The organism is Streptomyces sp. NPDC048560 (genome assembly GCF_040650955.1).
Classification (GTDB): Bacteria; Actinomycetota; Actinomycetes; order Streptomycetales; family Streptomycetaceae; genus Streptomyces.
Genome location: NZ_JBEZIJ010000007.1, coordinates 168473 through 282492, shown reverse-complemented (window position 1 = coordinate 282492; position 114020 = coordinate 168473). Strand labels below are relative to the sequence as shown.

The following is a 114020-nucleotide window of genomic DNA, read 5'->3' as shown; positions in this document are numbered from 1 at the left end:
ACCTCGCCCGTGAGGCGCAGGCTCCACTTCTCCTTGCCGTCGGCGAGCGAATAGGCGGACACCGTGCGGTACATGGCCTTCACGACGGTGTCGCCGACGATCCACGGACCGTGGGCGTCGAAGCCGTTGCGGGGCAGGTCGACGCCGTTCCGCTGGATCCAGCGGACCTTCGCCTCGCCCGGCTTGCGACCGGAGTTGAGCTTCGCGGCGAGCGCGAGGTCGGTCGTACCGGCCTCCGGCTTCTCCCCGCCCTTCTCCCCGCCCTTGCCGCCGCCCACTGGCGACGGCGAGGAGGAGGAGCTCTTCCCGGCGGCCGGCTTCTTCGCGCCGTCACCACCGCCACCCGTGGCGAACCAGACGCCGCCGCCCGCGAGGAGCGCCACGACGAGCACCCCGGCCACGACGAGGAGCGGCTTCCTCCCGGAGCGGGACGGGGGCCGCGGCGGGACCGGGGGCCCGGGCTGCGCGGAGCCGTAGGCGGGCTGCCCGAAACCCGGTTGCCCGTACGCCGGTTGCCCGTACGCCGGTTGCGCGTGCGGCTGCCCGTATCCGGGCCGCCCCTGTTCCCCGTACGTCCCGGGTGGCCCGCCGAACCGCCCGGGCTCAGGCTCGTAGGGGGCTCCGAAGACTCCCTGCGGCGGCTGCTGGCCGGGCGGCTGGCTCATCGGTGCGTTCCCCCTGGGTGCGTTCCGGGCAAGGTTTCTTTCTATCACCCGTCCCGGACGCACCACTGGTCACACCGACTGTCAGGCGTCCTCGGCCAGTTCGAGCCAGCGCATCTCCAGGACGTCGCGCTCCGCGACCAGTTCACGCAGCTCGGCGTCGAGCTTCGCGACCTTCCCGAAGTCGGTCGAGTTGTCGGCGATCTGCGCGTGCAGGGTCGTTTCCCTCGTCGACATCTTCTCCAGCTGGCGCTCGACCTTCTGGAGCTCCTTCTTCGCGGCACGCGCGGCCTGCGGCGACATGGTCTCGGCCGGGGCGGCCTTCGCGCCGGACGGCATGGAATGGGAGGCCGGGGTGGCGGTCTCCTCCATCCGCTGCCTGCGCTCCAGGTACTCGTCGATCCCGCGCGGCAGCATCCGCAGCGCACGGTCGCCGAGCAGGGCCATCACCTTGTCGGTGGTCCGCTCGATGAAGAACCGGTCGTGGGAGATCACGATCATCGACCCGGGCCAGCTGTCGAGGAGGTCCTCCAGCTGCGTCAGGGTCTCGATGTCGAGGTCGTTGGTGGGCTCGTCGAGGAAGAGGACGTTCGGCTCGTCCATCAGGAGACGCAGGATCTGGAGCCTGCGCCGCTCGCCACCGGACAGGTCACCGACGGGCGTCCACTGCTTCTCCTTGGTGAAGCCGAACTGCTCGCAGAGCTGCCCCGCAGTCATCTCCCGGCCCTTGCCGAGGTCGACGCGGTCCCGGACCTGCTGGACGGCCTCCAGCACCCGCAGGTTCGGGTTGAGCTCGGCGACCTCCTGCGAGAGGTAGGCGAGCTTGACCGTCTTGCCGACGACGACCTTGCCCGCGGCGGGCTGCTCGTCGCCCTGCGTACGGCTGGCCTCGGCGAGCGCCCGCAGCAGTGAGGTCTTGCCAGCGCCGTTGATCCCGACCAGGCCGATCCGGTCGCCGGGGCCGAGCTGCCAGGTGAGGTTGGTGAGCAGCGTCTTGGGTCCGGCCTGGACCGTCACGTCCTCCAGCTCGAAGACGGTCTTGCCGAGCCGGGCGTTGGCGAACTTCATCAGCGCGCTGGTGTCGCGCGGCGGCGGCACGTCGGCGATCAGTTCGTTGGCCGCCTCGATGCGGTAGCGCGGCTTGGACGTACGGGCGGGGGCACCGCGCCGCAGCCAGGCGAGCTCCTTGCGCATCAGGTTCTGCCGCTTGCCCTCCTCGGTGGCGGCGATCCGCTCCCGCTCGGCCCGCGCGAAGACGTAGTCGCTGTAGCCGCCCTCGTACTCGTGGACCGCACCGCGCTGGACGTCCCACATGCTGGTGCAGACCTGGTCGAGGAACCACCGGTCGTGAGTGACGCAGACCAACGCCGAGCGGCGGTTCCGCAGATGGCCGGCCAGCCAGGAGATGCCCTCGACGTCGAGGTGGTTGGTGGGCTCGTCCAGGACGATCAGGTCCGGCTCGCCGATGAGCAGCTTGGCGAGCGCGATACGGCGCCGCTCGCCACCGGAGAGAGGGGCGATGACGGTGTCGAGGCCGTGCTCGAAGCCGGGGAGGGCGAGGCCGCCGAAGAGTCCGGTGAGCACGTCACGGATCTTGGCGCTGCCCGCCCACTCGTGGTCGGCGAGATCGCCGATGACCTCGTGGCGGATGGTCGCCTTCGGGTCGAGGGAGTCGTGCTGGGTGAGGACACCGAGGCGCAGACCGCCGTTGTGCGTGACGCGTCCGGTGTCCGCGTCCTCCAGCTTGGCGAGCATCCGGATGAGAGTCGTCTTGCCGTCGCCGTTACGGCCGACCACACCGATCCGGTCGCCCTCGGACACCCCGAGGGATACACCGTCGAGCAGGGCACGGGTGCCGTACACCTTGCTGACCTGCTCGACATTGACCAGATTGACGGCCATTTCACTCCTGCCTGGGGGGTCCCTGCGTCGGGGACCGCTCGAAGTCCCAGGGTAGTCGCCGTGGGAGGTGCGATAGCGTGCGGCGATCGATCTTGGGGAGTAACCCCAGGTCGGAGCGGTGGGGAACATCTCAGGGGTGGGGACTTCATGAAGAAGCGGTACGCGGTCCGGGCTCTGGTCCCGGCGGTCCTGGCAACGCTGGCGCTGAGCGGCTGCGGGTCTTCGGACAGCGGTACGGACGGCGGTGAGGCGACCGCGAAGCAGCCCTCGCAGCAGGGGACGACCGGGGCGGCCGACTCCGCCGCCGGGAAGCCGGTCACCGCAGGAGGCACACTCGGCGCGGCCGGTTCGGCCTGCCCGATGCCGGTCACCTTCGACTTCGCGGCGTCCTGGACGCCCGAGGCCGTCGAGGTGGACCCCGGCTCGGAACTGGCCGCGCTGGGTCAGCAGGGCCCGGTCACGATGATCTGCGAGATCGACGCGAAGCCCGCCGGGAACATCGGCTACCTCCGCGTATGGGCCGGCGAGCCGTCCGGCAGCGAGCCGCGCGCGGTCCTCGAAGCCTTCCTCGCGGCCGACGAGAGCGCGGGGAAGGCCGCGTACACGGAGGTCCGGGCCGGTTCCCTGGCCGCCTCCGAGGTGACGTACACCGTGAGCAGCGAGCTGCTGGACGAGCCGAAGACCGAACGGGCCTTCGCGGTCGTCACGCCGGACGGCCCGGTCGTGGTGCACCTGGGCGGCCTCGACACCGGCGAGCACGAGCAGATGCTGCCCGCGTACGAGCTGGCGAAGAAGACCCTGAAGGCCGGCTGACGCCTTCCGGAGCCCGGGGCCCGCCGGACCGGTCAGGGCCGGTCGGGCCCGGGCGGGCCCTTACGGTTCAGGACCCTGGCACCCGGCGCCGGGGAAACCGCCGCCCGCGCGGTCCTGCACGTCCCGGAGGTGACCAGCGCCTGGGCCACCTTCTGCGCCGACTCCTCGTCCGCCACCAGGAACGCGGTGGTGGGGCCGGAGCCCGAGACCAGGGTGGCCAGCGCGCCCGCGGCGGTGCCCGCGGCGAGGGTGTCGGCCAGCGAGGGGCGCAGGGAGAGGGCGGCTGCCTGGAGGTCGTTGCTCAGGGCGTCCGCGAGTGCGCCGGTGTCCCCGGCCCGCAGCGCGGCCAGGAGCGGGGCGGACGCGGTGGGCTCCGGGACGTCCGTACCCGCGCTGAGCCGGTCGAACTCGCCGTAGACCGCCGGGGTGGACAGCCCGCCGTCCGCGACCGCGAAGACCCAGTGGAAGGTGCCCCCGACCTCGATCGGCGTCAGCTGCTCACCGCGTCCCACGCCGAGTGCGGCCCCGCCGACCAGGCTGAACGGGACGTCGCTGCCCAGCTCCGCGCAGAGCGCGAGGAGTTCCTCGCGGGTGGCGCCGGTGGACCAGAGGGCGTCGCAGGCCAGCAGGGCGGCGGCGCCGTCGGCACTGCCGCCCGCCATGCCGCCCGCCACGGGAATGTCCTTGGCGATGTGGATGTGCACATCGGGCGCGAGGCCGTACCGCTCGGCCAGCGCGATCGCGGCACGGGCTGCGAGGTTCGTGGCGTCCAGCGGGACCTGCGCGGCGTCCGGACCCGAGCAGGTGACCGTCAGCCGCTCGGCGGGGGTGACGGTGACCTCGTCGTACAGACCGACGGCGAGGAAGACGTTGGCCAGGTCGTGGAAGCCGTCGGGGCGGGGAGCGCCGACCGCGAGCTGCGCGTTGACCTTGGCGGGGACGCGGACGGTGACACTTCGGGTCATGCGGACGGCTCCGGCGTGCTCTGCGGCTTATTCTCGGCGATCGCGGCGAACTCCTCGACCGTCAGCGCCTCGCCGCGTGCCTGCGGCGAGATCCCGGCCGCGACGAGCGCGGCCTCGGCGGCGGGCGCGGAGCCCGCCCAGCCGGACAGGGCGGCGCGCAGCGTCTTGCGGCGCTGGGCGAACGCGGCGTCGACGACCGCGAAGACCTCGGTACGGCTCGCGCTGGTCCTGATCGGTTCCGTGCGCCGCACCAGCGACACCAGCCCCGAGTCGACGTTCGGCGCCGGCCAGAAGACCGTGCGGCCGATGGACCCGGCGCGCTTGACGTCGGCGTACCAGTTCGCCTTGACCGACGGCACACCGTAGACCTTGTTGCCCGGCTTGGCTGCCAGCCGGTCGGCGACCTCGGCCTGCACCATCACCAGGGTCCGCTCGATGCTCGGGAAACGCTCGAGCATGGTGAGCAGGACCGGCACGGCCACGTTGTACGGAAGGTTGGCCACCAGCGCGGTGGGCGGCGGGCCCGGCAGCTCACGGACCAGCATCGCGTCGGAGTGGACGAGCGAGAACCGGTCGGCGCGCTGCGGCATCCGGGCCGTGACCGTGGCGGGCAGCGCACCCGCGAGCACGTCGTCGATCTCGACGGCGACGACGCGGTCGGCGGCCTCCAGCAGCGCCAGGGTCAGCGAACCCAGCCCCGGCCCCACCTCGACCACGACGTCGTCGGGGCGCACCTCGGCGGTGCGCACGATCCGGCGGACGGTGTTGGCGTCGATGACGAAGTTCTGACCGCGCTGCTTGGTCGGGCGTACGCCCAGTTTCGCTGCCAGGTCGCGGATGTCTGCGGGGCCCAGGAGGGCGTCGGGCTCAGTGCTGCTCACTCGCTAAGCCTACGGCCGCAGTGCGGCCACGGACTCGCCCCCCGTTGCACGTAGAGCTTCTTCGCCCGGTAGGTCTGCTCGGACGCGGAGGCGTCCTGGGGTCTGCCGGTGCCGCCGAGGGACTGCCAGGTCTGGGTGTCGAACTGGTACAGGCCGCCGTACGTACCGCTGGGGTCGACGGCGTCCGCGCGGCCACCGGACTCGCAGGCGGCGAGTCCGCTCCAGTTCAGGCCGTCCGCTCCCGCCACCGCGTCCGGGAGCTTCTTGGTGCCGACGCGCACGATGCGGCTCACCGGTTCGCGCAGGGTCTCCTCGCCGGTCCTGCGCGGTTTGTGCTTGACGCCGTTGACGGTGCGCAGGGCGTACGTGACGCGGCGGACGCCGTTGCGCCCGTTGCGTTCGACGACCTCCGTACCGGCGGCCAGGGTGGGGTCGTCGGTGCGCTCGACGGCGTAGGGGACGGTCTCCTCGCGCACTTCACGGGAGTCGGTGATCCGCATGACGGAGATCGTCTGCCCGTCACGCGGGAAGCTGTCGGGCGCCACGGAGGTGGTGTCCTGGTCCCGCAGCGTGATGCCGGCCTGTGCGATGGCCTCGCGGACGGTGGCGGCGTTGGTGCGCAGGGTGCGTTCGCGGCCGTCCGCCATGAAGGTCACGGTGCGTTCGGTGCGGATGTCGAGCGTCAGTCCGGTGCGGCCGATGCGGGAGGAGCGGGAGGCGGAGAGATACGCCCCCTCGGCCCGTACGCCGAACTGCCGCAGTGCCTCGTCGACGGTCTCGGCGGTCGTCCACACCTGGCGGCGGGTGCCGTCGAGGGTGAGGGTGACGGGGCGCCCGTAGCGGACGACGACCTCGTCGCCGCTGTCCAGTTCCGCGCCCGGGGCGGGGGCCACGAGGTCGTGTTCGCCGATGGCGACGCCCTCGTCCGCGAGCAGCTCACCGACGTCGTCGGCGAAGGTGTGCAGGGTGCGGGGCTTTCCGTCGACGCTCAGCCGGACGGCCTTGTCGTGGACGACGAACGCCGAGGTGCCACCGGCCAGGAAGGCGACGACCAGGGCCTGCGGGACGAGCCGTCGAAGACCTTCGGCGCCCGCCGCGTTCCTGGTGCTCTTGCGGCGTCTGGAACCACGTCCGGTGCGGGTGACGCGCGTGCTGCCGGTGGCACGCCCGCCGCCACGTCCGGTGCCGGCGCTCACGGCACCGGCCGCCCGGCCGGTGGCGCCCTCGGCGCCGGCCGCCTGACGGGGCACCAGGGGCGTGTCGACCATGGTGGGGTCGTGGACGGCTAATCCGCTCCACGACGCGTCCACGAGCGTCGGCTCGTCGTGGAGGGAGGCGGGGGGTGCGACGGCGACCGGTGCGGCCGGTGTACGCCGACCGCCGCGCGCTGCACGGTGACTGCCCTGCGAATTGCTCACGACGCTCCAGAAGATCGGCCTTGCGATCCGAATGCGCGGGGACGATAGCGGAGCTTCGGTGACTCTCCAAAGCGATCCGGTAACCCAGCGTGTCCACTCGCCCTCGACAGGGACTCGGATGATCGCTCAGGAACCGCTCAGTAGTCGAATGCCCGTGCCGTGTTGGCGTGGATCGCCGCCGCCAGGGTGTCCTCGTCGACTCCCTTCACCTCGGCCATCGCGCGCAGCGTGACCGGAATGAGGTAGGGCGCGTTGGGCCGTCCGCGGTACGGGGCGGGGGTGAGGAAGGGGGCGTCCGTCTCGACCAGGACCAGTTCCGTCGGCGCGACGGCCAGGGCGTCGCGCAGCGGCTGTGCGTTCTTGAAGGTGACGTTGCCGGCGAACGACATGAAGTATCCGGCGGCCGCGCAGATCCGGGCCATCTCGGCGTCGCCCGAGTAGCAGTGGAAGACGGTCCGTTCGGGGGCGCCCGCGTCGGCGAGGATGCGCAGCACGTCCGCGTGCGCCTCGCGGTCGTGGATGACGAGGGCCTTGCCGTGGCGCTTGGCGATCTCGATGTGCGCGCGGAAGGACTCCTCCTGGGCGGCCATGCCCTCGGGACCCGTACGGAAGTGGTCGAGGCCGGTCTCGCCGACGCCGCGCACGTGGTCCAGGGCGGCCAGCGCGTCGATCTCGGCGAGGGCCTCGTCGAGCGCGGCCTTCCCGCCCGGCTCCCTGACGCCCTGACGCGCGGTGCCCTCCGGGTCGCCGTGCACGATGCGGGGCGCCTCGTTGGGGTGGAGGGCGACGGACGCGTGCACGGACGCGTGGGCCGCCGCGGTGTCGGCGGCCCAGCGCGAGCCGGCCACGTCGCAGCCGACCTGGATCACGGTCGTCACGTTGACGGCGGCGGCCCTGGCCAGGGCCTCCTCGACGGTCGCGTCCTGCATGTCGAGGTGGGTGTGCGAATCGGCTACCGGCACCCGCAGGGGCTCGGGCAGCGGCGGGGCTTCCGTACGGCTCATGCCCACGATCGTACGAGGATCATGGGCGGCGGCTCACTTGCGGTGGAAGGGGTGCAGCAGGTGCGAGAAGCGCCAGTGTTCCTCCGGCTCGGGCGAGGACCCGGGTGAGGACACCGACGACGACGCCGACACCGGCCCGGGGGCCGACGCGGTCCCCTCGGGAAGCTGGTTCTCCAGCAGTTGCTGGACGGTCGAGACCCGGCCGGCCCGCATGATCCTGACGACGTGCGCCCCGCAGTTGGCGCAGGTCGGCGTGGACAGCGGTGAGGGCACGCGCTGCCCGTCCGCCTTGTAGACGACGAACGCGTTGCCCGCACCGTCGACGTGGTGCTCGATCTCGTATGCCTGTTCCCAGCCGTATCCGCACCTCATGCACGCGAACGCGTACGCCTCATGCACGGTGGATGCTGCGATCTCGCTCATGCCTGCTCCTCTTGTCCGCCGGACAAGCACTCCGTGGAATGCGTCGCACCATCCAGTGGACGCCTTTCCCGGCGGGAGCGCACCAGGTCGAGCCGAGTGTTGGAGCGGTCTTGGCCTCGTCATGGCCAAGGGGCCCGGTACGCGACTCGGGCTTTACCTTTCAGGTTAGTGCTTGCCCTCGGCGGGGGCAGTTCGAGCCGCGTTCTTTGCCGCGACGACCGCATCGAACACCTCGCGCTTGGGCAGTCCGGCGTCGGCGGCGACCGCGGCGATCGCCTCCTTGCGACGCTCCCCCGCCTCCTCGCGCACCTGCACCCTGCGCACCAGCTCCTCGGCGTCCAGGCCCTCGCCGGCGGAGTCCGCGGCGCCTTCCACGACGACGGTGATCTCGCCGCGTACGCCCTCGGCCGCCCAGACGGCGAGCTCGCCGAGCGGGCCGCGCTTCACTTCCTCGTACGTCTTGGTCAGCTCGCGGCACACCGCGGCCCTGCGGTCGGCGCCGAACACCTCGGCCATCGCGGCCAGGGTGTCGTCGAGGCGGTGCGGGGCCTCGAAGAAGACCATCGTGCGGCGTTCGCCGGCGACCTCGCGGAGCTTGCCGAGGCGCTCGCCCGCCTTGCGGGGCAGGAAGCCCTCGAAGCAGAAGCGGTCGACGGGCAGGCCGGACAGGGCGAGCGCGGTCAGCACGGCCGAGGGGCCGGGCACGGCGGTGACCCTGATGTCCTTCTCCACCGCCGCGGCGACCAGCCGGTAGCCCGGGTCGGAGACGGACGGCATCCCGGCGTCGGTGACGAGCAGGACGCGGGCGCCTGCCGTCAGCGCCTCGACGAGTTCCGGCGTACGGGCCGTCTCGTTGCCCTCGAAGTAGGAGACGACACGCCCCGTGGTCTGGATGCCCAGCGCCTGGGTGAGACGGCGCAGCCGCCGGGTGTCCTCGGCGGCGACGATGTCGGCCGTCGACAGCTCGGCGGCGAGTCGTGGCGGGGCGTCCGCCACGTCGCCGATGGGGGTCCCTGCGAGTACCAGCGTTCCAGTCGATCCAGTCACAGGAGCCATCCTCCCAGCACGGGCGGCACCCTTCGCACAGATGCGTTCCCTACGATGGCGCGGTGACGAGTACTGCACCCGAAGCGCAGCAGGGCCAGGACGCCGGGGACGCCTACGGCGCGGAGCCGCCTGCCTGGCAGCAGCGGCTGCGCCGCTTCGGCCATGTACCCCGGCCGGAGACAGGGCTGCGTGAACGGCTGGTGCCGCCGTACACCCGCCCCGGAGCCCGGTTCTGGGCGGTACTCGCGGTGCCGCCGGCCCTGGCGGGCCGTCTGGTCCGCTGGTCCGCGTGGGGCGGGCCGCTGCTGGTGGCGCTGGTCGCCGGGCTGCTGCGGTTCTGGAACCTGGGCAAGCCGGACGCGGTGATATTCGACGAGACGTACTACGCGAAGGACGCCTGGGCGCTCGTCAACCAGGGGTACGAGGGTGCCTGGCCCAAGGACATCGACAAGTCGATTCTTGCCGATCCCTCGAAGGTACAGATCCCGGTGGACCCCGGTTACGTGGTACATCCGCCGGTCGGCAAGTGGATCATCGGGGCCGGTGAGCAGCTCTTCGGCTTCACGCCGTTCGGCTGGCGCTTCATGGTCGCGGTGCTCGGCACGCTCTCCGTGCTGATGCTCTGCCGCATCGGACGCAGGCTGTTCCGCTCCACGTTCCTGGGCTGTCTGGCGGGCACGCTGATGGCGGTGGACGGCCTGCACTTCGTGATGAGCCGCACGGCGCTGCTCGACCTGGTGCTGATGTTCTTCGTCCTCGCGGCCTTCGGATGCCTGGTGACCGACCGGGACCGGGCGCGCCGCAGACTGGCGGCCGCGCTCCCGGTCGACGCGGACGGGGTCATGCGCCCCGACGCGCGGATCGCGGAGACGCTGCGCCTGGGGTGGCGGCCGTGGCGGCTCATGGCGGGCCTGATGCTGGGACTGGCCTTCGGGACCAAGTGGAACGGTCTGTACATCCTCGCCGCGTTCGGTGTGATGACGGTCCTGTGGGACGTGGGCGCGCGACGCACGGCGGGCGCGGTGCAGCCGTACGTCGCCGTGCTGCGCAGGGACCTGCTGCCGGCGTTCGTCTCGACCGTGCCGGTCGCGATCGGCACGTATCTCGTGACGTGGACGGGCTGGATCGTCACGGACAAGGGCTACTACCGGAACTGGGCGGCGACCGAGGGCAAGGGCGGCTGGTTCACCTGGCTGCCCGACTGGCTGCGGAGCCTGTGGCACTACGAGTACCAGGTGTACGAGTTCCATGTGGGGCTGACCTCCGGGCACACGTACGAGTCCAATCCGTGGAGCTGGATCGTGCTCGGCCGCCCCGTCTCGTACTTCTACGAGGAGCAGGCGGGCTGTGCGGCGTCGGCGACGGGCAAGTGCGCGCGCGAGGTGCTGGCGATCGGCACTCCGATGCTCTGGTGGGCCTCGTGCTTCGCGCTGCTGTACGTGCTGTGGCGGTGGTTCTTCCGGCGTGACTGGCGCGCGGGCGCGATCGCGTGCGGCGTGGCGGCGGGCTGGGTGCCGTGGTTCTTCTACCAGGAGCGGACGATCTTCCTGTTCTACGCGGTCGTCTTCGTGCCCTTCCTGTGCCTGGCGGTGACGATGATGATCGGCGCGATGATCGGGCCCGCGGCGCAGGTGCGGCCCGGGAAGGACCTGGGCGGGCCGGGCCTGGCGACGGGCGATCCGTCCGGCGAACGCCGGCGGACTCTGGGGGCGGTGGCCGCCGGGGTTCTGGTGCTGCTGATCGTCTGGAACTTCGTGTACTTCTGGCCGCTGTACACGGGCACGTCCATCCCGGACACGTCGTGGCGCGACCGGATGTGGCTCGACACGTGGGTCTGATCCCGGTCCCGTAACAGCCGCCCCACCCGTCTCAGTCTCCCGTAGAGTGCCGGGAAATCCCCCTTGAACACGTTCAAGGGGGCTCCTGGGGAGGGGACCGCAGATGCGCAGTGGGGCAAGGATCGCCGTCATAGGCGGCGTGTTCGCGCTGATGGCCGGGGGCGTCGGCTACGGCGCGTACACCGTGGTCGGGGGCGGCGGCGAGGACGACGGGCTGAGAACCACGGGCACCTCGTCGAAGGTGCGGACGGGGCCGCCCACCGAGGCGGAGATCACCGGGACCGCGAAGGATTTCCTGAAGGCGTGGGCGGCCGGTGACGCGACGGCCGCCTCCCTGCTCACCAACAACGAGGCCGGCGCCGCGCCCCTCCTCGCCGGCTACACCGAGGACGCCCGTGTCACCAGGGCCGTGATCACTCCCGGCCCCGCGGTGGGCACGAAGGTGCCGTTCACCGTGAAGGCGACGGTGTCGTACGAGGGCGTGAAGAAGACCCTGTCGTACGCCTCCGAGCTCACCGTGGTGCGGGGCCTGACCAGCGGGAAGGCTCTCGTCGACTGGGAGCCCACAGTGATCCACCCGCAGCTGACGGACGGCGCGACACTGCGGACGGGCCAGGCGTCGGCCCCGGAGATCAAGGCCGTCGACCGCAACGGCAAGGTCCTGGACAAGGAGACGTACCCGTCGCTGGCGCCGGTGCTGGCCTCGCTGCGGGAGAAGTACGGGGCGAGCAGCGGCGGCACGGCGGGCGTCGAGACCTGGATCGAACCGGAGGGGAGTTCGGCGCCGAGGACCACGCTGCTGACCCTGACGAAGGGGAAGCCGGGCAAGCTCCGTACGACGATCGAGGCCGGGGCGCAGGCGGCGGCCGAGCGGGCGGTGAAGCGGTACGACCAGGCGTCGGTGGTCGCGGTCCAGCCATCGACGGGCGCGATCAGCGCGGTCGCCAACAACCCGGTGACCGACTTCAACGCGGCGATGCAGGGCAAGCAGGCGCCCGGCTCCACACTGAAGATCGTGACCGCCGCGATGCTGATCGAGAAGGGCCTGGTCTCGGCGACCCGCCCGGTCGAGTGCCCCGAGGAAGTGATGTACGAGGGGAACACCTTCCACAACCTGAAGCGCTTCTCGCTCGCGGACACCGACACGTTCACGACGAGCTTCGCCCGCTCCTGCAACACCGCCTTCATCAAGAAGATCGACGAGGTGGACGACGACTCCGCACTCGGCAAGGAGGCCCGGGACGTCTTCGGGATCGGGCTCGACTGGAAGACCGGCATCTTCTCGACCGACGGCAGCATTCCCGAGGCGGTCGGCGGCGGGGCCGCGGCGCAGTACATCGGCCAGGGCACGGTCCAGATGAACGCCCTCAACATCGCGTCCATCACCGCGACCGCCCGCACCGGCACCTTCCGCCAGCCGGTCATCGTGCCGCAGTCCCTGGACGGCCGGCGGCTCGCCGTCGCCTCCCGGTCGCTCCCGGGCTACGTCACCGCGCAGCTCAACGCCATGATGCGGGCGACGGCCTCCTGGGGCACCGGCCAGGCCGCCATGGCCTCGGTCGGCGGCGACAAGGGCGCCAAGACGGGCTCGGCGGAGGTCGACGGACAGGCCGTGTCCAACAGCTGGTTCACCGGATTCAGCGATGACCTGGCCGCGGCGGCCGTCGTCCAGTCCGGCGGCCACGGCGGGGACGCGGCGGGCCCGGTGGTGGCGGCGGTCCTGAGCGCGGGACGCTGACGGTACGCCGCTACACGCCGGCCGGGCCCTCGGGACGGGCCGGCCAGCCGCCCTTCGCCGCCACGTCGAGCACCAGGGCGGCGATGTTCCACGCGTCGTCGTCGCCCCGGTGGTGGCGCCCCTCCAGCGGCAGACCGGCCACCTCAAGCGCCTGTGCCATGCCGGGGCGTCCACGGAGCCCGTAGGCGGCGGTGAACGCGACCTTGGCATTGGTGTGGCGCCGCCCGAACGGGTACGCGGTCCCGGTGGCGCGGCACTGTCGGGTGAACATGTCGCGGTCGTAGTCGCCCCAGCTGGCCCACGGAATCGCTCCGCTCCGGTGCTCGGCGGCCAGCACCCGGCACGCCTCGGCGAAGCCCGTGCCCGCGTCCACCTCGGCCTGTGTGAGCCCGGTCAGCCCGGTGCAGAAGGCACTCACCTCGGACCGCGCGGGCCGCACCAGGAGCCGGTGTCTCGCCAGCCGCCTGCCCGCCCGCAGATCGACGACGGTCAGCCCGATCTCGATGATCTCGCTGACCTGTCCCGGCGGCGGCCGCCCCTCCCAGCAGGTCGATTCGACGTCGATCACGTTGAGGAGGCGGACGTCCGTTTCCATGGGCGGAGCCTAGGCAGCGCACCGGTGCCGCGTCACCGGGATTTCGCCCGCCCACACTCCGGAACCGTGTCGCGTGCGCTGTACACCGACCGCTAGCGTGCGGGGATGAGCACACCCGAGACCACCCCGGCCGCCACCGCCGCACCGTCGTCGACGTGGGCCCACCCCCGCTTCGCCGAGGCCCTCCGCGAACTGGGCCTGGAGGTCGAGGTCCGCCGCTTCCCCGAGGCCACCCGCACCGCGGCGGAGGCCGCCGCGGCGATCGGCTGCGAGCTCAGCGCGATCGTGAAGTCTCTGATCTTCGAGGCGGACGGCGTACCTGTGCTCGTCCTCATGGACGGGGCCTCCCGGGTGGACGTGGACCTGGTGCGCCGCGAACTGTGCGCCGCGAAGGTCACCCGCCCCCGGGCCGACCTGGTCAGGGAGACGACCGGGTACGCGATCGGGGGCGTACCGCCCTTCGGCCACCGTACGAAGACCCGGGTCCTCGCCGACCGTGGGCTCCTCGGCCACGCGGTGGTGTGGGCGGCGGCGGGCACCCCGTACACCGTCTTCCCGCTCGACCCGAAGACCCTGATCGGGCACGCGGGCGGCACGCTGGTGGATGTGCGCGAGCAGACCACGTGACGCCGCTGGTCACGGTCGCGGTCCTGACAGCCGCGGTCACGCACGCCAGTTGGAACGCGATGGCCCACGCCCTCCGGGACCAGGTCCTCTCCTTCACCCTGATCTCCGGCGGCGGCGCACTGATCGGCGCGGCCGCCGCGGGCTTCGTCCCGCTTCCGGCGGCGGAGGCCTGGCCGTACCTGATCGCCTCCGCCGTCCTGCACGTCGGGTACATGGCGCTGCTGATGCGCTCGTTCACGCTGGGCGACTTCGGCCAGATGTATCCGATCGCACGGGGCACGGCCCCGCTCGTCGTGACGGTCCTGGCGGCCGTCTTCGTCGGCGAGGTCCCGGACGGGTGGGCGGCGGCGGGCGTGGTGGTCGCCTCGGCGGGACTGGTCGGGCTCGCCCTGTGGGGCATCCGGGGATCGGGGAAGCGCCCGCACTGGCCGGCCCTGACCGCCGCCCTGGCGACGGGCCTGGCGATCGCCGGGTACACGGTCGTCGACGGCGTGGGCGTACGCGCCTCCGGCTCGTCGCTCGGCTACGTGGCCTGGCTGATGATCCTGGAGGGCGTGGCCATCCCCGCGTACGCGCTGTACCGGCGCCGGGGCCTGCTGTTCACCCAGTTGCGCCCGTTCGCGCTCCGGGGACTGCTCGGCGCGGCGCTGTCGGTGACGGCGTACGGGCTGGTCCTGTGGGCCCAGACCAAGGCCCCGCTCGCCCCCATCGCGGCGCTGCGCGAATCGTCGATCATCGTGGGCGCGGCGATAGGGACCCTGTTCTTCAAGGAGCGCTTCGGCGCGCCGCGCATCGCGGCGGCGGGACTGATGGTGGTCGGCATCGGGCTGATGCTGCGCGCGAGCTGACCGGGGATCAGTCACCGGTCCTGTTCCAGGGCCGGAGCTTCTCCGGGTTGCGCACCGCCCAGATGCGCGTGACGCGCCCGCCGTCGAGGCCGAACGCGGCCACGGTCACCGTGACGCCGGTGTGCTGGGCGACCAGGCCGGGCAGACCGTTCACCGTCCGCTCCAGGAGCCTCAGCCCGGGAGCCCTCCCGGCGATGTGGATCAGATACGCGGCGATGCTCTCGCCGCCCTCGACGGGGTGCAGGACGGTGCCGACCAGGCCTCCGCCGTCGGCGACCATCGTCGCGCGGGGGTCGAGGAGGCCGACGAGGGCCTCGATGTCCTTGGCCTCCCACGCCTGCTTGAACTGCCGTACCAGAGCGGCCTGTCCTGCCGCCGGGGCGGCGGCGGGGGCCCCCGCCGCCCGGACCCGCTGACGGGCCGAGGAGGCCAGCTGCCGACAGCCCGCGGGCGTCCGGCCGACGATCTCCGCGATCTCGGCGAAGGGGTACCGGAAGACGTCGTGCAGAACGAACGCCACCCGCTCGGCCGGCGTCATCGACTCCAGTACGACGAGGAAGGCCATGTTCACCGACTCGTCCAGGGTGACCTGGTCGGCGGGGTCGGCCCGGCCGGCGCCCGCGCCCCGCCCGCCGAGCCACTCCGTACGGTCGGGCAGCGGCTCCGGAATCCAGGCGCCGACGTAGCGCTCGCGCCGAGCCCGCGCCGAGCCGAGCACGTCCAGGCACACGCGGCCGGCCACGGTCGTCAGCCAGGCGCCGGGCGACTCGACGGCCTGCCTGCGCCGAGGAGGCATCGCGTACCAGCGGGCGTACGTCTCCTGCACGGCGTCCTCGGCCTCGGCGAGCGAACCGAGCAGCCGGTAGGCGAGATCGACCAGCCGGCGCCGCTCGCCCGCGACCGTGTCCGGCGCCTGCTCGGACCGGCCCGTCGCCGGCGCGTTCGGGGTACTCATGGTCGCTGCCGCTCCCTGGCTCTTCTTCCCGTCCGCTTCCGCGACGGATGCGAGACCGGCGCCTCGCCTGACATTTCACGGGTCTGCGTCGTCAGGCTACCGAGACAGCACCGACCCGCCGCCACGGCGGCAGAGGAGACCTTGTGATGAGCACGCGGACGACGGCGGTACCCGGCGGACCGACCTTCCTTCAGGGCGCGATCGCGCTGCAGACCCTGTCCCTCTTCTTCCAGGCGGCCACCGCCGGAATGCTGCTGTCCTCGTCCCACGGCGCGCTGCTGCACGACGTCGGATCGCGCGTGATGTACGGGGCGTCGATGCTGTACGTACTCGCCGCGGTCCTGGCGTGGCGGCCCGGCGGCGGCTCGCCCCGCCCGATCCTGTACGCCTCCGGCTTCCTCGTACTCGCCTCGGCGCAGGTCGTGCTGGGTATCGCGCACATACCCTCGCTCCATGTCCCCCTGGGCGTCCTGATGTTCGGCCTGAGCACCCTGGCGCTCGGCCAGGAGGTGTCCAGCCGTCTGTCGGCGCGCCGGGGCGACCCGGCGTGAGGGCTGTCCCGTAGCTCACATCGGCGGGTTCGCCTGGCGGAAACCGGTGTTCACGGCCAGCAGGCCGCCGTCCACGCGCAGGGTCGTGCCGGTCACCCAGGACGCGTCGCGGGAGGCGAGGAAGGCGACCGCTGCCGCGATGTCGTCCGGCTCGCCGACCCGGCCGAGGGGGTAGAGCGGTCCCAGCAGGTCCAGTTGGGCCTCCCGGCCCGCCCAGGCGTCCGTGCGGACCGTGCCGGGGGCGATCAGGTTGACGCGGACGCCGCGGGGGGCCGCGTGGCCGGCGAGCGTACGGGTCAGACCGGCCAGTCCGGCCTTCGCGGCACTGTAGGCGTGGCCGCCGAAGTCCTGCTCGCCGTTGACGGAGCCGATGTTCACGATCGCGCCCCGGCCGGAGGCCACCAGGTGGGGCAGGGCGGCCCGGGAGCAGCGGAAGGGGCCCGACAGGGTGATGTCCAGGTCGCGTTGCCAGACCTCGTCCGTCTCGTCCTCGAAGAGCGGGGCGTCGGCGCCTGCCGAGCAGGCGTTGTTGACCAGGACGTCCAGGCGGCCGAAGCGGGAGACCGCGTGGGCGACGGCCGCCTCGACGGCCGACCGGTCGCCCACGTCGCAGGGGAAGGATTCGGCCGTGCCGCCCGTCTCCCGGATCTCCGCAGCCGCGGACTCCGCCCGGGCGCCGTCCAGATCGGTGATCAGGACGGCCGCGCCCTCCGACGCCAGGCGGCGGGCCGTGGCCGCGCCTATGCCCTGGCCGGCTCCGGTGATGAGCACGGAGTAGCCGTCGAACCGTGCGGTGGTCGGGGCAGGAGAAGTCATAGGGCAGACCGTACTGCTCCGACCAGGGCCTGGGCACGGGGATCGGCGGTAACTCCCTTCTGCAGACCGTTCGTCACATAGCCGAGCGCGATGCCCGATTCGGGGTCGGCGAACCCCAGCGAGCCGCCGCGTCCGGGGTGGCCGAAGGAGCCGGGGGCGAGGAGCGGGGCTGCCGGACCGTGCAGCATGAAGCCGAGTCCGAAGCGGGTGCTGACGACCAGGACGCGGTCCGGGCCCGCGGACTCCTCCGTGCGGGCCAGGGTGAGCGTGGCCGGGGCGAACAGCCGGTGGCCGTCGACTTCGCCGATCATCGCGGCGTAGCAGCGGGCAAGTCCCCGGGCGGTGGCGATGCCGTTGGACGCGGGGAGTTCGGCCGCACGGTAGGCGGCGTCGTTCTCGTCCGGCAGCGGGTCGATCGCACCGAACGCGCGGCGGGTCAGGGAGTCCGGGTCGCTGTACGCCTCGACGACGGACCGCTTGGGCCGCAGGCGCAGCGCACCGCTGCCTTCCCCAGCGGCCGGCGGTTCGACGGGCCCGATCCGGCCGATCCGGTGGGCCTCGTCGGCCGGGAGGCCGAACCAGAAGTCCAGGCCGAGGGGGCGGGCGATCTCCTCGGCGATCCAGCGCCCGACGGTGCGCCCGGTGACCCTGCGTACCAGTTCGCCCAGGAGCCAGCTGTACGTCTGCGCGTGGTAGCCGTGGTCGGTGCCGGGCTCCCACTCGGGGCGCTGGGCGGCGACCGCCCGGGGCCCGGACGTGCCGTCGGCCGCCTCGGCCGGTGTCAGGGGCCGGTCGAGCGCGGGCACCCCGGCCCGGTGGGCGAGCAGGTGGCGTACGAGGACGCGTTCCTTGCCGTTGGCCTTGAACTCCGGCCAGTACGTGCCGACCGGGGCGTCCAGGTCGAGCTGGCCGCGCTGGTGCAGCAGCAGGGGTACGGCGGCGGCGATGCCCTTGCCCGCCGAGCGGACGACCTGCACGGTGTCGACGGCCCACGGTTCGACGCCGTCGACATCTCTCGTACCGGCCCACAGATCGACGACCTTGCGGCCGTGCCGGTAGACGGTGACCGCCGCCCCGCGCTCGCCCCGCTGTTCGAAGTTGCGGACGAAAGCGTCCCTTACCGGTTCGAACCCGGGCGACACCGTGCCCCGTACATCCACGCCTGCTCCCGCACTCCCGCTCATCCCCCCATGGTGCATCGCGCCGCAGGTGAACGGTGTGCCGGGGCCGTGGACAAGATGTTTCGTCAGCCCCGGCGTCAGCGGCCTCCGGGGTGCTCCAGCCGGGCCGTCAGCCCGTGCAGTTCGGTGCGGAGCCTGGCCACGTCGACGGACGCCATCCCTGCGGCTTCGAGCAGTTCCCCGGGCACGCAGGCCGCCCGCTCGCGCAGGGCCGCGCCGTCGGCGGTCGGTTCGACGAGCACGGAGCGCTCGTCGGCGGGTGAGCGGACGCGGCGTACGAGACCGGCGCCCTCAAGCCGCTTCAGGAGGGGCGACAGGGTCCCGTAGTCGAGATGGAGGGAGCGGGCCAGCTCCTTGACGGGGAGTTCACCGCGCTCCCACAGCACCAGCATCACCAGGTACTGCGGGTAGGTGAGGCCGAGCTCGTCGAGGAGCGGCCGGTAGGCGGCTGTGACGGCGCGCTGGGCCGCGTACAGCGCGAAGCACAGCTGTTCGTCGAGGAGGAGCGAGGCCGCCTGCGGGTGGGGGCCGCGCGCGGCGGTGTCGGGAGCGTCCTTGGTCACGTGCCCATTGTCACGGAGCGCGGGTCGAAGCCGAACGGCAACTCCAGCCTGTGGGCGCGCATCAGGTCCTCGTCGCCGAGCAGGTCCTGGGTGCGGTCGTCGGCGGCGATGACTCCGTCACTGAGGATGACGGCGCGCGGGCAGAGCTCCAGGGCGTACGGGAGGTCGTGGGTGACCATCAGCACGGTGACGTCCAGGGAGCGCAGGATGTCGGCGAGTTCGCGCCGGGACGCGGGGTCCAGGTTGGAGGAGGGCTCGTCCAGGACGAGGATCTCCGGCTCCATGGCGAGGACGGTGGCCACGGCCACCCGGCGGCGCTGCCCGAAGGAGAGGTGGTGCGGGGGACGGTTCGCGTACTCCTCCATGCCCACCTGCCTGAGTGCGGTGTGGACGCGCTTCTCCAGTTCGGGGCCGCGCAGCCCGGAGGCGGCGGGTCCGAAGGCGACGTCCTCGCGGACGGTCGGCATGAAGAGCTGGTCGTCGGGGTCCTGGAAGACGATGCCGACGCGGCGGCGGATCTCCGCGAGGTTGCGCTTCTCGACGGGGAGCCCGGCGACCCGGACGGTGCCCGCGCCCGCGTCGAGGATGCCGTTGAGGTGGAGGACGAGCGTGGTCTTGCCCGCGCCGTTGGGGCCGAGCAGCGCGACGCGTTCGCCGCGTTCCACGGTGAGGTCGACGCCGAAGAGCGCCTGGTGGCCGTCGGGATAGGCGTACGCGAGGCCGCTGACCTCAAGGGAGGGCGCGGACGTGGTGGTCGGGCTGCTCATAGGGTCCATCCCAGCAGACAGATGACGAGGGCGAGGAGGGGGAGGGCGCCGGCGTAGGCCCACTGGACGCGGGAGGCCGTCACCTCGTCGATGACCGGCATGGTGCCGGTGTAGCCGCGGCTGACCATCGCGAGATGGACGCGTTCGCCGCGCTCGTAGGACCTGATGAAGAGGGCGCCCGCCGATTTGGCGAGGACACCCCACTGGCGTATGCCCCGGGCCTCGAATCCGCGGGAGCGGCGGGCGATCGACATCCGGCGCATCTCGCCGGTGATCACGTCCCCGTACCGGATCATGAACGAGGCGATCTGGACCAGCAGCGGCGGCAGCTTGAGCCGCTGCAGGCCGAGCAGCAGGGAGCGCAGTTCGGTGGTGGAGGCGAGGATCACCGAGGCGGCGACTCCGAGGGTGCCCTTGGCCAGGACGTTCCAGGCGCCCCAGAGGCCGGGGACGCTGACGGAGACGCCGAGGACCTCGGTCTGCTCACCGGGGACCACGAACGGCATGAGCACCGCGAAGGCCACGAACGGCACCTCGATGACCAGCCGCTTCAGGAGGAATCCGGCGGGGATGCGGGCCGCGGCGGCGACGGCCCCGAGCAGCACCGCGTAGAGCGCGAACGCCCAGACCGCCTCGCGCGGGGTGGAGACGACGACGAGCACGAAGCCGAAGACGGCGGCGAGCTTGCAGTGCGGCGGCAGGTCGTGGACCGGTGAGTGGGCGTGCCGGTAGAGCTTGTGCGTGTGGCCCGCACCCATGTCAGACGGTCTCCGAGACCTGGGAGGCCGGCTCGTCCTGACGGCGGCGGCGGACCGCCCAGAAGACGCCGCTGCCGACGGCCACGGTGGCGCCGACCCCGATCACTCCGGCGAGGCCGCCGGAGAGGCGGGCGTCGGTGACGTCCTTGACGCCGTAGTCGGCGAGCGGGGAGTCCGCGGACGCGTGCTCCTCGACCTGGGTGTCGATGCCCTTGTCGGCGGCGACCTTCTCCAGGCCGTCGGGGCTGGCGGAGGCGTAGAAGGAGACGAAGCCCGCGAGGACGAACGCGGTGACCAGGCCGGTGGCCCAGACCCTCCGGGTGGATGAGCCCGCCTTGCGGGCGAGTGCCGGTGCGGGCGCGGTCACGGGGGCGTCGACCAGTTCGCCGCCGATACGGAGCTTGAGGGGGGCGGCGAGACCCCGGGCGCCGTGGACCAGGTCCGGGCGGACGGCGATCACGGCTCCGACCGTCATCGCGGTGATGACGGCTTCGCCGATGCCGATCAGCACGTGCACCCCGACCATCGCGGTGAGGACCTTGCCGATGGGGATGTCGGTGGTGCCGCCGACCGCGTAGATCAGTGTGAAGGCGCAGGCCGCGGCCGGTACGGAGACCAGCGCGGCGACGAACGCGGCGACGGTCGCGGACCGGCGGGTGCGCGGGAGTACGGCGGTCAGGCCACGGAACAGGAGGTACGCGACGACGGTCGTGACCACGCCCATCACCGTGATGTTCACGCCGAGGGCGGTGAGTCCGCCGTCGGCGAAGAGGATGCCCTGCATCAGCAGCACGACGGATATGCAGAGCACTCCGGTGTACGGGCCGACCAGGATCGCGGCCAGCGCTCCGCCCAGGAGATGGCCGCTGGTGCCGGCGCCGACCGGGAAGTTGAGCATCTGCACGGCGAAGATGAACGCCGCGACGAGCCCGGCCAGCGGGGCGGTGCGTTCGTCGAGTTCCTTCCGGGCGCCACGGAGGCTGACGGCGACCGCGCCTGCGGCGACGACTCCCGCAACGGCCGAGACGGGTGCATTGATGAATCCGTCGGGTACATGCATGGGAGGCTCCGCTTTCCTGCGTTCCCGGGGGCGGTGTCAGAACCCACCAAGGATAGAGCCTTGTTGCGCATTACTTGCAAGAGCGGGGGTGTCACACCTGCGTACAGCTTCGCCCAGGTGCTTCTGGCGCGAAATATGGGACATTAGATGACAGAACAGACAAACAGGAGGAGCCGGCCCATGTCCCCCGTGATCGAAGAACACGCACGAGCCCGGCTCATCACCGACGGCCCCCTCACCCGGCCCGTCCCGGTCGACCTGCGGTACGACCCCGACGACGCGTCCCCCACCGTCCATGTGTCCTTCGCCAGCGGAACGGACTGGGCCGTCGGCCGCGACCTCCTGGAGAGCGGACTCCGCTTCCCCATCGAGCGCGGCAACGTGCGGGTCTGGCCCTGCGGGCGCGCCCAGCTCATCGTGGAGCTGCACTCGGACGACGGCGTCGAGGTGTTCCAGATCGACAACGCGCCCCTCATCCGCTTCCTGCACCGGACGTACGAGGCGACGCCGTCCCGGAAACCGGCTCCGGTTTCGGCAGCGGAACCGGCGCCGACCGCGAAGAGGGCCACGACGAGCACGCCATGACCGAAGGCCCCGTACATCCTGCATACAATCGCCCACGCATGACGGAAGCCCCCGTGCCGCTCGCACGGGGGCTTCCTGTCGCCCCGGTCCCCCGTCCCCACAGGTAACCGGTGCTGCCGGGGGCCGCGCTCCGCTCACACGCGGCCCCCGGAGCTCTGTCCGGGTCAGACCCGGGTCAGCTCGCGCTCACCGCCCGCTTCGCCGGCCGAGGTGCCGGGAGCGTCGGTGAGCTCCTTGCGGAGTCCCTCGCCCTCGACGTCCACGTTGGGCAGGGCACGGTCCAGCCAGCGCGGCAGCCACCAGGCCCGCTTGCCGAGCAGGGCGAGTACGGCCGGCACGATCGCCATCCGCACCACGAAGGCGTCGAAGAAGACCGCGATGGCGAGCGAGAAGCCGATCATCTTGATCATCGACTCGCTGGAGCTGATGAAGCCGGAGAAGACGGCCATCATGATCACCGCAGCCGCCGTGACCACACGGGCCCCGTGCTTGAAGCCGGTGACGATCGCCTGGCCGGGCGACTCCCCGTGGACGTACGCCTCACGCATCCGCGTGACGAGGAAGACCTCGTAGTCCATGGCGAGGCCGAAGACCACGCCGACCATGAAGATCGGCATCATGCTCATGATCGGGCCGGTCTGTTCGACACCGAAGAGCGAGCCGAGCCAGCCCCACTGGAAGACCGCGACGACCGCGCCCAGGGCCGCGACGACCGAGAGCAGGAAGCCGAGGGCCGCCTTCAGGGGCACCAGGATCGAGCGGAAGACGAGCATCAGGAGCAGGAAGGCGAGGCCGACGACGAGCGCCAGGTAGGGCAGCAGCGCGTCGTTCATCTTCTGCGAGAAGTCGATGTTCATCGCGGTGGCGCCGGTGACCAGTACCTCGGCTCCGGTGTCCTTCTTGATGTCACCGCCCGAGTCGCGGATGGCGTGGACGAGCTCCTCGGTCTGAGCCGAGCTGGGCCGGTCCTGCGGGATGACGGTGATCGTCGCGGTGTCGCCGGCCTTGTTGAAGGCGGCCGGGGTGACGGCCACGACGTGCGGGATGGCCTCGATCTCTTCCGAGACGCGGCTGACGGCGGTCTTGCCGTCCGAGCTGTCCGCGGTGTCGACGACGACGAGCAGCGGTCCGTTGAAGCCGGGGCCGAAGCCGTCCGACAGCAGGTCGTACGCCTGGCGCTGCGTGGTGCTCCTGGGCTGCGAGCCCTCGTCGGGCAGGCCCATCTCCAGCGAGGCGGCCGGTACGGCGATGACGCCGAGACCGAGCACACCGACCAGCAGCACCCACACCGGCTTGCGCAGCACGAACCGCGCCCAGCGGGTGCCCATGTTCGGCTTCGGCTCCGCCTTGTCATCGGACTCGGCGAGGGCGTCGGCCGCCTTGCGCGCCTTGCGTCCCATGACCCGCTTGCCCGCGAAGCCCAGCAGTGCCGGGACGAGGGTGAGCGCGATGACGACGGCGATCGCGACCGTACCTGCGGCGGCGAAGCCCATCTTCGACAGCATCGGGATGTTCACGACGGCCAGGCCGGCGAGCGCGATGACGACGGTGAGGCCCGCGAAGACGACCGCGGAACCGGCCGTGCCGACCGCGCGTCCGGCGGCTTCCTCGGGTTCCCTGCCCTCGGCCAGTTCGGCGCGGTAGCGGGAGACGATGAACAGCGCGTAGTCGATGCCGACCGCGAGGCCGATCATCATCGCGAGGGTGGAGGTGGTCGAGCCGAGGTCCAGCACGTTCGCCAGGGCCGTGATCAGCGAGATGCCCACACCGACGCCGATGAGCGCGGTGATCAGGGGCAGACCGGCGGCGACCAGCGAGCCGAAGGTGATGACCAGCACCACGGCGGCGATGGCGACACCGACGATCTCACCGGCTCCGGTGTGCGGCATCACCTGGAGCGCGTCGCCGCCGACCTCCACGGTCATGCCGCTCTTCTCGGCGTGCGTACCGGCCTCTTCCAGGGCCTCCCGCGTCCCGTCGGTCAGCTCCATGGAGTTGACCTTGTACGAGACGGAGATGTACGCCGTGGAGCCGTCCTTGCTGACGGCGTTCGCCACGTACGGGTCGGCGACCGAGGCGACCTGGTCCGAGCCGGACTTCAGCTCGCCCACGATGTCCTTGACCTCGGCCTTGTTCGCCGCGGTGGTCACCTTCTCGCCCTCGGGGGCCTTGAAGACGACCCGGGCGGTGGCGCCGTCGGCGCTGCCTCCGGGGAAGCGCTGCTCCAGCAGGTCGAAGGCCTTCTGGGCCTCCGTACCCGGAATCGAGAAGGAACTCGAAGTGGCGGGCGATGCGGAGGCCGCGCCGAATCCGGCGAGCGCCAGCAGTGCCACCCAGACGAGGGCGACATAGCGGCGGCGCCGGAAGGCGAGCCGTCCGAGTTTGTAAAGGAAAGTGGCCACGGGGGCGTACTCCCGGTCAGGTCGTTGAGTGGAAAAGGGCGTGAGGAACCAGCCCGACGACGAGAGCGGCGTGTCAGGTAGGGCTACGGGGAGGGGGCCGTACGAAAGGGACTGGGGACGTCAGACGCCGAGGGCGGGGAGGACCACGGCGTCGAAGTAGTCACGGACATACGCCTGGTCGACTGCGCGGTCGTCGACCAGCTGCCGGGCGGCGAAAGCGCCGATCAGCATGTGCGGTACATATTTCAGCGCCGGATTGTCCGCGCGCAGTTCACCCCGGTCCACGGCCCGTTCGAGCAGCTTCTCGAGGCCGGTCATCTCCGGCTCGATCAGCAGTTCGCGCAGTGCCTGGTGCAGATCGGGATTGTCGTGGATGGCATATCCCAGACCCCGCATCAGTGCGGAGTCCTTCTCCATCTGACAGTCGTCGGTACGTTCGAGCGCGGCATGGAAGTCCCCGCGCAACGAACCGGTGTCGATCTCGGCGAGACTCACCGGCTTGTTGTGCCGCAGCGCGGTGACGACCAGCTTGGGCTTGCTCCCCCACTGGCGGTAGAGGGTGGCCTTGCTGGAGTGGGTGCGCTGGGCGACGGCGTCCATGGTCAGGGCGTCGTAGCCGACTTCGCGGAGCAGGTCGAGGACGGCGGCGTACAGCTCGCTCTCACGCTCGGGCGTGAGCCTGGTGCGCGCCATGTGTCGACCTCCCGTCCCTGCGTCCGTCGATCGTCCGGAGATCCGGGTGGATCACCAGTCCATCGAACGAAACCGTTTCGTACACCTGAACCGTACTCCTGCCCCTGAGCGAAACGAAATCGTTTCGCTTGTGTGCTGCACCACAAGTTGCCGCGCGTCCTGCGCACCGAAAGCATTGGGGGGTGAGTGACGACGTCGCGTATCTCCGGTTCCCGCACCTCCACCAGGACTTGCTGTGCTTCGCGGCAGAGGACGACCTGTGGGTCGCTCCCCTCGCCCCCGCGGGGCACCGGCCCGGCCGCGCCTGGCGCCTGACCGTCGACAGGACGCGGGTCGGTCATCCGCGCTTCTCGCCCGACGGCAGCCGCATCGCCTACACGACCTGGCGCACGCTCGACCCCGAGATCCATCTGGCCCCCGTCGACGGAGGGGCCGCCCGCAGACTGACGTACTGGGGCTCGACCGACGCCCGGGTCTGCGGCTGGAGTCCCGATCCCGGCGACTCCTCCCAGATCCTCGCCGTCTCCTCGCACAACCAGCCGTTCTCCTACTTCTCCTGGGCCTACAGCGTCCCCACCGACGGCAGCCCGGGCGGGAAGCTGCCCTGGGGCCCGGTCTCCGACATCGCGGTCGCCGACATCGACGGCGAGCGCCGCACCCTGCTCCTCACCGGCACGCCGCCGCACGAGCCGGCGGCGTGGAAGCGCTACCGGGGCGGGGCCATGGGGCGCCTGTGGCTGCACGGCGAACGGCTGCTGCCGGACATCGGCGGGCACCTGGACTCACCGATGATCGTCGGACGCCGCATCGCGTTCCTCTCCGACCACCAGGGCGTCGGGAACCTCTACTCGTGCGCGCTCGACGGCACCGATCTGCGCCGCCACACCGACCACGACGCGTTCTACGCCCGCAACGCCTCCAGCGACGGCCACCGCGTCGTCTACCAGTGCGCCGGTGAGATCTGGCTGGTCGACGACCTCGAAGCACCGGACGCCTCGCCGCGGAAGCTGGAGGTACGGCTCGGCGGCCCACGGACCGGGCGGCGCTCGTACCAGGTGCCCGCCGCGAGCAATGTCGACTCGCTGTCCGTCGACGAGACGGGCCGGGCGAGCGCCGTCGCCGTGCGCGGCAGCCTGTACTGGCTCACGCACCGCGACGGCCCCGCCCGCACGATCACCGACACCCCGGGGGTCCGGGTGCGGCTGCCGGAGATGCTCGGCAGCGGCGGCCAGGTCGCGTACGTCACGGACGCGGACGGCGACGACGCGATCGAGATCGCCTACCTGCCGCGGGCCAGCGGGGACCGCGCACCCCGGCTGCTCGCCCCGGGACAACTGGGCCGGGTCGAGGAGATGACCTCCGACCCGGAGGGCGAACGGCTCGCGATCGCCTCCAACGACGGCCGCCTGCTGCTCCTGGAGACGGCGGAGGCCGTGGCCGCCGAGGCGGTGGCCGCGGAGCCCGACGAGTCCGCCGGGGAGGAGGGCGGTACCGGGTCCACCAGGGCCGACCTGGTCCGGGCGCTGGAGGAGACCGGCGGGCCCGGGGGCGAGGTAACCGAGCTGATCCGCTCCACGAACGGCCCGGTCCGCGATCTGGCGTTCTCCCCCGACGGGCACTGGCTGACCTGGTCGCACCCGGGCGTGGGCCGGTCCCTGCGCCAGATCAAACTGGCGCGGATCACGGGCCCCGGCTCCCCCGTCATCGTCGACGTCACCAACGGCCGCTTCGAGGACGAGAACCCCGTCTTCACGGGCGACGGCCGCTACCTCGCCTTCCTCTCCTGGCGCGGCTTCGACCCGGTGTACGACGTCCACACCGGCGACCTCTCCTTCCCGCTGGGCTGCCGGCCGTATCTGGTCCCCCTGTCCTCGGCCACCCCGTCGCCGTTCGCCCTCCTGCCGGACGGCCGCCCGGCGGCGGGCGGACTCGACCCGGTGGACATCCCCGACGGGGGTACGGGCGAGGGGGCGGCGGTCACCGTCGAGTTCGAGGGCCTGGAGAGCCGCGTGACGCCGTTCCCGGTGTCGGCGTCGAAGTACTCGGCGCTGCGACCGGTCAGCGGCGGCGGACTCGTCTGGCTGCGCTGGCCGATCTCGGGCGCGCTGGGCGAGACGTTCGCCAACCCCGCGGACATGTCGGGACGCCCCACCCTTGAGCACTTCAACATCGCCAAGGCCCGCAAGACCGAACTCGTCGACCACCTCGACTGGTTCGCGGTCAGCGGGGACGCGAGCCGGCTGGTCGTCATGGACGAGGGCGAACTGCGGGCCGTTCCGGCGACCGAGGCCGGTGACAACGACTCGACGGTCTATCTGGATCTGCGCCGCATCCTGCACGAGGTCGACCCGCCCGCGGAATGGCGCCAGGCGTACGGGGAGGCGGGGCGGATCATCCGTTCCTACTTCTGGGAGCCGGACATGTGCGGCATCGACTGGCCGGCGGTGCTCGACCAGTACCGGCCGCTGGTCGAACGGGTCGCCTCCCCGGACGAGTTCGCCGACCTCCTGCGTGAGGTCCTGGGCGAACTCGGCACCTCGCACGCGTACGTCTCCCCGGCCCGCCGCAACGAGGGGCCGCCGCACTACCAGCGGGCGATCGGGCTGCTCGGCGCGAATCTGGTGTGTCGGGACGGCGAGTGGCTGGTCCAGCGCATCCTGCCCGGCGAGTCCTCGGACTCCAAGGCACGCTCGCCGCTCGCCGGCACGGGGATCAGGGAGGGTGCGGTCCTCACCCACGTCGACGGGCGGCCCGTCGATCCGGTGGCCGGCCCCTACCCGCTGCTGACGGCGGCGGGCAGCACGACGGTGGAGCTGACGTTCCGCCCGGCAGGGGGCGGACAGCCCCGCCGTATCGCGATCCTCCCGCTGATCGACGAGCGGCCGCTGCGGTACCAGGACTGGGTGGCCAAACGGCGTGACGTCGTACGGGAGTTGAGCGGCGGCAAGTGCGGCTATCTGCACATCCCGGACATGGGCGGCTCGGGGTGGGCGCAGTTCAACCGCGATCTGCGGCTGGAGGTCTCGCGTCCGGCGCTGATCGTGGACGTACGGGGGAACGCGGGCGGCCACATCAGTGAGCTGGTCGTGGAGAAGCTCACCCGCAGGATCCTGGGCTGGGACCTGACACGGAACGCCCAGGCGGTCTCGTACGCGTCCAACGCGCCGAGGGGGCCGGTGGTGGCCCTGGCCGACGAGGCGACGTCCTCCGACGGCGACATGATCACCGCCGCGTTCCGGCTGCTGAAGCTGGGACCCGTGGTGGGGCAGCGGACGTGGGGCGGGGTGGTGGGGATGACGGGACGCCACCGACTGGGTGACGGCACGGTGATCACGGTGCCGATGAACGCGGCATGGTTCGACACGTACGGCTGGACGGTGGAGAACCACGGCGTGGAACCAGACCTGGAGGCGCTGCGCACCCCGCTGGACTGGGCGGAGGGCCGGCACGCGGTGCTGGACGACGCGGTGCGGGTGGCGTTGAGCCTGCTGTCGAAACACCCGGCGTCGACGCCGCCGACGTATGCGACGGCCCCGGTACTGCGCCGCCCCCCACTGCCGCCGCGATAGGGCCCGGGGGGGCCGTCCCCCGGCTCCCCGCGCCCGGTTTCCCGCACCCCCCCGGGCTCCGCCCCGGACCCCGCTCCTCAATCGCCGGAGGGGCTGAATTCCCAGGCACCCACCCGGCCGAGCCCGCCCGGCGATTGAGGGCATCCTGAACGCCGGCCCGCGCACTCCGCCCCTCAACCCCCCACCGCACGCGAAAGGGCGCACCCGGTAAGCCGGGTGCGCCCCTTGCAAGCGCGGGCGCGCGGACGCGCAAGCGCGCAGGTCAGGCTGCCGCAGACGTCAACGGTCGAAGCGCTCGCGAGCGTCGTCCGTCATGTCCTGGGCGCGGTCGCGAAGCCCGGACTGCTCCGGACGACGTTCCGACTGCTCGGACGAACGCTGGCGCGCCTCGCCCTTCTTGTCGCCCATCTTCTTCTGCTTGGCCTGGTCGGCAAGCTCCTGCGCCTTGTCCTTGAACTGGTCGGCGATGCCCATGCTGTTCACTCCTATGTGGGATGCGTGGGGGTGGCCCCGATGGCCGGGGCCTCGACCAGATTCACACGCCAGGACATTTCGCGCATTTCGATCAACTACGCTGCGTGCGCGCCTCCTGGTCGGCCGCACCCCCGGCCCCCACCAGACCCGTGCCGACGCCCGACAGGCGGTCCCCGAACCGCGCCATCTCACGCTGTCCGACGATCCCGATGACCGTGGGCAGATAGCCGCGTATCGACTGCATCCCCCGCAGCCACCACTGCGCGTACACGTGCGAGGAACGCCGCTCGATGCCCGCCACGATCCGGTCCACGGCCGGGCCGAGCGGATACGTGCGGTTCGACGGCCACGGCAGCCGCTGCCGCAGCTCCCGCATCACGTCGTCCTCGTCCGCGCCCCGCACCATGTCCGTGTCCGTCCAGGACAGATACCCGACCCCGACCCGTACGCCCCGGTAGCCGACCTCGGCCCGCAGGCTGTGCGCGAACGCCTCGACGCCCGACTTCGACGCGCAGTACGCCGTCATCATCGGCGCCGGAGTGATCGCGGCCAGCGACGCGATCTGGAGGAAGTACCCCCGGCTCTCCATGAGCACCGGCAGGAACGCCCGCCCGGTCACCGCCCCGCCGATCAGGTTGACCTCGATGACCCGCCGCCACGCGTCCGGGTCCGAGTCCACGAACGGCCCACCGGCGGCGACGCCCGCGTTCGCGACGACCACGTCGACCTTGCCGAACCGCTGCTTGACCTCCTCCGCGACCCGGGCCATCGCCACATGGTCGGTGACGTCCGCGTGCCAGAAGTCGCTCTCCCCGTGCAGCCGCTCGGAGACCTGCTTCAGCTCGTCCGGCTCCAGACCGACCAGCGCCAGCGTCGCACCGCGCGCCGACAGCTTGCGGGCCAGCAGTTCACCCACGCCGCGCGCCGCGCCGGTGACGACGACGACCTGCCCCTCAAGATTCCGCTTGTTGCTCATGCGACCTCCTCCTTGCCCGTGGCGGCCACCGCGACGTACTCGGTCACCAGTTCGCGGATCTTCGCCGTGACGACCTCCGGTGCTTCGACCGGTGTCATGTGACCCATGCCCGTCAGCTCGGTCAGTCCCAGGCTCTGCGGCAGCGCCGCGACGATGGCACGCGCGTGCACGGGCGGCGTCAGCCGGTCCTCCGTACCCGCGATCACCGCGGTCGGCACCCGCAACTCCCCCACACCGGCGTCCAGATCGAGGTCGGCGAGCACGTTCCCCCAGGCCACCCGCACCCGTCGCGGGCACGCGTGCACGATGCGGGCGCAGGCGTCGACCCGCTCCGGCGCCGAACCGGCTCCCATCGTCGCGTACTTGAGGATCCTCCTGGACAGCGGCGTCACCGGCCCGAGCGGCGCCCTCGCGCCGAGGACCGAGCGGGTGATGCGGGACCGGATCGCGCCCGCCTTCAGCGGGATGACCAGCGACTCGGCGAGCAGCCGTGAACTGCCGGTGCTGCACAGCAGGACCGCGGCCGCGTGCTCCCGCAGCCCGGCCCGCCGCGAGGCGGCCATCAGTGTCATCCCGCCCATGGAGTGCCCGGCGAGCACCGCCTTCTCCCCCGGTGCGAGCGTGGCGGCCAGGACGGCCTCCAGGTCGTCGGCGAGGGCGTTCGTGCTGTAGCCGGCGACACCGGGCTCGGGCGACATCCCGTGTCCGCGCTGGTCGTAGGCGATGACCCGGTGGTCGACGGCGAGGTCCCGGATCTGCGCGGCCCAGAAATGGGTGTCGCAGGTCCAGCCGTGCGCGAGCACGACGGCGGGGGCGCCCTCGGGCCCGTGCAGTTCGACGTGGATGCGCGAGCCGTCGGCCGAGGCCACGGTCAGTTCGCGTGCGGGTACGGGGGGCGCGTCCTCGCGCCGCGGCAGCCTGCTCATGCGACGGCCTCCTCGGCCGGCGCCTTGCCGCCGTCGGCGGCTCCGGACTTCCGTACCCGGATCACCTCGTACTCCGCGAGGTCGACGGACCGCGTCGCCCTGCGGAACTCGGCCGTCGTGCCCGGCCAGACCGTGGTGTTGCGCCCCTCTGAGTCGAGGTACCAGCTGGTGCATCCACCGGTGTTCCACACGGTGCGCTTCATGCGCTCCTGGACCCGGTGGTTCCACGCCGTCACCGCCGACTGCCGCGCACCGAGCGCGGCGCGCCCGCCGAGGACGTCCAGCTGGCGCAGGTAGTCCGCCATGTAGTTCAGCTGGGACTCGATCATGAGGATCATGGAGGAGTTACCGAGGCCGGTGTTGGGCCCGATGATCGTCATCCAGTTCGGGAAGCCGACCGCGGTCGCGCCGCGCAGCGCCTCCATGCCTCCCTTCCAGTGCTCGGCGAGCGTGGTGCCGTCCGCGCCGACGACCCGTTCGGCGATGGGCATGTCCGTGACGTGGAATCCGGTACCGAAGATGATCGCGTCGACCTCGGTCTCCGTACCGTCGGCGGCGACGACCGTGGAGCCGCGCACCTCGGTGAGCCCGGAGGCGACGACGTCCACGTTGGGCTGGGCGAGCGCCGGGTAGTAGGCGCTGGACAGCAGGATGCGCTTGCACCCGATGCGGTACGAGGGTGTCAGTTTGGCCCGCAGCGCCGGGTCCTTGATCGACCGGGCGATGTTGGCCTTGGCGACCGACTCCACGAGGCCGAGCTGGTTCGGGTGCTTGGTGAAGGCGCTGACCTGCAACTCCCTGATGCCCCAGAGCAGTCCGCGACGCGCGGTGCCGGTCAGCGGCAGGGTGCGGTGCAGCCACTTCTCGGCGCCGCTGATGGCGCGGTCCATGCGGGGCATGACCCACGGCGGGGTGCGCTGGAAGAGCGTCACCTTCGCGGCCGTGGGCTGGATGGCCGGGACGATCTGGATGGCGGAGGCACCCGTACCGATCATGGCGACGCGCTTGCCGGTCAGGTCGTAGTCGTGGTCCCAGCGTGCCGAGTGGAAGACCTTGCCGGGGAAATCGGCGAGCCCGGGAATGTCGGGCGTCTTCGGGTCGGAGAGCGGACCGGTGGCGGAGACGACGGCGTCGGCCGTGAGGACGGCCCCGTTGGCGCACTCGATGCGCCAGTGCAGCTCCTCGTTGTCCCAGCGCATCACGGTCACTTCGTGGTTGAGCCTGAGGTGGGGGCGCAGCCCGAAGGTGTCGGCGACGTGTTCCAGGTAGGCCCGGATGTGCTCCTGCCCCGAAAAGGTGCGCGGCCACTCGGGGTTGGGAGCGAACGAGAAGGAGTAGAGGTGGGACGGCACGTCACAGGCGCAGCCCGGATAGCTGTTGTCGCGCCAGGTGCCGCCGACCGACCCGGCCCGTTCCAGGACGACGAAATCGGTGGTGCCTTCGCGGCGCAGCCGGACAGCGGCACCGAGGCCCCCGAAACCGGATCCGATCACCGCCACTCGTACATGCTCGTGCTGGGCCATGCTGCCGCCTCCCGCGGTACGTCACACGACTCTGCCAGCAATCACTGGCATTGTTGGGAGACTAGAGCAGCACCGTACTGATGGGTAGGGGTCGGACAAAGGAAAGTTACCGGCGGTACAACATAGGGTGCCCCTGTGGCAGAAGGACGCGAGCACCGTGAGTACCGCATGGAGGAACTGGCCAAGGAGGCCGGCATCTCCGTACGGACCCTGCGCTTCTACCGGGAGCGCGGACTCATCCCACCGCCGCGCCGCGAAGGCCGTATCGCCTGGTACGACGACCACCACCTGGCCCGCCTGCGCACGGTGACGGGCCTCCTGGAACGCGGCCACACCCTCAACGGCATCGCCGACCTCGCCGCCACCTTCGACAGCGGCCGCGACGTGGCCGAGGTGCTCGGCCTGGGCGAACCGACCGAGGAGACCCCGGTCCGCCTCAGCCCCGAGCAGCTCGCCGACTACTTCGAGGGCGAGGCCACCCCCGAGAACCTCGCCGCCGCGCTCGACCTCGGCTACCTCGCCGTCGACGGCGAGGAGATCGTGCACATCAGCCGCAGGCTCCTGGACGTCTCGGCGGAGCTCGTGCGGGAAGGGGTCCCGCTCGCCACGGTGCTTGCCGCGGGCCGCCGCGTCCGCGAACACGCCGACGCCCTCGCCGAGCTCTTCGTGGAGGTCCTGCGCACCCACTCCACCGAGCAGGAGCCGCCCCAGCTCCGCCCCCTGGCCCGGGCCGTGGTGGACGCGGAGCTCTCGATGGCCTTCGACCGGGCGCTGCGCCGCGACGAGAGCGCGCGCAACCCCAAGGCGGAGTGAGCGCTCGGCACACCGGCGAACCGGCCGGGCCTACCGCTCGTACGTGACCGTCACCGGCGCATGGTCGCTCCACCGCTCCCCATGCGTGGCAGCGCGCTCGACCCACGCCTTGACCGCCCGTCCGGCCAGCCCGGGAGTCGCCACCTGGTAGTCGATGCGCCATCCCGCGTCGTTGTCGAAGGCCCGCCCGCGGTAGGACCACCAGGTATAAGGACCCTCGACGTCCGGGTGCAGCGCGCGCATCACGTCGACGTACCGCGCCTCGTCGAAGACCCGGGTCATCCAGGCGCGCTCCTCCGGGAGGAATCCGGAGCTCTTCCTGTTGGCCTTCCAGTTCTTCAGGTCGGCCTCCTGATGCGCGATGTTCCAGTCGCCGCAGACGACGACCTCACGTCCCTCGGCTGCCGACCGCCCCTTGAGCCCCTCCAGATACGGGAGGAACGCGGCCATGAACCGCTCCTTCTCGTCCTGCCGCTCCGTACCGACCTCGCCTGAGGGCAGGTACAGGCTCGCGACCGTGACGCCGGGCAGGTCGACCTCGACGTACCGGCCGCTCGCGTCGAACTCCGCGCCCTCGCTGCCGCCGAAGCCGCCGAAGCCGATCTGCACACGCTCCGGCGCGTGCCGCGTATAGAGGGACACGCCGGCCCGCCCCTTGGCGGTGGCAGGCGCGTGGACGGTGTGCCAGCCCCCGGGCTCCCGCACCTCGGCGGGGAGCTGCTGCGGCTCGGCCCGGACCTCCTGGAGGCAGATCACGTCCGCCTCGGTTCCGGCCAGCCACTCGACGAAGCCCTTTTTCGCGGCGGCACGGAGGCCGTTTACATTTACGGAGGTAACGGTGAGCATCGAAGAACAATAGCGACCGACCGCTTCGCATACATGTACCATCATCCGTATGAATATCCAGCCGCGGCCTTTCGATCACCCTGACGCCGTGAAACTCAACGACCAGGTCCAGCTCGAATACGTCGAGCGCTACGGGGACGGGGGCGATGTCACGCCCCTGGACGCGACGATGTTCGATCCGCCGCGCGGGCTGTACCTGCTCGCGTACGACGAGGCGGACCAGCCGGTCGCCACCGGCGGCTGGCGCTCCCAGGAGCGGAACGCCGAGGGCTACTCCGACGGCGACGCCGAGATCAAGCGGATGTTCGTGATCCCCGAGGGCCGCGGGCGCGGCCTGGCGCGCCGCATCCTCGCCGCACTGGAGGCCGACGCGCGCGCCGCGGGCCGTACGCGCATGGTCCTGGAGACCGGCGACCAGCAGCCCGAGGCGATCGCCCTGTACACCTCCAGCGGTTACACGCCCTGCTCGAAGTTCGGCCACTACCGGACGTACAAGAGCAGCATCTGCATGGCCAAGCCGCTCCAGCAGCCGTAGCCCTGAGCAGTCCGGGCCGAGCCTGCGGCCTCGGCCCGTGCCGCTCAGACACAGGCGAGGAAGCCGAGCAGCGCGGCGTTGAACCGTTCCGGCTGCTCCAGGTTGGGCAGATGTCCGGCCCGCTCGACGACGGCCAGCCCCGACCCCGGGATAAGCCCGTGCGTCACCCGGGCGTCCTCGACCGGCGTGTAGCTGTCGTCCGCGCCGACCACGACGAGCACCGGCACCTCGGCCCCGGCGAGCGACTCCCGGTAGTCGGGACGCTCGGCACGGCCGCGCAGGGCGGCTGCGGCCCCCTCGGGCTCGGTCCCGCGCATCATGCCGAGGACCTGGGCGGCGACGTCCGGCAGCTCCGTGACGTTGTACGGGGCCAGCATCCTGCCGATCACCTCGTCCGCGTACCCGCCCATCCCCTCGGCGAGAAGCCGGTCCGCCATGCCGTTGCGGAAGATCCTGCCCTCCTCGGTCTCGGCGACCGGCGAGGTGTCGGCGAGTACGAGACCGGCCACGCGCGCCGCGTACCCGCGATGGAACTCCATGGCGATCTGCCCGCCCATGGACAGCCCGCAGACCACCGCCCGCCCCACCCCAAGGTGGTCGAGGAGCGCGGCGAGGTCGTCCGCGAAGTCCGACAGGAGAGTGCGCCCCGGCACGACGCCGCTGGCGCCGTAGCCGCGCAGATCAGGGGCGACGACCCGGAAACCGGCCCGCACGAGCACCTCGGTCTGCGGCCGCCACATGGTCCGGTCGAACGGATGCCCGTGCACGAGGACGACGGGCAGCCCACCGGAAGGCCCCAGGTCGTCGTACGCCGTGACAAAGCCCTGCCGCGTCGTGAACTCCATACCGCCCCGATCCCCTTCGCTCGCCACACCCCTGCCCTTCCGCCCCCGAGCAGACAACGCCGGTACCGGCGTCGGGAAGCGGCGGCGAGGGACGCGGTGCAGGGCGCGAGCACGGCCGTCACCGCACGCCCCCGCATGATCGAATGATAGGCCCGCGGCCCAGTGGTGAACATGCCGCACATGCGCGGGAGTTGCCGCCTCTCCGCGTTCCGCCACGGCAAGGTCCACCGCCCGGCAGCGGTCACGGCGCGGCTACTCACCCGCATCTGAGCAGCTGCGCCCACGCGCGGGAGGCACCCGCTCTCCTAACGTCCGGACCATGACATCCCTCCACGTCCGGCCCTCGCCGCAGGCCCGCCCCCTTCGCGCCCTCCTTCGGCTCACCGGCACCCTGCTCGCCGTGGCAGGCATCGCAGCCTGCGTCTGGCTGTGGAACGGCTCGCCCTACCCGAGGACCGACCCCGACCGGGTCGCCATCCGCCTCAAGGAGGAAGCCGGGCGCGTGTACGACGAGGTGGCCCTCCCCGGCACCGCCGAAGCGGTGTCCGGCCGCGTGGACACGGGCGTGTGCTACTACCGCGGGCTCCGGTCCGTCGCCCACATCGACGAGGGCCGCCCGGACGTACGCAGCTTCGGCCTCGAATGGCGGGTCACGAACATTCCACCGGCCACCGCCCGCACCAGCCAGCAGCGGGTACGCCTACGCCTGGAGCGGGAAGGCTGGCGCCTCACCCACGAGAACATCTCCGACCTCGGCTTCCGCTTCGAGCACCCGGACAGCGCCTACCAGGTCGGCGTGGACTGGTACGAGCCGACCGGAACGTTCGCCGTGAACGTCTACGCCCCCTGCGGCAAGCTCCCGGCCGGCTTCGACGAGTACGACTGGCCGGAATCCCGCTGGAGCCCCGGAGAACGAAGCACGGAGTGAGTTGAACACGTTCAACAATGCTGGCAGGATACCGGTCGCAGGCTCGCCGACGTGTCGAACCGCGGCCGTTCGTGGTGCCGCGACGGGGGACGGACCATGAAGAAGACCAAGCCGTCCGGATCGGCACGCCGCCGGATTCCGGGCCTCGTCGCCTGCCTGCTCCCGCTGATGGGCTGCAACCCCCACATGTACGACTCGGTACCCGCACTGCGGGACGCGAAGCGGGCCGAGATCGTGGGTACATGGCGCTGCGTCGAGGACACCGAGGTCACCCTCATGCCTGACGGAAGGGCCGAGATACACCTGCTGGACGGGCAGGAGTTCGACTTCGACGACCGGTGGCGCCTGTCGGGCACGGGGACGTGGGAACTGACCGGCGAGCGCATGGGATGGAACGACGGCCAGCATGTCCGGATGGCGCTCACCTCGCGCACGGCGTCGACCACCCGGCCGCCGGATCCCGGCGATCCTCCGCGCGATCCCCACAGCGGCTTCCCTCTCTCCGAAGCGCCTGAGACCTACACGTGGACGTTCGAGTTGCGGCGCGGCACCGAGGAAGAACTCGGGCTCTACTTCTTCTTCGGCGACCCCGACTCGCGCAGCACGTACGTCCTGCGGAGAACGCGCCCCTGAGCCGCGTGACACTAAAGAGCCCCTACCGGGTTTCCCCGGTAGGGGCTCTGAGCTGCGGTGGGCCTGAGCGGCCGCTGAGAGCCGTCGACCTGTCCACACGAGGGCTGGGGACCAGCAACGGTTGCTGATGGTCGCTGTGGTGAGCGCAGGCAGTCGCGGAGTGCTGGCAGTCGTGGGTACGGCAGCCGATGGAGTCGAGGAGCTACGCGCCGGACTGGTCGAGCCGGCCATGGCCCTCGGCTGGCAGGTGGCCGTGACCCTGACCCTGACCCCGGACGCCGGCCGATGGCTGCGGGCGAACGGCGAGCTGGACCGACTGGAGGCACTGACCGGTCTGCTGCGGGATACGCCGCGTCTCCCGACTGAGCCACGGCCACACCCAGTCGCCGACTGCCACGTCGTCACCCCGGCGAGCGCGAACTAGGTGCCAAACTCGCCACGGGCATCGCCGACAACCAACCCCTGACCCAAGTGTGCGAAGCGCTGGGCACCATAGACGTTCCAGAAGTGGTCTTCCCTCGGATCAACGCGGCACATGCGCGGCACCCGGCGTGGGAGGGGCACATCGAGACTCTGCGAAAGGCAGATGCAGGGCTGGTGTACGGGGCTGACGTCTGGCCGCTGGACGAACCGCGTCGGGGCCCGACCGATCGAGAGCCTCCCTGGGTCGCGATCTTGGAGGCTGCACACCGGGCATCGGGGATTTGAGCAGGCCAGGTCAAGTACTGGGCCGTTGCAGATGCCTGGACGGCCGTGGTGACGCAACATTGGTTCAGTGCATCCCTGTGAGCGCTCAGCGGTGTCCGAGTGGGGCGACCCTGCCTGGACCGAGGCCGTCACAAGGGCGAGGGACGTGGTCATCCAGGCCGCGACGCAGAAAGCCCTGGCCTCGACCAGCTGCGGTGAGGAGTAGATCGTGAGCTCTGACCAACCGAACATCGTGGTGTTTTTCTGGGACAACCTCGGATGGGGTGAGCCAGGGTGCTACGGCGGCGGGGTGTTGCGTGGGGCGCCGACACCGCGCATCGACAGGTTGGCCTCTGAGGGGTCGCGGCTTCTGAACTTCAACGTTGAGGCGCAGTGCACGCCGAGCCGGTCGGCGCTCCTGACCGGGCGGCACCCGATCCGCTCCGGAACGCAGGCGGTCCCGATCACCGGCGGTCCCGACGGCCTGACGCAATGGGAGGTCACCATCGCCCAGGCGCTCTCGGATGCGGGCTATGCGACCGGCATGTGGGGCAAGTGGCACCTGGGCAGCGACCCGGAGAGCCGTAGCCCTGTCGACTTCGGGTTCGACGAGGCGGTGTGGTCGCCGCGGACCGCCGACGAGGTGCTGTGGACGACACAGTCCTACTTCCCCGAAGGGACGGTCACCTCAGCGCCCTACACCGGCGATACCAAGATCCCGCTGGAGCCTGAGCCGATCTACAGCCGGAAAAAGGGCGAAGAGCATGAAGTGATCGCCACCTACGACACCCAGTTCCGGGCCGAGTTCGACCGCAAGATCACCGACTGGGCGATCGACTTCATGCACCGCTCGCACGACCAGGGCAAGCCGTTCTACCTGTACCTGCCGTATACCCAGGTACACGTCCCGCCGATTCCCGATCCGGAGTACGCGGGGAAGACCCGGCGGGGCAACTGGGCCGACCTGCTGACCCAGGTGGACGACTTCACCGGGCGGATCCTGGACGCGTGCGAAACGCTGGGCTTGGCTGACGACACGATCGTGGTGTGGACGTCCGACAACGGACCGGACTCGACCTGGCGCATGCCCGCCAGTGACCCTGATCCACTCGGCGGCCTGTGGAGCGGGTTCGCGGGCCCGTGGCGCGGCTCCCTGTTCACCTCGCTGGAGGGCTCGAACCGGACCCCGTGCATCATCCGCTGGCCGGGCAACGTGGAGCCCGGCACGGTCAGCAACGAACTCGTGCACGAGGTAGACCTGTTCACCACTCTGGTGTTGGCCGGCGGCGGAACCGTCCCGGCTGACCGCCAGATCGACGGTATGGACATGCGCGATTTCCTTCTGGGACAGGACGAGGAATCGGGTCGCGACACCGTCTTGTGTATGCAGGGCAACCGGCTGCAGGCGGTGAAGTGGCGGCAGTGGAAGGCCCATCTGTTCCAGAACGACGACTTCTATTCCACCTGGGCGCCCTACAACGTACCGGCCCTGTACAACCTCGAATGGGACCCACGTGAGGAACATCCGGTCGACTTCCCGCACGCCTGGGTGGTGCACCCGATGGCCGCCGCAGCCGGCGCATTCCTGAAGTCGCTGGCGATCGAGCCGCCGATCAAACCGGGAACACCCGACCCCTACACCCCGCCCGAACCAGGGCAACTAGTACCGCACGAGCACCTGCAGATCGGCCCCATCACCCAGTACGTCACCACGCTCCGCCACCCTCACGCCCAGCCACCCGACCTGACGCAGCACCAGCCCGAGCACGGGGTCCAACCCCCGCAGGGCTCGTGAACGGGGTCGCACCGGACGCAGGCAGCGTCGGGGCAGGCATCAGCGCGGTCGGGGAAAGCATGTCGCAGCACGGCATGACGCTGGTTCCGGGCGGAGCCTTCCGGATGGGCAGCGCCGCCTTCTATCCCGAGGAAGGCCCGGTGATCACCGCGGAGGTGGACAGCCTGTGGGTCGATGACCATCCGGTAACAAATGACGCATTCCGCCGCTTCGTCGCCGACACCGGGCATGTGACAGTCGCCGAGACCGCTCCCGATCCCCACGACTTCCCCGGCGCCGACCCGTCACTTCTGGTGCCCGGCTCGCAGGTGTTCACCCCGACAGCGAGACCGGTGCCGCTGCACGACTGGACTCAATGGTGGCGCTGGGTGCCAGGCGCCAGCTGGCGCCACCCCGAAGGCCCGGGCTCCACTGTGCACGGCCTGGACCTGCATCCCGTGGTGCACATCGGGCTGGAAGACGGTCAGGCCTACGCCGCATGGGCAGGCAAGCGGCTGCCCACCGAGGCCGAGTGGGAACACGCCGCGCGGGGTGGCCTGGACGGCGCCACCTACGCGTGGGGGGAGGACTTCATGCCCAACGGGCAAATCATGGCCAACACCTGGCACGGTGACTTCCCCTGCCGGAACACGGCCCCGCACGGCCACACCCGGACTTCCCCAGTGAGGAAGTTCCCGCCCAATGGCTACGGCCTGTACGACATGACCGGCAACGTCTGGGAACTGACCGCGACGCGCTGGGCTCCCAACCACTCGGCACAAACACCCGGCCCCGTCCCCCGCGACGCCGCACCCGCCTGCTGCACGCCCCGCACCACCCTGAGCGAACACGACCGGTTCATCATCAAAGGCGGATCACACCTGTGCGCGCCCTCCTACTGCCACCGCTATCGGCCAGCCGCGCGCCAGGCCCACGGGCCACGCGACACCACCAGCCACGTCGGATTCCGTTGCGTGCGATCAGCCGACTGAGCCCAAAACGTTCAGTGCTCGCCTAGACCCACCACTCACCCCGGCTCCCATCCCGTCCGAGGCCACGCGCCGTGCCCTCAAGAGGCTGGGCAAGCACCTGGGCACACAAGATCAGATCTAGTTGCTGTACTTCGCTGCTGTACGACGCCAAAGAGCCCCTACCGGATTCCCCCGGTAGGGGCTCTGAGCTGCGGTGGACCTGTGGGGATTTGAACCCCAGACCCCCTCGATGCGAACGAGGTGCGCTACCAGACTGCGCCACAGGCCCTTGCAACGAGTGAAACTTTAGCATCCCCACAGGGGTGCTCGGTAATCCGTTACCCGCTGGTCAGCGAGTCGGCTTCCCGGAGGTTCACTCGTTGGCCGCGCGGGGGCGGTCTTCCTCGTCGTACTGGTCGAACAGCGGGGTCCGGCCGCGGTCGCGGTTGCGGCGGGACTGGTTGCCGCGCTGACGCGGGGCCGGGTCCGCCGGGGGTGCGACGGGGTGCGAGGTGCCCGTCTGGGTGGGTTCCGCGGTGCTGGAGCGGGCCGCGCTCCACGTCTCCGGGTCGTTGACCTCGACGCCGCCCGTGGCGCGCGGGGCGACCGGAGCGGTGACGTACGTGGGGAGCGGGACCGGGACCGGCTCCCAGCTGTCGCCCTGGACCCGGCCGCGCTCGCGTTGCTGGTCGACCCACTCCGCGTGATCCGTCTGCTCGACGAGCGCGCGGCGGCCGGCCTCCTGCGGGGAGACGGTGGGGGCGGGTTCGGGCTGGGAGTGGCCCGCTTCGGGCTCCTCGTCGGGCTCGGCGGGAGCCGTCGTCGCGGGCTGGTGCCTGCGGGGGCGGTTCTCGCGCAGCCGCTGGGCCGCCATCTCGGCCCGGCGCCGGTCCATCGTGAACGCGAACCGGTGCCGCTCCTTGGCGCGCAGATGCACGATGTACGTGCTCAGCAGCACGGCCGGTACGGCGGGGGCCCAGAGGAAGCCGAGCCCGCCGACCGCCGCGACGATCGCGCCGAGGGTGAAGGCCAGGAAGAGGACGACGGTGGTACGGCGACGGCGGGCCAGAACCTGCGAGCGCTGGGCCCGCCGGGCGCGCTCGGCATCCGCACTGGACGTGCGCGGGCGTCTCGCGGGAGCGGGCCGCTCCTGGGCCTCGCGCCCCTGCGCCTCCCGGCGCTCCCTGGGCGTGGAATCGGGCGCCTGGCGCTCCTGACCCGGCCGGCCCGGTGCACGCTCCGGAGCGTGCACCGGGTCATGCATCCGGGCTTCGGTGTGCGCCGGAGGCGCGGCAAAGGCCCGGACGTCCACGGAATCCATTCGGTCCGTGACCGCGTCCGGGTCCACGTCGGGCTCCGCCTCCTCGGCGGTGCGCTCCTCCAGCTCCCTGGCGTAACGGCGCTCCATAGCCGCCCGTCCGGACAGCAGCCGGATGGCTGTGCTGAAGCGTTCCGTCGGACGCGCTTCGTTGAGCTCGTCCTGCCGGCGAAGCCACATCGGCACCAAGTAGGCGGCCCATGCCCCGACGATGACTGCGTAGATGAGGCCGCTGCTGCTCACGCTCACACCGTAGAGGGGTTTGCGCGGAGGCATCCGCCAATTGGCCCGGTGTGTCGCACGATCTAGCTGATATCACGGACTTTTTTTGTGATTGTTCAGATCAACAGTCGACGTTTGCGCGTTCCTTAGCGGTCAGACCCCGATCACTTTCGAACACTTATTTCATTTCGCGCGGAGGGCGCGAAGTGCCGGGCCGCGACTGGTGCCAACGCCTCAGCAGCCCCTCGGGGACCTCGTCCGCGGTGAGCGCGTAGATCAGATGATCCCGCCATGCTCCGTCGATGTGGAGATAGCGTGGACGCAGCCCCTCCTCGCGGAATCCGAGCTTTTCCACGACTCTGCGACTCGGCATGTTCTCCGGGCGGATGCAGACCTCGATGCGGTGCAGTCCGACCGTTCGGAAACAGTGGTCGACGGCGAGAGCGACCGCGGTCGGCATCACCCCGCGGCCGGCGACGCCCTGGTCGACCCAGTAGCCGACATGGCCGGAGCACATGGAGCCCCAGGTGATCCCGGCAACCGTCAACTGCCCGACGAGCTGCCCCTGGTACTCGATCGCGAAGGGCAGCATCCGGCCGGCGTTCGCCTCCGAACGCAGATGACGGATCATCTGCCGGTACGTAGGACGCTGCGCCATCGGGCCGCCCGGCGCGGGTGGCGGCACGGTCGCCTCCCAGGGGCGCAGCCAGTCGCGGTTACGCCGGTTGACCTCACGCCAGACACGCTGGTCACGCATTTTGATGGGGCGCAGGACGATCTCGCCGTCGCGGAGCGTCACCGGCCAGGTCGGGACGTTCAGCTCGGGCTCCCCGGTCGGGGGTGGTCGCCGCCGCGGAGCTGGTCGACGGCGTGCACCAGGAGCCGGTTCAGCACCGCGAGTCCGTCGCGTACGCCGCCGGTGGAGCCCGGCAGGTTCACGACGAGGGTGCGGTCGGCGACGCCCGCGAGGCCGCGGGAGAGTGCGGCGGTGGGCACCTTGTCGCGGCCCTCGGCCCGGATCGCCTCGGGGATGCCGGGGATCTCCCGGTCCAGGACACGGCGGGTGGCCTCGGGAGTGCGGTCGGTGGGCGAGATGCCCGTGCCGCCGGTCGTGACGATCACGTCGTACCCGGCTGCCGCTCCGGCGCGCAGTGCGGCCTCCACCGGATCGCCGTCCGGGACGACCTGGGGTCCGTCGACCGTGAACCCGAGAGCCGTGAGGGCCTCGGCGATGATCGGGCCGCCCCTGTCCGCGTAGACGCCGGCGGACGCCCGGTTCGACGCGGTGACCACGAGTGCGCGGTACGGGGCGGTGGCGGACCCGCCGGTATCGGCCCCGCTCACGCCTCGGCCCCTTCCGGGGCCTGACGCCGGTAGTCGCCGGATTTGCCGCCCGACTTCGACTCGACCCTGACGTCCGTGATCACCGCGGCCTTGTCGACCGCCTTGACCATGTCGATGACGGTGAGCGCGGCGACCGAGACGGCGGTCAGGGCCTCCATCTCGACGCCCGTGCGATCGGTGGTCTTCACCGTGGCGGTGATCTCCACCGCGTCGTCGGCGACGCTCAGGTCGACGCTGACACCCGAGACGGCGAGCGGATGGCAGAGCGGGATCAGGTCAGGGGTGCGCTTGGCGCCCATGATTCCCGCGATCCGGGCAGTGGCGAGGGCGTCACCCTTGGGCACGCCCTCGCCCCTGAGCAGTTCGATGACGCGCGCGGAGACGAGGACCCGGCCGCTGGCCCGGGCGACGCGCGTGGTGACGTCCTTGTCGGACACATCGACCATCCGGGCCGCGCCCGCCTCGTCGATGTGGGTCAGCCTGTTCTGCGTACTCACTGAACTCCGCCTAGCGGTAGGGCGCCGGTTGCCCGCTCGGCCCGCACCGTGGTGCGGGCCGGGGGTCCGGGGGGTGTCCCCCGGGAAGGCACAGCGGCAGATACCGTACCGCCACCGGGCGGGAGTCAGCGGAGCAGGATGACCTGCGTCGTCGTTCCGGGCTCGGCGGAGGTGACGTCCTCGGGCAGCACGATCAGCGCGTCGGCCTGGGCGAGCGCGGCGATCAGATGCGATCCGGCACCACCGACCGGGGTGACGGTGCCCGCCTCCGCGTCGTACGTCCCGCGCAGGAACTGGCGCTTCCCCGCCGGCGAGGAGAGCGCCTTGTCGACGGTGAGGGTCGCGGTCACGGTCGGCCGGTGGACGTCCTCAAGCCCCATCAGCGTACGGATCGCGGGCCGGACGAACAGCTCGAAGGAGACGTAACTGGAGACCGGGTTGCCCGGCAGCGCGAGCAGCGGGGTGTGGTCGGGGCCGATCGAGCCGAACCCCTGGGGCTTGCCGGGCTGCATGGCCAGCTTGCGGAAGTCGATGCCGCTGCCCGGCTCGTCCTCGTCACCCACCGAGGACAGGGCCTCCTTGACCACGTCGTAGGCGCCGACGCTGACGCCACCGGTGGTGACCACGATGTCGGCGCGGATCAGCTGGTCCTCGATCGTCGCCCGCAGCGTCTCGGCGTCGTCGGCGACGGCGCCCACCCGGTAGGCGATGGCTCCCGCGTCCCGGGCGGCCGCCGTCAGCGCGAAGCTGTTGGAGTCGTAGATCCGGCCGCCGGTCAGCTCCTCGCCGGGCTGGACCAGCTCGCTGCCGGTGGACAGGACGACGACGCGGGGGCGCGGGCGCACCTTCACCGTCGCGCGGCCGATCGCGGCGAGCAGCCCGATCTGCGGCGGTCCGACGACCGAGCCGGCGCGCAGTGCCAGATCGCCCGGCTGCACATCGCTGCCCCGGGCCCTGACGTGGGCGCGGGCCTCTACGGGGCGGTGGACCCGGACCTCACCGCTCGCGCCCTCGGGCGCGTCGCTGTGGGCCCGCATGGTGGCGGCAGGACCCTCGCCCGCGCCGCCGTCCGTCCACTCGACCGGGACCACCGCTTCGGCGCCCGGGGGCAGCGGTGCGCCGGTCATGATGCGGGCCGCCTGGCCGGGCCCCACGATCTGATCGCCGGTCAGGCCGTCGCTGCCCGCGGCGATGTCACCGACGACGGTGAGGACGGCGGGGAACTCCTCGCTGGCACCCTCGACGTCGGCGATCCGGACGGCATAACCGTCCATCGAGCTGTTGTCGAAGGGCGGCAGGGCGACCTCCACCATGACGTCCTCGACCAGGACACAGCCCTGGGCGTCGGGCAGCTGCAGCTCGATGGGTTCGAGCGGCTTCACCGAGCCAAGGATGTCGTCCAGGTGTTCGTCCACCGACCAGATCGTGCTGCTCACGGGGTTACATCTCCTCGGTGACGTATCTGCGCAGCCAGGTCCGGAAGTCCGGTCCCAGGTCCTCACGTTCGCACGCGAGTCTGACAATGGCACGCAGATAGTCACCCCGGTCACCGGTGTCATAGCGGCGGCCCTTGAACACGACTCCGTGGACCGGACCGCCGGCCTTCTCGTCCTCCGCCAGGAGCTGCAGCGCGTCGGTGAGCTGGATCTCGCCGCCCCGGCCGGGCTCGGTGTGACGCAGTATGCCGAAGATCGCCGGGTCCAGGACGTAGCGGCCGATGATGGCGAGGTTGCTGGGCGCGTCGGCCGGGTCGGGCTTCTCCACGAGGCCCGTGACGCGCACGACATCGCCGTCGGCGGTGGGTTCCACGGCCGCGCAGCCGTACATGTGGATCTGGGCGGGATCGACCTCCATCAGCGCGATGACGCTGCCGCCCTCACGCTCCTGCACGTCGATCATCCGGGCGAGCAGCGGGTCGCGCGGGTCGATCAGGTCGTCGCCGAGGAGCACGGCGAACGGCTGGTCGCCGACGTGCGGCGCGGCGCAGAGGACCGCGTGGCCGAGGCCGCGCGGGTCGCCCTGGCGTACGTAGTGCATGGTGGCCAGGTCGCTGGACTCCTGGACCTTGGAGAGCCGTTCGCCGTCGCCCTTGCGGGTGAGCGCGTTCTCCAGTTCGTGGTTACGGTCGAAATGGTCCTCAAGGGGACGCTTGTTGCGGCCGGTGATCATCAGCACGTCGGAGAGACCGGCTGCGACCGCCTCCTCGACGACATACTGGATCGCCGGCTTGTCGACGACCGGCAGCATCTCCTTCGGAGTGGCCTTGGTGGCCGGCAGGAAGCGTGTGCCGAGACCTGCGGCCGGGATGACGGCCTTGCTGATCCGGGGGAACGACTGAGTCATGTGCGGAACCATAACGGGTGCGCATGGGCGGAAGATGAGCGTCCGGTTAACTTTGTACTCACTTATACCCATACGAGAATAGTGTGAATGCCCGTTGAATGATGAAACATCAGGAAAGGCGTCCATCCGGCGCGAACTGCTGGCCTCCCGGGCGCTCCTGACCTCGCGGGACGTCGAGGACGCCGCCGCGGCTCTCGCCGCCTCCGCTCTGGAGCTCCCGGAGCTGGCCGGCGCGCGAACGGTCGCCGCGTACGTGTCCGTGGGGCGCGAGCCCGGGACCCGTGCGCTGCTCGACACGCTGCGCGCGCGGGGCGTACGGGTTCTGCTGCCGGTGCTCCTCCCGGACAACGACCTGGACTGGGCGGCGTACGCAGGGCCGGAACACCTCGCCCCGGCGGGTCGCGGACTGCGTGAGCCGGACGGCCCACGCCTGGGACCCGCCGCCGTCCTCGACGCGGACGCCGTCCTGCTCCCCGGACTCGCCGTCGACGGGCGCGGGATGCGGCTGGGGCGGGGGGGAGGCAGTTACGACCGGGTGCTCGCCCGGCTGGCGGCCGCCGGGCGGCATCCGGCCCTGGTCGTCCTGCTGTACGGGAACGAGGTGGTCGCGCGGGTCCCGGAGGAACCGCACGACCACCCCGTGGATGCCGTGGTGACGCCGGCCGGAACGCGGCGCTTCGGCTAGAAGCGCCGCCTTCGGGCCTTACGGCTTCTTGAGCGTCAGACGGTCGACGGTGGACTGCTCCACCGCGTTGGTGCCGAAGGACCAGTCGAGCAGTTCGCCGTCGGCCCACTTGTCCGTCTGGTCGGTGTAGTGCGAACTGAACGCGTGCCCGGAGGCCCCGGTGAGGTTGATCCAGCGGGACTTGTCCCAGTCCCCCACGTTCACGATCATCCGCATCGAGGGCACCCAGACGACCTCGTAGCCGCCCGCCGCGTTCCAGCCGGTGGCGTTGACCGCGGCCTCGCCGCCGCTCAGGTTCCACGGGCCACGGTTGAGGGCCCGCTGGAGGAAATCGGGACCTTCGGTACCGAGGGTCTGGTTCTTGAGCGTCAGCTGGTGCAGCCGGCCCCAGCTCCACGTGGACATGTCCTTGCCGAGCTTGGCGGTCAGCTCCCAGCGGGCGTCCTCCATGGCACGTCCGAAGAGGTCGTCGCGGCTTTCCAGCGCGTCCTCCCGGCCCTTGGCGGGCACCTTCCACCACTCGTTGTCCGGGTCCTCGACGAGGTTCCGGACGACCTCGAACCAGCGGTCGCCACCGTCCGGCTGCGCCGAGTCCGCGTCACGCTGACCGCATTCGCGTACGAGCCGCTTCTGCTCGTCCAGCGGGCCGGTGCTCTTGGCCGGCGGCACGTTCAGGCAGTCGCCCTCCGCGCGCAGTTCCTTCGGCAGTCTGTTGCCGAAGGCCAGCTTGAGGATGTTGCGCCAGACCGCGTTGAAGTACGCGGCGGCGGCCGAGTCGGACTCCTGGGTGTAGTCCCAGCCCTCCAGCAGCTTCTGCGCCTCACGGACGTGCTTGTCGGCGACGCCGATCTTCATCAGCCTGGGCACCAGCAGGGCGGCGATCGCGCTGCTGTTGTCCATCTGCATCTTCTGCATGTCGTCGGTCGAGATCTTCTCGCCGCCGCCGATCTTCTTCGCGATCAGATCGTTGATCCGCTGGCTGCGGGCGCCGTATCCCCAGTCCTTGGTGAGCATGTGGGGGTACTTCTCGTCGATGACCGCCTGATTGGCGGTGACGATGTAGCCGCGCTTCGGGTTGTACTCGTAGGGCAGCTCGTCGAAGGGGACCGGCTCCTTCTTCCAGCCGTACTCCGAGGTCCAGCCAGGGCTCGGCAGCGTGCCGTCACCCGTGAGGCGGACCGGGATCCTGCCAGGGGCCTGGTAGCCGATGTTGCCCTTGGTGTCGGCGTAGACGAGGTTCTGCGAGGGGACCTCGAAGTGCTCGGCCGCCGCCCGGAAGGTCTTGAAGTCCTTGGCGCGGTTGATCTCGAAGACGGCGTCCATGGACCTGCCGGGTTCCAGCGCGGTCCACTTCAGGGCGACCGCGTAACCCTCCCCGCGGTCGGGCGCCGAGTTGGTGACGGGGGCCTTCTGGCCGACCTTCTCCAGCTCGTTGCTGCGGTCGGAGACCACGGGCCCGTTGTTGGTCTCGCGGACGGTGATGTGACGGTCCTTGCCGCCCGCGACCTTGATGGTCTCCTCGCGGGTGACGAAGGGCTTCATCCTGCCGTCGTACTGGTAGCCCTCGCCCGAGACCTTCTCCAGGAAGAGGTCGGTGACGTCGGCGCCGAGGTTGGTGAGTCCCCAGGCGATGTCCTGGTTGTGGCCGATGATGACGCCGGGCATTCCGGAGAACGTGTAGCCGGCGGTGTCGTACTGGCAGGACTCCGAGAGGCTCCGGCAGTGCAGACCCATCTGGTACCAGAGCGAGGGCAGCATCGGGGCCAGGTGCGGGTCGTTGGCGAGCAGCGGCTTGTCCGTGGTCGTGTACCGGCCGGACACGACCCAGGAGTTCGAGCCGATGCCGCTGCCGTTCGGGCCGAGCAGCGCGGGAATCTCGTCCAGGGTGTCGGCGAGCGAGGAGAGCTGGGTACTGAGACCCTGCGTCGCCCCCTCCGCCGTACCGCTCCCCGTACCGGCACCTATGTCGTCCGAGGGAACGGCGGCCGGGTCGAACTCTCCGGTGACCGGGGAGACCGCGCCCTGCCCGACGATCGGCTGGTGCTTCTCGTACGGGTAGTCCGGGTACAGGTCCTTGATCTGCTTCGCGCTCAGCCTGCTGGTCATCAGGGAGCGGTCGATCTCCTCCTGCATGTTGCCGCGCAGGTCCCAGGCCATCGCCTTCAGCCAGGCGACCGAGTCGACCGGGGTCCACTCGGTGGGCTTGTAGTCGTTGGTCAGACCGAGGGCCGCGTACTCGACGGAGAGGTCCTTGCCCTCCTTGCCCTTCAGGTACGCGTTCACCCCCTCCGCGTACGACCGGAGGTTCTTCTTGGTGGACTCGTCGAGGACGTTGTCGTACTCCTTCTGCGCGACCCGGCGCCAGCCGAGGGTGCGCAGGAAGGAGTCGGTGGCAACCTGGCCGGAACCGAACATCTCGGAGAGCCGGCCGGACGTCATATGACGGCGGACGTCCATCTCCCAGAAGCGGTCCTGGGCCTGTACGAAGCCCTGGGCGCGGAAGAGGTCGGCGTCGGAGTCCGCGTAGATCTGCGGGATCCCGTAGCTGTCGCGCCGGACGTCGACATCCGCGTCGAGGCCGTCGAGTTCGATGGAGCCGGTGGTCTGCGGGTAGGAGGCACGCACCGTGGAAACAGACCAGAACGCGCCGTATCCGACACCCGCGACAAGCGCCAGCACCAGGACGATCACGAACAGGCGGGCGCGTCGCCCCTTCTTCCTGCCTGGCTTCTTCGCATCGGAAGAACCGGAAGAGGCGGTTGTGTTGGCGGGCATCGCTGTCCTTCGAGGGGCAGGGTGGTCCTGGGAGTGCAGGAGCAACCATAGGCGCAGCGTGGAAGCCACTCGGACGCGGTATGGAGATGCATCCATATGCGCACCGCTCGCACGAACACTCGAACGCATCAAGAAAGCGTTAAAGATTAGGTAAGGTAACGAAGTACCGACCGCCGGCGCACGGCCCGGCAGGCGCACGCAGGGAAGGGACGGACACTGACAGTCCACACGCTCAACGAACTCCTGCTCGTCTGTTCACTCGTCCTGCTCGTCGCCGTGGCGGCGGTGCGCATCTCGTCACGCAGCGGGCTCCCCAGCCTGCTCCTGTACCTCGGCATCGGTGTCGCCATAGGGCAGGACGGCATCTTCGACGTCCACTTCGACAACGCCGAACTGACGCAGGTCATCGGCTACGCCGCACTGGTCGTCATCCTCGCCGAGGGCGGTCTGGGCACCAAGTGGAAGGAGATCCGGCCCGCTCTGCCGGCCGCCGCGGTGCTCTCGACCGTCGGCGTGGGCATCAGCGTGGGCGTCACCGCGGCCGGGGCCCACTACCTCGTCGGTCTGGAATGGCGCCTGGCACTGATCATCGGCGCCGTCGTCTCGTCCACGGACGCCGCCGCCGTCTTCTCCGTGCTGCGCAAGGTGCCGCTGCCGTCCCGGATAACGGGCGTCCTGGAGGCCGAGTCCGGCTTCAACGACGCCCCGGTCGTCATCCTCGTCGTGGCGTTCTCCGCGGTCGGTCCCGTGGAGCACTGGTACGTACTCGTCGGAGAGATAGCCCTGGAGCTGACGATCGGCGCGGCCATCGGTCTCGCGGTCGGCTGGCTCGGCTCCTTCGGACTGCGCCATGTGGCGCTGCCCGCGTCCGGTCTGTACCCGATCGCCGTGATGGCCATCGCGGTCTCGGCTTACGCGGCCGGCGCGTTGGCGCACGGCAGTGGATTCCTCGCCGTTTACCTCGCGGCGATGGTCCTCGGCAACTCCAAGCTGCCGCACTGGCCGGCCACCCGCGGTTTCGCCGACGGGCTCGGCTGGCTGGCCCAGATCGGCATGTTCGTGCTGCTCGGCCTCCTGGTCACCCCGCACGACCTGATCACCGACTTCTGGCCCGCGATGATGGTGGGCCTGGTCCTGACCGTGGTGGCACGACCGCTCTCGGTCTTCGTCAGCCTGGCGCCGTTCAGACTGCCCAACCGCGAGAAGGCGCTGATGTCCTGGGCCGGACTGCGCGGTGCCGTACCCATCGTGCTCGCGACCATTCCGATGGTCTCCGGTATCGCCGGCAGCACCCGGGTCTTCAACATCGTCTTCGTCCTCGTCGTGGTCTACACCCTGATCCAGGGTCCGACCCTGCCCTGGCTCGCGAAGGCACTGAAGATTTCTGACGACCCGTCGGAGGCGGCGGACCTGGGGATCGAGTCGGCTCCCCTGGAACGGCTGCGCGGGCACCTGCTGTCCGTCGCGATCCCCGCCGAGTCGAAGATGCACGGCGTCGAGGTCGGCGAGCTGCGGCTGCCCGCCGGAGCCGCGGTCACTCTCGTCGTCCGGGACGGCACGAGCTTCGTACCGGCTCCGTCCACGGTGCTGCGTCGCCGCGACGAACTGCTGGTGGTGGCGACCGATCCGGTACGCGACGCGGCCGAGGCCCGGCTGCGGGCGGTCGGCGAGGGCGGCAAGCTCGCGGGCTGGCTGGGCGCGGGCGGCGACGCGGGCAGGCCCGGAATGCCTGGCGGCGGATCGGCCGGTGCGCGCTCCAGGGCGCGCGGCGGACCGGGGCACGCAGGGCGGCCGGGCCGCGCGGGGCGTCCCGGCGGTTCGACCCGGGTCGCCAACCCGAAGGTGCCGCATCTCTCGAAACTGGCGAGGAAGCTCATCAGGGGCATCGGAGCCGTGTCGGGCGGCAAGAAGTCCGATGCCACGAAGGTGCACCACTGATCACAGGCCCAGCGAGGGCACCTGTGCGCAATCGCAGGCGCACAGGTGCCGCTGCCTGTAGCATGAAGGAAATCTGATCGACCACCTCTGCCTGACGCAGAGCTGGCGCGACCGTATGGCGGTCGTGGCGTCCCTCCGCCTCTGTAGCGAGCCGCCCGGCATCTACCGCAGTTCCGCGCGAAGAGGACAGCTCTCGGCAGCTCCCGCACGAGCCGCGCACCATGCGCGGCGGACGTGCCGCAGGAGCGAAGCCACCAGGCGGCAGAAAGGCAAGGACCGTGGCGTCCACGGTCTCCGACCGCCCCGGTTACGGGCAACTGCTGCGCACCCCTGGTGCGTGGACCTTCCTCCTTCCGGGCTTCGCCGCACGGCAGCCCTTCGCGATGCTGACCATCGGCATCGTGCTGCTCGTGCAGCACACCACCGGTTCGTACGGCAGCGCCGGCGCCGTGGCGGCTGTCTCCGGCGTCTCCATGGCGCTGTTCGCACCGCAGGGCGGCAAGCTCGCCGACCGCTTCGGCCAGCGGGCCGTCCTGCTGCCCGGAGTGGTGCTGCACGCCGCGTCCGTGGGGGCGCTGACCGCGCTCGCGCTGGCCGACGCGCCCCTGTGGGTGCTGTTCCTCGCCGCCGTGCCCACCGGCGCCTCCATCCCCCAGGTCGGACCGATGGTCCGGGCCCGCTGGGCCGCCGTACTGGGGGCCGCGCCGGGCCGCCCCGCCTCCCCGCTGATGTCGACGGCCGCCGCGTTCGAGTCGGTCACGGACGAGTTCACGTTCGTCGTCGGACCGGTTCTCGCCACCGCCCTGTGCACCGGCGTGCACCCTGCCGCCGGCCTGCTCACGGAAGCCGCGCTGACCCTCGTCGGCGGGCTGTTCTTCGCCGCCCAGCGCTCCACCCAGCCCGCCCCGCGGGGCGCCGCCACGGCCGGGGCCCCGCACAGGTCCGCACTGTCCGTGCCGGGCGTGCGGGTGCTCGCCATCACGTTCCTCGGGATCGGCGCGGTCTTCGGGGGAATGCAGGTCTCCCTGACGGCGTTCTCCGAGGAGATCGGCCGTCCGGGTGTGAACGGACTGCTGTACGGGGTCTTCGCCGCCGGCAACATGCTGGCCGGGATCGCGTGCGGCGCCATCGCCTGGAAGAGCAGCCCCCGGCGCCGTCTGATCCTCGGATACGTGGCCCTGACACTGGCCGCGTCCGGGCTGTGGGCCGTGCACTCCGTGCCGCTGCTCGCAGCGCTCGGCTTCCTGGTCGGGCTTTTCATCGCACCCGCACTGATCAGCGGATACACGCTGGTCGAGGCACTGGTTCCGGCTTCCGCCCGGACCGAGGCCTTCACCTGGCTCACGGGCGCGGTCGCGCTCGGCCAGGCCGCAGCGGTGACCGTGGCCGGACAGCTCGCCGACCGGCATGGCGCGAGCACCGGATTCGTGGTCCCGCTGGTGGGCACCGCGCTGGCGCTGGCGACACTGCTGGCCCTGCGCTCGCGACTCGCCGCGAGCGGGTCCGGACGCCTGGTGGCACGTGGTGTCGGTCACCGCGAGCCGGTCACGGTGGACTGATCGAGCGGAATACGTCAGTATGGAGCGTCGTTAGCACTCATTGAGTGAGAGTGCCAGGAGGATCAAGTGCCGACCTATCAGTACCAGTGCACCGAATGCGGCGAGGGCCTCGAGGCGGTGCAGAAGTTCACCGATGATGCCCTGACCGTGTGCCCGAACTGCGAGGGACGCCTGAAGAAGGTGTTCTCGGCGGTCGGCATCGTCTTCAAGGGTTCCGGTTTCTACCGGAACGACAGCCGCGGCTCCTCGTCGAGCAGCACGCCGGCGTCGTCGCCCTCGAAGGCGTCTGATTCCACTTCGTCCTCGTCGTCCTCGACGGGTTCGGACTCGAAGTCGACGGCGTCCTCGTCGTCGTCCTCCTCGACCGCCGCGGCCTCGTCCGCGCCGGCCTCGTCGAGTGGTACGTCGGCTGCCTGAGCCCTCGTACGGACAAGCTTCAACGGGACCCCGCCGATCTTCGGATCGGCGGGGTCTTCGTGTTGTTCACGTGCGGCCTGGCGGGGCCTGAGGGCTGTCCGGTAATTCCTGGTGGATCACGGCACAGCCCTTAGTGTGACCGCATGGTTAACGCAGAAGCTGGTGCAGAGGCAGAGAAGATGACCGCTGATTCGTCGGGCGGCGCGGAGATCGGTGTGATCGGCGGCTCGGGGCTGTACTCCTTCCTGGAGGACGTCACCGAGGTCCGTGTGGACACGCCGTACGGGCCGCCCAGCGACTCGGTCTTCCTGGGCGAGGTCGCCGGACGACGCGTCGCGTTCCTGCCCCGCCACGGGCGCGGTCACCACCTGCCGCCGCACCGCATCAACTACCGCGCCAATCTGTGGGCGCTGCGCTCGGTCGGGGTACGCCAGGTACTCGCGCCGTGCGCGGTGGGCGGACTGCGGCCGGAGTACGGGCCGGGGACGCTGCTCGTACCCGACCAGCTGGTCGAGCGGACCAAGGCCCGCGTACAGACGTACTACGACGGGGTGACCCGGGCCGACGGTGTGGAGCCGAAGGTCGCCCACCTCGGCTTCGCCGACCCGTACTGTCCCCACGGCCGCAAGGCCGCCCTCGCGGCGGCGCGCGGGCGCGACTGGGACGCCGTGGACGGCGGGACGCTGGTCGTGGTCGAGGGCCCGCGCTTCTCCACCCGGGCCGAGTCGCGCTTCCACGCGGCGATGGGCTGGTCGGTGGTGGGCATGACCGGCCACCCCGAGGCCGTGCTCGCCCGCGAGCTGGCGCTCTGCTACACGACGCTGACGCTGGTCACGGACCTCGACGCGGGCGCCGAGGCCGGTGAGGGCGTGTCCCACGGGGACGTGCTGAAGGTGTTCGCCGCCAATGTGGGCAGGCTGCGGTCGGTGCTGTTCGACACGGTGACCGGACTGCCGAAGACCGCGGACCGCGACTGCGCCTGCGCGCACGCGCTGGATGGCATCGACACCGGGGTCGAGCTGCCGTAGCGGTTCCCGGCCGGGTCTGGGCTGCGAGGGCGGGGGCGGCGGGCCGAGCTGCCGGCGGGCCGGGGCGGGCGTCGGCTGTGGGGCCGGTGAGGCAGGTGTGGGGGGCGGAGATTTCCACAGGCTGTGGGCTGTCCACAGGCCTCGGCGGGATCTGCCCGGACGGTGGATCGTGAGGGGAGTTCGGCGGGCCGTCCCGCCGGGCTCCCCTCGTTGTTGCTCCCGTCACGGCAGGTGGTGCCAGCCATGTCCCCGTTCACCCCGCACGTACGAACTCCGTCACTCCCGCCCGCGGCCGACGCTCGGCATCCGTGGCTGCCGGTGGTGGCCCCCGCTCCGTGCGGTGTGCCCCCGTTCCCTCCGCTGCGGGTGCGCGGGGGTGGGGCACACCGGCTGCGGCGGGCACTGCGGAGACAGCGTCGCGCGATGGCGGCGGGTCTGGCACTGACCGCTGCCGCGCTGGCTGCCTCGGGCCTGAGTGCTTCCGGGCTGGGTACCGATGGTCCGGGCGCGTCCGGTCCCGGCGGTGCGGGGGACGCCGCGGCCGGGCCGGGAGCGGCGGTGCATCGGTCCGGTCGTCTGGTGTCGGCGCCGGTCCGGATCGCCGATGCGGAGACGGTCCGGCTGCTGCGGCCGGGCGACCGCGTGGACGTGATCGCCGCCGACGACGCGTCTTCCGACGCGCGCGTGGTGGCGAAGGGGGTGCGGGTGGCGTCCGTGCCGCGCCCGGCGGGCGAGGCGCCCACGGGCGGGCCGGAGCCGGCGGACGGCGCGCTGGTCGTGCTGTCCGTGGAGCGTGGGACCGCGACCGCGCTGGCCGGTGCCGGGGCCTCGGGACGGCTGGCCGTGGCGGTGGCACATGCGCACTGACGTTCCGCCAAGTCACCTGACGGAAAAGATGAATTGGACATCATCGCCTTCTGGCGCCTTAGGTTGCGGAGCGGTTTGCTCCCCCCACGGCACACACGAAGGGCATCTCCATGGTGAGCGAGAAGAAGGTCAGTCTGCTCGAAGGCTTCAAGGTCTTTCTATCGCGAGGCAATGTCATCGATCTGGCAGTCGCCGTCGTCATCGGGGCGGCGTTCACCAATGTGGTGAACGCGGTCGTCAAGGGCCTCATCAATCCCTTGGTCGGCGCGTTCGGCACCCAGGGCCTGGAGGAGTACACCTCCTGCCTGAAGGCACCCTGCGTCACCAATCCGAAGACGGGCAGGACGGAGGGTATCGAGATCCTCTGGGGGTCGGTGCTCAGCGCGACGCTGAGCTTCCTGATCACGGCCGCCGTCGTGTACTTCCTCATGGTCCTGCCGATGGCGAAGTACCTGGCCAGGCGTGCTCAGGCGCAGGCCGCCAAGGAAGGTGTGCAGGAGACGCTGGAGGTCAGCGAACTGGAGGTGCTGAAGGAGATCCGGGACGCGCTCCTGGCGCAGCAGCGTGGCGGTGCGGGCGGCGGCGGCACGACGGGCGGCAGGGGCGCCGGAGAGTAACGCGGGAGAGGGCGCGGCCGGGCACGGCACGGCCTGGAAGGGCGCGGCGGCGAGGCTCAGATGTGGTGAGGCGGCCTCTCGTCGAGGAAGCGCGCCAGATCTGCGGCGCTGCCGCCGCTCGGAGCCCGCTCACCCCACCCTCGGTCCGTGTCGTCCGAGGACTGCCTGTCCAACGGATCGTCGAAGACAAGAGCCGAGGTGGGTTCGGACTCCTGCGGCTGCTGCTCTTGCGGCTGCTGCGGCTTCGAATCTCGCGGTCCGTGGGCGGGGGCGGTGCTCATGTCTCCAGGATACGGCGGTGGTCAACGGTCCTTCGGGTCGAGCAGCCACAGGCCGAGAACCGCGAGGAACGAGAGACAGAGAAAGCCGGCGCCCCACCAGGCCGTACCGGTGTTGCCCTCCATCCACTCGTCGACGACGACCGTCAGACCCCAGAGCTGGCCGATGACGACGGTCATCGCGAGGGTCAGCCGGGCCGTCAGCTTCGCGGAGCGCTCGGGTTCCTGGTCCGTTCCGGCGCCCGGTCCCGGGCCGGTGCGGCTGACGCGCGAGTCGCCGTATCCACTGGTGGGACGGATCTGCGGATAGCGCTCGTGGACGGGCCGGTTCAGCTCGGGGCGTGCACTGCCCGGGTGGTACTCCGGATACGGCGAGCCCTGCGGGGGCCGGGAATCCCGCGGTGGCTGGGGACTCTGCGGGTCGGGGGGCCGGTGGGCTTCGGTCATGTCCGCCTGCCGGAGGTCTCGGGCCGGGAGGACTCCACCGGGGAGACCTCGGCCCAGGTCGTCCCGGCCCGGGAGGACTCGGTACGGGAGGGCTTCGCCTCGGAGGTCCTGGCTTCGGACGCGCCGGTCATCCGGGGCCCGCGGTCCGTACGGGACGACTCGGCCCGGGGTGGTGATTCGGCGCCGCCCCCGGTGTCCGGGCAGCCGATGCGGGCGGCGAGACCGGGATCGTCCTTGCTGATCTGCCGGCACAGACCGTCCTCGATACTCTCGCCGGAGCGAGTCGTGGCGATCGCCCACACACTGCCGTCGGGCCGCTCGGTGAGCACCACCTTGGGCAGTCCGCGCGGGGGCGGGCCCGCGGTGACCTCGCCGCTCCTGGCGTCGAAGACGCCCTCGTGGCAAGGGCAGTACAGCTCGCCCTCGTCGCCCCGGTCCTTGCGCCAGAGCACGGCGCAGGCGAGATGGGTGCAGATCGCGGAGTAGCCGACGAGGGTGCCGTCGTTGAGCCGCACGGCGACCGCACGGTCCTCCTCACCCGGGTAGCGGAAGGCGATGGACTCGCCGGGCAGGAGCTGCTGGGTGACTCTCTTCGGCTCCGGCTGCTTGCCGTCCGCCTCGTCCCCGTGGCGGTGCAGGATGCCGCCGGCCACGCCGAGGCCGCCGATCGCGAGCCCGCCGGAGACGGTGGTGACGATCCGGAGGTAGTCACGCCGGGTCGTGAGGGAGTCGGCGGAGATCCGGTCGTGCAGGGCGTCGCGCTCGTCGCCGGTACGCCGGTCGCCGCCGGGCTGCTGGTCGGTGACGCTCATCGGCGGACGTCCTTACCGTTGATCTCGACGACGGGAAGACCGCCGGGCACGGGCCACTTCACCTTCTCGGCGGGGACGACCATGGCCACCCCGGTCCGCACCTCGGTCTCGCCGAAGACGAAGGTGTCGGCGACCTCCACCCCCGGGCGCTCCGCCCGGAGCTCCTCGATCGTGCCGTAGAACAGCGCTCCCGTCGGGCAGACGGTGGCGCACATGGGGGCGAGCCCGTAGGCGGTGCGGTCGTAGCAGAGGTTGCACTTCATCTGGAGCTTCGCCTGGAGGTCGATCTTCGGGACACCGAAGGGGCAGGCGTTGACGCAGTTGGCGCAGCCGATGCAGCGGGTGGTGTCGGCCTGCTGCACCACCCCGTCCGCGGTGATCAGGATCGCGTCGGCGGGGCAGACCTCGGCACAGGGGGCCACCGGGTCCTCGCAGTGCATACAGACGGTGGGAAGGGAGGCGACCGACCGGCCCTCGTCGGTGTAGTCCAGGTGGATCATGGATTTGCCGCGGTGCGAGTCGCACTCGCGGCAGGCGGAGACACATGCCTGGCAGCCGATGCAGCGCCCGGGGTCGATGAAGATCGTCTTGCCCATCATGCGGACCTCAACTCCTCTCCGATGTGCCACGGCCCTGGGGGGTCGTGGGCGGCAACGGATCAGTACGGGAGACCTGGGTCTCCGGGTAGGCGACGTGCCCGGGGGCGACGGGGGGCGCGGGGACTTCGTCGATCTGCTCGGCGTGCTCGATACGGCAGGCGCACACCTTGTACTCGGGGATCTTGGAACGCGGGTCCAGTGCGTCGATGGTGAGGGCGTTGGCCGCGGTGGGGACGGGCCAGTGGTAGGGGATGAAGACGGTGTCGGGGCGGATCGCCTCGGTGACCAGGGCGGGGAAGACCTCGCTGCCGCGCCGGGTGACGACGCGCACCGGTTCGCCGTTGCGGAAGCCGTGGGAGGGATGGATCTCCGCCCAGGGGCGCGGGGTCTGTTCGACGAGGGCACCCAGACGGCGGGTCTGGTTGCCGGAGAGGAAGTGGGCGACGGTGCGGCCGGTGGTCAGCGACATGGGGTGCTCGTCGTCGTACGGGTCCATGGGCGGGTGCCACTCGACGGTCTGCAGATGGATCTTGCCGTCGGGGTGGTAGGTCTTCCCGTCCTCGAAGAGCCGGGGAGTGCCGGGGTGGTCGGTGGTGGGACACGGCCAGGCGATGCCGCCGGTCTCCTCCAGCCGTTCGTAGGTGATGCCGTAGTAGTCGTTGACCGTGCCGGCCGAGGCGACACGCAGTTCGTCGAAGACCTCGCGGGAGTCGGCGAACGCGAACTTGTCGCCGGCGCCGAGGCGGCGGGCGAGCTCGCACATCACCCAGGTGTCGGTCCGTACACCGGGCGGTGGGTCCTGTGCCTTGTTGTGCTTGACCACGCGGGCCTCGGCGTTGGCCATGACCCCTTCGTCCTCGGCCCAGGTGGTGACGGGGAAGACGACATGTGCGTTGGCAGCGGTCTCGGAGAGGAAGAAATCGAATTGGGCATGGAATTCCGTGGCGTCGTACCCCTCCTTGACCACCTTGTAGTTGGGGAGGGAGACGAAGGGGTTGTTGCAGATGCCGATCAGTCCGCGGATCTCGCGGCGCTGCATCTGCCAGACCATCTCCATCATCGAGGTCCCGGCCTGTGGGAGTTCGGACTCCTCGATGCCCCAGATCTCGCAGATCTGCCGGCGGTGCTCCTCGTTCATGATCGAGCGGCCGCCGGGCAGGAGGTCGGACTTCTGGCCGTGTTCCCGGCCGCCCTGGCCGTTGCCCTGACCGGTGATGGTGCCGTAGCCGGCGCCCGGTTTGCCGATGTGGCCGGTGGCGGCGCAGAGGTTGATCACGGTGAGGCAGTTCTCGACGCCCTGCGAGTGGTGCTCGATGCCCCGGGCGTGCCAGGCCATGGCCTTGGGGGCACGCGCGAAGGTGCGGGCGACCTGGACGATCTGTTCGGCGGGGATGCCGCAGATCTCGGCGGCGCGGGCCGGCGGGTACTCGGCGGCCTTCGCGCGGACCTCGTCCCAGCCGGTGGTGTGGGCGGCGAGGTACGCCGTATCGGTGAGTCCTTCCTCGACGACCACGTGGAGCACGGAGTTGAAGAAGGCCGAGTCGGTGCCGGGCTTGAGCGCGACGTGGATGTCGGCGGTGCGGGCGATCGCCGTCTCGCGCGGGTCGATGACGATCAGGCTGGCCCCCCTGTCCCTGGCTCCCCAGACGTACTGGGTCATCACGGGGAAGCACTCGCCGATGTTGGAGCCCGCGATCAGCAGGCAGTCGGTGAGCAGGATGTCGGAGAAGGGGTTGCCGGCCCGGTCGATGCCGAAGGCGAGCTTGTTGGCGCCCGCGGCACTCACCATGCAGAGGCGCCCGTTGTAGTCGACGTGCCGGGTCTTGAGGGCGACCCGGGCGAATTTGCCGACCAGGTAGGTCTTCTCGGAGAAGAGGCTGGCGCCGCCGAGGAGTCCGAAGGCGTCGTTGCCGTGGGCGAGCTGGATGCGCTTGATCTCGGCGACGGTGAAGTCGAGCGCCTCGTCCCAGGAGACCTCACGGAAGGCCTCGTCACGGGACCGGCGCATGAGCGGGGCGGTGAGCCGGTCGGGGTGGTTGACCTGCTGGTAGGCGTTGATGCCCTTGGGGCACAGCCGCATCCGGTTGATGTCGTGGTTGCGGGGTTCGACGCCGAAGACCTTGCCGCCCCGGTCGACGCGCAGATACATCCCGCACTGGACGCCGCAGAAGCAGCAGTGGGTGGGGACGAGCGTCTCGCCGTTCTGGTCGGCGTGCCACTGGTCGGCCGGAATCCCGCCCGCGTCGCGGAAACCCCGGGTGCCGGGAGGCGCGAGCGAGGGGTCGAGGGGGACGACCGTACGGCGGTCGGCGGCGGGCGGGTCCGGGGTCACTTGAAGCCCTTCTTGACCTGGGAGAGATAGGCGCTGCCGCGCAGCACCCGCTTGCACCGCGGGCAGTACTCGGCCCACTCGTCGAAGTCGAGCCGGAGGTCGCGCATGGTGCCGCGAAGGTTCTCGACGTACGGGGCGGTGTCGATGGGTTCCGAGCAGCGGCGGCAGACGAAGACCTCGTCGTCCTTGCGGCCGGTGTACTTGAACAGCTGCATCCCGACGGCCGCCGGGCGCTGCACGATGTGGAAGAACTTCCCGAACGGGATGTAGATGAGCGTGAAGACCACCGACACCATGTGGAGGATCGCCAGGAACTGGTAGCCGCCGCCGTGCAGGAAGATCGAGGAGAAGGTGAGCAGCAGACCGGTGACGGAGATGACGATGAGCGCGATCAGGGGCACCAGGTCGTAGGCGAAGCGCTGGCCGGTACTGGCGCCGCGGTCCTTCATCCGGCGCCAGAGGAAGTACGAGGCGCCGGGGATGACGAGCACGGCGGCGATGTCCAGGCCGTGGAACATCAGCCAGCCCACGATGTTCAGTGCGTCGAAGCCGAGAACCTTGAAGCCCCAGATGCGCATCTCGTAACCGGGGCCCGAGCCGCTGCCCGAGGTGAAGGTGAACCAGCCCCAGGTCAGCGGGAAGGTGATCAGGGCGGCGAGGATGCACCCCCAGAAGATCAGCTGGTGCGCGGCCCACCGGGCGTGCGACCGGGCTCCGAGGAACTTCTGGAAGCCCAGATAGGTGGCGATCATCTTCGGCAGGGCGGTGGGGGCCTTACGGAAGTTGTCGACGGAGAAGAGACTGCGCCAGCCGTGGACGAAGAGGCGCCGCGCACCGGGCGCGGAGATCCAGACCGTGTAGCGGTAGGCGACGCCGAAGGCGAGGAAGACGGTGGCCACGGCGTACGGGAGGAGGGCCGAGTCGAAGTTCCGCAGCATCCGGCTGCCGAAGACGATCCCGATGATCAGCAGGACGGATACGGCGACTCCGGCCGCGGTCGCCCGCGCGGAGACGGAACGGAGGCCGCCGGTGGCCTCGGGGCGGTCCGCGACGGGAGTGGCCGGCCGGGCCCCCGTGTCAGGGCCCTCGCCGGGAGAGCCTGCACGGGTGCCGGAGGCGGGCTGCTCCGCGGACGCTTCTGATGGCTCGGTCACCCGGCCACCGTATGACCGTATGTGTCGATGAGTCCTGTTTTAGGCTGTTGCGGGGTGAGCGCGTCGCACGGCCACCGAGCGGCGGCCGACGCCTCACCGGCGCCCGGAGGGGGCCACCGGGCGCCCCCGACTCGCCCTCGGCGCGGGGAAGTTCACCCGAAGTACCCGGAAAAGTACCGGGAACTTTTGGCGTGCGCCCTACGTTTTCCCGATCCCCGGTCACGATGTCAGACCCAGGGACTACGTTAAGCACGCATCGAGTCACACGCGGCGACGGCCTGGAGACAGCACCTTGAGCGATCCGTACGAGACAACCGAGCAGCACCTCGAGCGACTCCTGCGACGCGCCCTCAACTCCTTCGACCTGCCCGACAGCACGGTCGAACAGCTCGGCTGCGCTCTGGCGCACAGCAGCTCCCTGCACTCCTCCCACCACAGCTCGGTCCTGCACCGCGAGACCTACCGGCACACCTATCTGCTTCCCGACGGCTCCGCGCTCAGCCTCTGGGAGCTCGTCCACAGCAGTGGCCGGGACATCACGGCCCCCCGCCGCCACGAGCTGTACGACGACGAGGCCGACGCGCACGTCGCGGCGGTGCGCCTGGCCGGCAGCTTCTCCGACGCCCCGGCCTTCGGCGACGAGGGCCCGGGAGACCTGGAGACCCTCACGGTCCTGATGGCCGCTCCCCCGGTCCCGCTGCCCAGGATGTACGCCCCGGACAACTCGGCGGACCACGCGCGCCGGGTCCTGCGCCGCGCGGAGAACGGCGACCGGCCGGGCGAGGAGACCGCGCGCCTGCTGCGGGCCGCCTTCGCCCACCACATCACCCAGATCTTCGGCCGCCAGTGCCGCGTCGACGGGAGGGACGCCGGGTTCACGCTCTACGAGCACGCGTTCCTGCTGCTGGACGGCAGCGAGACCTGCCTCTGGGAGGTCGAGCACACGGCCACCCCTGACGGCCGCCACATGTGCGAGGTGTACGGGGACGAGCACGCCGCACGTCAGGCCATGGAGAGCCGCACCCGCATCTGCTGACGCGCGGCCGGCGGGCAGCCCGGCAGCCGGCAGGCGGTGGCGTGAGGTACGACGACGGCCCGTGCGCCTCCAGCGATGGAGGCACACGGGCCGTAGTACGTTCCGGACCGGCTCAGGGACCGGACCCGGTCCGGACCCGGCTCAGCGCGTCAGCGCGGGCTCCTTGGCCGTGTCGCCCTCCGGCGGCGTGGGGCCGTCGGCCGGGTCCTCGTCGATCGAGCCCTCGACGTGGACCTTCGGCCTCGCGGGCAGGGCGAACATCAGCACGAAGATCACGGCGAGTACCCCGGCCACCCACCACAGCGACTGCTGGAACGCCTCGGCGAACGCCGGTCCCACCACGCCCCGCGCCGCACCGTCGTCGACGACTCCGAAGAAGACCACGGACACGAGACCGAGACCCAGCGCCGTGCCCATCTGCTGCACGGTGTTGAACAGCCCGGAGGCCGATCCGGAGTGCTCCCTGGGCACCTCGGAGAGCACCGCGTCCGTCAGCGGGGCCACGATCAGCCCCATGCCCGCGCCCATGACGACCAGCGGCAGCGCCATCTGCCACGGGGCGATGCCCATGCCGTAGCGCTCGGACTCCCAGATGTAGAGCAGCAGTCCGGCGATCATCAGCAGCGCGCCCGCCTGGAGGACCTTGCGGCCGAAGCGGGGCACCAGCTTCTGCACCGAGAGTCCGGCGGCGAGCGAGACGGCGATCGAGAAGGGGATGCCCGTCGTGCCCGCGCGCAGCTCGCTCCAGCCGAGACCCATCTGCATGTACAGCGTCCAGACGAGGAAGAAGATGCCGAGGCCGATACCGAAGGTCAGCTGCACGGCGACACCCGCGGCGAAGCTCCTGACCCGGAACAGCGACAGCTCGATGAGCGGTGAGCCGTCCTTGGCCGTCTTCCGCCGCTCGTACGCGACCAGGGCCAGAAGCACCAGGAGGCTGCCCGCCATCGACAGATGGCCCCACACCGGCCAGCCCAGCTCGTGTCCACGGGTCAGCGGGAAGATCAGCATGAGCAGGCCCAGCGTCACCAGCACCACACCGACCAGGTCGAGGCGGAGCGCCTTGGGCGCCTTGGACTCACTGATGAACTTGCTGCCCAGGATCAGACCCGCGATGCCGACCGGCAGGTTGATCAGGAAGATCGGGCGCCATTCGAGACCGAACAGGTTCCAGCCGGTGAGCAGCGCGCCCAGCAGCGGTCCGGAGACCGCGCCGAGACCGACGATGGCGCCGAAGAGGCCGAAGACCTTCCCGCGCTCGTGGGCCGGGAAGGTGGCATGCACGATCGACAGCACCTGCGGGACCATCAGCGCCGCCATGGCGCCCTGGAGGATGCGGGAGGCGACCAGCATCTCCGGGTCGGCCGCGAAGCCGCAGAGCGCGGAGGAGACGGTGAAGCCGCCGATACCGATGAGGAAGAGCCGCTTGCGGCCGTAGATGTCGCCCAGCCGGCCGCCCGTGATCAGCCCGGCCGCGAAGGCGAGGGCGTATCCCGCGGTGATCCACTGGATCGAGCTGAACGAGGCGCCGGTGTCGCGCTTGATGCTCGGGATGGCGATGTTGACGATCGTGACGTCGACCAGGTCCATGAAGGCCGCGGTCATCACGATGGCGAGCGCGTACCAGCGGCGCCGGTCGGCCGGGGCCGCCGGGGCCTCGGCCGACGTGTCGGCGGCCGTCGTGGACGGCTGCGGTTCGGAAGAAGTCATGGGAAGAAACTAGAAGGCCATTAGGACAGTTCGTGACCTGATGAGGCGGCATCCTGGACGGCATGACAGACACACCGGCACGCCTGCTGAATCTGCTGTCGCTCCTCCAGACACCGCGCGAGTGGCCGGGCACCGAACTGGCCGACCGCCTCGACGTCAGCCCGCGCACGATCCGCCGCGACATCGACCGGCTCCGCGATCTCGGCTATCCGGTAGAGGCGACGCGCGGCTCGATCGGCGGCTACCGCCTCGTCGCGGGTACCGCCATGCCGCCCCTGCTGCTCGACGACGAGGAGGCGGTGGCCATCGCGGTCGGGCTGCGGGCGGGGGCCGGCCACGCCATCGAGGGCGTCGACGAGGCGTCCGTGCGGGCGCTGGCCAAGCTGGAGCAGGTGCTGCCGTCCCGGCTGCGTCACCGGGTCTCGTCCCTGCAGAACGCCACGCTGCCGCTCACCCGGGGCGACGGCGCCACGATCGACCCGCGCACACTGACGGTGATGGCTTCGGCGGTCACCGGCCGGGAGCGGCTGCGGTTCGCGTACCGCGCGGGGGACGGTGCCGAGACGAGGCGGCTGGTGGAACCGGTGCGGCTGGTGAGCACGGGGTACCGCTGGTATCTCGCCGCGTACGACATGGAGCGCGAGGACTGGCGTACGTTCCGGGTGGACCGGGTCAGTGAGCCGACGGCGACCGGGGCCCGCTTCACCCCGCGCGAGCTGCCGGGCGAGGACGGGGACGCCGCGCAGTTCTTCTCCAGGTCGATGTCCCGGACGCAGGCGGAGCTGCGCATCGATGTCACCTTCCGCGCCCCGGCGGACTTCGTGACCGCGCGGCTGCCGCGCGGGCTGGGCGCACCCGAGCCGGCCGGCGAGGACAGCTGCCGGCTGCGGGCCGTCTCGACGGACTCCCTGGAGTGGGTGGCGCTGAGGCTGGCACTCGTCGACTGCGAGTTCACGGCGCACGGGCCGCCCCAGCTGGTGGAGTACCTGAGCGACCTCGGGGCCCGGCTGGCCCGGGCGTCCGCACCGTCCTGACCAGGTCTTGCGACGGTGGCAGCGGGCGCGGAGAGGGGCGGGAGCGACCCCTGGACATGAATGAGCCCCGGCGCCGGGGGGGGTGGGCGCCGGGACTCAGCTCAGGTGACCGCTGTGAACCGGTCTTGATGTGAGGTTACGGGTTATTGGCTCACGCCGCAGCGTCAAAGCCCGTGTCGTGGGCCATTCGCTTCAATTCGAGCAGTGCGTGCTTCTCGATCTGGCGGATCCGCTCGCGTGTGAGGCCGTGCTGCTTACCGACCTCGGTGAGGGTCCGCTCGCGGCCGTCCTCGATGCCGTACCTCATACGGATGATCGACGCGGTCCTGTTGTCGAGCTTGCCGATGAGGTCTTCCAGCTCCTCGCTGCGCAGCAGCGTCATCACGGACGTCTCGGGCGAGACGGCGGAGGTGTCCTCCAGGAGGTCACCGAACTGGGTGTCGCCCTCGTCGTCCACCGACATGTTGAGGCTGACCGGGTCGCGGGCCCAGTCCAGCACGTTCCCCACACGCTCCGTGGTCGTGTCCAGCTCGGTGGCGATCTCCGCGTGCTCCGGGTCGCGCCCGTGCTCGCGGTTGAACTCACGCTGCACCCGGCGGATCCGGCCGAGCTCCTCCACCAGGTGGACGGGGAGCCGGATCGTGCGGGACTGGTCGGCTATGGAGCGGGTGATGGCCTGACGGATCCACCACGTCGCGTACGTGGAGAACTTGAATCCCTTGGCGTAGTCGAACTTCTCGACCGCGCGCACCAGTCCGGCGTTGCCTTCCTGGATGAGGTCGAGCAGGGGCAGACCCGCTCGTGGGTAGCGTCGGGCCACGGCGACGACCAGGCGGAGGTTGGAACGGATGAATACGTCCTTCGCGCGCTCACCTTCGGCGACCAGCGCCTCCAGCTCCTCACGCTTCGCTCCGGCGGCCTCGCTCTGCACCTCGCCGTCGAGGATCTGCTGGGCGTAGACGCCCGCCTCGAGGATCTGCGAGAGCTCGACTTCCTTGGCGGCGTCGAGCAGCGGCGTACGAGCGATTTCTTCCAGGTACATGCCGACCAGGTCGCGATCGGCGATTTCCCCGCCCACGGCGCGAACACTGCTCGCCCGGCTTGTCCCACCGGTGGTGGACGAACGACGGGCGACGGCACGGGTTGCCATGCGTGCTCCCTTGCTGAGTAGGTCGCGACACCCTCTCGGGTGCCCTGCATCCGATGGAAACAACGACTGGAATCCGGACAGAATTCCCCTGGGCCGCATTCAGTTTCGATTTCATGCAGTACCCTGTCGGCCCGAGCGGGAGGACACATGGTGCAGATACCCACAGAAGTGCAGGTCAGACCTGGGTCGGAGGAAGATGTGGTGGCCCTCACCGACATCTACAACCACTACGTCCGCGAGACCGCCCTCACATTCGACACAGTCCCCTTCACTCCCGAGCAGCGCCTCCCGTGGTTGCGCTCCCATCCTGAGGACGGCCCCCACCGCCTCCTGGTTGCCCAGGACACCGGGAACGCTTCGCGGGTCCTCGGATACGCGACGAGCAGCCCCTTCCGCCCCAAGGCGGCGTACGGCACGTCGGTCGAGGTGAGCGTCTACTGCGCGCCGGACACGAGGGGACGCGGACTGGGCACCCTGCTGTACAAGGCCCTGTTCGAGGCGCTGGCGGACGAGGACGTCCACCGCGCCTACGCGGGCATCGCCCAGCCCAACGAGCCGTCCGCCCGGCTGCACGACACGTTCGGCTTCCGCCACATCGGGACGTACTCGGAGGTGGGCCGGAAGTTCGGGCGCTACTGGGACGTGGCCTGGTACGAGAAGTCATTGGGCCGGGAGCCCTGAGCCCCGCCGGACCCATGGACTCCCGGCCCTTCGGAAGCGCTCAGCCGAACTGCACCGAGCGCTTGGCCAGTCCCATCCAGAAGCCGTCGATGACGCTCCGCCCCTGGTGGAGTTCCTGCTCCGCGGCGCCGAGCGTCACGAAGAGCGGTGCGAAGTGCTCCGTGCGCGGGTGCGCCAGCCGGCCCGCCGGGGACTTGTTCTCGAAGTCCAGCAGGGAGTCGACGTCCTGTGCCCGCAGGGCCCGGTCCCCCCAGTCGTCGAACTCCGCCGACCAGCCGGGGATGCCGCCGCCCGGGTGCCGGAGCGCGGCCAGGTTGTGGGTGAAGAAACCGCTTCCGACGATCAGCACGCCCTCGTCCCGCAGCGGGGCGAGCTTGCGGCCGATGTCCATCAGCTTCTGCGGGTCGAGGGTGGGCATGGAGATCTGGAGTACGGGGATGCCGGCGTCCGGGAACATCTCCACGAGCGGGACGTACGCACCGTGGTCGAGCCCCCGGTCCGGGATGTCCTGCACCGGCGTACCGGCGCCGCGCAGCAGCTTGCGGACGCTCTCCGCGAGCCCGGGCGCGCCAGGGGCGGCGTAGCGCACCTGGTAGTAGTGCTCGGGGAAGCCCCAGAAGTCGTACACCAGCGGCACGGCTTCGACGGCGCCGAGCGCGAGCGGGGCCTCCTCCCAGTGGGCGGAGACCATGAGGATCGCTCTGGGGCGGGGGAGGGTGGCGGACCAGGCGGCCAGCTCGCCGGGCCAGACCGGATCATCGGCGAGCGGGGGCGCGCCGTGGGAGAGATAGAGGGCGGGCATCCGCTCCGCGTCGACTGTCATGACACTCCCGTTCCTCTGCTGTCCAGGATCCACTCGGAATCCGGTGTCGTCACATACTGTGATCCCTCTGGACCCTTCATTGAAACTTCAAGCTCCAACTACCAGAGACCTTAGCCCTATCTAGTTCAACTTTCAAGAAAGAGTCGTAGAGTGGACTCCATGACCACGGCACCCACCGGCGAACCTCGCTGGCTCACGGACGAGGAGCAGAGCGTCTGGCGTGCGTACCGCCACGCCACCACGCTCCTGGAGGATCACCTCGACCGCCAGTTGCAGCGTGATGCCGGTATGCCGCACATCTATTACGGCCTGCTCGTCCAGCTCTCCCAGGCGCCCCGGCGGCAGATGCGGATGACCGAGCTGGCCAAGGACGCCAAGATCACCCGGTCCCGGCTCTCGCACGCCATCGCCCGGCTGGAGAGGAACGGCTGGGTCCGGCGCGAGGAGTGCCCGTCCGACAAGCGCGGGCAGAACGCGGTCCTCACCGACGAGGGATTCTCGATGCTCCGCCGTTCCGCGCCGGGCCACGTCACCGCCGTACGTCAGGCGATGTTCGACCGGCTCACGCCCGAGCAGGTGCGCGGGCTGGGCGAGATCATGAAGGTGATGGCCGCCGGACTGGAGCCGGAGGACACGGGCGCGGACCTGCCCTGGCTCCGCTGACCCGCCCGTTACGCACGTCCGGTACACCGCCCCGTACACACGTCCGCCCCGGCTCCGATGACGGAGCCGGGGCGGACGTGTGTGATGGCAGCGGGCGCGCCGCCCGTGTCAGTGCGCGATGACCGGGATCTTGATCTCGTCCTGGGCCCCGTCGGCGGACCCGGCGACCGGGCCGTCCGCTCCGGTGCCCGGGCGTCCCGTGTTGATCAGCCACACCGCGATCGCCGAGGCGGCGAGGAGGATGCCGACCGCCCACCAGATCGCGCTGGTGAAGCCGGCGACCATGGCCTGGTACTGCAGGAGCTTCGGGTCCGTGGCACCCGCGGCGTGGTCCGCGAAGTAGGCCGTGGTGGCACCGGCGGCGATGGTGTTCAGCAGCGCGGTGCCGATGGCGCCGCCGACCTGCTGCGAGGTGTTGACCATCGCCGAGGCGACACCGGCGTCACGCGGCTCGATGCCGTGCGTGGCCAGGGACATCGCCGGCATGAACGCCGTACCCATACCCAGGCCGAGCAGGAGCTGGCCGAAGAGGATGACGCCCGCGTAGCTGGAGTCGGTCTCCAGCTGCGTGAGCAGCAGCATGCCGAGCGCGGCGACCAGGAAGCCGGGGCCCATCAGCAGGCGCGGCGGCACCCGGGTCATGAGACGGGCGCCGATCTGGGTGGAACCGGCGATCATGCCCACGATCATCGGCATGAAGGCGAAGCCGGTCTTCACCGGCGAGTAGCCCTTGACGATCTGGAGGTAGTACGTGAGGAACAGGAAGAGCCCGAACATCGCGATGACGGCGAGACCCAGCGAGAGGTAGACCCCGCCGCGGTTGCGCTCGGCGAGGACGCGCAGCGGCAGCAGCGGAGACTTCACCAGCCACTCGGTGATGATGAAGGCGATGAGCAGCACGGCGGACGCGCCGAACATGGTCATGGTCAGGGTGTCCGTCCAGCCGGACGACTCTGCGCGGGTGAAGCCGTACACCAGCGAGACCAGTCCCAGCGTGGACAGGATGACGCCGGGGATGTCGAGCGTCGAGCGGTTGCGGCCCTCGGCCGGCTCACGGATGACGAAGTAGGCGCCCGCTGCGGCGACGATGGCGAAGGGGATGTTGACGAAGAACGTCCAGCGCCAGTTCAGGTACTCGGTGAGGAATCCGCCCAGGATCAGGCCGACCGCGCCACCGCCACCGGCGATCGCTCCGTAGATGCCGAACGCCTTGGCGCGCTCCTTGGCGTCGGTGAACATCACGGCGAGGAGCGAGAGCGCCGCCGGTGCGAGCAGCGCGCCGAAGACGCCCTGCAGCGCCCGGGAGCCGAACATCATCGCCTCACCCTGCGCGGCGCCGCCGAGGGCGGATGCCGCGGCGAAGCCGAGGAGACCGATCACGAAGACGCGCTTGCGGCCCCAGAGGTCGGCGAGGCGTCCGCCGAAGAGGAGCAGGCCACCGAAGGCGAGGGCGTAGGCGGTGATGACCCACTGCTTGTTGCCCTCGGAGATACCCAGGTCCGTCTGGGCCGACGGCAGGGCGATGTTCACGATCGTCGCGTCGAGCACGACCATCAGCTGGGCGAGGGCGATGAAGGCCAGCGCTTTCCAGCGACTGGGATCGGGGAGCCGCGTGTCGGCTGTTTTTGACATGGGAGAGCCACCTAAGGGCGCGCCGGGGCGCGAGAGTCGTGATGTCGGCGAAAAACGGGCGTGCGGTACCGGGGCCGGGCCCGCGTCCTCGGGCCCGGACCGGAGGTCCGGGTTCGGCGGTGTGTCTACACCGGGCGGTTCAGGTCGTCGTGGGCCGGGCGTCGGGCCCGCGCCGCAGATCCTCCAGGGTCGCCGCCGATCCGGGCAGCACGGACCTGGCCGGGGCTTCCAGCCCGTCCAGGAACAGCTGCAGATGACGGTGGGTGAAGCGGTCGATGTCCAGGCAGGCGATGCCGGGCAGCGGCCGGGTGAGCTGGGAGAGGGCGACCAGTACGTCGCCGACGGCGATGTCGGTGCGCAGTCGCCCCGCTGTCATGGCGCGCTCCACGAGTCCTTCGACGGCCTGTTCGAGGCGGTCTCGCTCGGCGAGCAGTTCGGGATGGTTCATGTCGAAGCTGCCGGAGAGCATCGGGCACAGGGCACCGATCCGCTCGTCGGCGGCGGCGTGCACGAAGCGGCTCAGCGCGGCGAACGGGTCGGACTCCGCCGCGACGGCCTCTTCGGCCCGGTCCGTGGTGCGGGAGGTGACCGAGAGGACGACCTCGTGCGTGAGGGCCGCCCGGTCGGGGAAGTTCCGGTAGAGCGTGGCGTTGCCGACGCCCGCCCGGCGCGCGACCTCGTCGAGGGGCACGTCGGGTCCGAACTCGACGAACATCTCGCGGGCTGCCGTCACGATCCGTTCCCGGTTGCGCAGCGCGTCGGCCCGCGGACGGGACGCACGGCGCCGCACGGCGCAGGATTCGGTGTCGGCGACGGTCTTCACGACGGCGGCCCTTCCCTTCGGTGATGGCTTCCCGCATGACGTAAGCGGGGAACACTTCCCCGGTTAGCCGGGGACATAGATTCAAACGGGGAGAGAGTCCCCGGTATTTCGTCTCTCCATGTGACCTGAGTCACATGCTCACGGGGCGGAATCCACCGATCGGCGCAGTCAGCGCGCGGCCCCGCGACACGCGCCACAGGCTGATCGCCAGAGCGCAGTCAGAGCCGGCCGACTGCCGCGGACCCCGAAGGCGCCTCTATGCAGCAGCACCGCCACCGGATACGCAGACACCGCCACCCGATCGCACTCGCCGGGGCAACAGCCCTGGTCATCGCGGTCATGGCTACGGCCAGCAGCAACCTCCCCGTGCCCAGCCGCGCCTCGGCCGGCCCGTCGGCCGCCGCCGAGGACTCCCCGCTCGGCGCGTGCCGGATATCCGCGGCCATGGGCGTGCAGATGTCGGAGGGGATGCCGACGCCACCCGGCTACGCGCGCTCCACGGGCCGGATCAAGGCCCTCAACCTCATGATCGACTTTCCGGACGCCCCAGGATCGGGGAGCGCGGAGGAGCGCCTCGCGGAATTCTTCCCGCAGACGTCCGAATGGTTCCGCACCAGCTCCTACGGGCGGCTCACCTATCTGCCCGAGGCACCCGTGGAGGGCTGGCTGCGGATGCCGCTGCCGTTCGCCGACTACGGGATCGAGCGCGGCTCGCCCTACGAGCCCGGCTACCGCGACCTCGTGAAGGACCTCGTGGCCACGGCCGACCCGCAGGTCGACTTCTCCGCGTACGACCTGATCAATGTGCTGGTCACGCCGAACGCGGGCCCCTCCGCGCTGGACACCGTGCTGTCGGTGACCTTCTCCGCCAACGACGACGCCCCGTACGCGGACGGCGTCCCGCTCGCCAACACCTCGTTCGTCTACAGCCGCCAGGACGACGGCTCGGGCTCGTACGCCGAGACCGGCTACCGCGTCCTGCCGCACGAGAACGGCCATGTCTTCGGCCTGCCCGACCTCTACACCATGGAGGGCGGCGGCTCCGTCGGGCACTGGGACATCATGTCCGAGGACTGGGGGGCCAACAACGACTTCCTGGGCTGGCACAAGTGGAAGCTCGGCTGGCTCGACAACGACCAGGTCGACTGCGCGGACCGGACCGGAACGAGCGAGCACACCCTCGGCCCGCTGGCCGCCGCCGGCGGCGGCACCAAGATGGCCTTCATACCCCTGAGCGCGGAGTCGGGCTACGCGGTGGAGGTACGGACCCCGGACGGCAACGACGCGGCGGTCTGCCGGCCCGGCGTGCTGATCTACAAGGTCAGTTCCGACGTCGACACCGGACAGGGGCCCGTCTCCGTGGCCGACAGCACCCAGGACAGCGGCGGCTGCACCCGGCAGCCCAATGTGCACGCCGAACTCTCCGACGCCCCGTTCCGGCCGGGCGAGACGTTCACCGACCGGACCAACGGCATACGCATATCCGTGCTCTCCAAGGGCACGGACGGCGACTACCGGGTGCGGGTCACCCGGCCGTGAGACGGCTCCCGGTCAGTCTCTCCGCACCTGGTCCCGGACCGTGCCGCGCAGTTCGCGCTTGAGGATCTTCCCGGTCGCGTTCCGGGGCAGCGGCTCCTCGCCCACCAGGATGTGGGCGGGGACCTTGAACGCGGCGAGGCTCCGGCCGACGTGCGCGCGCAAGCCCTCCGCCGTCACCCCCGCGCCCGGTCGCAGCCGGACCACGGCCGCGACCTCCTCCCCCAGCACAGGGTGCGGAACGCCGAGTACGGCGGCGTCCTCGACCTCGGGGTGGTCGTGCAGGGCGGCCTCCACCTCGACGCAGTACACGTTCTCGCCACCGCGGATCACCATGTCCTTGATCCGGTCGACGATGCTGACGCGGCCCTCGCGCAGCACCGCGAGGTCACCCGTGCGGAACCAGCCGTCGGTGAAGGCCGCGGCGGTGGCCGCCTCGTCCCGCCAGTAGCCGCGGATGACCGACTGGCCGCGCAGCCACAGCTCACCGGCCTCCCCGTCGGGCAGCACCTCGCCCGACGGGCCTGCGATCCGCACCTCGGTGACCGGTGTCGGCCGCCCGACACTGCCGGGATGGCTCCGGTAGTCGGCACCGAAGTTGGCCGTCACCCCGCCGCTGGTCTCGGTCAGCCCGTAGCCGTTGCGGGGCTCGATGCGCTCGCCGTGCCGTGCGGTGAGCCGGGCGACCAGGTCGGGCGGGGCCGCGGCTCCCCCGGTGTTCAGCATCCGCAGGCTCTCCAGTGCGTCGTCCGCCCGCTCGGCGGCGTCGAGCAGCTGGAGCGCGGTGGCCGGGACACCCGCGTAGTGCGTGACCCCGTGCCGGCCGATGAGCCGGAGCGCCTCGTCGGCGTCCCACTTGCGCATCAGGACGACGGTGCCGCCCGCGGCCATGGTCGCGTAGAAGCTGGTGAACGCGGCGACGTGGAAGAGGGGGAAGGTCATCAGCTGGACGGGCGCGGGGCCCTGGCCGGGGAAGAGGCCACGGCCCAGCGCGGAGACCGCCGCGTGGAAGCGCGGGTTGACGGCCGCGCCGATCTGGGCGAGCTGGGTGGCCACGGCCCCCTTGGGCCGCCCGGTGGTGCCGGAGGTGTAGATGATCGTGGCGTCGTCCTCGGGGCGGATCTCCACCTGGGGCGGTGCGGCGAGCGGGTCCGGGGCGGGCAGGTCCTCGTACCGCTCGATCCCCTCATCCTCCGGGCACCGGCCGCCCTCGGAGTGGAAGACGACCGTGGGGACCCGGTTGCGCGCCCGCCAGGCGGCAACCGCGGGCAGCCGCTCCCCGTCGACGAGCAGCACACCCGGCGCGCAGTCGTCGAGGGCGTACGTGAACTCGTCCTCGGTCCACCAGGCGTTGAGGGGTACGGAGACGAGTCCGGCCAGCTGCGTCGCCCAGAACGCGATCTGCCATTCCGGGTGGTTGCGCATCGCGACGACGGCGCGGTCGCCCGGCCGCAGTCCGTAGGTGCCGGTGAGGCGATGGGCCAGGGACGAGGCGGCGGCGAAGAACTCCGCGTAGGAGTAGCTACGCTCCCCGGCGATCAGGAAGGGCCGGTCACCGAGGGCCCAGGTCGTCTCCACGAACTCGCGGAGCGTACGGGGCCCGCCCTCGTACACGAGCGTGCCCTCCTCGCTCCGGACGACGGCGAAGGGCGCTCCGGGTGCGGTCAGGCCCTCCGCGATACGGGCCGTGGCCTCCGGGTCGTGGGCGGTTGCGGGCGATTCGGTGTGCGGCACGGGCGACCTTCCTCAGCACATGCTCAGTAGCCCGGCGACGCTATGTCCGCACCCGCACGTCGTCAAGGCGGGCCACGTCCACCAGCGGGGACGCGAAGGCCCGCGCCAGCCGGCACTGGAACACCAGCTCGGCCGCGAGATCGCCGGGCTCCGCCGACAGTGGGGTCTCCACCGGCTCCGGGGGCGTGACACCGAGGTCCCTGGCCTCGATCGCCGCACGCATCTGCGCCGCTTCGACGGCGGCGGCCAGCTCCTCACCGGACAGTCCGGCCTCCGCGCCGATGCGCCGCAGCGCGTCGGCGAGCGCCGGGTCCATCCAGGGCCGCAGCGCCCACTGGGCGTCGCGGATCTCGATCATCACCCGGTACAGCCGGGCGTTCAGGCCCGCACTGCACTTCATGGGGATGACCAGCTCGGGTGCCCGCGCGGTCACCGAACGGTGCAGCGGCTTCAGGACACGGAAGGCATGGCGGTGTCCGGCCCACTGCCGCACGGCGGCGACGCGCTTGCCGATGTCGGGCAGGACCCAGCCCACGGCCTGCATGATCCCGACCATGAACAGGGAGACGTGCGCCAGCGGCTGCCACGGTGCGGCCGACATACCCATACGTTCCGCGAATATGCCGATCGCCACGCAGGAGACATAGACGAGGCTCAGCGGCAGCGTCATCGCGATAAGGCCGAGTCCCCTGCGCAGCCAGACCGACGGGGGAATATGCGCATGTCGTCGGCATGTGATGCCGATATTGATCTGACCCACCGTGAAGGCGATGAGGTAGAACGTCAGATATACCGGGTTCTGGGCCGCCGCCTGCTCGCCGAAGCCGAAGGGCGTCGCCGGCCGTACGGGGACGGCGAAGAACAGCGCCGTCATGGCCGTCAGCGTCACACCGAGACCGATAAGCGGGAAGACCGCCTTTCGGTAGGCCGTGACCCTCTCGTGGGAAAGCCTGAGCAGAACGAGCTGCTGACAGACCGTCACGAGAATGACGCAGGTGTGAATCACGAGTCCGGAGAAGTTCTCGGTGCCGACGGCGCGGCCCGTCTCCGCCCACACGACGGGCACGGAGACGAGACCGATCACGGCGAGCAGGAAGTAGCTCTCGGCCAGGGCGAGCCGGACCGCCGAGTAGCCGGCCCGCAGGACCCTGACCTTCTCGACGAAGGCGACGAGGGCGAGCACGGCACAGACCAGATTCGGACCGGCGCTCATCCCTTGCCCAGCACGGCCGGGGGCTCCAGTTCCGCCAGCCGGGCGGCGAGCTTCCGGGCTTCCGGTGCCACCGGCCAGTCGGGGCCGGCGGTCCAGGCGCCGATGCGGCCGCCGAGGAGGGAGCCGACGAGCTCAGCCTCGATCTCCTCATCGGACTGCCCGTGTTCCCGCCCCAGCACACGTCTGACCAGGTCAGGGCTGAGTGACGGGAGCAGCAGCCCAGCGTCCTCCGCGGCCAGCGCGGGCGAGGCGGCGTGATCGCAGACGATGTGACCGATCTCGTGCAGGATGACCTGGCGCTGATGGACGGGGGCGAGCCGTCTCTCGAAGACGACGTACTCACGGCTCTCGGTGGAGACCCAGAGCCCGTGCGGGCTGCCCAGGGGGAGCTCCAGGGAGAGCAGCTGCACCGGGCGGCCGCGCATCCGGCCGACGTGCCGGCAGAGCTGTTCGATCGTCAGTGTGGCGTCGACGGGGAGGCCCAGGGCCCGCACCCGCCGCTCGCAGCGCTCGTCGCGCTCGTCGCGGCTGTTCTTCCATCGACGCCCGAACGGAACAGGCCATCTCATGGAGATCACCTCGACCCGTCCGTGCCGAAAACGCGTGATGTCGCGATGGCGGCGTGAGCCGGTACCGGAATCCGGGATCGCCGGGATTTCCTCGTACACACATGCCGAAGTTCCACGTGCCCTCCAGCCCCCCTTGGGTCGATCAAAACCGACACGGAACGCTGCGGTGGCGGGTCCCACCTACGCTCCCCAAAGATCCAAACACGTGTGCCCACAGGTGGTCTAGGCAACTTCAGGCCACGGGAAGGAGGCCCTCCGCAAGGGGGCACATTATGCACGGAGCGGATTCCCTTATCCGCTGCTCGCTGGAGTTCGGCCTATTCCGATTCAGCCGCCGTAAACCCGTAGGTCAATCGTCGTTCGGAGGCTGTTCTTTCGAGAGACCCTCCAGCTCACGGACGCGCTCGATGACTTCGGAGATCGAATTGATGCTCTCGGGCGAGAGCCCGGCCGTCCTGAGGGCGAGCTTCTGCACCCGCACATCGCGCAGGGCGGTGAGCAGTTCGAGATCGGTGTCCACGGCCGCGGTCACCTGGTCGTCGAAGAAGTAGGCCGGCGGCACGTCGAAGAACTTGGCCAGCCCTTCGAGATGGCGCAGCGTGGGGTTGTCACGCTGCCCCTTGCGCAGCAGCCAGATGTAACTGCCGGAGATGGGCGTGCCGTCGGCGGTGATGGCGCGCGCCACCTCCTCCGAGCTGTACGGGGGCCGGCCGGCGGGAACCACGTTCGTGAACAGGTGGTTCAGCTTGTCGGCGAGAGCGTTCTCCGGTTCGTCCGTGCTGTTCAAAGTCGCACCGCCTTTCGTGCGGATCACCGTACTCTCGACTCATGTTGACGTCCAAGCCGGGGGGTATCCACTGTCGTTGACGACTCCAATCCACGCGGGTAGCATCGCCGCTTGATCGTCAACTCATGTTGGACGGGGGCCCGCTCACATCTACAGCAGTCGAACCAAGTGAACTCGATCGAAATGATCATCGCGAAGGGGAAGCTTCATGAGCGCCGTACAGCGACTGACGGTCCAGCTCCTCGGGCCTGTGACCTTGCTGAACGCGAGCGTACCCATCCTGATCCAGGGTCAAAGGCAGCTCCGGTTCCTGACCTCGCTCGCCCTCAGGCCAGGGCAGTTCGTCACGAAGGAAGCGATCATCCAGGACTCCTGGGACAGTGAGCCGCCGCGCACCGTCTCGGGTCAGCTCCAGACCTCGGCCTGGAAGATACGGGCGGCTCTGCGGGAAGCGGGCCTCCCGAAGGACGTCCTCACCTCCAACAACCTCGGCTACCAACTCCACGTCCCCGTCGAGCGCATCGACCTCTTCCTCTTCCGCGAGGCGCTCCGGGACGTACGTGCCCTCTGCGCACGCGGCGAGTACGACGCCGCCGTCGTGAAACTCGACGCCAGCCTCTCGATGTGGAAGGGCACCGCCCTGGCCGACGTCGCCTCCGGACGGCTCCGCCTCCAGGCCGAGGGCCTGGACCGGGAGCGCGCCGCGGCCGTCGAACTGCGCACCCAGATCGACATCGAGATGCAGCGGTACGAGGAGGCGATCGGCCAGCTGACCGAGCTCCTGGACCACGACCCGCTGCGCGAGGACCTCTACGTCTGGCTGATGAAGGCGTACTACGGCGCCGGGCGTCCCGCCGACGCCATCCAGGTCTTCCACCGGGCCAAGGAGATGCTCCGCGAGCAGATCGGCATCAGCCCGGGCGTCAAGCTCAAGGACGCGCTCCAGGCGGTCCTGCACCAGGACGAGTTCTTCCCGACGAGCACGTCCCCCTTCTCCCGGACGCCGAAATCCGCCGCGCTGCCCCTGCGTTCGGCCCTCTCCGCGTAGAAGATGTGAGGGAACGGGCTCGACACCTCATGAAGAGAAATGGGACACCAGCAGTGACCACACCCCAGGGCTTTCTGGTCCACACGGCTCCGGCCGGACTCGCCGACGACGGCCGCGACGACTTCACCGTCCTGATCTCCACCGTGCCCGCCGTCTCCGCGGCGGTGTTCACCAAGTCGCGGTTCGCCGGGCCCAGCGTGGTGCTGTGCCGTGACGAGACCAGGCTCGACGCGGCACGCGGCGTGGTCGTCATGGCCCGGAACGCCAACGTGGCCACCGGCACCGAAGGTGACCGCAACGCGCGGGAGGTCCGGCGCAGGACGGCAGAGATCGCCGGACTGCCGGAGGACCAGCTGCTGATCGCCTCGACCGGCGTGATCGGCAAGCAGTACCCGATGGACGACATCCGCACCCACCTCGACTCGCTCAGCTGGCCGCCGGAGGACCGCGGCCTGGAGCGGGCCGCCGAAGCCATCATGACGACCGACACCCACTCCAAGATCGTCACGGCACGCTGCGGTGACGCCACGGTCACCGGGATCGCGAAGGGGGTGGGGATGCTGGAGCCGGACATGGCCACCCTGCTCACGTTCTTCGCCACCGACGCCGAACTGCCGCAGCCCGTCCTGGACCGGATCTTCCGCCGCGTCATGGACGTCACCTTCAACGCGGTGTCGATCGACACCGACACCTCCACAAGCGACACCGCCGCCGTGTTCGCCAACGGCCTCGCGGGTCCCGTGGACGAGGCCGCGTTCGAGGAGGCGCTGCACGAGGTGGCGCTGGCCCTGGTGCGGATGATCGCCAAGGACGGCGAGGGCGCGGGCAAGCTCATCGAGATCCGGGTCACCGGCGCGCGCGACACCGCGCAGGCCAAGCGGGTCGGCAAGACCGTGGTCAACTCCCCGCTCGTCAAGACGGCCGTGCACGGCAGCGACCCCAACTGGGGCCGGGTCGCCATGGCGATCGGCAAGTGCCAGGACGACACCGACATCGTGCCCGAGAAGGTGTCCATCGGCTTCGGCGGCACCGACGTCTACCCGGCGGGCAGCGCCGAGGACGACACCCTGGTGCGCAAGCAGATCACCGACCACCTGCGCGGCGACGAGGTGCTGATCAGCATCGGACTCGGCATCGGGGAGGGCGAGTTCACGGTGTACGGGTGCGACCTCACCCCCGGATACGTACGCCTCAACTCCGAGTACACGACCTGACCCGCACGACCGCCGGGCGCCGAGCCGCCCCGCCGCCCCCACCGGGCCGCGGGGCGGCTCGGTGCCGGACACGGCACCGGCCCATGGCCTAAAGCCACCGACCCGCCCCACACCGTCTGTACCCTCCTGATCACACCTGGTGACAGACGGAGACGGCGGAGGGTTCATTCATGCTGCGGATGCGGCGATCGGTGCTCCAGAGGATGCTGGCGGTCGGCAGCGCCGGCCTCCTGACGGCCGGGGCCGCCCCGGTGAGGCCGGTTTCGGCGCCACCGCGGCCGGATCGCGACATCGTCTCCACCCGGCTGAGTATGCGCTGGCTCGGAGTGGCCGGCTGGGAGCTCGCGTTCGGCGGCCGCAGTCTGCTCTTCGACCCCTACCTCAGCCGTATGCCCTACCAGGGTGAGGACGGAGCACTCGATCCGCGGCTGCCCCTGCGCGTGGACGGGGCCGCCGTGGCGCGGGTCGCCGGTGAACAGCTCGTGGGGCCTCCCGAGCTGATCCTCGTCAGCCACGGGCACTTCGACCACATCGCCGACGTACCCGAACTGCTGGCGTACCCGCAGTGGCGCAAGCACCGCATCCGCACCCTGTGCGACCTGACCTCGCGTCATCTGCTGACCGCGCTCGGGACTCCCGCGGACCGGGCCGCCGACATGATCCCCGTGCGGGGCGGCGAGTACCTCCAGTTCGACGGCTACACCGTGCAGGTCATCCCCAGCCTCCACAGCCAGGGCGCCGATCACGGCTACTTCGCCCCGGACGTCCTCACCGCCCCTCTGACGAAGCGGCCCACGACCCTCGGCGAACTGCCCGAGGGCGGGACGCTGATGTACCTGGTCACCTTCGACGGCGGACCCTCCGTGCTGCTCTCCGGCGCCAGCAACTACGTCGCCCGGGAGCTGGAGGGGCTGCGCCCGGACGTCGCGGTGATCAGCATGACCGCGCACTCCGGGATCCACCGCTACCTGGACCGGCTGCTCGACGTGCTCGGCGATCCCCCGCTGATCGTGCCCAGCCACCACGACGACATGGTCTCGGACCTGCGGGCCGGCGCGACGAGCAGCCTGTGGGCGGAGCCGACGGAGACCGCCGTCACCGCGCTGGACACGGCCGCGGCCGGGCGTGCGGTGAGGGCGAGCCGGGTGCTCTCGCCGCAGCCGATGGTGGCGCTGGACATCACCGGGGCGTTGCGGTGAGCGGGCGGCCCGGGCCCGGGGCCGCCCGTCAGCCCAGATTCGCCAGGAACTTCGCCGCGACCGGGCCCGCGTCCGAGCCGCCGGATCCGCCGTCCTCCAGCAGGACCGACCAGGCGATGTCCCCCTGGCCCTGGTAGCCGATCATCCAGGCGTGGGTGCGCAGCGGGGTGTCGTCGCCGAACTCCGCCGTACCGGTCTTGGCGTGCGGTTCCCCGGCGATGCCCTGGAGCGCCTTGCCCGCCCCCTGGGTGACCGTCGCCCGCATCATCTCCCGGAGTGCCGACGTCACCCCCGGATCGAGCGCGGCGGTGGCCTCGTACTTCTTCTTCACCGCGTCCGGCACCAGCACCGGCTGCTTGAACTCCCCCGCCTTCACGGTCGCCGCGAGCGAGGCCATCACCAGCGGCGAGGCCAGCACCCTGGCCTGTCCGATGGTGGAGGCCGCCTTGTCGTTGACACCGTCGGCCACCGGCACGCTTCCGTCGTACGTCGTGACGCCGACGTCCCACGAGCCGCCGATACCGAAGGCCCGCGAGGTCTCGTTCAGCGAGGACTCCTTCAGCTTTCCGGCCGAATTGACGAAGAAGGTATTGCACGAGTGGGCGAAGGAGTCCCGGAAGGTCGATCCGCCGGGAAGTACGAACTGGTCCTGGTTCTCGAACCGCTGACCGTCCACGTAGGCGAACTTCGGGCATTCCACCACGTCATCGGGGCGCATACCCTGCTTCAGCAGTGCGGCCGCCGTGACGACTTTGAATGTGGAACCCGGAGGATACTGACCGCTCAGCGCACGGTTCTGTCCGCCCGGTTTGTTGGCGGCCGCGAGGATGTTGCCGGTGGAAGGGTCGATCGCGACAATGGCGGCATTCTTCGACACATCCTCCAGTGCGTCGGCCGCCGCCTCCTGGATCTTCGGATCGATGGTCGTCCTGACCGGTTCCCGCTTCGTTCCGGATTCCTTCGTGAGCCGCTTCACCACCTGGCCGGAATTGCGGTCGACCACCACCACCGACTTCGCGCCACCCGCCCCACCGGAGAGCTGCTTGTCGTAACGCGCCTCAAGTCCTGAGATTCCCTTGCCGGTCTTCGGATCGACCGCGCCGACCACGGACGAGGCCCGCAGCTCGTCCCCGTTCGCGTCGAGGACGGAGGCGCGCTCCTGGGACTGGAGGGCCAGCGTCTGCCCGGCGACCATCTTGGGATGGATCATGGGGGTGTTGAACTCGACCAGCCAGGCGCCGTCCTTCTTCAGGACCCTGGCCCGGGAGTCCCACGTGTAGTCCGCGGCGCCCGGAATCTTCATCGAGACGTTGAACGGGAATTGAACGTCGCCGGAAGTCTTCTTCTCCCCGTCACCGGGAGTGATCTCCGTCCTGGACGGTTCCAGATTCTTCGTGACGGATGAGATGAGCGATTCCGCATTCGACGGGGTGTCCGTGAAGGAGGCCGCCGCCTTCGCGTCGCCCGATTCCCAGGCGCCGATGAACTTCTCCAGCTGGGCCGCGGCGGCGGTGACTTCCGGATCGTCCTCGCCCTCGTCACCGGCCAGTGCGGTGTATCCCCAGTAACCGACGCCTGACACCGCCGCCAGCACCAACAGGGCCACCAGCACACGGCTTCCGGTGGACCGCCGCTTTCCGTGCGGGGCAGGACCGTAGATATCGTTCTGTCGAGCCATGCTCGAACGGTATACGCGGGTTCTCTTTCCGTCCTCTCATAGCTGAAAGGTTCCGGCCACGGGCATTTCCCCCACCGTTCCCTCCGCCGGATTCGCTCCCTCTTGTCCCCCGCTCCTCCCGGGAACTTGACCGAGAATCGATCGTCTCCGCCGCCTATGCGCTTCGCCGACGGCCTATGCGCACACCTCGCCTCTCCATGGCCCCGGCCACCGCCTCCCACTGAACTGGTCGCCATACCCACGCTGTGAGCGACGGCCGACGCATGGAGGCGGTTCGATGACAACACCCCTGGCTGACTACGCGCAGTTCGCGGACAAGCGGATCGCCATCGTCGAGCACATGCAGAACCATCCCTTCGTCCTCGGCCTGCGCCAGGCGCGCGAGCACGGACTCGAGGTGTGGCTGCTGACCGGTGACCGCTCCTGGTACACCCACGGCCACGACTGGGACACCCACCCGCTCGCCCAGGTCGTCGACCGGGTGATCGACGTGGACACCACCGAGCTGGACGCGGTCCTCGCCTCGGTGACCGGTGCGGACGGCACACCCCTGGTGGACGGGATCACCTCGTTCTCCGACTACCACACCGTGATCGCCGCACAGGCGGCACGGCGGCTCGGACTGCCGGGGCCCGACCCGGAGGCGGTCGAGACCGCCAACGTCAAGGACCGGCTGCGGGTCGCGCTCGGCGACGTACCGTTCAACATCCCGCACATGCTGGTCAGCTCCAGCGATCAGCTGGAGGCGGCGGTACGGAAGCTCGGCTTCCCGATGATCGCCAAGCCCCCGGCCGAGGCCATCAGTTACGGCGTGCGCCGGGTCGACGACATGGCCCAGCTCACCGAGGCCTGGACCGAGCTCTCCGGAATACGCAAGAGCCTGCGCGGCCAGCAGCGCTCCGGGGACGTCCTGCTGGAGACGTACGTCGAGGGCGTCGAGGTCAGCGTCGAGACGATGACGGTGGACGGCCACACCCATGTCTTCGGCGTCACGTCGAAGGACCTGTTCGGCGACCCCGCGTACATCGAGTGCGGGCACACCTTCCCCGTACCGCTCTCCGACGAGTCGCGCGACGAGCTGTACTCCGTCGTCCGCAAGACCCTGGAAGCCATCGGATACCGGCACGGTCCGTGCCACACCGAGGTGCGGCACACCGAGTCGGGCTGGCGGATCATCGAGGCCAACCCCCGTACGCCGTCCAGCTGCATGACCATGCTGGTCACCGACGTCACGGGGCGCAGCCCCATCCTGGACGCCTGGCTGCTGACCATCGGCGCGACCCCGGCGATCGAGCCCGTCGTGCATTCCGGTGGCGCCGCCGTCCGCATGATCTACCCGGCGAAGCGCGGGACGCTCAAGCGGGTCGACGGGGTGGAGGCCGCCGAGGCGGTGCCGGGCGTCCAGGTGCTGCTGCACGTGGAGAAGGGCGACGCACTGCTCCAGCGCATGGACAACTCCTCCTGCGTCGGCTTCACCTACTGCAACGGCCCCGACCGGCTCGAAGCGCAGGCGCTGGCCGACAAGGCCGCCGCCTACCTCGACTTCGTCGTCGAGGAGGAGCAGGCGTGAGCCTCCCGCACGACGTGCAGAGCCGGGACGGGGTAGTGGCGGCCCCGGACGCCGCCGCGCTGGCGGGCATGGGGTGGAACGACCTCGCGGGCGTGGAGGACTTCTTCCAGACGCCCCGCTGGCTCGCGGTGCAGGAGCGCAACTCCGGCACCACGATGGACTTCCTCGTGCAGCACCGCGACGGGGCGCCCGTCGCCGGCCTCGTCGCGGCGTGGGCGACCGACTCCGTGCCCTGGCTCCTCGCCCGGCCCGACGCGATGCTGTCCCGGGCCGCGGACGAGGACGTCCCGCACGCGGCGGGCATCCTCGCCGAGGTCGCCGGGGGCGACGCCTCGTCACTGCTGCCCTCGCTCGTGTGCGGGGGCCGGCACCTGGGCCGCACCCGGACGCTCACCACCCCGGGCGCCCGGCCCGAGGACCTCGTGGCGCTCCTCGATCACGCCGAGGGCCTCGCCGAGGAGCGGAAGGCGGCCTCGGTCTGCTTCCCGCACGTGGACGTCCGCGACATCTCGCTCGTCGAGCTGCTGGAGAACCGCGGCTACCGCTCGCACACCTCCGCGCACTACGCCTGGCTGCCCATTCCGGCGGGCGGCTGGGACGAGTTCCTCGCCGGGATGAGCAAGCACCGCCGCCGCCGGGTGCGCCTGGAGCGCCGGGCGCTGGCCGAGGCCGGGGTGGAGGTCACCGTCGAACCGCTGACGCAGGAGCTGGTGCCGCGTCTGGGCGAGCTGGACTCCAACCTCCTGAAGAAGTACGGCAATCCGGCAAGCCCCGAGCACTCCGCCGGGCTGCTGTCGTGGATCGCCGACGTGATGGGCGACGACGTCATGGTCTCCGTGGCCCGGCAGAACGGCACCATCATCGGCTTCGGCATGGTCCTGCGCTCCAGGGCGCGCGGCGAGGAGCACTGGTTCGGCCACCGCGCCGGCTTCGACTACGAGGCACAGGGCAAGCTGCCGCTCTACTACGACGTCCTCTACTACCGGGTGCTCGAAGCCGCGGCCGCCGCCGGGGTCTCCGTGCTGCACGCCGGGATCGGCAGCGTCGAGGCGAAGCTGGCGCGCGGCTGCCAGGCCAGCGAGGAACGCTCGTACCTGCTGCGCCTTCCCCGTACGGACCGAGACCGGAGGACCGCGCCCCGATGAGTGCACGTACCGAACACCCGACCGCGACGGTGCGCGGCGCCGGCTGGGACGCCGCCGTCGGAGCGATGGTCAACCCCTCGGACCGGCGCGGCGGAACGCTGCGCCTGGTCTCGTCGGCGGACGTGGACTCCCTCGACCCGGCCCGTACGTACTACGTGTGGGTGTGGCTGCTGCAGCGGATGCTCAACCGGACGCTGATGGCCTACCCCACGGACCCCGGGCCCGCCGGGCTCGTCCCCGTCCCGGACCTGGCCGAGAGCCCCGGGCAGGCGAGCGACGGGGCCAGGACGTGGACGTACCGGCTGCGCGAGAACCTGCGGTTCGACGACGGCTCCCCCATCACCTCGGACGACCTGCGGTACGCCGTGCAGCGGATCTTCGCGCAGGACGTGCTCCCGGGCGGCCCGACGTATCTGGTGCCGCTCCTGGACGATCCGGCGCGGCCCTACCCGGGGCCGTACCGCAGCGACGCGCCCCTGGAGTCCGTGGAGACGCCCGACGAACGGACCATCGTCTTCCGGCTGCGCAGTCCGTTCGCCGACTTCGACCACCTGATGGCCCAGCCCTGCGTGTCCCCCGTCCCCCGGCACGCCGACACCGGTGCGCGGTACGGGGAGGACCCGCGGTGCAGCGGCCCCTACCGGATCGAGGAGCACCGGCCGGGCGCGTATCTGCACCTGGAGCGCAACCCGTACTGGGACCGGGCCACCGACCCCGTACGGCCCGCGCTTCCCGACCGCGTGGAGCTGACCATCGGGGTGGGTCTCGACGACCTGGACGCCCGGCTGATCGACGGGACCTTCGACATCAACCTCGAAGGACGCGGACTCCAGCACGCGGCGCAGCAGCGGGTCACGGCGGACGAGGTCCTGCGCACGCACACGGACAACCCCCGCACGAGCTTCCTGCACTTCGTGTCCCTCCAGCCGCACATCCCGCCGTTCGACAACGTGCACGTGCGCAGGGCGGTGCACTACGCGGCGGACCGGCTGCTCCTCCAGGAGGCCCGGGGAGGCCCCGTCACCGGCGGCGACCTGACCCCCGCGCTGTTCCCGCCCCGGCTCCCCGCCCACCAGGGGCTGGACCGCTATCCGGCCGGGCCGGACCTGCGGGGCGATCTCGACAGGGCGCGGGAGGAGCTGGCGGCCGCCGGACTGCCGGACGGCTTCGACGCGGTGATCGGCACCCAGCGCGGGAAGTTCCGGCTGGTGGCCGACGCGGTCGTCGAGTCGGTGGCCAGGGTCGGCATCCGGCTGACGGTCAAGGAACTGGACGTGGCCAGCTACTTCAGCCTGGGCGCCGGCTCGCCGGAGACCATCCGAAAGCACAACCTCGGACTCGTCGTCACGGACTGGGGCGCGGACTTCCCGACCGAGTACGGGTTCCTGGCCCCGCTCGTCGACGGCCGGCAGATCAAGCGGAACGGCGGCAACTGGAACATCGCCGAGCTGGACGCCCCTGAGATCAACGAACTGATCGACCGGAGCCTGCACACGACCGATCCGGCCGAACGCACCCGGCTGTGGCGGGTGGTCGAGAGACTGGTCATGGAACACGCCGTGATCCTCCCGCTGGTCCACGACAAGACCCTGTCGTTCCGCAACCCCTGGGTCACCAACGTCTACGTACAGCCCGCCTTCGGGCTGTACGACATCCAGGCCATGGGCCTCGACCCCACCGCCGACCGCCTCGACCGGGAGACCACTTCATGACCGACAGCACACCGGAGCTCCGCTTCATCCCGCTGAGCGCGGACGACGACGACACGGCGGGCCAGTGGCTCCAGTTGATGGCGGAGGCCGACGACGTCCCGGGTGCAGCGCCGCCCTGCTCCGTCGACATGATCGGCTCGCTCCGGTTCGCGCCGCCCGCCACCGCGCTGGAGGACTGGGTCGCCCTGTACGACGGGCAGGTGGCGGGCGCGCTGCGGATCGCTCTGCCGAACGGCGCACCGGTGGCCCGGGTGGACCAGCTCCTGGTCCACCCCAAGCTGCGCCGCCGAGGCATGGGCCGCGCCCTGTTCGGCAAGGCCCGTGAACTGGCCGCCGAGCACGGTCGCACCACCCTCGCCGGGATGACCGTCGAGCCGCTGGAGGGCGGTCCGGCGCGCGACCCCGCGCCGAGGGCGTTCGTCGCCGCGCTCGGCGGGGTCCGGGCGGAGGGCCCGTCCGGGCTGCACCAGTGGCTCGATCTGCGCCGCCACGACCCGCTGGCCGACGGCGTACCCGCGCTGCCGCAGGGGTACGGCCTGGTCCGCTGGGGCACGGTCACCCCCGACGCCTACGCGGTGCCGGTCTCGCTGCTGGAGCAGTCGCTCGGTGACACCGGGGCGGAGCCGGACCCCGACCAGGAGGTCGAGACGAGCTACGCCCGCGCCTTCGAGACCATGCGGGTGGGCCGGGGCAGGAGGGCGTACCACACGGGCGTCGTCCACGAGGCGAGCGGAACGCTGGCCGGCTACACCAGCGTCTCCAAGACCACCGGCAACCCCGAGTACGCGCTCCAGGGCATGACGGTCGTCCACCGGGCCCACCGCGGCCACGGGCTGGGGCTGCTCCTGAAGCTCTCCAACCTGGAGAACGTGCTGCGGCAGGAGCCCGCCGTGCGGCTGCTGGAGACGGCGAACGCCGAGGACAACCACTCGATGATCGCCGTCAACCGCGCGATGGGCTTCCTGCCTCAGGACCGCTGGGTGTCCTGGACCTTCGGGGCCGGTTCGTCCGACTGAGGCACGACCGTCCCGGGCTCCGGCCCCCGCTCCCCTCCGGGGGCGGGACCGGGGCCCTTCCCGTGGGGACGCCCCGGCAGGCCGGTCCCCATTCCGGCGAGCACGCCGAGGACCACGATCGCGGCCCCCACCAGGGACAGGGCGCTCGGCTGTTCGTCGAGCGCCGGCCAGGCCACCGCGATACCGACGACCGGGACGAGCATCGAGTAGGGGGCCACGGTCCCCGCCTCGTACCGCTTCAGCAGCGTCGTCCAGATGCCCGAGCCCACGACGGATCCCGCAAGCGCGATGTAGAGCAGGGCCACCAGACCGGGCCAGCCCTCCGCGTCGAACGCGCCGCCGAAGGCCCGCCAGCCGGTGCCAGGGCCCTCCATGACGGCGGACAGCGCGAGCAGCGGCAGGGGCGGCACCACGGACATCCACAGCGCGAAGCGCAGCGGATGACCGGGCCTCGCCTGCCGGCTGGCGAGGTTGCCGAACGCCCAGCCGAGCGCCGCCAGCAGAGTCAGGACGAGCGGCAGCAGGGCCGCGGTCCTGGCGCGGTCCACGGCGATCACCGCCAGCCCCAGCACCGCCGCCGCCATCCCGGCCAGCTGCTGCCACGACAGCCGCTCGTGGAGCAGGAGCGCGCCGAGCAGCACGGTCAGCGGGGCCGCCGCCTGCACCACCACGGAAGCCTGGCCCGAGGGCATCCCGTTGTCGATGGCGAGGAAGAGCAGCCCGAACTGCATGGCGCCGAAGCCGAACCCGTACCCCAGCAGCCAGCGCAGCGGCACCTGGGGCCGTGGCACGAACAGGACCACGGGCACAGCGAGGACCAGGAAGCGCAGCGCCGCGAGGAAGAACGGCGGGAAGTGGTCGAGCCCCACGCGCACGGCGAGGAAGTTCAGCCCCCACAGCACCGCGACGAGGACGGCGAGCAGCCGGTCCCGGGTGCTCACTGAGTGGTATCCCTCTCGCCTTCCAGGAGCCCGGACTCGATGACCTTCGCACCCAGCCTGCGCAGCAACTGCCCGTCACCGATGAGCTTCTGCTCGTCGGCGGCCTGTTGCAGCACGAGGACGTGCGGGGTGCCCTCCCGGTCCTCCAGGAGCCAGCAGAACATCATCACGCCGGGGCAGGAACCGCCCTTGAAGACGGCCTTGGACCATTTCGCGGGGTCGACGAGGATGCCTGGGTAGGCGGTCAGGATCGCGTCGACCGTCCCGCTCGCGTCCCGCGTGCCGTCCTGTACGAGCGCCTCGAGTACGCGGAACACGTCGTACGCGCTCATGTGCCAGTCCAGGCCCAGCTGGTGGACCGTCTCGCCGAGGTCGGAGCCGCGCACGGTGAGGGGTCCGGCGACCTGGCGCAGCAGTTCCCTGCGCGCCTTCTCGTCGCCCTCGGCCCAGGCGCGGCGGAGCCCCGGCGCGCCCCAGCCGATCTCGAAGACCTCGCGGCTGGAGAGGAAGGGCCGCAGCAGGGAGGGGTTGTGATGGCCGGACGCCACCACGGCCCGCTCGACGGCCTCGCGCCCCACCTTGTCGGCGAGGAGGTCCGCGGCCGTGTTGTCACTCATCGCGATCATCTTGTGCGCGGTCTCGCGGACCGGGACCCGCGTACCGTCCGGCAGTTCCTGCATGTCGCCGGTGGGCAGACTGCGCAGCCCGGGACGGGTGACCACCTCGTCGTCCCAGTCGAGCTCGCCGTTCTCGACGGCGTGGACGACGGCCCGCATCAGATAGAGCTTGTACGCCGAACCGGTGGGGAGCGCCCGGTGGGCGTCCCTCTCGTGGAGCACCGTGTGCCGGCCCTCCTCGATGCGGACGGCCAGCACCGAGGAGGTGACGCCCTCGATGCGCAGGGCCTCGTCGAGGTCGGACCAGTCGCGTATCTCGGGGACGAATATGTCGGGCTGGAGGTGCAGGATGCGGACGAGACCGGTCGAGTCGATGATCACGGTGAGGGAGAAGTCCCGGCCGGACGGGTCGGTGAGTACCAGCCAGCCCTTGTGCGCCACCGGCTGGTAGGTCTTCACGGTGAACGGGCCGAGCTTGCGCCACTCCTCCAGGGTCGCGGTGAACCCCTGCGGGTACTTGTCGAGGAAGCCGGGCACCAGGGAGGGCGCCAGGTCCTCTTCCGAGGGGAGGTCCGGCGCCGTCAGCAGGCCCATCGCCCAGCGGCAGGGACCGGCCAGCGGAGAGCTGTCCTCGGCGAGTTCCTCCTCGGCCGTGGTCCGGACGGACGTGGTGGTACCAGGGACGTCGGTCATCTTCGCTCCTTGTCCGGTCAGTTCTCGGTGACCGTGATGGCGCCGCACGGACACAGGTCCGCGCACAGCCGGGCTCCTTCGTGGAGCGCGGGCGGCGGGGTGGGGTCGAGCAGCACCACGGTGCCGGTGTCGGGGTCCTGGCCGAAGATATCGGGCTCCGTGGCCGCGCACCGGCCCATGGCGCAGCAGGCCGTTACGTCGACGGTGACGGTCAGCCCGTCCGGGTCACTCACCAGGTCACCGGGAGGCTGCCGAGACCGTAACTCGACACCTCGTGACGGAAGTCGAGGTCCTCGAAGGGTACGGCGAGGCGCACGTCGGGCATCCAGCGCAGCACGGCGGCGAGCATCTCCTCGATCTCGGCCTTGGCCAGCCACTGGCCGAGGCACTGGTGGATGCCGTGGCCGAACGCGAGGTGCCGGCGGGCGTCCCGGTGCGGGTCCAGGGTGTCGGGGGACGGGAAGAGCTGCTCGTCCCGGTTGCCCGCCGACAGCGACAGCACGACGCCCTCGCCGGCCTTGATGAGTACGTCGCCGAGCTGTACGTCCTGGGTGGCCGCGCGGGCCAGACCGTTCTGCACGATGGAGTGGAAGCGCAGCAGTTCCTCGACGGCCGCGGGCAGCAGCTCCGGGTCCTCGCGCAGGGACGCGGCCAGGCCCTTGTCCGTGACCAGGCTCAGCAGGCTGAGACCTGCCTGGCTGGTGGTCGTGCCGTGCCCGGCGACCAGCAGCAGCCGGCACATGGGGACCATCTCGTCGATGTCCAGCGTGCCCTGGCGCACCTGGTCGAGGACCAGCCGGCTGATCAGGTCGTCGCCTGGCTCGCGGATGCGTGACTCGACGAGCTCGCGCAGGAAGGCGTCGAGTTCGTCACGGGCGGCGGCCACCTGCTGGGGGGTGTAGCCCCGGTCGATCAGGATGGCGCTCCGGTCCTCCATCAGGGCACGCTCGCCCGCGGGTATACCGAACATCGCGGCGATGACGCGGGACGGCACGGGAATCGTCAGTTTCGCGACGAGATCGACCGGACCCTCTCCGTCACCTCGCTCCGACACCACCTGCGAAAGAATGTCGTCCAGCATTTCCCGGAGCATCGGACGCATTTCATCGGCCCGACGCTGAAGGAATTCACGCGTGAGCATCGACCGCAGCCGCGAATGGTCAGGGTCGTCCATGCGGATGAACGAGGCGGATTTCGGCTGGGCCCGTACCAGCTGCGAGGTGGGCGTCATCATGGGAAATCCGGGGGCGCTGGTCACGGCGGTGAACCTGCGGTCCCCCAGCACGGCGCGGACGTGGGCGTGCGCGGTCACCAGCCACACCTCGCTGCCGTCCCACAGCGCCACCCGGCTCGCCGCCGGACCCGCCCTCAACTCCGCGAGCTGCGGCGGGGGATCGACCGGGCAGCCCCGGCGCATCGGGTAGGACGGTGCCGCCTTCCCGTCCTGGACCGCTACATCGTCTCGCATCATGTTCCGCCCATCAGTACACACAGGTCAGGCCGACGTGGGATCGCTGTCGCAATCTGCCCGATATGACGGACCGGCGTCCCCTGCCCCGGCGCACTGCGCATAACCGGCACGGAGTGCACATAACCCGTGATGGCAATGGGTATTCACGCACGATGGCCGTGCTGATAACGTCACCGATTCCGCGCCCGGGCGCATAGGCAATTCAAGGAACACACCGGCTCGAACAGTGGGAGTGACACATGTCAGGAATTCTGCAGGGAAAGGTCGCCCTCGTCACCGGCGCAAGCTCCGGTATCGGTGAGGCCACGGCACGCACCCTGGCCGCCGAGGGCGCGAAGGTGGCGATAGCGGCCCGCCGTACGGACCGGCTGGAGGCGCTTCGCGCGGAGCTGGAGGCCCAGGGCGCCACCGTGCTCGTGCTCCCGCTCGACGTCGCCGACGAGCAGGCCGTGCACGCCGCGGTCGCCACGACCGTGGAGACGCTCGGCTCGCTCGACATCCTCGTGAACAGCGCCGGCCTGATGCTGCTGGGACCCGTGGAGGGCGCCGACACCACGGACTGGACGCGCATGATGGACGTCAACGTCCTCGGACTGATGTACATGACGCACGCCGCGCTGCCGCACCTGCTGCGCAGCCGGGGCACGGTCGTGCAGATCTCCTCCGTCGCCGCGCGCGTGGTGGGCCGCGGCAGCGCCGCGTACAACGCCAGCAAGTTCGCCGTGAACGGCTTCAGCGAGGGGCTGCGCCAGGAGGTCACCGAGCGCGGGGTGCGGGTCGTGGTGATCGAGCCCGGAACCGTGGAGACGGAGCTGCGCGACCACATCACGCACGCTCCGTCGAAGGCCGCGATCCAGGAGCGGGTGACGAAGATCCGCCAGCTGCAGAGCGCGGACATCGCGGAGGCGGTGCGGTACGCGGTGACGGCGCCGGAGCACGCGACCGTCAACGAGATCTTCATCCGGCCGACGGACCAGGCCTGATCCGGTCGCGTGCCCACGCTATGCCGACCCGCCACCCGCTATGCGCGGGCCGGACAGCCGCACCGCTCCGAGTGACCCCGCGCACAGGATGTGTGCGGCAGTGCAACGCGAGGGAGGGCTACAGGAGATGACGACCAGCAAGCCGACGGAGACCGGCAGCGGCTTCGACGCCGGAGTGCACGGTGTGGTCCGGCCGACCACCGCGAGAGGGGGCACGCTCCGGCTGGTACGCACCGACGACTTCGACTCCCTGGACCCGGGGAACACCTACTACGCGTACACCTGGAACTTCCTGCGGCTCATCGGCCGGACCCTGGTCACGTTCGACACCGCGCCGGGCAAGGCGGGGCAGCGGCTCGTGCCGGACCTCGCCGAGAGCCTGGGCGAGTCGTCCGACGACGGGCGGACCTGGACGTACCGGCTGCGCGAGGGGCTGACGTATGAGGACGGCTCCCCCGTCACGTCCGGTGACGTCAAGTACGCGATCGCCAGGAGCAACTACGGCACCGACGTGCTCGGGGTCGGTCCGACGTACTTCCGTCAGCTGCTGGGCACCGGGTACGGCGGCCCCTGGCGGGAGCCCGACGTCGACGGTCCCGTGACGCTGGAGACCCCGGACGACCGCACCCTGGTCTTCCGGCTGCGTGAGCCCTTCGCGGGCATGGACCTGCTGGCGACCATGCCCAGCACCACCCCGGTCCCCCGCCACCTGGACACCGGCGCGGGCTACGCGGCGGGACCGGTCGCCACCGGGCCCTACCGGGTGGCCTCCTACACCCGCGGCAAGCTGGCCGTCCTGGAACCCAACCCGTACTGGGACAAGGCCACCGACCCGGTACGCCACCAGCGCGCCTCGCGGATCGAGGTGCTGCTCGGGGTGGAGCCGCACGAGGTCGACCGGATGCTCATCTCCGGCGAGGCCCACGTCGACCTGGCCGGCTTCGGCGTCCAGCCGCTGGCCCAGGAGCGCATCCTGGCCGATCCGGAACTGCGGGCCAACGCCGACAACCCGCTGACCGGCTTCACGTGGATCTACTGCCTGTCCAGCAACATCGCGCCGTTCGACAACGTGCACTGCCGCCGCGCCGTGCAGTTCGCCACGGACAAGCTGGCCATGCAGGAGGCGTACGGCGGTTCGGTCGGCGGCGACATCGCGACGACGATCCTCCCGCCCACCATCGACGGGTACGAGCCCTTCGACCGCTACCCGGTCGGCGAGGACGGCACCGGAGACCTGGAGGCGGCCCGCGCCGAACTCGCCCTGGCCGGGATGCCCGACGGCTTCAGGACGAAGATCGCCGCCCGCAAGGACCGGCTCAAGGAGTACCGGGCCGCGGAGGCGCTCGCGGCGGGGCTGGCGCGCGTCGGCATCGAGGCCGAGGTGCTGGACTTCCCGTCGGGCGACTACTTCGAGGTCTACGGCGGCTCGCCGTCCTATCTGGCCGAGCACGGCATCGGGATCATCATGTTCGGCTGGGGCGCCGACTTCCCCGACGGCTACGGCTTCCTCCAGCAGATCGTCGACGGCCGGGCCATCAAGGAGCGCGGCAACCAGAACATGGGTGAGCTCGACGACCCCGAGATCAACGACCTGCTGGACCGGGGCGCCACCTGCGCCGACCCGGTCGAGCGCGCCGAGATCTGGCAGCGCATCGACCGGCTGACGATGGAGCACGCGGTGATCGTGCCGTACCTCTATCCGCGCTCGCTGCTCTACCGGCACCCGAACGCCCGCAACGTCTTCGTCACGGGGTCCTTCGGCATGTACGACTACGTGGCGCTCGGAGCAGAGGACTGATCCCCGCCGCGGCCGGGACGGCCGGCCGGGGCGGGGATGACTCCGCCCCGGCCGGCCGTCCCGTACCCCCGCTAACCGGCCTTCGTCCACCGGCGCTGCGGCGCCGGGCGGCCCGTGCTCCGGCGGGCCGCGATGCCCGCCCCGTGGAATTCCCGCTCGTACGCGTCTAGTTGGCGCAGGAACTTCCGGGTGGAGCTGGTCAGCGACGTCCCCCGGGAACTGCGCAGCAGCAGCCTTGCGCCCAGGCGGAACTCCAGCCGGTGGATCCGGCGGGTCAGCGCGGACTGGCTGATGGAGAGCACCGCGGCGGCCCGGTTGATGCTGCCGTGCTGGGCGACCGCACGCAGCAGGTGAAGATCCTCGACGTCGAGCCGGCCCGGCTCCGCACCGGGTTCCGCCGCCCCGGAATCCGTGGACGCGGAGGGCTCCGCCGGCACCTGCGCGGCGGGGGCGGCGCCCGCGTCCTGGCGGTCCAGCTGCTCCCCGTACCACTGCGCCCACCAGGGGTCGCGGAGCATGTCCTGCCGGTGTTCGGCGAACCGTTCCAGGTAGCGGGCCGTGAGCAGGGTTGCCAGCTGCCCGGCCAGCGCCTGCGGAACCACGGCCGGGTCGACGATCAGCGTGCAGGTACGGCTGGGGCGCTCGACGACGGACCGGTGCACCAGGTTCGGGGTGTGCAGGACCGGGCCCGTGGGCGAGCCGAGGCCGACGACGTCGCCCCGGTGCAGCATGCCCCGGACGACCGAGGCCCCGGCCACCTGGATCCGTGCCGGCTTCGGCAGCCCCGCGGCGTGGAAGACCCGCTCGACCAGCACCTCCGACCCCGGCCCCGCCTCGCTCACCCAGTTCTCGTCCACCAGATCGGCCAGCGCGAGCGATTCCCGGTCGGCCAGCGGATGCCCGGAGGGCAGCGTGACCCACAGGGCGTCGTCGAGCACGTCGTACACCCGTACCGCCCGCTCGACGGACGCGTCCGGAGCGTCCAGCCCCCAGGTGTGCACGGCGTCCACGGAGAAGTCGGCCAGCTGCCGAAGTGCCCCGTGCGGGCTGTCGCGGCTGATGGACAACAGCACGCCAAGGGTGGCCGAGGCGTCCTCGACCACATCCTCCAGCAACGGTTCCGCGGACGCGATCGACAGGACGTCCGGGGGGTCCAGGGCCTCGGGTCCACCGCCGAATATCTCCGTACGCACCGCCAGGTCGACCTGCCTGAAGAAGCGCCGCCCGGCCACCAGCAGCCGCGAACCGGCCGCGGTCAGCTGCGCGGTGTGACAGCCGCGCCGGGTCAGCGCCAGGTCCACGTCCTTGTCGAGCCGGTCGAGCCTGCGCTCGACCGACCCCTGACGCAGACCGAGCCTCCGTGCCACCTCCGCGAGGTCTCCGCATCCCGCCACCGTGTCCAGAAGCCGCAGGTCCGCACGGGAGAAGGGAAACTGCGCCGGCGGAACGGGAACAGACGCCAAAACTCGCTCAAAAGGCACCGTGGACATCCTTTTTGATTGAGACCGACCGGCACTGGGGGGCCGGCTTCCGCATCAGAGTTCGGGGCGCGTCACTCCCACCCGTCTCCGCTCTCTCTCCGGCCCCTCCTCGGATATCCGGGAGAGAGCGGGCGAAGAGCGGCGACCGTCACGGTTCTCAGGTCTTGCCCATCGCTGAACGCCCAGGAGAGCCATGTCCCGCGTATCGACCGGCCCCAAGAACGAACCGACAGCTGCCCACGCACTGCTGACCCGGCTTCACGAGCACGGTGTGGACAAGGTCTTCGGCGTCGTCGGCCGCGAGGCCGCCTCGATCCTCTTCGACGAGGTCGAGGGCATCGAGTTCGTACTCACCCGGCACGAGTTCACCGCCGGTGTCGCCGCCGACGTGCTCGCCCGTATCAGCGGCCGGCCCCAGGCGTGCTGGGCCACGCTCGGCCCTGGAATGACGAACCTCTCCACGGGCATCGCCACGTCGATCCTGGACCGCTCGCCGGTCATCGCGCTCGCCGCCCAGTCCGAGTCCCACGACATCTTCCCCAACGACACCCACCAGTGCCTCGACCTGGTCGCCATCGCCAAACCGATGACGAAGTACGCCGTCGAGCTGGAGCGCCCGAGCGAGATCACCGACCTGGTGGACTCCGCGGTGTCGGCGGCCATGACCGAGCCGGTCGGCCCCTCCTTCATCTCCCTCCCGGTCGACCTGCTGGGCTCAAGCGAGGGCATCACCCTCGAAGGCAACCCGCCCGTCCGCACCCTGACCAAGCCCACCGGCATGGTCGACGCCGACTGGAAGACCGCCGCCGACGAGGCCGTCGAGCTGCTGCGCGGCGCCGAGCACCCGGTCCTGGCCGTCGGTGCCGCGGCCATCCGCTCCGGCGCCGTGGACGCCATCCGCGCCCTGGCCGAGCGGCTGAACATCCCGGTCATCACGACGTACATCGCCAAGGGCATCCTGCCGCACGAGCACGAGCTCAACTACGGTGCCGTCACCGGTTACATGGACGGCATCCTCGGCTTCCCGGCCCTGGAGACGCTGTTCGCCCCGGTGGACGTCGTCCTCACCGTCGGCTACGACTACGCCGAGGACCTGCGGCCCTCGATGTGGGCGCGCGGCCAGGAGAAGAAGACCGTCCGCATCTCCCCCACCCCGAACCCGATCCCCCGGGTGTACCGCCCCACGATCGACGTCGTCACCGACGTCCTGGCCTTCGTCGAGCACGTCGACGCGGCCACCAAGGACCTCGCCGCGAAGAACCGGCACGACATCGCCCCGCTGCGCGCGCGGATCGCGGAGTTCCTCGCCGACCCGACCGAGTACGAGGACGGCATGCGCGTCCACCAGGTCATGGACTCCATGAACGAGGTCATGGCCGAGACCGCGGGTGCGGGCCGCGGCACGATCGTCTCCGACATCGGCTTCTTCCGTCACTACGGGGTGCTGTTCGCCCGCGCGGACCAGCCGTTCGGCTTCCTCACCTCGGCCGGCTGCTCCAGCTTCGGCTACGGCATCCCGGCGGCCATCGGCGCCCAGATGGCCCGTCCCGACGAGCCCACCTTCCTCATCGCGGGTGACGGCGGCTTCCACTCCAACAGCGCCGACCTGGAGACCATCGCCCGTCTCAACCTGCCGATCGTCACCGTCGTCGTGAACAACGACACCAACGGTCTCATCGAGCTCTACCAGAACCTCGGCCACCGCCGCAGCCACGACCCGGCGGTCAAGTTCGGCAGCGTCGACTTCGTCGCCCTCGCCGAGGCGAACGGTGTCGACGCGACCCGCGCGACCTCGCGCGAGGAGCTGCTCGCCGCGCTGCGCAAGGGAGCCGAGCTCGGCCGCCCCTTCCTCATCGAAGTACCGGTCAACTATGACTTCACGACCGGTGGCTTCGGGGCACTGAGCATCTGATCATGTCAGCGCAGGAGTCTCCTGCCGCCTACGGATTCCTGGTCTCCGCCCAACTGGACGGAGACCGGGTCCTCGGTGCGGCCCACGCCACCCAGGGCACGAGCACCGGCTTCCGGGAACGTCTGCGGACGCAGACGGTCACCGCGTCGCTGGTCCATGCCCCCGCCATCTCCCCCGACCCCGCGGTCGCCCGCGACACGGACATCGCCGTGCTGGCCGTCGGCGAGATCTACAACGGGGACGACCTCCGGTCCGTACTCCCGTCCGCGGACGCCGCCACCGGCGACGCCCAACTGCTGCTCCAGCTGTTCCACCGGTACGGCATCCACGCGTTCCGTCTCGTCAACGGCCGCTTCGCCGCGGTCGTCGCGACCGGGCAGAGCGTCTACCTGGCGACCGACCACGCCGGCTCCGTCCCGCTCTACATCCGGCCAGGCCGCGGTGAGGTCTTCGCCTCCACCGAGGCCAAGACGCTGGCCAGGCACGGCGGACCGATGGGCCTGCCTGTCCCGTCCGCCCGCCGCGTGCGGCGCCTCGCCGGGGTCTACCAGGTCCCGGCCGGCACGGTGCTGGCCATCGACCTCAAGACCGGCACCACCGACGCCCACCGCACCTGGGCGCCGGCGCTCTCCCGCCGCATCGTCGAGGAGGACGAGGCGGTCGAGTCGCTGCGCGGGGTCCTGGACACCGCCGTCCGCTCCCGGCTGGGCCCCGACGGGCCGCCGCTCGTGGTGCTCTCCGGCGGCATCGACTCCTCCGGGGTCGCGGCGCTCGCGCGCCGGGCCGCCGGCGCCCTGGACACCGTGTCGATGGGGACCGAGACCTCGGACGAGTTCCCGCAGGCCCGCGTCGTGGCGGACCACCTCGGCTCGCACCACCGCGAACTGACCCTGCAGACCTCGGACCTGCTCGGCCGGCTGCCGCACACCATCTGGTCCGCGGAGTCGCTCGACCCGGACATCATCGAGTACCTGCTGCCCCTGAACTCCCTCTACGGGACGCTCAAGGGACCGCAGCGACGCATCCTCACCGGGTACGGGGCCGACATCCCGCTCGCCGGGATGCACCGCGAGGACCGGCTGCCGGACCTCGACACGGCGGTGGCGTACGACATGGCGACCTTCGACGGGCTCAACGAGATGTCGCCGGTGCTGTCGACGATGTACGGGCACTGGACCACGCACCCGTACTGGGACCGCGAGGTGCTCGACCACCTGGTCTCGCTGGAGGCCGGCCTCAAGCGCCGTTACGGGCGGGACAAGTGGGTGCTGCGGGCCGCCATGACCGAGCTCCTGCCGCACGAGACCGTCACCCGGCCCAAGCTCGGTGTGCACGAGGGCTCCGGCACCACCTCCGCGTTCAGCCTGATCCTCACGGAGCACGGCGTACCGGAGGAGTCCGTGCCCAGCGCCAAGCGCCAGGTCGTGCAGGAGCTGTTCGACCGCACCGTCGTCAACGGCGAGCACCCCGACCACGTCTCCACGTGGGACGTCGTCGGTGAGGTGGCCGACCAGCTCGCGGAGCGCCGCAGCGTGCCGTCCGCGCGACGCCCCGCGGGCTCGCCGCAGCTGCACGCCGCGCCCGTCCCCGGTCACCAGCCGGCTCCGGAAGGTGAGTGAACCAGTGCAGCGCATCGATTCGCATGTCTCGCCCCGTTACGCGCAGATCCCCACCTTCATGCGGCTCCCGCACGACACCGAGCCGAGCGGTTACGACGTGGTGGTCATCGGCGCCCCCTACGACGGCGGCACCAGCTACCGTCCGGGCGCCCGCTTCGGCCCCCGCGCGATCCGCAACGAGTCGGGGCTCATCCACGGAGTCGGCATCGACAGGGGCCCGGGGACCTTCGATCTCATCCGGTGCGCGGACGCCGGTGACATCGATCTGACGCCCTTCAACATGCACATCGCCATGGAGACGGCCGAGCAGCACCTCAAGGCGGTGCTGTCGGACAACGCGGCGTTCCTGATGCTCGGCGGCGACCACTCGCTGACCCTGGCGGCACTGCGCGCGGTCGCCGACCAGCACGGACCGGTGGCGGTGGTCCACCTGGACGCGCACTCCGACACCAACCCGGCTTTCTACGGCGGCGAGTTCCATCACGGGACGCCGTTCCGGCACGCCATCGACGAGAAGCTCGTCGATCCGTCGGCGATGGTCCAGATCGGCATCCGCGGCCACAACCCGAAGCCGGACTCGCTCGACTACGCGCGGGGGCACGGCGTCCGGATCGTCACTGCCGACGAGTTCGCCGACAACCCGGTGGCCAGGACCGCCGACCTCGTACGCGAGCGGGTCGGCAAGCGTCCTGTGTACGTGTCGGTGGACATCGACGTACTGGACCCGGCGTTCGCCCCGGGCACCGGCACCCCTGCCCCCGGAGGACTGACCTCCCGCGAAGTCCTCGCGCTGCTGCGCTGCATCGGGGACCTCAAACCGGTCGGCTTCGACGTCATGGAGGTCTCCCCGCTCTACGACCACGCGGGGATCACCTCCGTCCTGGCCACCGAGATCGGCGCGGAGCTGCTCTACCAGTACGCCCGCGCCCATCGCCCCAGAAGCGAAGGAGACAACGCACCATGACCGATCCGATCATCGACTGCTCACGGGACGGCGATCAGCTCCGCGCACTCGCCGCGCGGTTGCCGAAGGTTCCGCGCGCCGATCTGTACGCCTTCCTGGACACCGCCGCGCAGCACTCGGTGGAACTGCCACCGCACATCGGGGCCGCGCTCGACGCCTTCAACGCCGAGGGCAACAACGACGGTTACCTGCTGCTGCGCGGGCTTCCGGTGGACCAGGGCGACGCCCTGCCCGCCACCCCGACCAGTACCCCCGCACCGGTGGACCGGGGGCTCCTGACCATGGAGGCGATGCTCGCCCTCGTCGGGCGCAGGCTCGGGCTCCACACCGGCTACCAGGAGCTCCGCTCGGGCACCGTGTACCACGACGTGTACCCGTCGCCGGGCGCCCACCACCTGTCGTCGGAGACCTCCGAGACCCTGCTGGAGTTCCACACGGAGATGGCGTACCACGTCCTCCAGCCCAACTACGTGATGCTGGCCTGCTCCCGTGCCGACCACGAGCGCAAGGCCAAGACCCTCGTCGGTTCGGTCCGCAAGGCACTGCCGCTGCTCTCGGACGAGGTGCGCGCGCACCTCTTCGACCGCAAGATGCCGTGCTGCGTGGACGTGGCCTTCCGCGGCGGGGTGGAGGACCCGGGCGCGATCGCCCAGGTCAAGCCGCTGTACGGCGATGAGAAGGACCCGCTGCTGGGGTACGACCGTGAGCTCCTCGCCCCCGAGGAGCCCGCGGACAAGGAAGCCGTGGCGGCGCTGTCCGCGGCTCTCGACGACGTCACCGAGGAAGTCAGCCTGGTCCCCGGCGACGTACTCATCATCGACAACTTCCGTACGACGCACGCCCGTACGCCGTTCTCGCCGCGGTGGGACGGCAAGGACCGGTGGCTGCACCGCGTCTACATCCGTACCGACCGCAACGGCCAGCTCTCCGGCGGTGAGCGGGCAGGCGATGTGATCTCGTTCAGCCCGCGCCGCTGACCGGTTCCCCCACGGGAGTGGGCCGGCCCCCTTTTCCGGGGGCCGGCCTTCGCCACCTCCCGGCCCCTTTCTCTCATCCTCTTCATGACAAGGACTCAGAAATGCCGAGCACTTCGCGCCCGCGTACGGGCCTCCCGCTGCGACTCGCCGCCACCGTCGGCGCAGGCCTGCTGGTCGCCCTGGGCGCCGCCCCGGCCCAGGCGACGGCCGGAACCGCCGCCGCCACGGGCACCGTCCTGGCCTGGGCGTCCGGCGAGAACAACTGGGGCGAGGCCACCGTCCCCGCCGAGGCGCTGTCCGGTGTCTCCGCGATCGGCGGGGGCGACTACCACAGCCTCGCCATCAAGAACGGCAAGGTCCTCATGTGGGGCACCTGGATCTGCTGGCAGGTCACCGACTGCACGACGAACAAGATCTACGTCCCCGTCGAGGCCCAGTCCGGGGTCACCGCCGTCGCGGGCGGGGGCGACCACAGCCTCGCGCTGAAGGACGGCAAGGTGATCGCCTGGGGCAGCAACGCCAAGGGGCAGCTGAACGTCCCGGTCGAGGCCCAGTCCGGGGTGACGGCCATCGACGCCTACGGCAACCGGAGCATGGCGCTGAAGAACGGCAAGGTCATCACCTGGGGCGGGACCAATCTGGACGGCATACTCGACGTACCCGTGGAGGCCCAGTCCGGTGTGACCGCGATCTCCGCGGGGCACTCGCACAACCTGGCGGTCAAGAACGGCAAGACCATCGCCTGGGGCGGGGACAACTACTTCGGCGAGAAGAACGTCCCCACGGAGGCCACCACCGGAGTGAGCGACGTCGAGGCCGGGTTCGGGCAGAGCGTGGCGCTCAAGGGCGGCAAGGTGCTCGCCTGGGGGGACAACCGCAACGGCAGGTCCACCGTGCCGGCCGAGGCGCAGTCCGGTGTGACCGCCATCGCCACCGCCGACTTCCACAGCCTCGCGCTCAAGAACGGCAAGGTCATCGCGTGGGGCGGCGACGGCCTCCCCGGCAGCCCCTACGTACCGGCCGCCGCCACGACCGGCGTGACCGCGATCTCCGCGGGATCGAGCCACAGCCTGGCCCTCAAGTAGCCGCGGACACCGATCTCCTTACCCGGCCGGGAATTCCGGAATCCTCGTCCTTCTTGAAAAAAGATCATGCAACCACATACCCTGATACGGGTCGGAAGTGACGATGCTTCAGCAAGGAGTTGCCATGTCCCAAAGCCACGAGCTCTTCGAATTCCTTCAGTCCGAGAGCAAAATAGCCGGGGTGCCGGTTACGTCGGAGTTGTCGGCTACCTATTTCCTCGCGAAGCTTTCGTCGGAGTGCGACCCGTCGGACGTCGAGCACGACATTTCCCACAAGGTTCCCGGAGTGGCTGTCATCGACACGCGCAGCGCCGAGTCCTACCAGGAAGCCCACATTCCCGGCGCACTCAACCTTCCGCACCGGACTCTTTCATCGGAGCATGTCGCCGGTCTCGACCCTGAAGTCACTTATGTCACCTATGGCTTCGGACCCGACTGTAACGCCGGCACCAAGGGAGCGGCGAAGCTCGCGGTGCTGGGATTCCGGGTCAAGGAGATGATCGGCGGCTTCGAATACTGGAAGCGCGACGGGTTCCCGGTCGAGTCCGGGAACCCGGACGCCTCTTAAGGCCGGACGCGCGTTCCCCCGGGCGCACCCGGGGGACGCGTCTCCATTTCCTTCAGGAACGGTGCCGCGAACCGGCTCAGCTCGACGCCTTCCTCGGTGACGAAGATCCCGCTGAGCGCTCTTTCCGTGTCGTCGAGCGGATCCGCGTATCCGAGAACGAGGCAGGGATCGGCCAGCGTGGTCAGGTTCAGCACGAGATCCGCCTCGTCGCATCCGGTGGGATCGGCGAAATCCTGCGACGGAACCGCCGTGAAGCCCATGTTCACCTTGAACGCGTAAAGCCCCGCGCGCGTCAGGTGGCCGTAGAGGTTGGGCTCGTCGCCCAGCGTTGCCCAGGTGTAGCCCTTTTCGCGCGCGGTCCGCATGGCCGCGAAGTAGAGGGTGCGGGCCAGGCTCGACTTCCGCCAGGTCTCACTGACCGCGGAGAAGCGGATGCGGACAGCGTCTTCCTCGGGGCATTCCAGCACCAGGCAGCCGCCCACGAGCTCGTCGCCGTCGAACGCGAAGTGCGCGAAGTACTTCTGCGGACCGTTCAGCACGGTCTCCCGGTGCCGCCGCGCGTAGGCGACACCGAATTGCATGGTCGAAACCCGCTCCTCGTAGAGCGCCAGGAAGAGGTCCAGCGTCGCGGCCTCGACCTCGTCCTGCACGACCTCACGGAGAGCTGCCGCGGCCCTGCGCTGCGCGCGCCGTATGTCCTGGCGCGATTTGTTCTCCAGGCGGCCGAGGAACCGGTCCTCGTCGGCTTCGAGCCGGGCCATCCAGGTCAGCATCTCCGGCTTGCGTATGAACCCGCCCGCCGCGAGGTCGCTCCGCAGCTCCGCGGGCGGCCGGAGCATTCTGACCACGTCGATGTGCTGGTCGGACGAGGACCAGGGCTTCGTGACCAGGTCATCGGCTTCGATCAGGGCGACGGAGAGTCCGTGCTCGTCGACGATCTTCATTCGGCATCCTTCGGCGTCGGTGTATCGCTGCCGGATGTGACCTGATCCGCGCTCTTCCTCCACCAGTCCTGGCCGCTCTGCGGCAGTGTCGGTATCGGGTCGTAAAAGGGATATGCCTGCTGTGCCACCGAGGGGTCACTGACTTCCAGAGGCGTGCGGTAGTTCTTCGTCCAGTAGGAGATCCCCCGCTCGCGGTCGTACGAATCCACTTGATCGATCCACCGCTTCCCGACGAACGGGACATCGCAGACGATGCGGGGCGTGGCGAATCCGGGCAGGTACCCCATCATTCCGCGCTGGAGTTCCTGCGCCTCCCGCACGGAGACCCGCCAGTGCTCGCTGCTCGGGATCATGTCGCAGAGATAGAAGTAATAGGGCATGATTCCCGCCCCGTCGAGCAGCGCGAAGCACAGATCGAGCAGGGCCTCGACGGAATCATTGACTCCGCGCATGAGAACGCCCTGGTTGCGTACATCGCGGACACCGGCCTCGAACAGGGCTCCGGTGGCGCGGGCCACCGCCGGCGTGAGGGACTGGGCCGCGTTGGCGTGGGTGTGCACCGAGATGTGGACACCGCGTCGCCGGGCCTTCGCGCAGACGGCCGCCAGGCCGTCGAGCAGGTCCTTCTGCAGCCAGTGCTGCGGGAGTCCCACCAGGCCCTTCGTCGCCAGCCTGATGTCCCGGACGTTGGGTATGTCCAGCAGCGCGTCGAGGAAGGCCTCCAGCCTGGGCCACGGCACGTTCGCCACGTCCCCGCCGGAGACGACGACGTCGCGGATGCTCGGGTTGGTCCGCAGGAACTCCAGCATCCGCGCCAGGCGGTCGGCCGGCTTGAGCTCCAGACGCAGCTTGGTGACCTGCGGCGTCGAGTTGCCGACGAGGTCCATCCGCGTGCAGTGCCCGCAGTACTGCGGGCAGGTCGGGACCAGCTCGGCCAGCACCTTGGTCGGGTAGCGGTGAGTCAGTCCCTCCACGGCCCACATCTCCGCCTCGTGCAGGGAGTCCCGGCTCGCGTACGGGTGCGAGGGCCACTCGGAGTCCCGGTCGCTGTACACCGGCAGCATGTAGCGGCGCACCGGATCCGCGTACAGGCGTTCCGTGTAGCCCGGGCTGCCCGGCGCAAGGTCCGCCACGATCGTGTTCAGCATCTGTGGCGTGATCAGCATGGACATGGTGGCGCGATCGCGCTGGTCACGGGCCAGATCGGCCACGAAGGACTCATCGAGAAGATGGCCGAAAACCGCCTGGAGCCCGCGGGTGCTCTTGACGCAGTTGGCCCGCTGCCATTGCGCCGAGCCCCACTCGGCGGCCGTGATACGGGCCCACCCCGGGAATCGCGTCCAGTCCGGCTCGACCAGTTGACGCAATGTGTACTGATACGGCTGTGACGCCCCAATACCGCTCGCCGTCTCTCCCGGAAAGTGCGGAAGGACGCCCGAATTGGGCTGAGTCTTCATATTCTGAGGTCCTCAAGCTGAAGGCAGCCCGGAAGCCAGTAACTGCGGTGCGGGGCTACCGGTCTCGTCGGGAAGCGGCGTCGCCTGAGCGACCCTTCCGGGAAGGGATTCCACAGCGACCACCGAGATGATTAATGCAATCTCTACCCGACGACAGGGATGTTGATCAAGGGGTTCTCGCACTCTCGCGGCGTGTCGTCGTGCGACGAGGACGAAAGGTCGCGCAAGATTCAACCAACTGCCCGGCTTTCCCCCATAATTGGATGACACGGCTCTCCCGAGGCTTCCGGGGAATCGTCATTACATCCCTTGACAGTCGGTCACTCCCGGCCTGTAGGTTCATGATCGCTACAGGAAGGGGGGCACTCCTGTGTCTCTCCGTCGGAATGGAAAACAGGCCTGAGAGGGACGTACCTTGACAGTCAAGTGGGCGGATCAGCATGATTTTCAGGCGCTTCTCAAGCGTTCTGAAGCCGAGGACAAGCCCGTACTACTCGACCTTCATTCACCGGAGTGTGAGGGGTGTACGGGGCACGACCGAAGCATCTACGCCGACCCCGAGATATCTCGGGACATCATGGAACACACGCTTCCGGTAAGGGTGGTCACCACCGATCCGGACCGTGCGAGCACGGACATCATCAACAACCACATCTTCATCTGGTCGCCGACCGTCCAGCTGCTCGCGCCGGACCAGACGCGGTACCACGAGTGGAACGGCGCCCCGCGGCGCACCCGGCTCTCCGTGGGCTACCAGTCGGTCTTCCATGACACCGCCGGTCACCTGACCCCCCAGTCGTTCAGCGCCCAGCTCCTCGTCGGGCGCGGCAAGGCGTCCCTGCGCAAGAAGAAGTACGGGGAGGCGATCCGCCTCTTCGACGAAGCTGTCGCCCGCCACCCGCACGACCGCGTCACCGTCGAGGAGGCCGAGCGCTGGCGCAAGGTCGCCCGTGAGAGCGGCACCATCGAGACCTCGTGGGACATGCGGCAGCAGGTGACGACGTCGCCGCTCGCCGCCGCGGTGGAGCGCTTCGCGCAGACCGTGGCCGCCCTGCCGGACAGCGTCCTGATGGAGGACTGGATCGGCAAGCCCGGCCCCGGCGACTGGAAGTGGTACTCCGACTGCCTGCGCGAGGTCGTGCTCCAGGGCTACCAGGAGCTGTGCGACTTCGCCGTCGTCGCAGAGCGGGAACGCGCCAAGCACGGACCGGAGTTCAACGACACGCACCGCCTGCTGGGCCAGCACCGCTTCGCCTACCGCGAGTTCCAGTCCCTCTTCGTCGGAGTCCCCGACTCCCTCCTGGACCGGACCCCGCTGCGCTCCGAGCGCTCGATCCGCGAGAACCTCGCCCACGTGATCATGGCCGAGTGGTGGGCGTACCGGCCGCAGATCCTCCACGCGCTGGAGCGCGGCCGCCAGGGCCTCTCGCCGGAGGTCGTGCCGGCCACCGACACCGTCGCGCAGCACGGTGAGCCGCTGGGCAGCCACGAGAGCCTGCACGAGCTCCTCGCCCTCTACGAGCGCCTGCACCTGCAGAACACCCAGGACTACATGGGCATCACCGACGACGAGTTGGGCATCCGGTCCGCCTGGTGGGAGCTCGGCCCGGTCGAGCTGCGCTTCCGGCTGAAGCGCTACATCTGGCACCCGCGGGACCACGCGGTCTCGATCGACAAGATCCTCGACGCCTCCGGTCACCGCCACACGGCCAACCACCGGTTCGCGTCGCGCCTGTTCAGCGGACTCGGTACGGCCGAGGCGTCCCTCATCGGCGCCGACGGCTTCATGTCGGACCGTCTGGAGACCCTCACGGCGACGATCGAGGAGCGTGCCGACGAGGCCGCGCGTCTGCTGAGCCAGATCACCCCGGCCTGACGCCCCACAGGCTGTTTCCGCGCCGCGACGGCGCGGGAACGGCCTGCCGACTCCCGCCCGACCGAAGGCCGAAGAACACATGACTCACCTTGAGGTGGAGATCCTCGCGATCGGGGCCGGCCCGGCCAACCTCGCGCTGGCTGTCGCCCTGGAGGAACTCTCCCCGGAACTCGCCCGGCAGACCATGATGGTCGAGCAGAGTGAGGGCATCGTCTGGCAGCGCGGACTCCTGGTCCCGTGGGCGCAGAGCCAGGTGTCCTTCCTCAAGGACCTGGCCACGCTGCGCAACCCGCGGTCGCGTTTCACCTTCGTCAACTACCTGCACGAGTCCGGCCGGCTGGACGACTTCATGAGCCTCGGCACGTTCACCCCGTACCGCCGGGAGATATCGGACTACCTCCGCTGGGTCGCGGACGAACTGGAGCACGTGAAGCTCCACTTCAACCGCAGGGCCGTGGAGATCACGCCGGTCCGTGACGCGGACGGCGGCCTGGCGCACTGGGACGTCACCTTCGTCGACGGAACGGTCGTACGGGCCCGCCATCTGGTGGCGGCGTGCGGCCGCGACCCCCAGATACCCGAGGTGTTCAGGGACCTGCCGGCCGAGCGGGTGGTGCACAGCAGCGAGTACTCGCAGCGCGTACCGGCTCTCTCCGCCCGGGCCTCGCGGCGCATCGCGGTGATCGGCGGAGCGCAGAGCGCGGTGGAGATGGTCCAGGCCGTCCAGGACGACGTGCCGGGCTGCTCGCGTGTGCTGATCACGCGGGGGATCGGCCTCACCCCGTACGTGACCTCCAAGTTCACCAGCCGCTACTACTCCACGGCGGCGTCAAGGGAGTTCTACGACCTCGGCGAGGAAGGGCGCGGGCTGATCCTGGACGAGATGGCACGCAGCAACTACTCGGGAGTCACGCCCGAACTGCTCGACGGCCTCTACCACCAGATGTACCGCGACCGGCTCGACGGCAAGGAGGGCCTGCGCATCCTGGCCTCCTGCGAGATCGTCTCCGCGACCGAGAGCGAGGACGGGGTCGTACTCGCCCTCCGCGACCGGATCACCGGTGAGCGTTCGGAGCTGGCCTGCGACACCGTGCTGCTGGGGACCGGCTACGACCAGGCCATGCCGGCCGTACTCCGGCGGCTGGGGCAGTCACTCGGCCTCGCCGGACTGGAGGTCCTGCGCAACTACCGGGTCGCCACCGGTGACCTCGGAGCCGACGCGGCCACGCTCCACCTCCAGGGGGTCAACGAGGCCACCCACGGGATCGCCGACTCGCTCCTGAGCACCATGGCGAACCGGGCCGGCGACATCGTCGAGGACCTCATCCGGCATGTGGAGGCACGGGCGACGGCGGACGGGACCGACACGGCGACACCCCGGTGAACGTGACCCGGCTCCGCGCGGCGACTCCCGGCTGCGCACGCTCCGCCTATTTCGACAACGCGGGATCCGCCCTCCCCTCCGAAGGCGTCACCCGCACGGTGATCGACCATCTCCTGCTGGAACAGCGCGTCGGCGGCTACCTCGCCGCCGACCGCGCGAGTTGCCGGCTGGAGTCGGTCTACACCTCCGCCGCCGGACTGATCAACGCCCACCCGGACGAGATCGCCCTGGTGGAGAGCGCCACCAGGGCCTGGGACATGGCGTTCTACTCCATCCCCTTCCGGCCGGGCGACCGCATCCTCACCTCACGCAGCGAGTACCCGAGCAACGCCCTCGCCTTCCTGCACGCCAGGAAGCGGTACGGCGTCCGGGTCGAGGTCGTGCCCGATGACGACCAGGGGCAGCTGTGCGTCGACTCGCTGGCCGCGATGCTCGACCGGGGCGGCGTCCGGCTGGTGGCGGTCAACCACGTGCCCACGTACAACGGAGTGGTCCATCCGGCCGCCGCCATCGGCGCGCTCGCCAACCGGGCGGGCGCCCTCTTCCTCCTCGACGCCTGCCAGTCGGCCGGCCAGCTCCCCCTGGACGTACGGGAGATCGGCTGCCACCTGCTGTCGGTGACCGGACGCAAGTATCTGCGCGGGCCACGCGGGACCGGTTTCCTCTACGCGTCCCGCGAGGTGCTCCCTGCCCTGGATCCCCCGCTGCTGGACCTGCGGGCGGCCACCTGGCAGGACGGCGACACCTACGCGTTACAGCCGAACGCCCGGCGCTTCGAGTCGTGGGAGAAGAACGTGGCGGGTCTGCTCGGTCTCGGCGCCGCGATAGACGAGGCACGCGACCTCGGCGCGGACCGCATCAGGGCCCGGGTCTCGCAGCTCGCCGACCGCCTCAGGGACGGGTTGTCGACGCTCGGGGACGTCACGGTGCGGGACAGCGGCGCGGTCCGGAGCGGCATCACCACGTTCACCAGGCACGGGCGCGACGCGGAGGAGCTCGTGAAGGGGCTGGGCGAGGCAGGGGTGACCGTCGCGACCGCCTTCCCGTCCCGCGCCAGATTCGACACGCGCCCGGACAAGCCGGCCGAGGTCGTACGGGCGTCGGTGCACTACTACAACACCGAAGCCGAGGTGGAGAAGCTCGTCGATACCGTCGGCGGGCTGTAAGACATGGCGGCGGGGCCTGGCCTCGTGGCCGCATCGGGCTTTACGGACAGCGAGATGGCTGGACTATGACGTACAGGTTCCTCACCGTGGACGACCACGGTGCCGAGCCGGATCCGGGCGCTCCGTGGGCACCCCGGCACCGGGTCCACGAGCACACGCACCAGTCCCTGGTCGTCAGTACGGCGACCGGAGTGTTCCGCACGGATCCGAGAGCCCTGACGGAACGTTTCTTCGATATGCATCTGGCGACCTCGCCCTGGGGAACGCACGAGGTGGTCTTCAAATGGCCTGTGCCGGTGGCCGGGGTGGGGCCGGTGACCGGGGCGGTTTCGGGGGCAGCGCCGGTTTCGCGACCGGTTTCGGGGCCGGGTGGATCGGGGACTGACCCGCACCGGCTCACGGCCTCGCTCGTCGAGCGTTACGGCGGCGAGGCGTGGACGGTGGGCGGGCACTTCCTGATCGCCCTGCGCACGGACTTCGCGGGCAGCGCGCAGACCCCGCACTTCCCGCTGGGCCGCCTGGCGAGCGTTCGCGCGGGCCTCGCCTCCGGGGACCGCCGCGCCCTCTACCTGGGCTGGCTGGCCCTGCTGGGGCGGCCCGAGCTGTACGGCCCGGGTGAACTGCGGGAGCTGGAGCACGAGACGGAGCCGCCCGTCCCGCAGGGCTTGGGCGCACTGGACTCCGGTCTCCGTCTGCTGGCCCGGATCCTCTGCGTGCACCCCCGGCTGCTCAGCAGCGCGGCGGCAGCTGAACCGGCCCGCCCGCGTTCCGTCGCCTCCCTGCTGCGCGCGGCGACGGACCTGCCAGAGAGCGGGGCGGACAGCCGGCAATTCCCTCAGACTTCGGGCCGTGGGCCCTCGTACGACGTTGCGAGCAAGGAACAGCGGAAGGAAACGCACATGCCTATAGAAAGCCTCTCTTGGGGGCAGCCGACCCGATGAGGACATTCTGGCTTTTCACGGGCGCCAACGCAGTGTCGACGATGGGGAACACGTTCCTCTACGTCGCCATCCCCCTGGCACTGCTCGAATCCACCGGGTCCGCGTTCCTGGCTGTTCTGAGCGTCGCCGCGCAGACCCTGCCGTATCTCCTGGCTCCCCTGCTCGGTCCCTTCATCGACCGCTACGACCGGCGCGTCCTCTTCGCGGCCGGTGAACTGATCCAGGCCGCGGCCGTCGCGCTCATCCCGGTGGCACTCTGGTACTCCCAGATCCCGGCCGTGTTCGCCGCGCTCTTCGTGATCGGACTCGCGAACGTCGTGTCGGACGTCGCGGGTGACTACGGGCTGATCCCGATGCTCGTGCCGAGCGAGCGACTGGACCGCGCGTCCAGCCAGTTCACCTCGCTCCTGCTGACCGCCCGGTTCGTCGGCCCCGCGCTCGCGGGCGTCGTCGTCGCCTCCCTCGGTACGACCTGGGCCCTCGAACTCAACGCCCTGACCTTCCTGTTGACCGCGCTCACCACCGTGGTCATGCCGTACGTGGCCCAGGAGCCGACCGAGGCGTCCCTGGCACAGATGCTCAAGGAGGGTGTGGCCTACTTCTGGTCGCAGACCGATCTGCGACGGCTCGCCCTGGTCCTGGCCCTCTACAACGTGGGAGCCGGCGCGCTGGAGTCCACCCTGCTGACGGTGGGCGGAGGCGAGTGGGACTGGTCGCCGAAGCAGCTCGGCATCGCGGTGTCCATCGCCGCCGTCGCCGCCGCGGCCGGAGCGGGACTGAGTTCCCGTACGTTGGTCGGGGGCAACCGGAAACGCCAGCTCATGGTGTGGCTGGTGATCTGCGGCGTGGGCGCGGTCGGCCTGCTCGCCCCCTGGCCGCTGGCCGTGGTCACCGGCTTCGCGGTGCTCTGCTTCGGGGAGGGCGGCATCAACGCCGCGACCATGGCCTACCGGCAGCAGGTCATCCCCGACCACCTGTCCGGGCGGGTGAACGCCGTGATCCGTACGTTCATCACCGGAGCCGTCCCCGTCTCCTCCCTCGTCCTCGGCTTCACCGTCACCCTCGGCAGCTCGGCGTGGGTCTTCGTCCCCGTCCCGATCATGGTCGGTACCGCGATCCTGCTGTGGTCGGGAATGCGCCGGACGGAAAAGCCCCAGCCCGCAGCGGGACCGGTTTCCGACGAAAGGATTGCGCGATGAAGAAGGTTCTCCTCGTCAACACGAGCAGCGATGTCGCGGCCAGGCGCCTTCAGGAGCGCACCGACATCCAGCTCTCCGTCATCACGAGTCCGAATTACCGGGGCTTCTACGACGACGGCACGGATGTCACCTATGTGGACGACGTCGAAGACCTCACCCAGGTCCGGCTCGCAGCTCTCGGCATCCGCCGCCGCAACGCGTTCGACCACGTGGTCTCCCCCTCGGAATACAGCCTGCAGGCCGGGGGCTACGTCCGTTCCTACTTCGGCATACCGGGAGTGGGTTACGAGGCGTCCAACGCCCTGTCCAACAAGCACGTGATGAAGCAGCGGCTCCAGAGCGCCGGGATACCGGTGGCCCGCTTCCAGCAGCTGGCACAGCTGAGCGACGCGCGCGACGCCGCGCGGCACATCGGCTGGCCCCTGGTGGTGAAGCCAGTCATCGGCGGCGGCAGCGAGGACGTGTTCGTCGCCCGGAGTCCGGAGGAGGTGACCGAACTCGAAACGGCGGAGCGGTCGGCTTCACTGCGGAACTCGCCCTACCCGATGCTCGCCGAGGAATTCGTCGACATCGAGACGGAGTTCCACTGCGACGGAGTGGTGATCGGCGGCGAAGTCCGCTTCACCTCGGTCTCGAAGTACTTCGCTCCGCTGCTGCAGAGCGTGGGGAAGCTGGTCGGCTCCTACACCGTTCCCGCGGACGATCCGGACGCCAAGGAGATCCGTGACCTCCACACGGATGTGGTCTCCGCGCTCGGCCTGCGCGACGGCGTCACCCACCTGGAGGTCTTCAAGGTCGCGGGCGGCTACCTGGTGGGCGAGGTCTCGTGCCGGCCCGGAGGCGGCGGGATCGCGGACCTGGTCCGCACACACCACGGGGTCGACCTGTGGCACGTCCTCATCGAGACGTCCCTGGGCGAGGCTCCCGCGATCGCTCCGCAGTCGATGGACGGCTGCTCCGCCGTGTACTTCCTGCCCCGACCGCAGGGCGTCATCACCGAGCTGAGCTCCGCCGACGAGCTCCTGGAATGCCCCGGCGTGATCCACGTCGAGGTGCGCTCCCGGCCGGGCGACGTGGAAACCGGAACCCTGCACTCGGCGAGCCAGGCCGGCTTCGCCCTGCTCCACGCCGGCACGGAGGAAGAGGTCACCCGGAACGTCGCGGAACTCACCCGGCGCTACCGGATCACGACGGCCTGAGCACAGAAGCAACCCGGCGCCGCTCCCGGCCCGCCATGTCACGATCACGACGGGCCGGGGGCGCACCAGCACAGCGCGATCGGCTAGGCTGTCTGCGGTCAGTGGGCTACCAGGCCGCTGCCCGGGAAAGTGTCCGCGAGGACGCCGCCCCGGCGGCATCCGGACACCAGCTGACCAGGAGGTTTGCCACACCGGCCGACGATCCCCCGGGATTATCGGCACGATGCCACGCAGACCCCCGCCTTCGTAGCTCAGGGGATAGAGCACCGCTCTCCTAAAGCGGGTGTCGCAGGTTCGAATCCTGCCGGGGGCACAAAGGAAAGGGCCCGGGCCGATCATGGTCCGGGCCCTTTTTGACGGCGCCATTCGACGGCAGTCGTGTCTCGGGCGCCCGGCAGACGGCGCGTGAGCAGGCGGTCCATGTGGCTGGTCGTCGCCCGTCGGGTGTCCTGGACGATGGGCGAAAAGGGGGGAGCCGGTCTCACTGACTCCCACCCTCTTCTCGGTGTCTCTCAGTGTTTCCCGACAGATCGCCGCCACGCTCCTCAGCCCTCGGAGCTCAGCACTTCCCCGCCCCGGCCGTCCCGCGGAAGGATCAGGGCTGGTACCAGAACCTGTCTTGCACCGATCCGTTAGCGCCGACGAACCAGGTTTCCATGCTGCCCGGGATCCGCGACACCGCCGTGACCGAACCGGTCGTCGACGCACTGCCCGCAGGAGCCAGCTCGAAGCCCTGCCAGTTGCCACCCTCGTACCAGAACCGGTCCTGCACCGAACCGTTCGCCCCGACGAACCAGGTTTCCATGCTGCCCGGGATCCGCGACACCGCCGTGACCGAACCGGTCGTCGACGCACTGCCCGCAGGAGCCAGCTCGAAGCCCTGCCAGTTGCCACCCTCGTACCAGAACCGGTCCTGCACCGAACCGTTCGCCCCGACGAACCAGACCT

General features: G+C 70.5%; 101 protein-coding genes, 2 tRNA genes and 2 pseudogenes (1 of these 105 cut by a window edge). 49 read left to right on the top strand and 56 right to left on the bottom strand.

Translation table 11 applies throughout. The annotated features are described in order from the left end of the window. Window positions 1–665 carry the 5' end (the start) of a PQQ-binding-like beta-propeller repeat protein gene (locus AB0C82_RS20525; RefSeq protein ID WP_362843842.1) on the bottom strand. 1042 nt of this gene lie to the left of the window's left edge, so only the first 665 of its 1707 coding nucleotides appear in the window; it begins with the start codon at window positions 663–665; the stop codon falls past the left edge of the window. An 81-nt stretch (window positions 666–746) separates the two neighbouring features. Continuing rightward, window positions 747–2564, bottom strand: a complete 1818-nt coding sequence (locus AB0C82_RS20520; RefSeq protein ID WP_362843839.1) for an ABC-F family ATP-binding cassette domain-containing protein — start codon at window positions 2562–2564, stop codon at window positions 747–749. 147 nt (window positions 2565–2711) lie between these two features. Between AB0C82_RS20520 and AB0C82_RS20515 the strand changes: the two genes are divergently transcribed. Further along, window positions 2712–3377 carry a lipoprotein gene (locus tag AB0C82_RS20515; RefSeq protein WP_362843837.1) on the top strand — a complete coding sequence of 222 codons (666 nt, stop codon included), beginning with the start codon at window positions 2712–2714 and terminating at the stop codon, window positions 3375–3377. Between the two features lie 32 nt (window positions 3378–3409). On the opposite strand, the gene AB0C82_RS20510 is transcribed toward AB0C82_RS20515, so the two are convergent. From AB0C82_RS20510 to rsmI, 6 genes are all read right to left on the bottom strand, one after another. Beyond that, window positions 3410–4342 carry a 4-(cytidine 5'-diphospho)-2-C-methyl-D-erythritol kinase gene (locus tag AB0C82_RS20510; RefSeq protein WP_362843833.1) on the bottom strand — a complete coding sequence of 311 codons (933 nt, stop codon included), beginning with the start codon at window positions 4340–4342 and terminating at the stop codon, window positions 3410–3412. Then, window positions 4339–5223, bottom strand: a complete 885-nt coding sequence (gene rsmA / locus AB0C82_RS20505; RefSeq protein WP_362843830.1) for a 16S rRNA (adenine(1518)-N(6)/adenine(1519)-N(6))-dimethyltransferase RsmA — start codon at window positions 5221–5223, stop codon at window positions 4339–4341. Before rsmA ends, AB0C82_RS20510 begins: the two co-directional genes overlap by 4 nt. Beyond that, window positions 5220–6491: a ubiquitin-like domain-containing protein gene (locus AB0C82_RS20500; protein WP_362843827.1), complete on the bottom strand. Its 1272-nt coding sequence runs from the start codon at window positions 6489–6491 to the stop codon at window positions 5220–5222. The genes rsmA and AB0C82_RS20500 overlap by 4 nt, the downstream gene beginning before the upstream one ends. A 287-nt stretch (window positions 6492–6778) precedes the next feature. Then, entirely contained in the window at window positions 6779–7645 is an 867-nt protein-coding gene (locus tag AB0C82_RS20495; protein ID WP_362843824.1) for a TatD family hydrolase, read from the bottom strand. 33 nt (window positions 7646–7678) lie between these two features. Beyond that, the gene (locus AB0C82_RS20490) at window positions 7679–8068 is read right to left on the bottom strand and encodes a hypothetical protein (RefSeq protein ID WP_362843821.1); all 390 of its coding nucleotides are present in this window, start codon (window positions 8066–8068) and stop codon (window positions 7679–7681) included. A 165-nt stretch (window positions 8069–8233) separates the two neighbouring features. Further along, window positions 8234–9124 carry a 16S rRNA (cytidine(1402)-2'-O)-methyltransferase gene (rsmI, locus tag AB0C82_RS20485; protein WP_362843818.1) on the bottom strand — a complete coding sequence of 297 codons (891 nt, stop codon included), beginning with the start codon at window positions 9122–9124 and terminating at the stop codon, window positions 8234–8236. 53 nt (window positions 9125–9177) lie between these two features. Here rsmI and AB0C82_RS20480 point away from each other — a divergent pair, with 53 nt between their 5' ends. Then, window positions 9178–10953, top strand: a complete 1776-nt coding sequence (locus AB0C82_RS20480; RefSeq protein WP_362843815.1) for a phospholipid carrier-dependent glycosyltransferase — start codon at window positions 9178–9180, stop codon at window positions 10951–10953. Window positions 10954–11056: 103 nt separating this feature from the next. Beyond that, complete coding sequence (locus AB0C82_RS20475; RefSeq protein WP_362843812.1) at window positions 11057–12691, top strand: penicillin-binding transpeptidase domain-containing protein; 1635 nt, start codon at window positions 11057–11059, stop codon at window positions 12689–12691. Between the two features lie 10 nt (window positions 12692–12701). On the opposite strand, the gene AB0C82_RS20470 is transcribed toward AB0C82_RS20475, so the two are convergent. After that, on the bottom strand, window positions 12702–13286 hold the full coding sequence (locus AB0C82_RS20470) for a 3'-5' exonuclease (RefSeq protein WP_362843809.1): 585 nt from the start codon (window positions 13284–13286) through the stop codon (window positions 12702–12704). Between the two features lie 105 nt (window positions 13287–13391). On the opposite strand from AB0C82_RS20470, the gene AB0C82_RS20465 reads away from it, so the two are divergent. Both AB0C82_RS20465 and AB0C82_RS20460 read left to right on the top strand, forming a co-directional pair. Then, window positions 13392–13913, top strand: coding sequence for a YbaK/EbsC family protein (locus AB0C82_RS20465; protein WP_362843807.1), 522 nt, complete (start codon window positions 13392–13394; stop codon window positions 13911–13913). Next, on the top strand, window positions 13910–14761 hold the full coding sequence (locus AB0C82_RS20460; RefSeq protein WP_362843805.1) for a DMT family transporter: 852 nt from the start codon (window positions 13910–13912) through the stop codon (window positions 14759–14761). The genes AB0C82_RS20465 and AB0C82_RS20460 overlap by 4 nt, the downstream gene beginning before the upstream one ends. A 7-nt stretch (window positions 14762–14768) precedes the next feature. Here AB0C82_RS20460 and sigJ read toward each other — a convergent pair whose 3' ends face one another. Continuing rightward, window positions 14769–15716 (bottom strand): RNA polymerase sigma factor SigJ, encoded by a 948-nt coding sequence (gene sigJ, locus AB0C82_RS20455; protein WP_362843802.1) that lies wholly within the window; start codon window positions 15714–15716, stop codon window positions 14769–14771. 146 nt (window positions 15717–15862) lie between these two features. Here sigJ and AB0C82_RS20450 point away from each other — a divergent pair, with 146 nt between their 5' ends. Continuing rightward, on the top strand, window positions 15863–16267 hold the full coding sequence (locus AB0C82_RS20450) for a hypothetical protein (protein ID WP_362843799.1): 405 nt from the start codon (window positions 15863–15865) through the stop codon (window positions 16265–16267). Between the two features lie 15 nt (window positions 16268–16282). Here the strand turns inward: AB0C82_RS20450 and AB0C82_RS20445 are convergent, their stop codons facing one another. From AB0C82_RS20445 to AB0C82_RS20420, 6 genes are all read right to left on the bottom strand, one after another. After that, the gene (locus AB0C82_RS20445) at window positions 16283–17083 is read right to left on the bottom strand and encodes an SDR family NAD(P)-dependent oxidoreductase (RefSeq protein ID WP_362843796.1); all 801 of its coding nucleotides are present in this window, start codon (window positions 17081–17083) and stop codon (window positions 16283–16285) included. Then, window positions 17080–18243, bottom strand: coding sequence for a serine hydrolase domain-containing protein (locus AB0C82_RS20440; protein ID WP_362844223.1), 1164 nt, complete (start codon window positions 18241–18243; stop codon window positions 17080–17082). The genes AB0C82_RS20445 and AB0C82_RS20440 overlap by 4 nt, the downstream gene beginning before the upstream one ends. 98 nt (window positions 18244–18341) lie before the next feature. Next, window positions 18342–18827, bottom strand: coding sequence for a MarR family transcriptional regulator (locus AB0C82_RS20435; protein WP_362843793.1), 486 nt, complete (start codon window positions 18825–18827; stop codon window positions 18342–18344). Continuing rightward, window positions 18824–19603, bottom strand: coding sequence for an ABC transporter ATP-binding protein (locus tag AB0C82_RS20430; RefSeq protein WP_362843790.1), 780 nt, complete (start codon window positions 19601–19603; stop codon window positions 18824–18826). The genes AB0C82_RS20435 and AB0C82_RS20430 overlap by 4 nt, the downstream gene beginning before the upstream one ends. Beyond that, the gene (gene cbiQ, locus AB0C82_RS20425; protein WP_362843787.1) at window positions 19591–20352 is read right to left on the bottom strand and encodes a cobalt ECF transporter T component CbiQ; all 762 of its coding nucleotides are present in this window, start codon (window positions 20350–20352) and stop codon (window positions 19591–19593) included. The genes AB0C82_RS20430 and cbiQ overlap by 13 nt, the downstream gene beginning before the upstream one ends. A 1-nt stretch (window position 20353) precedes the next feature. Continuing rightward, on the bottom strand, window positions 20354–21412 hold the full coding sequence (locus AB0C82_RS20420; RefSeq protein ID WP_362843785.1) for an energy-coupling factor ABC transporter permease: 1059 nt from the start codon (window positions 21410–21412) through the stop codon (window positions 20354–20356). A gap of 180 nt (window positions 21413–21592) precedes the next feature. On the opposite strand from AB0C82_RS20420, the gene AB0C82_RS20415 reads away from it, so the two are divergent. Then, on the top strand, window positions 21593–21997 hold the full coding sequence (locus AB0C82_RS20415) for an SsgA family sporulation/cell division regulator (protein ID WP_362843782.1): 405 nt from the start codon (window positions 21593–21595) through the stop codon (window positions 21995–21997). A gap of 164 nt (window positions 21998–22161) precedes the next feature. Here the strand turns inward: AB0C82_RS20415 and AB0C82_RS20410 are convergent, their stop codons facing one another. Next, window positions 22162–24399, bottom strand: a complete 2238-nt coding sequence (locus tag AB0C82_RS20410; protein ID WP_362843779.1) for an MMPL family transporter — start codon at window positions 24397–24399, stop codon at window positions 22162–22164. Between the two features lie 120 nt (window positions 24400–24519). Next, the gene (locus tag AB0C82_RS20405; protein ID WP_362843776.1) at window positions 24520–25092 is read right to left on the bottom strand and encodes a TetR/AcrR family transcriptional regulator; all 573 of its coding nucleotides are present in this window, start codon (window positions 25090–25092) and stop codon (window positions 24520–24522) included. A gap of 182 nt (window positions 25093–25274) precedes the next feature. On the opposite strand from AB0C82_RS20405, the gene AB0C82_RS20400 reads away from it, so the two are divergent. Continuing rightward, complete coding sequence (locus AB0C82_RS20400) at window positions 25275–28661, top strand: S41 family peptidase (RefSeq protein ID WP_362843773.1); 3387 nt, start codon at window positions 25275–25277, stop codon at window positions 28659–28661. Window positions 28662–28940: 279 nt separating this feature from the next. Here the strand turns inward: AB0C82_RS20400 and AB0C82_RS20395 are convergent, their stop codons facing one another. From AB0C82_RS20395 to AB0C82_RS20380, 4 genes are all read right to left on the bottom strand, one after another. Next, on the bottom strand, window positions 28941–29135 hold the full coding sequence (locus AB0C82_RS20395) for a hypothetical protein (protein WP_362843771.1): 195 nt from the start codon (window positions 29133–29135) through the stop codon (window positions 28941–28943). A 91-nt stretch (window positions 29136–29226) separates the two neighbouring features. Beyond that, window positions 29227–30111: an SDR family oxidoreductase gene (locus AB0C82_RS20390; RefSeq protein WP_362843768.1), complete on the bottom strand. Its 885-nt coding sequence runs from the start codon at window positions 30109–30111 to the stop codon at window positions 29227–29229. Beyond that, window positions 30108–31037 (bottom strand): alpha/beta fold hydrolase, encoded by a 930-nt coding sequence (locus tag AB0C82_RS20385; RefSeq protein WP_362843766.1) that lies wholly within the window; start codon window positions 31035–31037, stop codon window positions 30108–30110. The genes AB0C82_RS20390 and AB0C82_RS20385 overlap by 4 nt, the downstream gene beginning before the upstream one ends. After that, on the bottom strand, window positions 31034–32560 hold the full coding sequence (locus AB0C82_RS20380) for an NAD(P)/FAD-dependent oxidoreductase (protein ID WP_362843764.1): 1527 nt from the start codon (window positions 32558–32560) through the stop codon (window positions 31034–31036). The genes AB0C82_RS20385 and AB0C82_RS20380 overlap by 4 nt, the downstream gene beginning before the upstream one ends. Before the next feature lie 168 nt (window positions 32561–32728). Between AB0C82_RS20380 and AB0C82_RS20375 the strand changes: the two genes are divergently transcribed. Next, on the top strand, window positions 32729–33373 hold the full coding sequence (locus AB0C82_RS20375; RefSeq protein WP_362844221.1) for a MerR family transcriptional regulator: 645 nt from the start codon (window positions 32729–32731) through the stop codon (window positions 33371–33373). A 30-nt stretch (window positions 33374–33403) separates the two neighbouring features. Here AB0C82_RS20375 and AB0C82_RS20370 read toward each other — a convergent pair whose 3' ends face one another. Next, complete coding sequence (locus tag AB0C82_RS20370) at window positions 33404–34219, bottom strand: exodeoxyribonuclease III (protein WP_362843761.1); 816 nt, start codon at window positions 34217–34219, stop codon at window positions 33404–33406. A gap of 49 nt (window positions 34220–34268) precedes the next feature. On the opposite strand from AB0C82_RS20370, the gene AB0C82_RS20365 reads away from it, so the two are divergent. Continuing rightward, a complete protein-coding gene (locus tag AB0C82_RS20365; protein WP_362843759.1) occupies window positions 34269–34754 on the top strand; it encodes a GNAT family N-acetyltransferase in 486 nt (161 codons plus the stop codon). Window positions 34755–34798: 44 nt separating this feature from the next. Here the strand turns inward: AB0C82_RS20365 and AB0C82_RS20360 are convergent, their stop codons facing one another. Next, entirely contained in the window at window positions 34799–35599 is an 801-nt protein-coding gene (locus AB0C82_RS20360) for an alpha/beta fold hydrolase (RefSeq protein WP_362843756.1), read from the bottom strand. Between the two features lie 319 nt (window positions 35600–35918). Between AB0C82_RS20360 and AB0C82_RS20355 the strand changes: the two genes are divergently transcribed. The 5 genes from AB0C82_RS20355 (at window position 35919) to AB0C82_RS20335 (ending at window position 40613) form a co-directional block, all read left to right on the top strand. Next, the gene (locus AB0C82_RS20355) at window positions 35919–36527 is read left to right on the top strand and encodes a hypothetical protein (protein ID WP_362843754.1); all 609 of its coding nucleotides are present in this window, start codon (window positions 35919–35921) and stop codon (window positions 36525–36527) included. 96 nt (window positions 36528–36623) lie between these two features. Next, window positions 36624–37160: a hypothetical protein gene (locus AB0C82_RS20350; protein ID WP_362843752.1), complete on the top strand. Its 537-nt coding sequence runs from the start codon at window positions 36624–36626 to the stop codon at window positions 37158–37160. A gap of 139 nt (window positions 37161–37299) precedes the next feature. Further along, window positions 37300–37584, top strand: a complete 285-nt coding sequence (locus AB0C82_RS20345) for a hypothetical protein (protein WP_362843749.1) — start codon at window positions 37300–37302, stop codon at window positions 37582–37584. A gap of 492 nt (window positions 37585–38076) precedes the next feature. Further along, window positions 38077–39642: a sulfatase-like hydrolase/transferase gene (locus AB0C82_RS20340; RefSeq protein ID WP_362843747.1), complete on the top strand. Its 1566-nt coding sequence runs from the start codon at window positions 38077–38079 to the stop codon at window positions 39640–39642. A 59-nt stretch (window positions 39643–39701) separates the two neighbouring features. Continuing rightward, the gene (locus AB0C82_RS20335; RefSeq protein WP_362843744.1) at window positions 39702–40613 is read left to right on the top strand and encodes a formylglycine-generating enzyme family protein; all 912 of its coding nucleotides are present in this window, start codon (window positions 39702–39704) and stop codon (window positions 40611–40613) included. Between the two features lie 194 nt (window positions 40614–40807). On the opposite strand, the gene AB0C82_RS20330 is transcribed toward AB0C82_RS20335, so the two are convergent. From AB0C82_RS20330 to galU, 7 genes are all read right to left on the bottom strand, one after another. Beyond that, window positions 40808–40881: transfer RNA gene (locus tag AB0C82_RS20330), tRNA-Ala, on the bottom strand. 84 nt (window positions 40882–40965) lie between these two features. Continuing rightward, window positions 40966–42186 carry a gephyrin-like molybdotransferase receptor GlpR gene (glpR, locus tag AB0C82_RS20325; RefSeq protein ID WP_362843742.1) on the bottom strand — a complete coding sequence of 407 codons (1221 nt, stop codon included), beginning with the start codon at window positions 42184–42186 and terminating at the stop codon, window positions 40966–40968. A gap of 124 nt (window positions 42187–42310) precedes the next feature. Continuing rightward, window positions 42311–42931, bottom strand: coding sequence for a GNAT family protein (locus tag AB0C82_RS20320; RefSeq protein WP_362843740.1), 621 nt, complete (start codon window positions 42929–42931; stop codon window positions 42311–42313). A gap of 17 nt (window positions 42932–42948) precedes the next feature. Then, window positions 42949–43476, bottom strand: a complete 528-nt coding sequence (locus tag AB0C82_RS20315; protein WP_362843737.1) for a MogA/MoaB family molybdenum cofactor biosynthesis protein — start codon at window positions 43474–43476, stop codon at window positions 42949–42951. Next, window positions 43473–43973 carry a cyclic pyranopterin monophosphate synthase MoaC gene (moaC, locus tag AB0C82_RS20310; protein WP_362843734.1) on the bottom strand — a complete coding sequence of 167 codons (501 nt, stop codon included), beginning with the start codon at window positions 43971–43973 and terminating at the stop codon, window positions 43473–43475. Before moaC ends, AB0C82_RS20315 begins: the two co-directional genes overlap by 4 nt. A 125-nt stretch (window positions 43974–44098) precedes the next feature. Next, complete coding sequence (gene glp, locus AB0C82_RS20305; protein WP_362843731.1) at window positions 44099–45409, bottom strand: gephyrin-like molybdotransferase Glp; 1311 nt, start codon at window positions 45407–45409, stop codon at window positions 44099–44101. Between the two features lie 4 nt (window positions 45410–45413). Further along, window positions 45414–46316 carry a UTP--glucose-1-phosphate uridylyltransferase GalU gene (galU, locus tag AB0C82_RS20300; protein WP_362843728.1) on the bottom strand — a complete coding sequence of 301 codons (903 nt, stop codon included), beginning with the start codon at window positions 46314–46316 and terminating at the stop codon, window positions 45414–45416. Between the two features lie 94 nt (window positions 46317–46410). On the opposite strand from galU, the gene AB0C82_RS20295 reads away from it, so the two are divergent. Continuing rightward, window positions 46411–47001, top strand: coding sequence for a 5-formyltetrahydrofolate cyclo-ligase (locus tag AB0C82_RS20295; RefSeq protein WP_362843726.1), 591 nt, complete (start codon window positions 46411–46413; stop codon window positions 46999–47001). An 18-nt stretch (window positions 47002–47019) separates the two neighbouring features. Here the strand turns inward: AB0C82_RS20295 and AB0C82_RS20290 are convergent, their stop codons facing one another. After that, window positions 47020–49776 (bottom strand): penicillin acylase family protein, encoded by a 2757-nt coding sequence (locus AB0C82_RS20290; RefSeq protein ID WP_362843723.1) that lies wholly within the window; start codon window positions 49774–49776, stop codon window positions 47020–47022. A gap of 276 nt (window positions 49777–50052) precedes the next feature. Here AB0C82_RS20290 and AB0C82_RS20285 point away from each other — a divergent pair, with 276 nt between their 5' ends. The 6 genes from AB0C82_RS20285 (at window position 50053) to AB0C82_RS20260 (ending at window position 56202) form a co-directional block, all read left to right on the top strand. Next, the gene (locus tag AB0C82_RS20285) at window positions 50053–51714 is read left to right on the top strand and encodes a potassium/proton antiporter (protein WP_362843721.1); all 1662 of its coding nucleotides are present in this window, start codon (window positions 50053–50055) and stop codon (window positions 51712–51714) included. 278 nt (window positions 51715–51992) lie between these two features. Next, entirely contained in the window at window positions 51993–53273 is a 1281-nt protein-coding gene (locus AB0C82_RS20280) for an MFS transporter (protein WP_362843719.1), read from the top strand. A 66-nt stretch (window positions 53274–53339) separates the two neighbouring features. Continuing rightward, window positions 53340–53690 carry an FmdB family zinc ribbon protein gene (locus AB0C82_RS20275; RefSeq protein WP_362843717.1) on the top strand — a complete coding sequence of 117 codons (351 nt, stop codon included), beginning with the start codon at window positions 53340–53342 and terminating at the stop codon, window positions 53688–53690. Window positions 53691–53869: 179 nt separating this feature from the next. Further along, the gene (locus AB0C82_RS20270; protein ID WP_362843714.1) at window positions 53870–54718 is read left to right on the top strand and encodes an S-methyl-5'-thioadenosine phosphorylase; all 849 of its coding nucleotides are present in this window, start codon (window positions 53870–53872) and stop codon (window positions 54716–54718) included. A gap of 243 nt (window positions 54719–54961) precedes the next feature. Next, on the top strand, window positions 54962–55585 hold the full coding sequence (locus AB0C82_RS20265) for an RcpC/CpaB family pilus assembly protein (protein WP_362843712.1): 624 nt from the start codon (window positions 54962–54964) through the stop codon (window positions 55583–55585). A 113-nt stretch (window positions 55586–55698) separates the two neighbouring features. Then, window positions 55699–56202 carry an MscL family protein gene (locus tag AB0C82_RS20260; protein ID WP_362844218.1) on the top strand — a complete coding sequence of 168 codons (504 nt, stop codon included), beginning with the start codon at window positions 55699–55701 and terminating at the stop codon, window positions 56200–56202. Between the two features lie 56 nt (window positions 56203–56258). On the opposite strand, the gene AB0C82_RS20255 is transcribed toward AB0C82_RS20260, so the two are convergent. From AB0C82_RS20255 to AB0C82_RS20230, 6 genes are read right to left on the bottom strand one after another with little or no spacing between them, the layout of a single operon-like run. Then, complete coding sequence (locus AB0C82_RS20255; protein WP_362843710.1) at window positions 56259–56483, bottom strand: hypothetical protein; 225 nt, start codon at window positions 56481–56483, stop codon at window positions 56259–56261. A gap of 21 nt (window positions 56484–56504) precedes the next feature. Continuing rightward, a complete protein-coding gene (locus AB0C82_RS20250) occupies window positions 56505–56927 on the bottom strand; it encodes a hypothetical protein (RefSeq protein ID WP_362843707.1) in 423 nt (140 codons plus the stop codon). Then, window positions 56924–57739 carry a Rieske (2Fe-2S) protein gene (locus tag AB0C82_RS20245; protein WP_362843704.1) on the bottom strand — a complete coding sequence of 272 codons (816 nt, stop codon included), beginning with the start codon at window positions 57737–57739 and terminating at the stop codon, window positions 56924–56926. Before AB0C82_RS20245 ends, AB0C82_RS20250 begins: the two co-directional genes overlap by 4 nt. Continuing rightward, on the bottom strand, window positions 57736–58338 hold the full coding sequence (locus AB0C82_RS20240) for a 4Fe-4S dicluster domain-containing protein (RefSeq protein ID WP_362843701.1): 603 nt from the start codon (window positions 58336–58338) through the stop codon (window positions 57736–57738). The genes AB0C82_RS20245 and AB0C82_RS20240 overlap by 4 nt, the downstream gene beginning before the upstream one ends. Window positions 58339–58345: 7 nt before the next feature. Continuing rightward, window positions 58346–60670, bottom strand: a complete 2325-nt coding sequence (locus AB0C82_RS20235) for a molybdopterin oxidoreductase family protein (RefSeq protein WP_362843699.1) — start codon at window positions 60668–60670, stop codon at window positions 58346–58348. Beyond that, window positions 60667–61824: an MFS transporter gene (locus tag AB0C82_RS20230; RefSeq protein ID WP_362843696.1), complete on the bottom strand. Its 1158-nt coding sequence runs from the start codon at window positions 61822–61824 to the stop codon at window positions 60667–60669. Before AB0C82_RS20230 ends, AB0C82_RS20235 begins: the two co-directional genes overlap by 4 nt. Before the next feature lie 292 nt (window positions 61825–62116). Here AB0C82_RS20230 and AB0C82_RS20225 point away from each other — a divergent pair, with 292 nt between their 5' ends. Next, on the top strand, window positions 62117–62860 hold the full coding sequence (locus AB0C82_RS20225; RefSeq protein WP_362843693.1) for a DUF6227 family protein: 744 nt from the start codon (window positions 62117–62119) through the stop codon (window positions 62858–62860). Window positions 62861–63001: 141 nt separating this feature from the next. Here the strand turns inward: AB0C82_RS20225 and AB0C82_RS20220 are convergent, their stop codons facing one another. After that, on the bottom strand, window positions 63002–64570 hold the full coding sequence (locus AB0C82_RS20220; RefSeq protein WP_362843690.1) for an MFS transporter: 1569 nt from the start codon (window positions 64568–64570) through the stop codon (window positions 63002–63004). 62 nt (window positions 64571–64632) lie between these two features. Between AB0C82_RS20220 and AB0C82_RS20215 the strand changes: the two genes are divergently transcribed. Continuing rightward, window positions 64633–65604, top strand: coding sequence for a YafY family protein (locus AB0C82_RS20215; RefSeq protein WP_362843687.1), 972 nt, complete (start codon window positions 64633–64635; stop codon window positions 65602–65604). Window positions 65605–65755: 151 nt separating this feature from the next. Here AB0C82_RS20215 and AB0C82_RS20210 read toward each other — a convergent pair whose 3' ends face one another. Next, window positions 65756–66754, bottom strand: a complete 999-nt coding sequence (locus tag AB0C82_RS20210) for a sigma-70 family RNA polymerase sigma factor (protein WP_362843684.1) — start codon at window positions 66752–66754, stop codon at window positions 65756–65758. Window positions 66755–66901: 147 nt separating this feature from the next. On the opposite strand from AB0C82_RS20210, the gene AB0C82_RS20205 reads away from it, so the two are divergent. Then, a complete protein-coding gene (locus AB0C82_RS20205; RefSeq protein WP_362843681.1) occupies window positions 66902–67435 on the top strand; it encodes an N-acetyltransferase family protein in 534 nt (177 codons plus the stop codon). Between the two features lie 40 nt (window positions 67436–67475). On the opposite strand, the gene AB0C82_RS20200 is transcribed toward AB0C82_RS20205, so the two are convergent. After that, window positions 67476–68258, bottom strand: coding sequence for a class III extradiol ring-cleavage dioxygenase (locus tag AB0C82_RS20200; RefSeq protein WP_362843678.1), 783 nt, complete (start codon window positions 68256–68258; stop codon window positions 67476–67478). A 150-nt stretch (window positions 68259–68408) separates the two neighbouring features. On the opposite strand from AB0C82_RS20200, the gene AB0C82_RS20195 reads away from it, so the two are divergent. Next, window positions 68409–68921, top strand: coding sequence for a MarR family transcriptional regulator (locus tag AB0C82_RS20195; RefSeq protein ID WP_362843675.1), 513 nt, complete (start codon window positions 68409–68411; stop codon window positions 68919–68921). A gap of 108 nt (window positions 68922–69029) precedes the next feature. On the opposite strand, the gene AB0C82_RS20190 is transcribed toward AB0C82_RS20195, so the two are convergent. Continuing rightward, the gene (locus AB0C82_RS20190; RefSeq protein WP_362843672.1) at window positions 69030–70553 is read right to left on the bottom strand and encodes an MFS transporter; all 1524 of its coding nucleotides are present in this window, start codon (window positions 70551–70553) and stop codon (window positions 69030–69032) included. Between the two features lie 139 nt (window positions 70554–70692). After that, window positions 70693–71376, bottom strand: coding sequence for a TetR/AcrR family transcriptional regulator (locus AB0C82_RS20185; RefSeq protein ID WP_362843670.1), 684 nt, complete (start codon window positions 71374–71376; stop codon window positions 70693–70695). 258 nt (window positions 71377–71634) lie between these two features. Between AB0C82_RS20185 and AB0C82_RS20180 the strand changes: the two genes are divergently transcribed. Next, on the top strand, window positions 71635–72915 hold the full coding sequence (locus AB0C82_RS20180) for a M6 family metalloprotease domain-containing protein (RefSeq protein ID WP_362843668.1): 1281 nt from the start codon (window positions 71635–71637) through the stop codon (window positions 72913–72915). A 12-nt stretch (window positions 72916–72927) separates the two neighbouring features. Here AB0C82_RS20180 and AB0C82_RS20175 read toward each other — a convergent pair whose 3' ends face one another. From AB0C82_RS20175 to AB0C82_RS20160, 4 genes are all read right to left on the bottom strand, one after another. Then, a complete protein-coding gene (locus tag AB0C82_RS20175; protein ID WP_362844215.1) occupies window positions 72928–74592 on the bottom strand; it encodes a class I adenylate-forming enzyme family protein in 1665 nt (554 codons plus the stop codon). Between the two features lie 94 nt (window positions 74593–74686). Beyond that, window positions 74687–75859: an MAB_1171c family putative transporter gene (locus AB0C82_RS20170; RefSeq protein WP_362843666.1), complete on the bottom strand. Its 1173-nt coding sequence runs from the start codon at window positions 75857–75859 to the stop codon at window positions 74687–74689. Continuing rightward, a complete protein-coding gene (locus AB0C82_RS20165) occupies window positions 75856–76428 on the bottom strand; it encodes an ImmA/IrrE family metallo-endopeptidase (RefSeq protein ID WP_362843663.1) in 573 nt (190 codons plus the stop codon). The genes AB0C82_RS20170 and AB0C82_RS20165 overlap by 4 nt, the downstream gene beginning before the upstream one ends. Window positions 76429–76777: 349 nt before the next feature. After that, window positions 76778–77215, bottom strand: coding sequence for a helix-turn-helix domain-containing protein (locus tag AB0C82_RS20160; protein WP_362843660.1), 438 nt, complete (start codon window positions 77213–77215; stop codon window positions 76778–76780). A gap of 208 nt (window positions 77216–77423) precedes the next feature. Between AB0C82_RS20160 and AB0C82_RS20155 the strand changes: the two genes are divergently transcribed. The 3 genes from AB0C82_RS20155 (at window position 77424) to AB0C82_RS20145 (ending at window position 80676) form a co-directional block, all read left to right on the top strand. Further along, a complete protein-coding gene (locus tag AB0C82_RS20155; protein WP_362843657.1) occupies window positions 77424–78263 on the top strand; it encodes a BTAD domain-containing putative transcriptional regulator in 840 nt (279 codons plus the stop codon). A 29-nt stretch (window positions 78264–78292) separates the two neighbouring features. Beyond that, window positions 78293–79477, top strand: coding sequence for a bifunctional glutamate N-acetyltransferase/amino-acid acetyltransferase ArgJ (gene argJ, locus AB0C82_RS20150; RefSeq protein ID WP_362843654.1), 1185 nt, complete (start codon window positions 78293–78295; stop codon window positions 79475–79477). 170 nt (window positions 79478–79647) lie between these two features. Continuing rightward, on the top strand, window positions 79648–80676 hold the full coding sequence (locus tag AB0C82_RS20145; protein ID WP_362843652.1) for an MBL fold metallo-hydrolase: 1029 nt from the start codon (window positions 79648–79650) through the stop codon (window positions 80674–80676). 28 nt (window positions 80677–80704) lie between these two features. Here the strand turns inward: AB0C82_RS20145 and AB0C82_RS20140 are convergent, their stop codons facing one another. Beyond that, a complete protein-coding gene (locus tag AB0C82_RS20140) occupies window positions 80705–82354 on the bottom strand; it encodes a penicillin-binding transpeptidase domain-containing protein (protein ID WP_362843649.1) in 1650 nt (549 codons plus the stop codon). A gap of 277 nt (window positions 82355–82631) precedes the next feature. Between AB0C82_RS20140 and AB0C82_RS20135 the strand changes: the two genes are divergently transcribed. Genes AB0C82_RS20135 through AB0C82_RS20120 form a run of 4 tightly spaced genes read left to right on the top strand, consistent with a single transcriptional unit; the run spans window position 82632 to window position 87797 of the window. Next, window positions 82632–83924: an ATP-grasp domain-containing protein gene (locus AB0C82_RS20135; RefSeq protein ID WP_362843646.1), complete on the top strand. Its 1293-nt coding sequence runs from the start codon at window positions 82632–82634 to the stop codon at window positions 83922–83924. Next, window positions 83921–85069 (top strand): GNAT family N-acetyltransferase, encoded by a 1149-nt coding sequence (locus AB0C82_RS20130; protein ID WP_362843644.1) that lies wholly within the window; start codon window positions 83921–83923, stop codon window positions 85067–85069. The genes AB0C82_RS20135 and AB0C82_RS20130 overlap by 4 nt, the downstream gene beginning before the upstream one ends. Further along, complete coding sequence (locus tag AB0C82_RS20125) at window positions 85066–86781, top strand: ABC transporter substrate-binding protein (protein WP_362843641.1); 1716 nt, start codon at window positions 85066–85068, stop codon at window positions 86779–86781. The genes AB0C82_RS20130 and AB0C82_RS20125 overlap by 4 nt, the downstream gene beginning before the upstream one ends. Then, window positions 86778–87797: a GNAT family N-acetyltransferase gene (locus AB0C82_RS20120; RefSeq protein ID WP_362843639.1), complete on the top strand. Its 1020-nt coding sequence runs from the start codon at window positions 86778–86780 to the stop codon at window positions 87795–87797. Before AB0C82_RS20125 ends, AB0C82_RS20120 begins: the two co-directional genes overlap by 4 nt. Here AB0C82_RS20120 and AB0C82_RS20115 read toward each other — a convergent pair. The 4 genes from AB0C82_RS20115 to AB0C82_RS20100 are packed head-to-tail and all read right to left on the bottom strand — an operon-like array spanning window position 87749 to window position 91516. Continuing rightward, window positions 87749–88738 (bottom strand): EamA family transporter, encoded by a 990-nt coding sequence (locus AB0C82_RS20115; protein WP_362843636.1) that lies wholly within the window; start codon window positions 88736–88738, stop codon window positions 87749–87751. The genes AB0C82_RS20120 and AB0C82_RS20115 overlap by 49 nt on opposite strands. Beyond that, window positions 88735–90048 carry a serine hydrolase gene (locus AB0C82_RS20110; protein ID WP_362843633.1) on the bottom strand — a complete coding sequence of 438 codons (1314 nt, stop codon included), beginning with the start codon at window positions 90046–90048 and terminating at the stop codon, window positions 88735–88737. The genes AB0C82_RS20115 and AB0C82_RS20110 overlap by 4 nt, the downstream gene beginning before the upstream one ends. Window positions 90049–90065: 17 nt before the next feature. Continuing rightward, on the bottom strand, window positions 90066–90263 hold the full coding sequence (locus tag AB0C82_RS20105) for a ferredoxin (protein ID WP_362844212.1): 198 nt from the start codon (window positions 90261–90263) through the stop codon (window positions 90066–90068). A 14-nt stretch (window positions 90264–90277) separates the two neighbouring features. Next, on the bottom strand, window positions 90278–91516 hold the full coding sequence (locus AB0C82_RS20100) for a cytochrome P450 (RefSeq protein ID WP_362843630.1): 1239 nt from the start codon (window positions 91514–91516) through the stop codon (window positions 90278–90280). Window positions 91517–91758: 242 nt separating this feature from the next. Between AB0C82_RS20100 and AB0C82_RS20095 the strand changes: the two genes are divergently transcribed. Continuing rightward, window positions 91759–92502, top strand: coding sequence for an SDR family oxidoreductase (locus tag AB0C82_RS20095; protein ID WP_362843627.1), 744 nt, complete (start codon window positions 91759–91761; stop codon window positions 92500–92502). Window positions 92503–92629: 127 nt separating this feature from the next. Beyond that, window positions 92630–94300: an ABC transporter substrate-binding protein gene (locus AB0C82_RS20090; protein WP_362843624.1), complete on the top strand. Its 1671-nt coding sequence runs from the start codon at window positions 92630–92632 to the stop codon at window positions 94298–94300. Window positions 94301–94371: 71 nt separating this feature from the next. On the opposite strand, the gene AB0C82_RS20085 is transcribed toward AB0C82_RS20090, so the two are convergent. Then, entirely contained in the window at window positions 94372–95790 is a 1419-nt protein-coding gene (locus AB0C82_RS20085; protein ID WP_362843621.1) for a LysR family transcriptional regulator, read from the bottom strand. 184 nt (window positions 95791–95974) lie between these two features. Between AB0C82_RS20085 and AB0C82_RS20080 the strand changes: the two genes are divergently transcribed. From AB0C82_RS20080 to AB0C82_RS20055, 6 genes and pseudogenes are all read left to right on the top strand, one after another. Then, window positions 95975–97693: a thiamine pyrophosphate-binding protein gene (locus AB0C82_RS20080; protein WP_362843618.1), complete on the top strand. Its 1719-nt coding sequence runs from the start codon at window positions 95975–95977 to the stop codon at window positions 97691–97693. A 2-nt stretch (window positions 97694–97695) separates the two neighbouring features. Then, window positions 97696–99225 (top strand): annotated as a pseudogene (locus tag AB0C82_RS20075) (asparagine synthase-related protein); the annotation flags it as partial. Window positions 99226–99316: 91 nt separating this feature from the next. Continuing rightward, window positions 99317–100276 (top strand): agmatinase, encoded by a 960-nt coding sequence (gene speB / locus AB0C82_RS20070; protein WP_362843615.1) that lies wholly within the window; start codon window positions 99317–99319, stop codon window positions 100274–100276. Further along, window positions 100273–101253, top strand: a complete 981-nt coding sequence (gene cs1, locus AB0C82_RS20065) for a clavaminate synthase Cs1 (protein WP_362843612.1) — start codon at window positions 100273–100275, stop codon at window positions 101251–101253. Before speB ends, cs1 begins: the two co-directional genes overlap by 4 nt. A gap of 101 nt (window positions 101254–101354) precedes the next feature. Continuing rightward, a complete protein-coding gene (locus AB0C82_RS20060; protein ID WP_362843609.1) occupies window positions 101355–102338 on the top strand; it encodes a hypothetical protein in 984 nt (327 codons plus the stop codon). A gap of 124 nt (window positions 102339–102462) precedes the next feature. Then, complete coding sequence (locus AB0C82_RS20055) at window positions 102463–102906, top strand: rhodanese-like domain-containing protein (RefSeq protein WP_362843606.1); 444 nt, start codon at window positions 102463–102465, stop codon at window positions 102904–102906. On the opposite strand, the gene AB0C82_RS20050 is transcribed toward AB0C82_RS20055, so the two are convergent. Together AB0C82_RS20050 and AB0C82_RS20045 are read right to left on the bottom strand one after the other, a co-directional pair. Continuing rightward, window positions 102903–103850, bottom strand: a complete 948-nt coding sequence (locus tag AB0C82_RS20050; protein ID WP_362843604.1) for a GNAT family N-acetyltransferase — start codon at window positions 103848–103850, stop codon at window positions 102903–102905. The two genes, AB0C82_RS20055 and AB0C82_RS20050, sit on opposite strands and share 4 nt — an antisense overlap. Beyond that, the gene (locus AB0C82_RS20045) at window positions 103847–105217 is read right to left on the bottom strand and encodes a lysine 2,3-aminomutase (RefSeq protein WP_362843601.1); all 1371 of its coding nucleotides are present in this window, start codon (window positions 105215–105217) and stop codon (window positions 103847–103849) included. Before AB0C82_RS20045 ends, AB0C82_RS20050 begins: the two co-directional genes overlap by 4 nt. A 667-nt stretch (window positions 105218–105884) precedes the next feature. Here AB0C82_RS20045 and AB0C82_RS20040 point away from each other — a divergent pair. The 7 genes from AB0C82_RS20040 (at window position 105885) to AB0C82_RS20010 (ending at window position 113385) form a co-directional block, all read left to right on the top strand. Continuing rightward, on the top strand, window positions 105885–107183 hold the full coding sequence (locus tag AB0C82_RS20040) for a DinB family protein (RefSeq protein ID WP_362843599.1): 1299 nt from the start codon (window positions 105885–105887) through the stop codon (window positions 107181–107183). 79 nt (window positions 107184–107262) lie between these two features. After that, window positions 107263–108567 carry a SidA/IucD/PvdA family monooxygenase gene (locus AB0C82_RS20035; RefSeq protein ID WP_362843596.1) on the top strand — a complete coding sequence of 435 codons (1305 nt, stop codon included), beginning with the start codon at window positions 107263–107265 and terminating at the stop codon, window positions 108565–108567. Window positions 108568–108569: 2 nt separating this feature from the next. Beyond that, window positions 108570–109733, top strand: coding sequence for an aminotransferase class V-fold PLP-dependent enzyme (locus tag AB0C82_RS20030; RefSeq protein ID WP_362843593.1), 1164 nt, complete (start codon window positions 108570–108572; stop codon window positions 109731–109733). Between the two features lie 65 nt (window positions 109734–109798). Further along, on the top strand, window positions 109799–110674 hold the full coding sequence (locus tag AB0C82_RS20025) for a hypothetical protein (protein WP_362843590.1): 876 nt from the start codon (window positions 109799–109801) through the stop codon (window positions 110672–110674). Continuing rightward, window positions 110671–111873 (top strand): MFS transporter, encoded by a 1203-nt coding sequence (locus AB0C82_RS20020; RefSeq protein ID WP_362843587.1) that lies wholly within the window; start codon window positions 110671–110673, stop codon window positions 111871–111873. Before AB0C82_RS20025 ends, AB0C82_RS20020 begins: the two co-directional genes overlap by 4 nt. After that, window positions 111870–113072, top strand: a complete 1203-nt coding sequence (locus tag AB0C82_RS20015) for an ATP-grasp domain-containing protein (RefSeq protein WP_362843584.1) — start codon at window positions 111870–111872, stop codon at window positions 113070–113072. Before AB0C82_RS20020 ends, AB0C82_RS20015 begins: the two co-directional genes overlap by 4 nt. A gap of 240 nt (window positions 113073–113312) precedes the next feature. Then, window positions 113313–113385: transfer RNA gene (locus AB0C82_RS20010), tRNA-Arg, on the top strand. Between the two features lie 282 nt (window positions 113386–113667). On the opposite strand, the pseudogene AB0C82_RS20005 reads toward AB0C82_RS20010, so the two are convergent. Next, window positions 113668–114020: pseudogene (locus AB0C82_RS20005) on the bottom strand (hypothetical protein); the annotation flags it as partial.

Excerpts from the sequence above, each read along its gene's own strand:
- AB0C82_RS20520 (WP_362843839.1), bottom strand. The coding sequence starts at position 2,564 with ATGGCCGTCAATCTGGTCAATGTCGAGCAGGTCAGCAAGGTGTACGGC.
- AB0C82_RS20515 (WP_362843837.1), top strand. The coding sequence starts at position 2,712 with ATGAAGAAGCGGTACGCGGTCCGGGCTCTGGTCCCGGCGGTCCTGGCA.
- AB0C82_RS20510 (WP_362843833.1), bottom strand. The coding sequence starts at position 4,342 with ATGACCCGAAGTGTCACCGTCCGCGTCCCCGCCAAGGTCAACGCGCAG.
- AB0C82_RS20500 (WP_362843827.1), bottom strand. The coding sequence starts at position 6,491 with ATGGTCGACACGCCCCTGGTGCCCCGTCAGGCGGCCGGCGCCGAGGGC.
- AB0C82_RS20495 (WP_362843824.1), bottom strand. The coding sequence starts at position 7,645 with ATGAGCCGTACGGAAGCCCCGCCGCTGCCCGAGCCCCTGCGGGTGCCG.
- AB0C82_RS20490 (WP_362843821.1), bottom strand. The coding sequence starts at position 8,068 with ATGAGCGAGATCGCAGCATCCACCGTGCATGAGGCGTACGCGTTCGCG.
- rsmI (WP_362843818.1), bottom strand. The coding sequence starts at position 9,124 with ATGGCTCCTGTGACTGGATCGACTGGAACGCTGGTACTCGCAGGGACC.
- AB0C82_RS20475 (WP_362843812.1), top strand. The coding sequence starts at position 11,057 with ATGCGCAGTGGGGCAAGGATCGCCGTCATAGGCGGCGTGTTCGCGCTG.
- AB0C82_RS20470 (WP_362843809.1), bottom strand. The coding sequence starts at position 13,286 with ATGGAAACGGACGTCCGCCTCCTCAACGTGATCGACGTCGAATCGACC.
- AB0C82_RS20465 (WP_362843807.1), top strand. The coding sequence starts at position 13,392 with ATGAGCACACCCGAGACCACCCCGGCCGCCACCGCCGCACCGTCGTCG.
- sigJ (WP_362843802.1), bottom strand. The coding sequence starts at position 15,716 with ATGAGTACCCCGAACGCGCCGGCGACGGGCCGGTCCGAGCAGGCGCCG.
- AB0C82_RS20450 (WP_362843799.1), top strand. The coding sequence starts at position 15,863 with ATGAGCACGCGGACGACGGCGGTACCCGGCGGACCGACCTTCCTTCAG.
- AB0C82_RS20445 (WP_362843796.1), bottom strand. The coding sequence starts at position 17,083 with ATGACTTCTCCTGCCCCGACCACCGCACGGTTCGACGGCTACTCCGTG.
- AB0C82_RS20430 (WP_362843790.1), bottom strand. The coding sequence starts at position 19,603 with ATGGACCCTATGAGCAGCCCGACCACCACGTCCGCGCCCTCCCTTGAG.
- cbiQ (WP_362843787.1), bottom strand. The coding sequence starts at position 20,352 with ATGGGTGCGGGCCACACGCACAAGCTCTACCGGCACGCCCACTCACCG.
- AB0C82_RS20420 (WP_362843785.1), bottom strand. The coding sequence starts at position 21,412 with ATGCATGTACCCGACGGATTCATCAATGCACCCGTCTCGGCCGTTGCG.
- AB0C82_RS20415 (WP_362843782.1), top strand. The coding sequence starts at position 21,593 with ATGTCCCCCGTGATCGAAGAACACGCACGAGCCCGGCTCATCACCGAC.
- AB0C82_RS20405 (WP_362843776.1), bottom strand. The coding sequence starts at position 25,092 with ATGGCGCGCACCAGGCTCACGCCCGAGCGTGAGAGCGAGCTGTACGCC.
- AB0C82_RS20395 (WP_362843771.1), bottom strand. The coding sequence starts at position 29,135 with ATGGGCATCGCCGACCAGTTCAAGGACAAGGCGCAGGAGCTTGCCGAC.
- AB0C82_RS20390 (WP_362843768.1), bottom strand. The coding sequence starts at position 30,111 with ATGAGCAACAAGCGGAATCTTGAGGGGCAGGTCGTCGTCGTCACCGGC.
- AB0C82_RS20385 (WP_362843766.1), bottom strand. The coding sequence starts at position 31,037 with ATGAGCAGGCTGCCGCGGCGCGAGGACGCGCCCCCCGTACCCGCACGC.
- AB0C82_RS20380 (WP_362843764.1), bottom strand. The coding sequence starts at position 32,560 with ATGGCCCAGCACGAGCATGTACGAGTGGCGGTGATCGGATCCGGTTTC.
- AB0C82_RS20375 (WP_362844221.1), top strand. The coding sequence starts at position 32,729 with ATGGAGGAACTGGCCAAGGAGGCCGGCATCTCCGTACGGACCCTGCGC.
- AB0C82_RS20370 (WP_362843761.1), bottom strand. The coding sequence starts at position 34,219 with ATGCTCACCGTTACCTCCGTAAATGTAAACGGCCTCCGTGCCGCCGCG.
- AB0C82_RS20365 (WP_362843759.1), top strand. The coding sequence starts at position 34,269 with ATGAATATCCAGCCGCGGCCTTTCGATCACCCTGACGCCGTGAAACTC.
- AB0C82_RS20360 (WP_362843756.1), bottom strand. The coding sequence starts at position 35,599 with ATGGAGTTCACGACGCGGCAGGGCTTTGTCACGGCGTACGACGACCTG.
- AB0C82_RS20355 (WP_362843754.1), top strand. The coding sequence starts at position 35,919 with ATGACATCCCTCCACGTCCGGCCCTCGCCGCAGGCCCGCCCCCTTCGC.
- AB0C82_RS20350 (WP_362843752.1), top strand. The coding sequence starts at position 36,624 with ATGAAGAAGACCAAGCCGTCCGGATCGGCACGCCGCCGGATTCCGGGC.
- AB0C82_RS20335 (WP_362843744.1), top strand. The coding sequence starts at position 39,702 with ATGTCGCAGCACGGCATGACGCTGGTTCCGGGCGGAGCCTTCCGGATG.
- glpR (WP_362843742.1), bottom strand. The coding sequence starts at position 42,186 with ATGCCTCCGCGCAAACCCCTCTACGGTGTGAGCGTGAGCAGCAGCGGC.
- galU (WP_362843728.1), bottom strand. The coding sequence starts at position 46,316 with ATGACTCAGTCGTTCCCCCGGATCAGCAAGGCCGTCATCCCGGCCGCA.
- AB0C82_RS20290 (WP_362843723.1), bottom strand. The coding sequence starts at position 49,776 with ATGCCCGCCAACACAACCGCCTCTTCCGGTTCTTCCGATGCGAAGAAG.
- AB0C82_RS20270 (WP_362843714.1), top strand. The coding sequence starts at position 53,870 with ATGACCGCTGATTCGTCGGGCGGCGCGGAGATCGGTGTGATCGGCGGC.
- AB0C82_RS20265 (WP_362843712.1), top strand. The coding sequence starts at position 54,962 with ATGTCCCCGTTCACCCCGCACGTACGAACTCCGTCACTCCCGCCCGCG.
- AB0C82_RS20255 (WP_362843710.1), bottom strand. The coding sequence starts at position 56,483 with ATGAGCACCGCCCCCGCCCACGGACCGCGAGATTCGAAGCCGCAGCAG.
- AB0C82_RS20250 (WP_362843707.1), bottom strand. The coding sequence starts at position 56,927 with ATGACCGAAGCCCACCGGCCCCCCGACCCGCAGAGTCCCCAGCCACCG.
- AB0C82_RS20245 (WP_362843704.1), bottom strand. The coding sequence starts at position 57,739 with ATGAGCGTCACCGACCAGCAGCCCGGCGGCGACCGGCGTACCGGCGAC.
- AB0C82_RS20240 (WP_362843701.1), bottom strand. The coding sequence starts at position 58,338 with ATGATGGGCAAGACGATCTTCATCGACCCCGGGCGCTGCATCGGCTGC.
- AB0C82_RS20220 (WP_362843690.1), bottom strand. The coding sequence starts at position 64,570 with ATGACTTCTTCCGAACCGCAGCCGTCCACGACGGCCGCCGACACGTCG.
- AB0C82_RS20215 (WP_362843687.1), top strand. The coding sequence starts at position 64,633 with ATGACAGACACACCGGCACGCCTGCTGAATCTGCTGTCGCTCCTCCAG.
- AB0C82_RS20210 (WP_362843684.1), bottom strand. The coding sequence starts at position 66,754 with ATGGCAACCCGTGCCGTCGCCCGTCGTTCGTCCACCACCGGTGGGACA.
- AB0C82_RS20205 (WP_362843681.1), top strand. The coding sequence starts at position 66,902 with ATGGTGCAGATACCCACAGAAGTGCAGGTCAGACCTGGGTCGGAGGAA.
- AB0C82_RS20200 (WP_362843678.1), bottom strand. The coding sequence starts at position 68,258 with ATGACAGTCGACGCGGAGCGGATGCCCGCCCTCTATCTCTCCCACGGC.
- AB0C82_RS20190 (WP_362843672.1), bottom strand. The coding sequence starts at position 70,553 with ATGTCAAAAACAGCCGACACGCGGCTCCCCGATCCCAGTCGCTGGAAA.
- AB0C82_RS20180 (WP_362843668.1), top strand. The coding sequence starts at position 71,635 with ATGCAGCAGCACCGCCACCGGATACGCAGACACCGCCACCCGATCGCA.
- AB0C82_RS20170 (WP_362843666.1), bottom strand. The coding sequence starts at position 75,859 with ATGAGCGCCGGTCCGAATCTGGTCTGTGCCGTGCTCGCCCTCGTCGCC.
- AB0C82_RS20165 (WP_362843663.1), bottom strand. The coding sequence starts at position 76,428 with ATGAGATGGCCTGTTCCGTTCGGGCGTCGATGGAAGAACAGCCGCGAC.
- AB0C82_RS20155 (WP_362843657.1), top strand. The coding sequence starts at position 77,424 with ATGAGCGCCGTACAGCGACTGACGGTCCAGCTCCTCGGGCCTGTGACC.
- argJ (WP_362843654.1), top strand. The coding sequence starts at position 78,293 with ATGAAGAGAAATGGGACACCAGCAGTGACCACACCCCAGGGCTTTCTG.
- AB0C82_RS20145 (WP_362843652.1), top strand. The coding sequence starts at position 79,648 with ATGCTGCGGATGCGGCGATCGGTGCTCCAGAGGATGCTGGCGGTCGGC.
- AB0C82_RS20140 (WP_362843649.1), bottom strand. The coding sequence starts at position 82,354 with ATGGCTCGACAGAACGATATCTACGGTCCTGCCCCGCACGGAAAGCGG.
- AB0C82_RS20135 (WP_362843646.1), top strand. The coding sequence starts at position 82,632 with ATGACAACACCCCTGGCTGACTACGCGCAGTTCGCGGACAAGCGGATC.
- AB0C82_RS20125 (WP_362843641.1), top strand. The coding sequence starts at position 85,066 with ATGAGTGCACGTACCGAACACCCGACCGCGACGGTGCGCGGCGCCGGC.
- AB0C82_RS20120 (WP_362843639.1), top strand. The coding sequence starts at position 86,778 with ATGACCGACAGCACACCGGAGCTCCGCTTCATCCCGCTGAGCGCGGAC.
- AB0C82_RS20110 (WP_362843633.1), bottom strand. The coding sequence starts at position 90,048 with ATGACCGACGTCCCTGGTACCACCACGTCCGTCCGGACCACGGCCGAG.
- AB0C82_RS20100 (WP_362843630.1), bottom strand. The coding sequence starts at position 91,516 with ATGCGAGACGATGTAGCGGTCCAGGACGGGAAGGCGGCACCGTCCTAC.
- AB0C82_RS20095 (WP_362843627.1), top strand. The coding sequence starts at position 91,759 with ATGTCAGGAATTCTGCAGGGAAAGGTCGCCCTCGTCACCGGCGCAAGC.
- AB0C82_RS20090 (WP_362843624.1), top strand. The coding sequence starts at position 92,630 with ATGACGACCAGCAAGCCGACGGAGACCGGCAGCGGCTTCGACGCCGGA.
- AB0C82_RS20085 (WP_362843621.1), bottom strand. The coding sequence starts at position 95,790 with ATGTCCACGGTGCCTTTTGAGCGAGTTTTGGCGTCTGTTCCCGTTCCG.
- AB0C82_RS20080 (WP_362843618.1), top strand. The coding sequence starts at position 95,975 with ATGTCCCGCGTATCGACCGGCCCCAAGAACGAACCGACAGCTGCCCAC.
- cs1 (WP_362843612.1), top strand. The coding sequence starts at position 100,273 with ATGACCGATCCGATCATCGACTGCTCACGGGACGGCGATCAGCTCCGC.
- AB0C82_RS20060 (WP_362843609.1), top strand. The coding sequence starts at position 101,355 with ATGCCGAGCACTTCGCGCCCGCGTACGGGCCTCCCGCTGCGACTCGCC.
- AB0C82_RS20055 (WP_362843606.1), top strand. The coding sequence starts at position 102,463 with ATGTCCCAAAGCCACGAGCTCTTCGAATTCCTTCAGTCCGAGAGCAAA.
- AB0C82_RS20050 (WP_362843604.1), bottom strand. The coding sequence starts at position 103,850 with ATGAAGATCGTCGACGAGCACGGACTCTCCGTCGCCCTGATCGAAGCC.
- AB0C82_RS20040 (WP_362843599.1), top strand. The coding sequence starts at position 105,885 with ATGGAACACACGCTTCCGGTAAGGGTGGTCACCACCGATCCGGACCGT.
- AB0C82_RS20035 (WP_362843596.1), top strand. The coding sequence starts at position 107,263 with ATGACTCACCTTGAGGTGGAGATCCTCGCGATCGGGGCCGGCCCGGCC.
- AB0C82_RS20025 (WP_362843590.1), top strand. The coding sequence starts at position 109,799 with ATGACGTACAGGTTCCTCACCGTGGACGACCACGGTGCCGAGCCGGAT.
- AB0C82_RS20020 (WP_362843587.1), top strand. The coding sequence starts at position 110,671 with ATGAGGACATTCTGGCTTTTCACGGGCGCCAACGCAGTGTCGACGATG.
- AB0C82_RS20015 (WP_362843584.1), top strand. The coding sequence starts at position 111,870 with ATGAAGAAGGTTCTCCTCGTCAACACGAGCAGCGATGTCGCGGCCAGG.